Annotated in this window: 104 protein-coding genes, 1 pseudogene and 3 riboswitches (2 of these 108 cut by a window edge); of the genes and pseudogenes, 51 read left to right on the forward strand and 54 right to left on the reverse strand. The window is 72.5% G+C overall.

Annotation, left to right across the window (positions count from 1 at the left end; translation table 11 throughout):
- On the forward strand, window positions 1-1209 hold the 3' portion of the coding sequence (locus ABH937_RS20170) for a DUF58 domain-containing protein (RefSeq protein ID WP_280686993.1). It extends 117 nt beyond the left edge of the window; 1209 of the gene's 1326 nt are visible here — the last part of the coding sequence; its start codon lies off the left edge, out of view; its stop codon occupies window positions 1207-1209.
- Complete coding sequence (locus tag ABH937_RS20175) at window positions 1206-3629, forward strand: DUF3488 and transglutaminase-like domain-containing protein (protein ID WP_280686992.1); 2424 nt, start codon at window positions 1206-1208, stop codon at window positions 3627-3629. The genes ABH937_RS20170 and ABH937_RS20175 overlap by 4 nt, the downstream gene beginning before the upstream one ends.
- Window positions 3630-3757: 128 nt before the next feature.
- Here the strand turns inward: ABH937_RS20175 and ABH937_RS20180 are convergent, their stop codons facing one another.
- The 3 genes from ABH937_RS20180 to ABH937_RS20190 form a co-directional block, all read right to left on the reverse strand.
- Window positions 3758-4150: a DUF3040 domain-containing protein gene (locus tag ABH937_RS20180; RefSeq protein WP_280686991.1), complete on the reverse strand. Its 393-nt coding sequence runs from the start codon at window positions 4148-4150 to the stop codon at window positions 3758-3760.
- Between the two features lie 219 nt (window positions 4151-4369).
- Window positions 4370-5122 carry a methyltransferase domain-containing protein gene (locus ABH937_RS20185; RefSeq protein WP_280686990.1) on the reverse strand — a complete coding sequence of 251 codons (753 nt, stop codon included), beginning with the start codon at window positions 5120-5122 and terminating at the stop codon, window positions 4370-4372.
- An 11-nt stretch (window positions 5123-5133) separates the two neighbouring features.
- Entirely contained in the window at window positions 5134-5664 is a 531-nt protein-coding gene (locus ABH937_RS20190; protein ID WP_280686989.1) for an SAV_6107 family HEPN domain-containing protein, read from the reverse strand.
- A 124-nt stretch (window positions 5665-5788) separates the two neighbouring features.
- Between ABH937_RS20190 and ABH937_RS20195 the strand changes: the two genes are divergently transcribed.
- The gene (locus ABH937_RS20195) at window positions 5789-7189 is read left to right on the forward strand and encodes a phytoene desaturase family protein (protein WP_370219003.1); all 1401 of its coding nucleotides are present in this window, start codon (window positions 5789-5791) and stop codon (window positions 7187-7189) included.
- Window positions 7190-7269: 80 nt separating this feature from the next.
- Here the strand turns inward: ABH937_RS20195 and ABH937_RS20200 are convergent, their stop codons facing one another.
- Together ABH937_RS20200 and metF are read right to left on the reverse strand one after the other, a co-directional pair.
- The gene (locus ABH937_RS20200; RefSeq protein ID WP_370219004.1) at window positions 7270-8061 is read right to left on the reverse strand and encodes a hypothetical protein; all 792 of its coding nucleotides are present in this window, start codon (window positions 8059-8061) and stop codon (window positions 7270-7272) included.
- Window positions 8062-8186: 125 nt separating this feature from the next.
- Window positions 8187-9101 carry a methylenetetrahydrofolate reductase [NAD(P)H] gene (gene metF / locus ABH937_RS20205; RefSeq protein WP_280686986.1) on the reverse strand — a complete coding sequence of 305 codons (915 nt, stop codon included), beginning with the start codon at window positions 9099-9101 and terminating at the stop codon, window positions 8187-8189.
- A 188-nt stretch (window positions 9102-9289) separates the two neighbouring features.
- On the opposite strand from metF, the gene ABH937_RS20210 reads away from it, so the two are divergent.
- Window positions 9290-10396 (forward strand): polyprenyl synthetase family protein, encoded by a 1107-nt coding sequence (locus tag ABH937_RS20210; protein WP_370219005.1) that lies wholly within the window; start codon window positions 9290-9292, stop codon window positions 10394-10396.
- 7 nt (window positions 10397-10403) lie between these two features.
- Here ABH937_RS20210 and thiE read toward each other — a convergent pair whose 3' ends face one another.
- The 3 genes from thiE to ABH937_RS20225 form a co-directional block, all read right to left on the reverse strand.
- Window positions 10404-11060: a thiamine phosphate synthase gene (gene thiE / locus ABH937_RS20215; RefSeq protein WP_280686984.1), complete on the reverse strand. Its 657-nt coding sequence runs from the start codon at window positions 11058-11060 to the stop codon at window positions 10404-10406.
- The gene (locus ABH937_RS20220; RefSeq protein WP_280687310.1) at window positions 11057-11422 is read right to left on the reverse strand and encodes an Rv2175c family DNA-binding protein; all 366 of its coding nucleotides are present in this window, start codon (window positions 11420-11422) and stop codon (window positions 11057-11059) included. The genes thiE and ABH937_RS20220 overlap by 4 nt, the downstream gene beginning before the upstream one ends.
- A 66-nt stretch (window positions 11423-11488) precedes the next feature.
- Window positions 11489-12682 carry an NAD(P)/FAD-dependent oxidoreductase gene (locus tag ABH937_RS20225; protein WP_370219006.1) on the reverse strand — a complete coding sequence of 398 codons (1194 nt, stop codon included), beginning with the start codon at window positions 12680-12682 and terminating at the stop codon, window positions 11489-11491.
- Between the two features lie 79 nt (window positions 12683-12761).
- Window positions 12762-12874: riboswitch (TPP riboswitch) on the forward strand.
- On the opposite strand from ABH937_RS20225, the gene thiO reads away from it, so the two are divergent.
- The 4 genes from thiO to pknB all read left to right on the forward strand — a co-directional run bounded on the left by thiO (window position 12869) and on the right by pknB (window position 17105).
- Window positions 12869-14032 (forward strand): glycine oxidase ThiO, encoded by a 1164-nt coding sequence (gene thiO / locus ABH937_RS20230; protein WP_370219007.1) that lies wholly within the window; start codon window positions 12869-12871, stop codon window positions 14030-14032. It overlaps the preceding riboswitch by 6 nt.
- Window positions 14029-14250 carry a sulfur carrier protein ThiS gene (gene thiS / locus ABH937_RS20235; protein WP_280686981.1) on the forward strand — a complete coding sequence of 74 codons (222 nt, stop codon included), beginning with the start codon at window positions 14029-14031 and terminating at the stop codon, window positions 14248-14250. The genes thiO and thiS overlap by 4 nt, the downstream gene beginning before the upstream one ends.
- Window positions 14251-14257: 7 nt before the next feature.
- Window positions 14258-15088, forward strand: coding sequence for a thiazole synthase (locus ABH937_RS20240; protein ID WP_280686980.1), 831 nt, complete (start codon window positions 14258-14260; stop codon window positions 15086-15088).
- A 79-nt stretch (window positions 15089-15167) separates the two neighbouring features.
- A complete protein-coding gene (gene pknB / locus ABH937_RS20245; RefSeq protein ID WP_370219008.1) occupies window positions 15168-17105 on the forward strand; it encodes a Stk1 family PASTA domain-containing Ser/Thr kinase in 1938 nt (645 codons plus the stop codon).
- 48 nt (window positions 17106-17153) lie between these two features.
- On the opposite strand, the gene ABH937_RS20250 is transcribed toward pknB, so the two are convergent.
- Window positions 17154-17783: a sulfite oxidase-like oxidoreductase gene (locus tag ABH937_RS20250; RefSeq protein ID WP_370219009.1), complete on the reverse strand. Its 630-nt coding sequence runs from the start codon at window positions 17781-17783 to the stop codon at window positions 17154-17156.
- A 199-nt stretch (window positions 17784-17982) separates the two neighbouring features.
- Between ABH937_RS20250 and bfr the strand changes: the two genes are divergently transcribed.
- Window positions 17983-18462, forward strand: a complete 480-nt coding sequence (gene bfr / locus ABH937_RS20255) for a bacterioferritin (protein ID WP_280686977.1) — start codon at window positions 17983-17985, stop codon at window positions 18460-18462.
- Window positions 18463-18484: 22 nt separating this feature from the next.
- On the opposite strand, the gene ABH937_RS20260 is transcribed toward bfr, so the two are convergent.
- Entirely contained in the window at window positions 18485-18748 is a 264-nt protein-coding gene (locus tag ABH937_RS20260) for a bacterioferritin-associated ferredoxin (protein ID WP_370219010.1), read from the reverse strand.
- Window positions 18749-18874: 126 nt separating this feature from the next.
- Window positions 18875-20209, reverse strand: a complete 1335-nt coding sequence (locus ABH937_RS20265) for a class II 3-deoxy-7-phosphoheptulonate synthase (RefSeq protein ID WP_280686975.1) — start codon at window positions 20207-20209, stop codon at window positions 18875-18877.
- 296 nt (window positions 20210-20505) lie between these two features.
- Here ABH937_RS20265 and ABH937_RS20270 point away from each other — a divergent pair, with 296 nt between their 5' ends.
- Together ABH937_RS20270 and ABH937_RS20275 are read left to right on the forward strand one after the other, a co-directional pair.
- Window positions 20506-22452: an anthranilate synthase family protein gene (locus tag ABH937_RS20270; protein WP_280686974.1), complete on the forward strand. Its 1947-nt coding sequence runs from the start codon at window positions 20506-20508 to the stop codon at window positions 22450-22452.
- A 109-nt stretch (window positions 22453-22561) separates the two neighbouring features.
- Window positions 22562-23218 carry an NADPH-dependent F420 reductase gene (locus ABH937_RS20275; RefSeq protein ID WP_280686973.1) on the forward strand — a complete coding sequence of 219 codons (657 nt, stop codon included), beginning with the start codon at window positions 22562-22564 and terminating at the stop codon, window positions 23216-23218.
- A 17-nt stretch (window positions 23219-23235) separates the two neighbouring features.
- Here ABH937_RS20275 and ABH937_RS20280 read toward each other — a convergent pair whose 3' ends face one another.
- The 3 genes from ABH937_RS20280 to ABH937_RS20290 form a co-directional block, all read right to left on the reverse strand.
- On the reverse strand, window positions 23236-23934 hold the full coding sequence (locus ABH937_RS20280) for a response regulator transcription factor (protein WP_280686972.1): 699 nt from the start codon (window positions 23932-23934) through the stop codon (window positions 23236-23238).
- Complete coding sequence (gene macS, locus ABH937_RS20285) at window positions 23934-25043, reverse strand: MacS family sensor histidine kinase (RefSeq protein ID WP_370219052.1); 1110 nt, start codon at window positions 25041-25043, stop codon at window positions 23934-23936. Before macS ends, ABH937_RS20280 begins: the two co-directional genes overlap by 1 nt.
- Before the next feature lie 86 nt (window positions 25044-25129).
- Entirely contained in the window at window positions 25130-25951 is an 822-nt protein-coding gene (locus ABH937_RS20290) for a lysophospholipid acyltransferase family protein (RefSeq protein ID WP_280687308.1), read from the reverse strand.
- A 187-nt stretch (window positions 25952-26138) separates the two neighbouring features.
- Between ABH937_RS20290 and ABH937_RS20295 the strand changes: the two genes are divergently transcribed.
- Both ABH937_RS20295 and ABH937_RS20300 read left to right on the forward strand, forming a co-directional pair.
- Window positions 26139-26921, forward strand: a complete 783-nt coding sequence (locus ABH937_RS20295; protein ID WP_280686971.1) for a carboxylesterase — start codon at window positions 26139-26141, stop codon at window positions 26919-26921.
- Between the two features lie 26 nt (window positions 26922-26947).
- Window positions 26948-27466, forward strand: coding sequence for a hypothetical protein (locus tag ABH937_RS20300; protein ID WP_370219011.1), 519 nt, complete (start codon window positions 26948-26950; stop codon window positions 27464-27466).
- 84 nt (window positions 27467-27550) lie between these two features.
- Here the strand turns inward: ABH937_RS20300 and ABH937_RS20305 are convergent, their stop codons facing one another.
- From ABH937_RS20305 to ABH937_RS20330, 6 genes are all read right to left on the reverse strand, one after another.
- Window positions 27551-30073, reverse strand: a complete 2523-nt coding sequence (locus tag ABH937_RS20305; RefSeq protein WP_370219012.1) for a collagenase — start codon at window positions 30071-30073, stop codon at window positions 27551-27553.
- Between the two features lie 259 nt (window positions 30074-30332).
- Window positions 30333-31079: an endonuclease/exonuclease/phosphatase family protein gene (locus ABH937_RS20310; protein WP_370219013.1), complete on the reverse strand. Its 747-nt coding sequence runs from the start codon at window positions 31077-31079 to the stop codon at window positions 30333-30335.
- 136 nt (window positions 31080-31215) lie between these two features.
- The gene (locus tag ABH937_RS20315; RefSeq protein ID WP_280686967.1) at window positions 31216-32160 is read right to left on the reverse strand and encodes an ROK family glucokinase; all 945 of its coding nucleotides are present in this window, start codon (window positions 32158-32160) and stop codon (window positions 31216-31218) included.
- 201 nt (window positions 32161-32361) lie between these two features.
- The gene (locus tag ABH937_RS20320; RefSeq protein ID WP_280686966.1) at window positions 32362-32607 is read right to left on the reverse strand and encodes a DUF5304 family protein; all 246 of its coding nucleotides are present in this window, start codon (window positions 32605-32607) and stop codon (window positions 32362-32364) included.
- Between the two features lie 100 nt (window positions 32608-32707).
- Window positions 32708-33880: an ArsA family ATPase gene (locus ABH937_RS20325; protein WP_370219014.1), complete on the reverse strand. Its 1173-nt coding sequence runs from the start codon at window positions 33878-33880 to the stop codon at window positions 32708-32710.
- A gap of 12 nt (window positions 33881-33892) precedes the next feature.
- A complete protein-coding gene (locus ABH937_RS20330) occupies window positions 33893-34345 on the reverse strand; it encodes an SRPBCC family protein (protein ID WP_280686965.1) in 453 nt (150 codons plus the stop codon).
- A gap of 328 nt (window positions 34346-34673) precedes the next feature.
- Between ABH937_RS20330 and ABH937_RS20335 the strand changes: the two genes are divergently transcribed.
- Window positions 34674-36464, forward strand: a complete 1791-nt coding sequence (locus tag ABH937_RS20335) for a long-chain fatty acid--CoA ligase (RefSeq protein ID WP_280686964.1) — start codon at window positions 34674-34676, stop codon at window positions 36462-36464.
- A gap of 81 nt (window positions 36465-36545) precedes the next feature.
- On the opposite strand, the gene ABH937_RS20340 is transcribed toward ABH937_RS20335, so the two are convergent.
- A complete protein-coding gene (locus ABH937_RS20340; protein ID WP_280686963.1) occupies window positions 36546-37679 on the reverse strand; it encodes a glycosyltransferase family 4 protein in 1134 nt (377 codons plus the stop codon).
- 178 nt (window positions 37680-37857) lie between these two features.
- Here ABH937_RS20340 and ABH937_RS20345 point away from each other — a divergent pair, with 178 nt between their 5' ends.
- Window positions 37858-39249, forward strand: a complete 1392-nt coding sequence (locus tag ABH937_RS20345) for a glycosyltransferase family 87 protein (RefSeq protein WP_280686962.1) — start codon at window positions 37858-37860, stop codon at window positions 39247-39249.
- A gap of 25 nt (window positions 39250-39274) precedes the next feature.
- Here ABH937_RS20345 and ABH937_RS20350 read toward each other — a convergent pair whose 3' ends face one another.
- The 6 genes from ABH937_RS20350 to ABH937_RS20375 all read right to left on the reverse strand — a co-directional run bounded on the left by ABH937_RS20350 (window position 39275) and on the right by ABH937_RS20375 (window position 46368).
- The gene (locus ABH937_RS20350) at window positions 39275-40393 is read right to left on the reverse strand and encodes a hypothetical protein (RefSeq protein ID WP_280686961.1); all 1119 of its coding nucleotides are present in this window, start codon (window positions 40391-40393) and stop codon (window positions 39275-39277) included.
- Between the two features lie 20 nt (window positions 40394-40413).
- A complete protein-coding gene (locus ABH937_RS20355) occupies window positions 40414-41454 on the reverse strand; it encodes an NlpC/P60 family protein (protein WP_370219015.1) in 1041 nt (346 codons plus the stop codon).
- 211 nt (window positions 41455-41665) lie between these two features.
- The gene (locus ABH937_RS20360) at window positions 41666-42799 is read right to left on the reverse strand and encodes an NlpC/P60 family protein (RefSeq protein WP_280686959.1); all 1134 of its coding nucleotides are present in this window, start codon (window positions 42797-42799) and stop codon (window positions 41666-41668) included.
- Window positions 42800-42805: 6 nt separating this feature from the next.
- A riboswitch (cyclic di-AMP (ydaO/yuaA leader) is annotated at window positions 42806-42954 on the reverse strand.
- A 286-nt stretch (window positions 42955-43240) separates the two neighbouring features.
- Window positions 43241-44278 (reverse strand): C40 family peptidase, encoded by a 1038-nt coding sequence (locus ABH937_RS20365; RefSeq protein ID WP_280686958.1) that lies wholly within the window; start codon window positions 44276-44278, stop codon window positions 43241-43243.
- 165 nt (window positions 44279-44443) lie between these two features.
- A complete protein-coding gene (locus ABH937_RS20370) occupies window positions 44444-45823 on the reverse strand; it encodes an NYN domain-containing protein (protein WP_370219053.1) in 1380 nt (459 codons plus the stop codon).
- A 263-nt stretch (window positions 45824-46086) separates the two neighbouring features.
- Complete coding sequence (locus tag ABH937_RS20375) at window positions 46087-46368, reverse strand: hypothetical protein (RefSeq protein ID WP_280686957.1); 282 nt, start codon at window positions 46366-46368, stop codon at window positions 46087-46089.
- 200 nt (window positions 46369-46568) lie between these two features.
- On the opposite strand from ABH937_RS20375, the gene ABH937_RS20380 reads away from it, so the two are divergent.
- Both ABH937_RS20380 and ABH937_RS20385 read left to right on the forward strand, forming a co-directional pair.
- Entirely contained in the window at window positions 46569-47345 is a 777-nt protein-coding gene (locus ABH937_RS20380) for a rhomboid family intramembrane serine protease (protein ID WP_370219016.1), read from the forward strand.
- On the forward strand, window positions 47342-47623 hold the full coding sequence (locus tag ABH937_RS20385; protein WP_280686955.1) for an Lrp/AsnC ligand binding domain-containing protein: 282 nt from the start codon (window positions 47342-47344) through the stop codon (window positions 47621-47623). Before ABH937_RS20380 ends, ABH937_RS20385 begins: the two co-directional genes overlap by 4 nt.
- A 5-nt stretch (window positions 47624-47628) precedes the next feature.
- On the opposite strand, the gene ABH937_RS20390 is transcribed toward ABH937_RS20385, so the two are convergent.
- From ABH937_RS20390 to ABH937_RS20400, 3 genes are all read right to left on the reverse strand, one after another.
- Window positions 47629-49002 carry an aminotransferase class V-fold PLP-dependent enzyme gene (locus tag ABH937_RS20390; RefSeq protein ID WP_280686954.1) on the reverse strand — a complete coding sequence of 458 codons (1374 nt, stop codon included), beginning with the start codon at window positions 49000-49002 and terminating at the stop codon, window positions 47629-47631.
- Window positions 49003-49054: 52 nt separating this feature from the next.
- Window positions 49055-49174: riboswitch (SAM riboswitch) on the reverse strand.
- 149 nt (window positions 49175-49323) lie between these two features.
- Complete coding sequence (trpD, locus tag ABH937_RS20395) at window positions 49324-50397, reverse strand: anthranilate phosphoribosyltransferase (protein ID WP_280686953.1); 1074 nt, start codon at window positions 50395-50397, stop codon at window positions 49324-49326.
- 143 nt (window positions 50398-50540) lie between these two features.
- Window positions 50541-50966, reverse strand: a complete 426-nt coding sequence (locus ABH937_RS20400) for a hypothetical protein (protein WP_280686952.1) — start codon at window positions 50964-50966, stop codon at window positions 50541-50543.
- A gap of 420 nt (window positions 50967-51386) precedes the next feature.
- On the opposite strand from ABH937_RS20400, the gene ABH937_RS20405 reads away from it, so the two are divergent.
- The 5 genes from ABH937_RS20405 to ABH937_RS20425 all read left to right on the forward strand — a co-directional run bounded on the left by ABH937_RS20405 (window position 51387) and on the right by ABH937_RS20425 (window position 56208).
- Window positions 51387-52007, forward strand: a complete 621-nt coding sequence (locus tag ABH937_RS20405) for a heme-copper oxidase subunit III (protein ID WP_280686951.1) — start codon at window positions 51387-51389, stop codon at window positions 52005-52007.
- 146 nt (window positions 52008-52153) lie between these two features.
- Window positions 52154-52963, forward strand: coding sequence for a c-type cytochrome (locus ABH937_RS20410; RefSeq protein ID WP_280686950.1), 810 nt, complete (start codon window positions 52154-52156; stop codon window positions 52961-52963).
- Window positions 52960-54048 (forward strand): Rieske 2Fe-2S domain-containing protein, encoded by a 1089-nt coding sequence (locus ABH937_RS20415; RefSeq protein ID WP_370146042.1) that lies wholly within the window; start codon window positions 52960-52962, stop codon window positions 54046-54048. Before ABH937_RS20410 ends, ABH937_RS20415 begins: the two co-directional genes overlap by 4 nt.
- Window positions 54045-55700: a cytochrome bc complex cytochrome b subunit gene (locus ABH937_RS20420; RefSeq protein WP_280686948.1), complete on the forward strand. Its 1656-nt coding sequence runs from the start codon at window positions 54045-54047 to the stop codon at window positions 55698-55700. Before ABH937_RS20415 ends, ABH937_RS20420 begins: the two co-directional genes overlap by 4 nt.
- Before the next feature lie 130 nt (window positions 55701-55830).
- Window positions 55831-56208: a GntR family transcriptional regulator gene (locus ABH937_RS20425; protein ID WP_280686947.1), complete on the forward strand. Its 378-nt coding sequence runs from the start codon at window positions 55831-55833 to the stop codon at window positions 56206-56208.
- Window positions 56209-56269: 61 nt separating this feature from the next.
- Here ABH937_RS20425 and ABH937_RS20430 read toward each other — a convergent pair whose 3' ends face one another.
- From ABH937_RS20430 to coxB, 4 genes are all read right to left on the reverse strand, one after another.
- Window positions 56270-57556 carry an Ig-like domain-containing protein gene (locus ABH937_RS20430; protein WP_280686946.1) on the reverse strand — a complete coding sequence of 429 codons (1287 nt, stop codon included), beginning with the start codon at window positions 57554-57556 and terminating at the stop codon, window positions 56270-56272.
- A gap of 154 nt (window positions 57557-57710) precedes the next feature.
- Window positions 57711-58127 (reverse strand): cytochrome c oxidase subunit 4, encoded by a 417-nt coding sequence (locus ABH937_RS20435; RefSeq protein ID WP_280686945.1) that lies wholly within the window; start codon window positions 58125-58127, stop codon window positions 57711-57713.
- On the reverse strand, window positions 58127-59914 hold the full coding sequence (gene ctaD, locus ABH937_RS20440) for a cytochrome c oxidase subunit I (protein WP_280686944.1): 1788 nt from the start codon (window positions 59912-59914) through the stop codon (window positions 58127-58129). Before ctaD ends, ABH937_RS20435 begins: the two co-directional genes overlap by 1 nt.
- Window positions 59911-60762, reverse strand: coding sequence for a cytochrome c oxidase subunit II (coxB, locus tag ABH937_RS20445; protein WP_280686943.1), 852 nt, complete (start codon window positions 60760-60762; stop codon window positions 59911-59913). The genes ctaD and coxB overlap by 4 nt, the downstream gene beginning before the upstream one ends.
- Window positions 60763-61113: 351 nt before the next feature.
- Between coxB and ABH937_RS20450 the strand changes: the two genes are divergently transcribed.
- Window positions 61114-62517, forward strand: coding sequence for a cysteine desulfurase/sulfurtransferase TusA family protein (locus tag ABH937_RS20450; RefSeq protein WP_370219017.1), 1404 nt, complete (start codon window positions 61114-61116; stop codon window positions 62515-62517).
- Between the two features lie 254 nt (window positions 62518-62771).
- On the opposite strand, the gene ABH937_RS20455 is transcribed toward ABH937_RS20450, so the two are convergent.
- Window positions 62772-63746, reverse strand: a complete 975-nt coding sequence (locus ABH937_RS20455) for a carbohydrate kinase family protein (protein ID WP_280686941.1) — start codon at window positions 63744-63746, stop codon at window positions 62772-62774.
- Window positions 63747-63962: 216 nt separating this feature from the next.
- Between ABH937_RS20455 and ABH937_RS20460 the strand changes: the two genes are divergently transcribed.
- The gene (locus ABH937_RS20460) at window positions 63963-64181 is read left to right on the forward strand and encodes a hypothetical protein (RefSeq protein ID WP_280686940.1); all 219 of its coding nucleotides are present in this window, start codon (window positions 63963-63965) and stop codon (window positions 64179-64181) included.
- A 135-nt stretch (window positions 64182-64316) separates the two neighbouring features.
- Window positions 64317-65024, forward strand: coding sequence for a hypothetical protein (locus ABH937_RS20465; RefSeq protein WP_280686939.1), 708 nt, complete (start codon window positions 64317-64319; stop codon window positions 65022-65024).
- A 76-nt stretch (window positions 65025-65100) separates the two neighbouring features.
- Here ABH937_RS20465 and ABH937_RS20470 read toward each other — a convergent pair whose 3' ends face one another.
- Window positions 65101-65454 (reverse strand): iron-sulfur cluster assembly accessory protein, encoded by a 354-nt coding sequence (locus ABH937_RS20470; protein ID WP_280686938.1) that lies wholly within the window; start codon window positions 65452-65454, stop codon window positions 65101-65103.
- Between the two features lie 227 nt (window positions 65455-65681).
- Between ABH937_RS20470 and ABH937_RS20475 the strand changes: the two genes are divergently transcribed.
- Window positions 65682-66551, forward strand: a complete 870-nt coding sequence (locus tag ABH937_RS20475) for a GNAT family N-acetyltransferase (RefSeq protein WP_370219018.1) — start codon at window positions 65682-65684, stop codon at window positions 66549-66551.
- A gap of 37 nt (window positions 66552-66588) precedes the next feature.
- Here ABH937_RS20475 and ABH937_RS20480 read toward each other — a convergent pair whose 3' ends face one another.
- The 3 genes from ABH937_RS20480 to ABH937_RS20490 form a co-directional block, all read right to left on the reverse strand.
- On the reverse strand, window positions 66589-67959 hold the full coding sequence (locus tag ABH937_RS20480) for a pyridoxal-dependent decarboxylase (RefSeq protein WP_280686936.1): 1371 nt from the start codon (window positions 67957-67959) through the stop codon (window positions 66589-66591).
- 138 nt (window positions 67960-68097) lie between these two features.
- Window positions 68098-68562, reverse strand: coding sequence for an Lrp/AsnC family transcriptional regulator (locus ABH937_RS20485; protein ID WP_280686935.1), 465 nt, complete (start codon window positions 68560-68562; stop codon window positions 68098-68100).
- Between the two features lie 75 nt (window positions 68563-68637).
- The gene (locus ABH937_RS20490; protein WP_280686934.1) at window positions 68638-69564 is read right to left on the reverse strand and encodes an NADP-dependent oxidoreductase; all 927 of its coding nucleotides are present in this window, start codon (window positions 69562-69564) and stop codon (window positions 68638-68640) included.
- 207 nt (window positions 69565-69771) lie between these two features.
- Between ABH937_RS20490 and nadA the strand changes: the two genes are divergently transcribed.
- On the forward strand, window positions 69772-70953 hold the full coding sequence (gene nadA / locus ABH937_RS20495) for a quinolinate synthase NadA (RefSeq protein ID WP_370219019.1): 1182 nt from the start codon (window positions 69772-69774) through the stop codon (window positions 70951-70953).
- Between the two features lie 94 nt (window positions 70954-71047).
- Here the strand turns inward: nadA and ABH937_RS20500 are convergent, their stop codons facing one another.
- Both ABH937_RS20500 and ABH937_RS20505 read right to left on the reverse strand, forming a co-directional pair.
- On the reverse strand, window positions 71048-71341 hold the full coding sequence (locus ABH937_RS20500) for a hypothetical protein (RefSeq protein WP_280686932.1): 294 nt from the start codon (window positions 71339-71341) through the stop codon (window positions 71048-71050).
- Window positions 71342-71375: 34 nt separating this feature from the next.
- A complete protein-coding gene (locus tag ABH937_RS20505) occupies window positions 71376-72152 on the reverse strand; it encodes a PspA/IM30 family protein (RefSeq protein ID WP_280686931.1) in 777 nt (258 codons plus the stop codon).
- A gap of 250 nt (window positions 72153-72402) precedes the next feature.
- On the opposite strand from ABH937_RS20505, the gene ABH937_RS20510 reads away from it, so the two are divergent.
- Window positions 72403-73002, forward strand: a complete 600-nt coding sequence (locus ABH937_RS20510; RefSeq protein WP_280686930.1) for a DUF3043 domain-containing protein — start codon at window positions 72403-72405, stop codon at window positions 73000-73002.
- 275 nt (window positions 73003-73277) lie between these two features.
- The gene (locus ABH937_RS20515; RefSeq protein ID WP_280686929.1) at window positions 73278-73994 is read left to right on the forward strand and encodes a bifunctional 2-polyprenyl-6-hydroxyphenol methylase/3-demethylubiquinol 3-O-methyltransferase UbiG; all 717 of its coding nucleotides are present in this window, start codon (window positions 73278-73280) and stop codon (window positions 73992-73994) included.
- Between the two features lie 28 nt (window positions 73995-74022).
- Here ABH937_RS20515 and ABH937_RS20520 read toward each other — a convergent pair whose 3' ends face one another.
- A complete protein-coding gene (locus ABH937_RS20520) occupies window positions 74023-74223 on the reverse strand; it encodes a hypothetical protein (protein ID WP_280686928.1) in 201 nt (66 codons plus the stop codon).
- A gap of 115 nt (window positions 74224-74338) precedes the next feature.
- Between ABH937_RS20520 and cobU the strand changes: the two are divergent.
- From cobU to sucB, 6 genes and pseudogenes are all read left to right on the forward strand, one after another.
- Window positions 74339-74908: pseudogene (gene cobU / locus ABH937_RS20525) on the forward strand (bifunctional adenosylcobinamide kinase/adenosylcobinamide-phosphate guanylyltransferase); the annotation flags it as partial.
- A gap of 25 nt (window positions 74909-74933) precedes the next feature.
- Complete coding sequence (locus ABH937_RS20530) at window positions 74934-76049, forward strand: nicotinate-nucleotide--dimethylbenzimidazole phosphoribosyltransferase (protein ID WP_370219020.1); 1116 nt, start codon at window positions 74934-74936, stop codon at window positions 76047-76049.
- 67 nt (window positions 76050-76116) lie between these two features.
- Entirely contained in the window at window positions 76117-76881 is a 765-nt protein-coding gene (locus ABH937_RS20535) for an adenosylcobinamide-GDP ribazoletransferase (protein ID WP_370219021.1), read from the forward strand.
- Between the two features lie 275 nt (window positions 76882-77156).
- The gene (locus ABH937_RS20540; RefSeq protein WP_370219022.1) at window positions 77157-78650 is read left to right on the forward strand and encodes a leucyl aminopeptidase; all 1494 of its coding nucleotides are present in this window, start codon (window positions 77157-77159) and stop codon (window positions 78648-78650) included.
- Between the two features lie 476 nt (window positions 78651-79126).
- Window positions 79127-80515, forward strand: coding sequence for a dihydrolipoyl dehydrogenase (lpdA, locus tag ABH937_RS20545; protein WP_280686924.1), 1389 nt, complete (start codon window positions 79127-79129; stop codon window positions 80513-80515).
- 74 nt (window positions 80516-80589) lie between these two features.
- Window positions 80590-82368, forward strand: a complete 1779-nt coding sequence (gene sucB, locus ABH937_RS20550) for a 2-oxoglutarate dehydrogenase, E2 component, dihydrolipoamide succinyltransferase (protein WP_280686923.1) — start codon at window positions 80590-80592, stop codon at window positions 82366-82368.
- Between the two features lie 83 nt (window positions 82369-82451).
- On the opposite strand, the gene ABH937_RS20555 is transcribed toward sucB, so the two are convergent.
- Together ABH937_RS20555 and ABH937_RS20560 are read right to left on the reverse strand one after the other, a co-directional pair.
- On the reverse strand, window positions 82452-82877 hold the full coding sequence (locus ABH937_RS20555) for a PIN domain-containing protein (RefSeq protein ID WP_370219023.1): 426 nt from the start codon (window positions 82875-82877) through the stop codon (window positions 82452-82454).
- A complete protein-coding gene (locus ABH937_RS20560) occupies window positions 82853-83155 on the reverse strand; it encodes a hypothetical protein (protein ID WP_370219024.1) in 303 nt (100 codons plus the stop codon). Before ABH937_RS20560 ends, ABH937_RS20555 begins: the two co-directional genes overlap by 25 nt.
- 152 nt (window positions 83156-83307) lie before the next feature.
- Here ABH937_RS20560 and ABH937_RS20565 point away from each other — a divergent pair, with 152 nt between their 5' ends.
- Entirely contained in the window at window positions 83308-83823 is a 516-nt protein-coding gene (locus tag ABH937_RS20565) for a DUF4240 domain-containing protein (RefSeq protein ID WP_280686920.1), read from the forward strand.
- Between the two features lie 4 nt (window positions 83824-83827).
- Here ABH937_RS20565 and ABH937_RS20570 read toward each other — a convergent pair whose 3' ends face one another.
- A complete protein-coding gene (locus tag ABH937_RS20570; RefSeq protein ID WP_370219025.1) occupies window positions 83828-84694 on the reverse strand; it encodes an acyl-CoA thioester hydrolase/BAAT C-terminal domain-containing protein in 867 nt (288 codons plus the stop codon).
- Window positions 84695-84708: 14 nt separating this feature from the next.
- Window positions 84709-86058 (reverse strand): DUF2510 domain-containing protein, encoded by a 1350-nt coding sequence (locus ABH937_RS20575; RefSeq protein ID WP_370219026.1) that lies wholly within the window; start codon window positions 86056-86058, stop codon window positions 84709-84711.
- 172 nt (window positions 86059-86230) lie between these two features.
- On the opposite strand from ABH937_RS20575, the gene ABH937_RS20580 reads away from it, so the two are divergent.
- Together ABH937_RS20580 and ABH937_RS20585 are read left to right on the forward strand one after the other, a co-directional pair.
- Complete coding sequence (locus ABH937_RS20580; RefSeq protein WP_370219027.1) at window positions 86231-87136, forward strand: TIGR01777 family oxidoreductase; 906 nt, start codon at window positions 86231-86233, stop codon at window positions 87134-87136.
- 218 nt (window positions 87137-87354) lie between these two features.
- Window positions 87355-88686, forward strand: a complete 1332-nt coding sequence (locus tag ABH937_RS20585; protein WP_370219028.1) for an NAD(P)/FAD-dependent oxidoreductase — start codon at window positions 87355-87357, stop codon at window positions 88684-88686.
- Window positions 88687-88743: 57 nt separating this feature from the next.
- Here the strand turns inward: ABH937_RS20585 and ABH937_RS20590 are convergent, their stop codons facing one another.
- A complete protein-coding gene (locus tag ABH937_RS20590) occupies window positions 88744-90657 on the reverse strand; it encodes a regulator (protein ID WP_280686915.1) in 1914 nt (637 codons plus the stop codon).
- 327 nt (window positions 90658-90984) lie between these two features.
- Here ABH937_RS20590 and lipB point away from each other — a divergent pair, with 327 nt between their 5' ends.
- From lipB to ABH937_RS20605, 3 genes are all read left to right on the forward strand, one after another.
- Complete coding sequence (lipB, locus tag ABH937_RS20595) at window positions 90985-91755, forward strand: lipoyl(octanoyl) transferase LipB (RefSeq protein WP_280687305.1); 771 nt, start codon at window positions 90985-90987, stop codon at window positions 91753-91755.
- A gap of 189 nt (window positions 91756-91944) precedes the next feature.
- Entirely contained in the window at window positions 91945-92898 is a 954-nt protein-coding gene (locus ABH937_RS20600; protein WP_370219029.1) for a lipoyl synthase, read from the forward strand.
- Between the two features lie 400 nt (window positions 92899-93298).
- A complete protein-coding gene (locus ABH937_RS20605; protein WP_280686913.1) occupies window positions 93299-93988 on the forward strand; it encodes a DUF4191 domain-containing protein in 690 nt (229 codons plus the stop codon).
- Window positions 93989-94083: 95 nt separating this feature from the next.
- Here ABH937_RS20605 and ABH937_RS20610 read toward each other — a convergent pair whose 3' ends face one another.
- Window positions 94084-94551, reverse strand: a complete 468-nt coding sequence (locus tag ABH937_RS20610) for an RDD family protein (RefSeq protein WP_280686912.1) — start codon at window positions 94549-94551, stop codon at window positions 94084-94086.
- A 308-nt stretch (window positions 94552-94859) separates the two neighbouring features.
- On the opposite strand from ABH937_RS20610, the gene glnA reads away from it, so the two are divergent.
- Window positions 94860-96275: a type I glutamate--ammonia ligase gene (gene glnA, locus ABH937_RS20615; RefSeq protein WP_280686911.1), complete on the forward strand. Its 1416-nt coding sequence runs from the start codon at window positions 94860-94862 to the stop codon at window positions 96273-96275.
- Between the two features lie 556 nt (window positions 96276-96831).
- Here the strand turns inward: glnA and ABH937_RS20620 are convergent.
- Window positions 96832-98004 (reverse strand): acyl-CoA dehydrogenase family protein, encoded by a 1173-nt coding sequence (locus ABH937_RS20620; RefSeq protein WP_370219030.1) that lies wholly within the window; start codon window positions 98002-98004, stop codon window positions 96832-96834.
- A 255-nt stretch (window positions 98005-98259) separates the two neighbouring features.
- On the opposite strand from ABH937_RS20620, the gene ABH937_RS20625 reads away from it, so the two are divergent.
- From ABH937_RS20625 to ABH937_RS20640, 4 genes are all read left to right on the forward strand, one after another.
- Window positions 98260-99216, forward strand: a complete 957-nt coding sequence (locus ABH937_RS20625) for an isopenicillin N synthase family dioxygenase (RefSeq protein WP_370219031.1) — start codon at window positions 98260-98262, stop codon at window positions 99214-99216.
- A gap of 22 nt (window positions 99217-99238) precedes the next feature.
- Entirely contained in the window at window positions 99239-100384 is a 1146-nt protein-coding gene (locus ABH937_RS20630; protein ID WP_370219032.1) for a pyridoxal-phosphate dependent enzyme, read from the forward strand.
- A 1-nt stretch (window position 100385) separates the two neighbouring features.
- A complete protein-coding gene (locus tag ABH937_RS20635; RefSeq protein WP_370219033.1) occupies window positions 100386-101966 on the forward strand; it encodes an AMP-binding protein in 1581 nt (526 codons plus the stop codon).
- 247 nt (window positions 101967-102213) lie between these two features.
- A complete protein-coding gene (locus ABH937_RS20640; RefSeq protein ID WP_370219035.1) occupies window positions 102214-103587 on the forward strand; it encodes a cytochrome P450 in 1374 nt (457 codons plus the stop codon).
- Between the two features lie 182 nt (window positions 103588-103769).
- On the opposite strand, the gene ABH937_RS20645 is transcribed toward ABH937_RS20640, so the two are convergent.
- The 4 genes from ABH937_RS20645 to ABH937_RS20660 form a co-directional block, all read right to left on the reverse strand.
- A complete protein-coding gene (locus tag ABH937_RS20645) occupies window positions 103770-105362 on the reverse strand; it encodes a multicopper oxidase family protein (protein ID WP_370219037.1) in 1593 nt (530 codons plus the stop codon).
- 209 nt (window positions 105363-105571) lie between these two features.
- Window positions 105572-106717 carry a hypothetical protein gene (locus ABH937_RS20650; protein ID WP_280686903.1) on the reverse strand — a complete coding sequence of 382 codons (1146 nt, stop codon included), beginning with the start codon at window positions 106715-106717 and terminating at the stop codon, window positions 105572-105574.
- A gap of 441 nt (window positions 106718-107158) precedes the next feature.
- Complete coding sequence (locus ABH937_RS20655) at window positions 107159-107803, reverse strand: response regulator (protein WP_370146072.1); 645 nt, start codon at window positions 107801-107803, stop codon at window positions 107159-107161.
- 32 nt (window positions 107804-107835) lie between these two features.
- A complete protein-coding gene (locus ABH937_RS20660) occupies window positions 107836-108972 on the reverse strand; it encodes a sensor histidine kinase (RefSeq protein WP_370219054.1) in 1137 nt (378 codons plus the stop codon).
- Window positions 108973-109156: 184 nt separating this feature from the next.
- On the opposite strand from ABH937_RS20660, the gene ABH937_RS20665 reads away from it, so the two are divergent.
- From ABH937_RS20665 to ABH937_RS20685, 5 genes are all read left to right on the forward strand, one after another.
- The gene (locus tag ABH937_RS20665; RefSeq protein ID WP_370219038.1) at window positions 109157-109861 is read left to right on the forward strand and encodes a hypothetical protein; all 705 of its coding nucleotides are present in this window, start codon (window positions 109157-109159) and stop codon (window positions 109859-109861) included.
- The gene (locus ABH937_RS20670; protein ID WP_370219039.1) at window positions 109858-110667 is read left to right on the forward strand and encodes a hypothetical protein; all 810 of its coding nucleotides are present in this window, start codon (window positions 109858-109860) and stop codon (window positions 110665-110667) included. The genes ABH937_RS20665 and ABH937_RS20670 overlap by 4 nt, the downstream gene beginning before the upstream one ends.
- On the forward strand, window positions 110664-111584 hold the full coding sequence (locus tag ABH937_RS20675; protein ID WP_370219040.1) for an ABC transporter ATP-binding protein: 921 nt from the start codon (window positions 110664-110666) through the stop codon (window positions 111582-111584). The genes ABH937_RS20670 and ABH937_RS20675 overlap by 4 nt, the downstream gene beginning before the upstream one ends.
- Window positions 111585-111616: 32 nt before the next feature.
- Window positions 111617-111781 carry a hypothetical protein gene (locus tag ABH937_RS20680; protein WP_370219041.1) on the forward strand — a complete coding sequence of 55 codons (165 nt, stop codon included), beginning with the start codon at window positions 111617-111619 and terminating at the stop codon, window positions 111779-111781.
- Between the two features lie 140 nt (window positions 111782-111921).
- Window positions 111922-112125 carry a cold-shock protein gene (locus ABH937_RS20685; protein ID WP_370219042.1) on the forward strand — a complete coding sequence of 68 codons (204 nt, stop codon included), beginning with the start codon at window positions 111922-111924 and terminating at the stop codon, window positions 112123-112125.
- 34 nt (window positions 112126-112159) lie between these two features.
- Here ABH937_RS20685 and ABH937_RS20690 read toward each other — a convergent pair whose 3' ends face one another.
- A protein-coding gene (locus tag ABH937_RS20690) for a PP2C family protein-serine/threonine phosphatase (RefSeq protein WP_370219043.1) crosses the window boundary here: on the reverse strand, window positions 112160-112511 show its end. Its footprint extends 854 nt past the window's final position; 352 of the gene's 1206 nt are visible here — the last part of the coding sequence; its start codon lies beyond the right edge, outside the window; its stop codon occupies window positions 112160-112162.

Below are 112511 nucleotides of genomic sequence, written 5' to 3' on the forward strand. Positions count from 1 at the left end.
CAGAGCGCCCTGCTGCGGGTCGCCGTGCTGCTGATCGCGCTGCCGCTGACGGCCGCGCTGCTGCTGGTGCGCACCCGCTACCGGGTGGCCAGCGGGCGCCGGCTCGCCCCGCACCGCGCCTCGGCCGGCCAGGAGGCCCGGGTCCACCTGCGGGTGGACAACATCTCCCGGGTGCCCACCGGCCTGCTGATGCTGGAGGACAAGGTGCCCTACGTGCTCGGCCCGCGCCCGCGGTTCGTGCTGGACCGGGTCGAGCCGCGCGGCTACCGCGAGGTCTCCTACCGGGTCCGCTCGGACCTGCGCGGCCGCTACCCGCTGGGCCCGCTGCAGCTGCGGCTGACCGACCCGTTCGGGATGTGCGAGCTGACCCGGGCGTTCAGCGCCGCCGACACCCTCACCGTGGTCCCGCAGGTGCAGGCGCTGCCGGCCGTGCGGCTCTCCGGCGAGTGGGCCGGCTACGGCGACAGCATGTCCCGCGCGGTCGCGCTGGCCGGTGACGACGACACCGTGCCGCGCGAGTACCGGCACGGCGACGACCTGCGCCGGGTGCACTGGAAGTCCACCGCCAAGTACGGCGAGCTGATGGTCCGCCGGGAGGAGCAGCCGCTGAAGGCCCGCGCCACCGTGCTGCTGGACAGCCGCGAGATCGGCCACCGGGGCAGCGGCCCGGCCTCCTCCTTCGAGTGGGCGGTCGGGTGCGCCGCCTCGGTCGCCAGCCACCTGCTGGAGCGCGGCTACCAGACCCGGCTGCTGACCGACAGCGGCGTGCAGGTCCCGGAGACCAACGCCCACGGCAGCGGGTCGGTGAGCGAGTCGATCGGCCTGGTGCTGGACGCGCTCGCGGTGGTCGACCACTCCACCGGCAGCGGCCTGGCCCGCGCCGAGGAGGTGCTGCGGACCGGCGGCGAGGGGTTGCTGGTGGCGATCCTCGGTGCCCTGGACGACGAGCAGGTGGCGAGCCTGGGCCGGCTGCGCCGCCGGGCCGGGACGGCGATCGCCTTCGTGCTGGACACCGGCAGCTGGGCCGGGCTTCGCCAGATCTTCCCCGAGTCGGGGTCCGACGAGCTGGAACGGCCGATGCGGCTGCTGCGCGAGGCGGGCTGGACGGTGCTGCCGGCCCGGGCCGGTGACACGGTGCCCGATCTGTGGCGGCTGGCCGACGGGCAGAACGCGGCCGCCGCCCGGACCCGGAAGGGGGCGGGCGCATGACCACCCGCGCGAGACTGACCGTGTACAGCGCTCTTGCCACCGCACTGTCCATGCTGGGCCTGACCCCGCTGCTGACCCCCGCCGGCTGGATCATGCCGGCCGGCGGGCTGATCCTGGTGACCGCGCTGGTCGGCGCCGGGCTGCGCCGGCTGGCGGTGGCCCGGCCGCTGGTCGTGCTGGCGCAGCTGTTCGCCGTCCTCTACCTGATCCTGTTCGGCGCGATCCGCGACAGCTTCGTGCTCGGGGTGCTGCCCGGCTCGGGCAGCCTGCAGGCGTTCAACAACCTGCTGCAGTCGGCCGGCAACGACATCACCCAGTACGCGATCCCGGCACCGGCCACCCCGGGCCTGCGGTTCCTGCTGATCCTGGCGGTGGCCGTGGTGGCGGTCGTGGTGGACGCGCTGGCGGTCACCTACCGCCAGGCGGCACTGGCCGGGCTGCCGCTGCTGGCGCTCTACTCGGTGGGCACCGGGCTGGCCGGCTCCGCCGACGGCGCGACCTGGCTCTGGTTCCTGGCGGCCGCCGCCGGCTACCTGATGGTGCTCTTCGCCGAGGGCCGCGACCGGCTCTCCCGCTGGGGCCGGGTCTTCCGCGGCGCCGGCACCAGCGAGAACCGCGGCGGGCTGCCCACCGGCGGCCACCGGATCGGCGTGGTCGCGCTGGCCTGCGCCCTGCTGCTGCCGGTGCTGGCACCCAACTGGGACCTCAGCCTGGTCAACGGCGGTTTCGGCGACGGCGGTTCGGGCGACGGCGGCGGCAACATCAGCACGCTCAGCCCGGTGGTCTCGCTGACCGACGGGCTGCGCCGCACGGACAACCAGCAGCTGATCCGCTACCACGGCACCGACCCCGCGCTGCGCACCGCCTACCTCCGGATCACCGCGCTGGACGAGTTCAACGGCCAGGAGTGGAAGCCGGGCAGGCAGAAGGACGAGCTGCTGCAGAACCCGCTGCCGCGCCCCGACGGGCTGGCCGGGGATGTGGCCAGCCCGAGCTTCGAGGCCCAGATCACGGTCTCGCAGAACCTGAGCAGCAGCTGGCTGCCCGCCCCGTACCCGATCGACCGGCTGCCGGGGCTGCCGGGCGACTGGCGCTACGAACCGGAGGTCGGCTCGGTGGTCGGCGCCCACGGCCAGCAGGCCACCGGGCTGAGCTACACGCTGACCGCGCTGAACATCGATCCGACCGGCGAGCAGCTGCGGGCGGCCCCGCCCGCGCCCAAGTCGATCACCGACACCTACCTGCAGCTGCCGGCCAACCTGCCCGGCCAGGTGAAGGACACCGCGCTGCAGGTGACCGCGGGCAAGGACACCGCCTACGACAAGGCGGTGGCGCTGCAGGACTGGTTCACCACCAGCGGCGGCTTCACCTACAGCACCTCGGTCGACGCGGGCACCGGACCGACCGCGATCCTCAAGTTCCTGCAGGACAAGAAGGGTTTCTGCGTGCACTTCGCCGCCACCATGGCGGCGATGGCCCGCACGCTGGGGATCCCGGCCCGGGTGGCGGTCGGTTTCGCGCCCGGCCAGGACCTCGGCAACGGCGACTACGTGGTGGGCAGCAACGACTACCACGCCTGGCCCGAGCTCTACTTCTCGGGCGCCGGCTGGCTGCGCTTCGAGCCCACGCCCAGCCGCGGCGTGGCGCCGGACTACAGCGGCGGGCAGGCCGCGCCGACCTCGACCGCGAGCTCCGCGCAGCCCTCGGCCACGGCCGGCGACCCCGGGGCGGCGCCCTCGGCGGACGCCTGCCCGGCGGTGCAGCGCAAGCAGGGCGGCTGCGACCAGCCCACGCAGAACTCGCAGTCGGCGGCCCCCGCGCCACTGGCGGCGACGCCGGCGACGCACGGGCTCCCGGCGCAGCTGCTCGGCCTGATCGCGGCCGGCGTGGCGGTGCTGCTCCTGCTGTTCTGGCCGATGCTCTGGCGGGCCCGGCTGCGCCGGCGCCGGCTGGGCGGCGGTCGCCGACGGCCCGGCGGGCCCGGCGGCGGGCTGACCGGGGCGCAGGTGCTGGCGGCCTGGCAGGAGGTGGTCGACTCCGCCTGGGACCTCGGCATCCCGCCGGACGAGGCCTACAGTCCCCGGCACACCGGGGAGCGGATCGGCGAGGCCGGCGGCCTGGACGAGTCGGCCCGGGCCGCGGTCGGCCGGGTGGCGCTGGCCACCGAGCAGGTGCTGTACGCCCGCGCGCCCGAGCCGGCGGCCCCGCTCGGACCGGACGTGCGGGAGGTGCGGGCCGGCCTGCGGGCCTCGGCCGCCCGCCGGCGGCGGCTGCGCGCGCTGCTGCTGCCGCCCTCGGTGGCGCGGGTCGGCTGGCGGCTGGCGGACCGGGTGCTCGCGCTGCGCCTGCGCGGCCGGGCGGCCGTCACCCGGGCCGGTGCCCCGCTGCGGCGGCTCGGCCGACCGGGACGGCGCGACTAGCGGAAGCGGAAAGACGTGGGCGGGTGATCCTCTTCGGATCACCCGCCCACGTCTTTCGTTTCACTGCTTTTCGTGTCAGTACGTTCGTGCGGTCGACTCAGTGGTCCAGTGCGCTGCCGGCCGGCCCGTTACAGGCCGTCGTGCTCGTCCCGGCGGCGCTGCCAGCGCTGCTCCATCCGATCCATCACGCTCGCCTTGCGCCGGGCCGGCGGAGCCGCCCGCAGGCCCGCCCCGGGCCCTGCCACCGGGTGCTTGCGCCAGCCGGCGACGGCCACCAGCGCGCACCCGAGCATCACCAGGAAACCGATCACGCTCAGCCAGATCAGCTGCGGCGATACGATCATGCCCCCCATCAGGAGGGCCACTCCCACCACGAATCCCGCCGCGGCCAGGAACACCCGTCGACGGGTGTAGGTGCGCAGCCCGGTTCCCTCAAGCGCCGTCGCGAACTTGGGATCTTCGGCGTACAGCGCTCGCTCCATCTGATCGAGCAGTCGCTGCTCGTGCTCCGAGAGCGGCACGGAGTCCTCCTACTCGTCGGTCGCGGGGCGACCGGTCCGCCACCTGGCCTTGTGTGGTCCATATGCCCCATGCGCCTGGCCGTCATGCGTTCTGGCTTTACCCAGATCATACGGTCCATCGACGGGTTCCGGAGCGGGCGACGATCGGTCGTGTCCGCCACATTCGCCGCACCCCACAAGGGTGCAACGCGCGCGGCGGCCGCCGAGTGCCCGGCCGGGTCAGCCCAGGGCGGCGAGCAGGTGCAGCTGGGTGGCGACCGCGTGGAAGGAGGGCTGCTGGGCGGCCGCCTCCTCCAGCCTGAGCAGCGCCTCCATGGCACCGGGCTCGGTGTCCACCAGGACCCCCGGCACCAGGTCGGCGAAGACCCGCACGCCGTGCACCGACTCGACCCGCAGCCCGGCGTCGGCGGCCAGCCCGTGCAGCTCGTCGGCGGTGAAGCGGCGCGGCATCGGGTCGCCGGCGCCCCAGCGGCCGTCGGTGGCGTCCAGCACGGTGCGGGCCTCGTCGAAATGACCGGCCAGCGCGCGGGCCAGCACGGCGCCGTTGCGGTTGGCGGCGAGCAGGCTGACCAGGCCGCCCTTGTGCAGGGTGGCGGTCAGGTGGCCGAGCGCCTCGGCGGGGTCGTCCACCACCTCCAGGACGCCGTGGCAGAGCACCGCGTCCACCGAGGCGGGGGCGATCAGCTCGGGCAGCGTCTGGGTGTCGCCCTGCACCGCGCGGACCAGGTCGGTCACCCCGGCCTCGGCCGCCCGGCGCTCCAGCGCGAAGAGCGCGTCCGGGCTCGGGTCGACCACGGTGACGCGGTGCCCGAGCCGGGCCACCGGCACGGCGAAGTTGCCCGTGCCGCCACCGGTGTCCAGCACGTCCAGCACGGGCTGGTCCAGTTCGGCGGCCCGACGCTCCAGCGCCGTGCGGACCACCTCCCAGACCACGGCGGTGCGCAGGGCGCTGCGGGGGCGCGTCGGGTACAAGGGTCGTCTCCTCAAGAGGCGGGCGGGCCGGACTTCTCCACCCTATTGCCTCCGAACTGCAGTACCCGCTCGACCAGACGAACGAAGAGCGCGGCGTTGCGGATCAGGTCGTCGGCGTCCCGAGCGGTGGCGGAGCCGGGCACGCCGGCCTCGGCCGCCGCGCGTTTGCTCGCACCGGCCGCGAAGTAGACCGCCCACTCCGCGAGTTCGGGGGCCACCTCGGGCAGCACCTCCCAGGCGCTGCGGATCGCCTTGCGCCTGCGCGGGTTCTTCTCCGGGCGGCCGCGCACCGCGAGCACGGCCGCGGTGGTGCGCAGCGCGGCCAGGTGCGCGGTGGCGTACCGCTCCAGCGGGTCCTCGGCGGCGGCGGCCGCGAGCAGCGTGCGGTGGGCGTGGGCCAGCAGGTCCCGGGCGGCCGGCGGGGCGCCGGCCTTGAGCAGCACCGGGTGGACGTCGACGGAGTGCAGCGGGAGCTCTCCGCCGGCCGCCGGCCGGGAAGTGCCCCCATGGAGGTCGGTGTTCGGGAGGTCGGTGACGGTCATGGTCTTACTCCCCCGGTCCAGAGCGGGTGCCCGGACCGGTCGGCCCGTGCACCGTCATGGTCGCGCCCGGCACTGACAATCCGGCCGGGTCCGCGGGAACGCCGGCCGATTAGGATCACCCCCTATGGCACGGATCGTCATCATCGGAGCAGGCATCAGCGGACTGGCGGCGGCCTCGCGGCTGGCCACCATCGGACACCGGGTGACGGTCTGCGAGGCGGCCCCGACCTACGGCGGGATGCTCGGGCGCCACCAGCGCGACGGCTTCGCCTTCGACACCGGACCGACCCTGCTGACGCTGCCCGCCGTCTACCGTGACCTCGCGCTCAAGACCGGCCGGGAGCCGCTGGAGCAGCTGGTGTCACTGGCCCCGGTGGACCCGGAGAGCCGGCACCTGTTCGCGGACGGCACCACCCTGGCGCTGCCGAACGCCTCGCGCGGCGGCGTCGCCCAGGCGCTGGACGCCGCGCTCGGGGCCGGCGCGGGCGAGCGCTGGGGCACCGTGCTGAACCGCGGCCGGGCGGTCTGGGAGGCCACCCGCCGGCCGCTGCTCGAGGAGCCGCTGCCCGCCGACCCCGCCGCGCTGGCCGTCGACCCCTACCCCGCCGCCCGACGCCGGGGCCTGGCCCGACTGCTGCCGGGCGGCGGGACCGCGACGCTGGACCAGGTCGCCACCCGCGAGCTCGGCGGACACCCCGCGCTCACCGCCCTGCTGACCGAGTACGCGTTGCGCTTCGGGTTCGACCCGCGCAGCGTGCCGGCCGGCGCCACGGTGATCCCGTACATGGAGCAGACCTTCGGCGTCTGGTACGTCCAGGGCGGCCTGCGGGCCCTCGCCGACGCCGTCTACCGGCGGTGCGAGCAGCGCGGGGTGGCGTTCCGGTTCGGCGAGCAGGTCGAGGACCAACTGCCGGTCGAGGCCGACCTGGTGCTCCGCACGGCGCCGGGCGAGGCGAGCGCCCCGGGCCGGTTCACCGTGCTGCTCGCGCTGCGCGGGGCCCGCCCGCCCGGCGCCGCGCACCGCACGGTGCTGCACGCCGCCGACCGGGCCGACGAGCTGGCCGCCCTGTTCGGCGCCACCGCCCGACTCTGTGACCGACCGACCGTGCAGGTGCTGCGTCCTGACGACCCGTCACTGCGCCCCGACGCCGACCACGAGGCGGTCACCCTGACCGTCACCGTGCCCTCCCAGGCCCGGCTGGACTGGACCGTCCCCGGCCGCGCCGAGCAGTTCGCGGACCAGTTGCTCGCCCGGCTGGACGAGGCAGGGCTGGGCCTGGCCGAGCGGATGCTGTGGCGGGAGCTGCGCACCCCGGCCGACACCGAGCGGGAGACCTCGGCCCCCGGCGGCGCCGTGCCGCGCCCGTCGCTGGCCGGGGCCGGCGGCGCCTTCCTGCAGCCGGCCAACACCGTCGCCGGGCGACCGGGCCACTACCTGGTCGGCGGGGCCGCGCACCCGGGCGGCGGGCTGGCCAGGGCCGGCATGTCGGCCTGCGTGGTGGCGGGGCTGATCGGGCCCGCGTAGGGCCTGTCCGGCGGATCTTTCCGGATCAGCCCGCAGCGGTGGGCGCCCGAGGGCCTGTCCGGTCGACGCCGGGGGATCCGCTACTGCCAGCCCTCGTGCTGCGGCTGCGGCTGGTAGTACTCGTAGGTCGGCTGCTGCGGCTGCTGCGGGATGCCGTACTCGGGCTGGTACTGGGCCGGGTCGTAGGCCTGCTGCTGCCACTGCTGCGGCTGCTGCTGCTCGTAGCCGACGTACTCCTGCGGCTGCTGGTAGTACCCGTACTCCACCGGGACCTGTTGCTGGTAGCCGTAGTTCGGGTCGAACTGCTGCTGCTGCGGCTGCTGCTCGCCGTACTGGTACGCCATCGCCTGCTGCTGCGGCTGCATCTGCTGCTGCTGGTGGTGCTGCTGCTGGTGCTCGTACACCGAGTCGTAGACCCCGTACTCCCCCGCCGCCATCGCCAGCTCGACGGCCTCCTCGGCGGGCTGCGGCAGCAGCTCCTGCTCGGGCTCCTCGATCGGGCCGACCTCGCCGACCTTCTCCTCGGCGGCCGCGGCCGCCACCGCCGCCGCACCCCCGGTGGCCGCGCTGAGCAGCGGCACCTTGGCGAGCGGTCCCGGCAGCGACCCGTCGGTGGCGCGCAGCGACCAGCCGGTGGAGTAACCGCGCTTGACCGAGAGGGTCACCAGGGCCTGTCCGAGCGCGAAGGCGAGCGCCCCGGCGGCGATCACCGGCACCGAGTGGATCGCCATCCCGGCCGCCACCAGCAGGAATCCGCCGAGCGCGAGCCCGCGCCAGTGCAGCGGGGCCCGGTTCTGCAGCAGCAGCTCGGCCAGCAGCCAGAGCGCGACCACGGCGAGCGCCGCGTACAACGCCAGCATCCCGATGCCCATCTGCGTCCTCCACCACAGCCCGGCGCGCGGCGCGCGTGTCCGGCGACTGTACCTGGTCGGCAGCCGCCGCCCCACATCCCGGACGAGACCGGACGAGAGCGGACGAGACCGGCCGGGGCCGGAGTTCAGCCCCGGTGCAGGCCGAGGTTCTGGTAGATCTGCAGCGTGGCCGTGGACCCGTTCAGCGTGATGAAGTGCAGCCCCGGCACGCCCTCGGCGAGCAACCGCTCGGACATCGAGGTGGCGTGCTCCATGCCCACCTCGCGCAGCGCCTTGGGATCGTCCACCACCGCGCGCAGCCGCGCCTCCAGCCCGGGCGGGAAGGGTGCGCCGCTCAGCTGCGGGAAGCGCTCCAGTTGCTTGGCGTTGGTCACCGGCATGATCTCCGGGATGATCGGCACCGAGCAGCCGGCCGCCTCCACCCGGTCGCGCAGCCGGAGGTAGTCCTCCACCTCGAAGAACATCTGGGTGATCGCGTAGTCGGCGCCGGCCCTGATCTTCTGGACGAAGTGCCGGATGTCCTCGTCCCAGTCGGTCGACCGGGGGTGCATGTTCGGGGAGGCGGCGACGCCCACGCAGAAGTCGCCGATCGACTTGATCAGCTCGACCAGCTCGTAGGCGTAGGTGACGCCCTGCGGGTGGCGCACCCACTCGCCGCTCGGGTCGCCGGGCGGGTCGCCGCGCACCGCGAGCACGTTGCGCACCCCCTGGTCCGCGTACTGGCCGATGATGTTGCGCAGTTCGGCCACCGAGTGGTCGACCGCGGTCAGGTGGGCGACCGGAGTGAGCGTGGTCTCGGCGGCGATCCGGCCGACCAGGTTGACGGTGCGGCCGCGGGTGGAGCCGCCGGCGCCGTAGGTCATGCAGACGAAGTTGGGGTTGAGCGGCTCGAGACGGCGGATCGCGGCCCAGAGCTTGTGCTCGGCCGCCTCGTTGCGCGCGGGCATGAACTCGAAGGAGTACGAACGCTTCCCGGCCGCCAGGAGTTCGCGGACCGTGAGCGCGCGGTCGGTTCTGGTGGACGGTACGCCGAGTGCCATGGTCGCAGGGTATCCGGCGGGGCTGTCGCACGGACAAACCCCGCTCAACCACTGAGACGATCCGTCCACCAGCTGGGGCAAGCACGGCGCGGGCCCGTCCACCGGCGGCCGGGGTGGGTCCGGCTGTCGCACTGCTGTCCGGTCGCCCGGTTAACCTGATCCCGATCCCGATCACTCCGGAGTGCGCCGTGACCTCGCCCAGCCCCACGCCCGTGCAAGCGCTCGACCAGGCGGCCGCCCGCACCCGGGTCGACGCCGCGCTCGCCGCCTTCATGACCGAGCAGCACGCGCTGCTGAGCTCGATCTCCCCGGACCTGGTGGCGGCGGCCGACGCGCTGCGCGACTTCCTGCTCGACGGCGGCAAGCGGCTGCGTCCGGCCTTCTGCTACTGGGGCTGGCGCGGCGCCGGCGGCGCGGACGACAGCGCGGGGATCTTCCGGGCGGCCGCGGCGCTCGAACTGCTGCAGGCCAGCGCGCTGGTGCACGACGACCTGATGGACCGCAGCGACACCCGGCGCGGCCTGCCCTCGATGCACCGGCGCTTCGAGGCGCTGCACCGCGAGCGCGGCTGGCGCGGGGACCGCGAGCAGTACGGGTCGGCCGCCGCGCTGCTGCTCGGCGACCTGCTGCTGATCTGGAGCGACGAGCTGTTCGTGCGCTGCGGCCTGGACCCGGCGACGGTGCTGGGCGCCAAGCCGGCCTTCGACCTGATGCGCACCGAGGTGATGGCCGGGCAGTACCTGGACGTCCTGGAGCCGGTGGCCGGCGACTCGACCGACGAGCGGGCACTGACCCGGGCGACGACGGTGCTGCACTACAAGTCGGCGAAGTACACCATCGAGCGCCCGCTGCAGGTCGGCGCCCGGCTGGCCGGTGCGAGCGAGGAACTGGTCACGGCCTACGGCGAGTTCGGGCTGCCGCTCGGCGAGGCCTTCCAGCTGCGCGACGACCTGCTCGGCGTCTTCGGCGACCCGGCCGTCACCGGCAAGCCGGCCGGCGACGACCTGCGCGAGGGCAAGCGGACCCTGCTGGTCGCCCTCGCGCTGCGGGCGCTGCCCCGGGAGCGGGCCGCCCGGCTGGACGCGCGGCTCGGCGCCACGGACCTGACGGCGCCGGAGATCGCCGAGCTCAGCGCCCTGGTGGCCGAGAGCGGCGCGCCCGCCCAGGTGGAGCAGCGGATCGAGCAGCTGATGGCGCGCTCGCTGGCCGCGCTGGCGGCGGCGCCGCTGAAGGACGAAGCGGCCCGGGAGACGCTGCTCGCGCTCGCCCGGGCCGCCACCGTGCGTCGTTACTGACGGACGCTCAGCTTGCGGCTCGCACTCGCCGTGCGAGTTCGGCTGCCGCCGCGCCCGGGTCCTCGGCGGCCGTGATCGCCCGGACCACCACCACCCGGCGGGCACCCGCCGCCAGCACCTGGTCCAGGTTGCCGAGGTCGATCCCGCCGATCGCGAACCACGGACGGTCCGTCGACTGCTTCGCCGCGTACTCCACCAGGCCCAGGCCCGGCGCGGGCCGGCCCGGCTTGGTCGGGGTCGGCCAGAGCGGCCCGGTGCAGAAGTAGTCCACACCCGGCTCGGCGATCGCGCCCGCCACCTCGGACTCGGCGTGGCAGGAGCGCCCGATCAGCACGTCCGGGCCCAGGATCGCCCGGGCGGCCGGCACCGGCAGGTCGTCCTGCCCCAGGTGCAGCAGCTGCGGGCGCGCGGCGTGCGCAACGTCCGCCCGGTCGTTCACCGCGAAGAGCTTGCCGTGCCGCTCGGCGGCCGCGGCGAAGACCTCCAGGAACTCCAGCTCCTGCTTGGCCTCCAGGCCCTTGTCGCGCAGCTGGACGAGGTCCACGCCGTTCGCCAGCACCGCGTCCAGGAACTGCTCCAGGTCGCCCTGCTCGCGGCGGGCGTCGGTGCACAGGTAGAGCCGGGCGTCGGCGAGCTTCGCCCGCAGGTCGGCGCCGGCCGTCACAGCGACATCGCCTGCGCGCGCCGCTTCACCTCGGTGCCCCGGTTCTCGCGCAGCGCCTGGATCGGGCTGCCCGGCAGCGAGGGGTCCTCGGTGAAGAGCCACTCCAGGATCTCCTCGTCGCTGAACCTCCCGTCCCGCAGCACGGTCAGCGTCCCGGCCAGGTGCTTGACCAGGCCGTCGTCCTCGATGAAGGCCGCCGGGACCTGCAACGAACGATTCGGGCCACGGCGCACCGCGATCAGCTTGCGGTCCTTGACCATCTGGCGGACCTCGGTGACCAGCACGCCCCAGCGCTCCGAGATGTCGGGCAGGTACACCCAGTCCTGGACCAGGTTTTCGATCTTCGATTCGCTCTCACTCACGTCACTCACGGCACCAGCCTGCCACCTCGCACGGCCACCGCGCACCAACGGCCGGTCCGGCGGGCGTCAGCGCAGGGCCGACTTGAGCGGCACGGCGGGGTCGGCGGCCAGCGCGGGATCGAGCGCCTTGCCCTGGTCGATCAGCCGCCGCGCCTGGGCCAGGTCCCGCGGCCGGTCCACGGTCAGCACCGCCACCGGGCGCTCCCCGCGCAGCCAGAGGACGCTCCACTGCGGCTCGGCCGGCGAGCCGCGCCAGAGCAGCCGGTCGCCCGCGCCGTGCCGGCCGGCGTACTGCACCATCCGTCCGAACTGCTCGGACCAGAAGTACGGCACCGGGTCGTACGGGTCCTCGGCCCCCAGCAGCGCAGCGGCCACCGCGCGGCCCGAGTGCAGCGCGTGGTCCCAGTGCTGCACGGTGACCCGCCCGCCGTACCGGGCCGACGGGTAGCCGGCGCAGTCACCGGCCGCCCAGACGCCGGGCAGCGAGGTGCGCAGCCGCTCGTCGACGCGGATCGCCCCGGCCCCGTCCAGCTCGACACCGGTGCCGGCCAGCCAGCCGGTGTCCGGGCGGGCGCCGACCCCGACCACCACCTCGTCGGCCGGCACCGACTCGCCGCCGGCCAGGTGCACCGCGCCCGGCTCGATCCGGTCCACCCGGGCGCCTAGGCGCAGCTCGACCCCGGCCTCGGCGTACCAGGCGCGCATCGGCGCGGTCAGCTCGACGGGCAGCGCGCCCGGCAGCGGCGCGTCGGCCGCCTCCAGGACGGTGACCCGGCAGCCGAGCAGGCGGGCGGCGGTGGCGGTCTCGGCGCCGATCCAGCCGGCCCCCACCAGCACCAGGTGGGCCTGCGGGCGCAGGACCGCACGCAGTGCGAGCGAGTCGTCGATGGTCCGCAGCACCCGGGCCGCGCCGTCCCCGGGCAGCCGGATCGGGGCCGCGCCGGTGGCGATCACCAGCCGGTCGTACGGCAGGTCGCCGGCCTCGGTGTGCAGCGTGCCCGGGGTCAGGCCGGTGGCCCGGCGGCCGGTCAGCAGCCGGACGTCGAGCGCCTCCCAGTCCAGGTCGAAGGCGGTCCGGTCGGCCTTGGCGAGCAGCACGTCCTTGGAGAGCGGCGGCCGGTCGTAGGGGCGGTGCGGCTCCGCGCCGACCAAGCTCAGCGGCCCCCGCCAGCCCCCCTCCCGCAAGGCCACCACGCACTGCGCGCCCGCCAGGCCCGCGCCGACCACGACCACCCGATCCGTGCTCCTCAGCTCTGCCATCCGGCCACCTTAGACCGGCCCCCGGCGTCCCATGGGGCGATCGCCGCATTCAGCCGCCGGTCACCCGGCGTTATGGTGGGGGCGTCCTCACGGGAGCCCGGCGCACCGGGCTGAGAGGCGGGCTGCGGCGGCCCGCGACCGTCCGAACCTGATCCGGGTCATTCCGGCGAAGGGAGAACCGGTCCTTTGTCACGCATCAAGGACGGCACGACGACCGACGTGCTGGTGATCGGCGGCGGCATCATCGGCCTCGCCGTCGCCTGGCGCACCGCGCAGCGCGGGCTGCGGGTGGCGGTGGTGGACCCGGACCCGGGCGGCGGCGCGGCGCGGGTGGCCGCGGGCATGCTGGCCCCGGTCACCGAGCTGCAGTACGGCGAGGAGCCGCTGCTGCGCCTGGGCATGGCGTCCAACGAGCGGTACGGCGCCTTCACCGCCGAACTCTCCCAGGCGACCGGCCTGGACACCGGCTACCGCGGCACCGGCACCCTCGCGGTCGCGCTGGACGCCGACGACAAGGCCGAGCTGAGCGAGCTGCACGCGTTCCACCAGCGCCTGGGCCTGACGTCCGACTGGTTGACCGGCCGCGAGGCCCGCCGGCTGGAGCCGATGCTGGCCCCGGGGGTGCGCGGCGGCCTGCTGGTCGGCGGCGACCACCAGGTGGATCCGCGGCGGCTGTCCGTCGCCCTCGTGCGCGCCTGCGAGCTGGGCGGCGTGTGGCTGCACCGGGCCGAGGCCGTCGAGCTGCTGGTCGAGGGCGATCGCGCGATCGGTGCCCGGCTGAGCACCGGCGAACGGCTGCTCGCCGACCAGGTCGTGCTGGCGGCCGGCGCGCACAGCCACCAGCTGCCCGGGCTGCCGTCCGGGGTGCTACCCGCGATCCGGCCGATCAAGGGCCAGATCCTGCGGCTGCGGATCCCGCCGGCCTACGCGCCGTTCCTCTCCCGCAACGTGCGCGCGGTGGTCCGCGGCGGCCACCTCTACCTGGTGCCGCGCGCGGACGGCGAGCTGGTGATCGGAGCGACCACCGAGGAGCAGGGCTACGACACCGTGGTCACCGCGGGCGGCGTCTACGAGCTGCTGCGCGACGCGCACGAGCTGGTCCCCGGGATCACCGAGCTGCCGCTGGTGGAGACCAGCGCCGGACTGCGCCCCGGCTCCCCCGACAACGCCCCGCTGCTCGGCCCCACCGCACTGCCCGGCCTGGTGGCCGCCACCGGCCACTACCGCAACGGCGTGCTGCTCACGGCGGTCACCGGTGACCTGCTGGCCGAGTACCTGACCACCGGCAGCGTGCCGGAGCTCGCCGCCCCGTTCTCCCCCGACCGCTTCGCCGCCAGGAGCCTGACATGAGCGCGATTCCCCAGACCGTCCCCCTGACCGTCAACGGCGCACCACGCCAGGTGCCGGCGTCGGCCACCCTCGCCGAGCTGGTCGCCGAGCTGTCCAAGGCACCCTCCGGCGTGGCGGCGGCGGTCAACGAGACCGTGGTGCCGCGGGGCGCGTGGACCGGTACCCGGCTCGCGCCCGGTGACCGGGTGGAGATCCTCACCGCCGTGCAGGGAGGCTGACGCTCCGATGGCTGACACTCGCCTGGTCGACGAAAAAGACGGTCTGACGATCGCCGACACCACCTTCACCTCCCGGCTGATCATGGGCACCGGCGGCGCCCCGAGCCTGGAGATCCTGGAACAGGCGCTGCGGATCTCGGGCACCGAGCTGACCACGGTGGCGATGCGCCGGGTCAAGGCGGACACCCAGGGCTCGGTGCTCGACGTGCTGGTCCGCAACGGCATCCGGATCCTGCCCAACACGGCCGGCTGCTTCACGGCGGGCGAGGCCGTGCTGACCGCGCGGCTGGCCCGCGAGGCGCTCGGCACGAGCTGGGTGAAGCTGGAGGTGATCGCCGACGAGCGGACCCTGCTGCCCGACCCGATCGAACTGCTGGACGCCGCCGAGACCCTGGTCGACGACGGCTTCACGGTGCTCCCCTACACCAACGACGACCCGGTGCTGGCCCGCAAGCTGGAGGACGTGGGCTGCGCGGCGATCATGCCGCTGGGCTCGCCGATCGGCTCCGGACTCGGCATCCGCAATCCGCACAACTTCCAGCTGATCGTGGAGAGCGCGGGCGTCCCGGTGATCCTGGACGCCGGCGCGGGCACCGCCTCGGACGTGGCGCTGGCCATGGAGCTGGGCTGCTCGGCGGTGATGCTGGCCTCCGCGGTGACCCGCGCCCAGGACCCGGTGCTGATGGCGGACGCGATGCGCCGGGCCGCCGAGGCCGGCCGCCTGGCCTACCGGGCCGGCCGGATCCCGCGCCGCTTCCACGCCGAGGCCTCCTCGACGATGGCAGGCCGGGCCGACCTGGACCCGCAGCTCGACCACCGGGAGCGGCCCGCCTTCTGACGCCCCGTCGCCCACACTGATGACGAACCATGACAGCCAGGTCACCCAACCGTGTTCTGACCGCCCCTAGACTCCTCTGGTGGACACGACCTTGAACGACCCCCTGCTCGGGACGCTGCTGGACGGGCGCTACCGGGTCGAGGAGCGCATCGCGGTGGGCGGCATGGCCACCGTCTACCGGGGCACCGACACCCGGCTGGACCGGGTGCTGGCGCTCAAGGTCATGCACCCGTCGCTGGCCGGCGACAGCGGATTCACCGACCGCTTCATCCGGGAGGCCAAGGCGGTCGCCCGGCTGTCGCACCCGAACGTGGTCAACGTCTTCGACCAGGGCGCGGACGGCGGCTCGGTCTTCCTGGCGATGGAGTACGTGCCCGGGTGGACGCTGCGCGACCTGCTGCGCGACCGCGGCGCGCTCTCCGTACGGGCCGCGCTCGACGTGCTGGAGCCGGTGCTGGCCGCGCTGGGCGCCGCGCACCGGGCCAGTCTGGTGCACCGGGACGTCAAGCCGGAGAACGTGCTGATCACCGACGGCGGCCTGGTCAAGGTGGCCGACTTCGGTCTGGTCCGGCTGCTCTCCGGCGCGGACACCGCGGTCACCGACACCACCACCCCCGGCGTGATCATGGGCACGGTCTCCTACCTGGCCCCCGAGCAGATCCAGCCGTCCGCCGCCACCGACCAGCGGGTCGACGTCTACGCGGCCGGCATCATGCTCTACGAGCTGCTGACCGGCAGCAAGCCGTACTCCGGGGACAACCCGATGCAGGTGATCTACCGTCACCTGCACGAGGACGTCCCGCCGCCCTCCCTCGTGGTGCCGGGCCTGGCGCCCGAGTTGGACGCGATCGTCGCGGCCGCGACGTCCCGCGACCCGCAGGGCCGGCCGTGGGACGCGGTCGAGTTGCTGGCCGCGCTGCAGCGGGTGCGGCGCGTGCTGACGCCGGCTCAGCTCGACGCCGAGCCGCCCGCCGCCAGCCGGCCCGCCCCGCAGTTCTCGCCGGTCGACGCGACCTCGGTGCTCGCCGCCCCGGTGGTGGAGCGGACCAGCGTCTTCACCGCCCCGCCGCCCTCGATGATCACCAAGCCCCGGCCCTACCACGAGCCGCCCCGGCCGCCGCGCCGCCAGCGCAAGCCGCGCTCCCGGCGCGGGCTGCTCTGGGGCTCGGTGCTGGCGGTGGTCGCGCTGGTGGTCGCCGGGGTCAGCTACCTGCTCTCCGGCGCCGTCTACGCGACGGTGCCCAGCGTGCTCGGCCAGACCCAGGCGCAGGCCGTCAGCACCCTGGACGGCGTGGGCCTGCGCGGAAACTTCGTCCAGGCGTTCAGCGAGTCGGTGCCGCCGGGCCAGGTGATCAGCAGCGATCCCGGAGTGGGCCAGCGGGCGCGCAAGAGCGACGCGGTCAAGGTGACCGTCTCCAAGGGGCCGGAGCGGATCGCCGTACCCGACGTCACCGGCAAGCCGCTCGACCAGGCCCAGCAGCAGCTCACCGCCGCCCGGCTGACGCCCGGCAGCACCACCCAGGACTACAGCCCGAGCGTGCCGCAGGGCTCGGTGATCTCCACCGCCCCGGCCGCCGGGCAGCCGCTGCCGGTGAACGCGCCGGTCGCGCTGGTGGTCAGCAAGGGCCCGGCGCCGGTGGCCGTACCGGACACCACCGGGCTGGCGGTGGCCGACGCGCAGAGCAAGCTGATCGCGGCCGGCTTCAAGGTGGCGCTGGCCACCGACCAGAGCTACTCCGACTCGGTGGCCGCCGGCTCGGTGGCCGCGCAGGACGTCACCGGCACCGCGGCCCCCAGCAGCACGGTGACCCTGACCCTCTCCAAGGGACCGCAGCCGGTGCCGGTGCCGTCGGTGACCGGGATGAACGAGTCGGACGCGACCAAGGCGCTGACCGCGGCCGGGTTCAAGGTGCGCAGCAGCGGGCTGAACTTCTTCGGGCTGAGCAACGTCTCCGGGCAGAGCCCGACGGCGGGCACCATGCTGCCCAAGGGGTCGACGGTGACCATCAACTTCTGAGGCGACCAGCTTCCGAGGCGGCCGACTTCCGGGGCGGCCGTCGGCGGCTCAGCGCAGCGGACCGTCCTGTGGCTCCTCCTGGTAGGAGTAGCGCTGCTCGGTCCACGGGTCGGCCCGGTTGTGGTAGCCGCGCTCCTCCCAGAAGCCGCGCCGGTCGGCCCGCATGTACTCCACCGCGCGCACCCACTTGGGGCCCTTCCAGGCGTAGAGCTGGGGGACGATCAACCGCACCGGGAAGCCGTGCTCGACGGTCAGCGGCTCGCCGTCGTGGTGGGTGGCGAAGACGGTGCGCGGGTCGGCGAAGACGGCCAGCGGGAGGTTGGCGCTGTAGCCGTACTCGGCCCAGACCATCACGTGGCTGACGCCGGGGGCGGGCGGTGCCAGCTCGAGGACGGTGCTGGCGGCCACCCCGCTCCACTCGCTGTCGAGCATCGAGAAGCGGGTCACGCAGTGGAAGTCGGCCCGGATCGTGGTCCTGGGCAGCCGGTGGAAGCCCTCGTGGTCCCAGCTGTGCTTCTCGGCCGAGGCGGTCGCCCCGAACACCTGGAAGTCCCAGGTCAGCGGCTTGAAACGGGGCACCGGACCGTAGTGCAGAACCGGCCAGCCACGCTGCAGGCGCTGTCCGGGTGGGAGCCTGGGGTCAGACGGCGGCGGTGGTTCTTGTTCGGACTGACCCATGGCTCCATGGTGACAGACGGCGGACGGCGGAAGCTTCACGCCCCTCACGGCGGTCGCACGCCCCATCAACTGGGGCAATCCACCGGAAAACGGCTAATCCGACACATTTCCGAGTGAGCGTGAACTTACTGGAAATACCACCCATAGCGATGCCAGGATGCGTCCAGCCGTTTCCCGAGCGAGGCAGGAAGGCACCGCCATGAAGGGCGACCCCGAGGTCATCGAGTTCCTCAACGAGCAGCTCACCGCCGAGCTCACGGCGATCAACCAGTACTTCCTGCACGCCAAGATGCAGGAGAACTTCGGCTGGACGAAGCTCGCCAAATACACCCGGCACGAGTCCTTCGACGAGATGAAGCACGCCGAGATCCTCACCGACCGGATCCTCTTCCTGGACGGCCTGCCCAACTACCAGCGGCTCTTCCACGTCCGGATCGGCCAGACGGTCAAGGAGATGTTCGAGGCCGACCGGCAGGTGGAGGTCGAGGCGATCGACCGGCTGCGCCGGGGCATCGTGGTGATGCGGGCCAAGAACGACGTCACCTCGGCCAACATCTTCGAGGACATCCTGGCCGACGAGGAACACCACATCGACTACCTGGACACCCAGCTCGAACTGCTGGAGAAGCTCGGCGACGCGCTCTACATCGCCCAGTTGATCGAACAGCCGGAGAGCTAGGGCGTTCAGGGACTCCGGACGATCAGGCGCTGCGGCGCAGCTCGATCGGCCGGTTGGCCGGCAGCTCGGCCTCGGGATCGGCCAGCCCCAGCTTCGCGGCCAGCCGGGCTGTCGGGCACGGCCGACCGCCGTGCTCGCCGAGCAGCGTCTGGATCCGCCGCACGCAGGAGCCGCAGTCGGTACCGGCCTTGCAGCCCTGGGCTATCTGACGCGGGGAGTTGGCACCGCTGTCGATGGCCCGCTTCACCTGGTCCTCGGTGACCGCATGGCACATGCACACGTACATCGCGGCCTCTCCCGGGGGTCTCGGCGCCTTTGAGCTAAGCCTTACCTTACCCGGCCTTCCGGGCGCGAAAAAGGCCCTGCCCCCACGAGGGGGACAGGGCCTTCGTCACAGTGCCGGCGGGGCAGGTCAGTGCCCGCGGTACATCTCCGCCACCAGGAAGGCCAGGTCCAGCGACTGGCTGCGGTTGAGCCGCGGGTCGCAGGCCGTCTCGTAGCGCTGGTGCAGGTCGTCGACCAGCACCTCGTCGCCGCCGCCGACGCACTCGGTGACGTCGTCGCCGGTCAGCTCCACGTGGATGCCGCCCGGGTGGGTGCCGAGTGCGCGGTGCACCTCGAAGAAGCCCTTGACCTCGTCGAGCACATCGTCGAACTTGCGGGTCTTGTGCCCGGTCTCGGCCTCGAAGGTGTTGCCGTGCATCGGGTCGCAGATCCAGACCGGCTGCGCACCCGAGGCGGTGACCTTCTCCACCAGGGTGGGCAGGTGCTCGCGGACCTTGCCCGCACCCATCCGGGTGATGAAGGTGAGCCGGCCCGGCTCGCGCTCGGGGTCGAGCCGCTCGATCAGGGTCAGCGCCTCGTCGACCGTGGTGGTCGGGCCGAGCTTGACCCCGATCGGGTTGCGGATCCTGGCGGCGAACTCGATGTGCGCGCCGTCCAGCTGCCGGGTCCGCTCGCCGATCCAGACCATGTGGCCGGAGACGTCGTAGAGGTCGCCGGTGCGGGAGTCGACCCGGGTCAGCGCGGTCTCGTAGTCGAGCACCAGCGCCTCGTGCGAGGAGTAGAACTCGACGGTCTTGAACTCCTCCGGCGCGACCCCGCAGGCCTGCATGAAGCTCAGCGCGTTGTCGATCTCCTTGGCCAGCCGCTCGTAGCGCTGACCGGCCGGCGAGTTGCGCACGAAGTCCTGGTTCCAGGCGTGCACCTGGCGCAGGTCGGCGTAGCCACCGGTGGTGAAGGCGCGGACCAGGTTGAGCGTGGCGGCGGAGGCGTTGTACATCCGCTTCAGGCGCTCGGGGTCGGGGCGGCGGGACTCCGGGGTGAACTCGAAGCCGTTCACCGAGTCGCCGCGGTACACCGGGAGGGTGACCCCGTCGCGGGTCTCGGTCGGCTTGGAGCGCGGCTTGGAGTACTGCCCGGCGATCCGGCCCACCTTGACCACCGGAACCGAGGCGGCGTAGGTGAGCACGGCCGCCATCTGCAGCAGGGTCTTGAGCTTGTTGCGGATCTGCTCCGCCGACACGCCGTCGAAGGCCTCGGCGCAGTCGCCGCCCTGCAGCAGGAACGCCTCACCACGCGCGACGGCAGCGAGCCGGGCGCGCAGCTGGTCGCACTCGCCGGCGAAGACGAGGGGCGGATACGAGGCGAGGTCCGCCAGAGCGGTGCGCAGCGCCTCACGGTCCGGCCAGTCAGGCTGCTGCGCCGCGGGCAAGGATTGCCAGGAATGGTGATTTGTCACGGTCACGGTGTCCAGGCTACGGGGTGTGACAACCGATTTGTGACCGCCTTCCGATGGGTGAGACACCGCGCGGACATTTCCCCACCGCGCGTTCACTCCGGTGGGCGATCGGCTACTGTCGCTTCCATGCACGCGCCGCACACCCTTTCCTGGTGGTGGGCCAACCCTCGGGTCGGCCCACCGCTCGCGCGTCCCTGACGACTCGACGGCCGCCCCACCCGGGCGGCCGTCGTCGTATCCAGCAGACGGCCTTCCCGGCAGAGCGGACCGCCCCCGCCCCTCCTCCCGGAAAGCCGCCGACGATGACCGGTTCCCGTGCCGCCGCCCTGCTCGCCCGCCTGACCGCCCCCGGCGCCCCCGCCTTCGCCGTCCTGCACCGCCGCACCCCGCGGCTGGCGCCGGACACGGTGGAGGTGCTGATCGGCGAGGTCGGCCACTACGACACCCTGGCCGAGCTGCCGCTGCCCACCGGTGCCCCCGCCGACGGCCGCCCACGGCACGACCTGCTCGCTCTGGTCCCGTACCGGCAGATCCGCGAGCGCGGCTTCGTGGCGCACGACGACGGCACCCCGTTGCAGGCGCTGCGGGTGACCGAGCAGTACGCCCTGCCGCTGGCGGAGCTGCTGGCCGCGCTGCCCCAGCTGCCGGTGACGCTCACCGACGGCGCCTTCGACATCGACGACGAGCGGTACGCCGAGATCGTCCGCACGGTGATCCGGGACGAGATCGGGCGTGGCGAGGGCGCCAACTTCGTGATCCGCCGGGACTTCCACGGCACTCTGGCCGACTTCTCCCCCGCGCTCGCGCTCAGCCTCTTCCGCCGCCTGCTGGCGCAGGAGCGCGGCGCGTACTGGACCTTCGTGGTGCACACGGGCGACACGGTGCTGGTCGGCGCCTCGCCCGAGGTGCACGTGCGGCAGAGCGGCGGGACGGTCGTGATGAACCCGATCTCCGGCACCTACCGCTATCCGGCCGGCGGCCCGACCCTGGACTCGCTGCTCGCCTTCCTGCACGACCCCAAGGAGCTGGAGGAGCTCACCATGGTGGTCGACGAGGAACTCAAGATGATGTGCACGGTCGGCGACCTGGGCGGTCAGGTGCTCGGCCCGCGGCTGAAGGAGATGGCCCACCTCGCGCACACCGAGTACGAGCTGCGCGGCCGCACCTCGCTGGACGTGCGCGAGGTGCTCAGGGAGACCATGTTCGCCGCCACCGTCACCGGCAGCCCGGTCCAGAACGCGACCCGGGTGATCCACCGCTACGAGGGCAGCGGGCGCGGCTACTACTCGGGTGCCCTCGCGCTGATCGGCCGCTCGGCCAGCGGCGGGCAGCAGCTGGACTCGCCGATCTGCATCCGCACCGCCGACATCGACCCGGCCACCGGGCGCCTGGTGGTCCGGGTCGGCGCCACCCTGGTCCGGCACTCCGACCCGGCCGGCGAGGTGGCCGAGACGCACGCCAAGGCGGCCGGCGTGCTGACCGCGATCGGCGCCCGCCCGGCGCCGTCCGGGCAGAGCGCGCGCGACGGCGGCCCCCGGCTGGCCGACGACCACCGGGTCCAGGCCGCGCTGGACGGGCGCCGCGCCGATCTGGCCCCGTTCTGGCTGCGGATGCAACAGCATGTGACGCCCGATCAGCCGCTGGAGACGCTGGTGGTGGACGGCGAGGACACCTTCACCGCGATGCTGGCCCACCTGCTGCGGGCGCTCGGCCACCGGGTCTCGGTGCTGCGCTACGACACTCCGGGGCTGCGCCGGCTCATCGCCGCGCACCGCGGTCCGCTGGTGCTGGGCCCGGGCCCGGGGGACCCGGCGGACGCCGCCGACCCGAAGATGGCCCTGCTGCGCCCGATCGTCGCCGAGGCGCTCACCGCCGCCCGCGCCGGCGCCCGCACCGCACCGCTGCTCGCGGTCTGCCTGAGCCACCAACTGCTCAGCGCTCAGCTGGGCCTGGGGCTGCGCCGCAAGGCCGAGGTCTACCAGGGCGCCCAGGAGACCATCGACCTCTTCGGCACCCGGCAGACCGTCGGCTTCTACAACACCTTCACCGCCCACTGCACCGACGCCGACGCCGCCCGGCTGGCCACCGAGGGCGTCGAGGTGGCCCGCGACCCGCTCACCGGCGACGTGCACGGGCTGCGCGGCCCCGGCTTCGCGAGCCTGCAGTTCCATCCCGAGTCGGTGCTGACCCGGGACGGCGTGACGCTGGTGGCCGAACTGCTGCGCGGCGCGGTACCGGTGGCGCGCTGAGCACGGGCGAGGCGGCTGTGCCAGGTCCGCACCTACTACGTGCAGTCCTGCCACAGCCACTCGTTGTGCCGGCGCCGGCGCCGCGGTGGCGCGCAGCACAATGGCCGCCATGCGAATCGGAATCCTCGGCAGCGGCTCAGTGGGTCAGACCCTGGCCGACAAACTGCTGACCCTCGGGCACGAAGTCACCCTCGGCTCCCGCAGCGAGGCCAACCCCACCGGCACCGCCTGGGCCGAAGCGGCCGGACCGCACGGGCACAACGGGACCTTCGCGGACACCGCCGAGTTCGGCGAGCTGGTGATCAACGCCACCCTGGGCGCGGTCGCGCTCGCCGCGCTGGAGGCGGCCGGTGCCAAGGCGCTGGCCGGCAAGGTCCTGGTGGACGTCTGCAACCCGCTGGTGTTCGCCGCCGACGGCACCGTCACCCTCGACCCGGTGAACGACGACAGCATGGGCGAGCGGATCCAGCGCGCCTTCCCCGACACCCGGGTGGTCAAGGCGCTCAACACGCTCTCCGCCCCGGTGATGGTCGACCCCACCCGGGTCCCCGGCCGGCACCAGCTCTTCGTCGCGGGCGAGGACGCGGGTGCCAAGCGGGAGGTCACCGCGCTGCTGGAGTCCTTCGGCTGGCCGGCCGCCGACATCGTGGACCTGGGCGGCATCCAGGCCGCGCGGGGTCTGGAGATGCTGATGCCGTTCTGGCTGAGCATGATGCGGCACCACGGGCACACCGACTTCAACTACGCCTTCCAGGTGGCCGGCTGACCGACCATCGGACCGGGTCAGCTCGGGTCGTCGTCCAGCCCCCGCTCGATGGCGTAGCGCACCAGCTCGACCCGGTTGTGCAGTTGGAGCTTCCCGAGGGTGTTCTGCACGTGGTTCTGCACCGTGCGATGCGAGAGCACCAGCCGCTCGGCGATCTGACGGTACGACAACCCCTTCGCCACCATGCGCAGCACCTCGGTCTCCCGTGCCGTCAGCCGCGGCACCGGCGCCCCCGCCGAGCCCGATCGCGCCTCGTCGACGGGCTCGGCGGCCAGCCGCCGGAACTCGCCGAGCACCAGGCCGGCCAGTCCCGGGGTGAAGACCGCGTCCCCGGCGGCCGTGCGCCGCACCGCGTCCAGCAGTTCCTCGCGCCCGGCCGACTTCACCAGGTACCCGCTCGCCCCGGCCTTCACCGCCGCCAGCACGTCCGCGTGCTCCCCGCTCGCGGAGAGCACCAGGACCCGCAGGCCCGGATCGGCGGCCAGCACCTGGCGGCAGACCTCGGCACCGGGCAGCAGCGGCAGGTGCAGGTCGAGCAGCAGCACCTGCGGCCGGCTCGCGGCCGCCCGGCGGACCGCCTGCGCACCGTCCCCGGCGGTGGCCACCACCTCGAAGCCCGCGTCGGCCAGGTCCCTGGCCACCGCCTCCCGCCACATCGGATGGTCGTCCACCACCATCACCCGCAGCCGCCCACCGAACACCTGCTGGCCCGCCATCAGCCCTCGCCTTCCCTGGGTACCCGCAACTCGATCTCGACGCCTTCGCCCGGCGCCGAACTGAACTCCGCCGTGCCGCCCAGGTCGCTCAGCCGGCCCTCGATCGACTGGGCGACGCCGAGCCGCCCGTCCTGCCGAGCCTCGGCCAGCCGTCCGGCGGGGAACCCCGGGCCGTCGTCGCGGATCGAGACGGTCACCGCCGCGGGCTCGTCCTCCAGCAGGATCCAGGCGCGGGCGTCCGGCCCGGCGTGCCGCCGCACGTTGTCCACGGCCGCGCCCACGGCGGCCGCGAGTTGCTCGGCCACCTGGCCGGGCAGCAGCACCGGGGTGCCGGGGGCCGCGACGGTGATCCGCTCGTCGGCGTAGCCGCTGAGCAGCTCGCGCAGGTCGCGGCCCTCGCCGCGGGTCTGCGCCGGGAGCCGGCCGCTGGTCATCAGCGTCCGCAGCGCCCGTTCCTGCTCCCCGGCGAGCTGCCCGAGCCGCTCGTCGACCGCGCCGGCCCGCCGCTGCACCAGCGCCAGCACCTGGAGCACCCCGTCGTGGATGTCGCGGGAGAGCCGCTCCCGCTCGCGGGTGGCCGCATCCACCCGCAACGCCTCGCCCAGCGTGGCCTCGCTCGCCCTGGCCAGCTCCATCACCTGGCCGACCGGGCAGCCGACCATCAGCAGCAGCACGGTGTTGTGGATGTTGTCCAGGGTCGGCCCGCCGTGCCCGAGGATGTTCGCGGCGCCGATCACCAGCGCCGCCGCCGCGGCCAGCCGCCAGCCGCCCCGGCCGCCGAAGCCGAGCACCGTGGCGGCCGCCCAGATGGTCGGCAGGGTCAGCGCGCCGGCCGCGGTCTGCTGCGGGGTGTCGACATATCCACTGAGCACGATGCCGCTCACCGCGATGGCGAGGTCGAAACCCAGCATCGGCCAGGAGCAGCGGGCCGGGTTGCCGAAGGCGCGCGAGGTGGCCAACGTCCAGAGCACCAGGGCGCCCAGGTAGATCCAGCCGGCCACCGGATGCCGCACGTGCGCGAAGACCAGCGAGAACCGGAACAGCGCGTAGCCCAGCGCGAGCAGCCGGTATCCGCTGATCCCCCGCCAGAGCGGCAGCTCCACCGACATCCCGCCGGCCGCCACCGCCGCGCTCGGGCCACCCCCCGGTACTGCCACCGCGCCCGCTCCCCCGGTTCGCGCCGAACGAACAGACCCTAGGAGTCGCCCGACTCCTGCTTGCCCTGCTCCAGTTCCTGCTTCTCCTGCTCCAGCTTCTCCAGCTCCTGGCGCTCCTTCTCGGCCGCCTTCTCCGCCGCCCGCTCCGCGCGCTGCTCGGCCCGGCGCTCGGCGTCCGCACGCTTCTTCTCGTCCGCGATCTGCCGCTTGGCGGCGGTCGCGTAGATGTCCACGTACTCCTGGCCGGAGAGCCGCATGATCTCGTACATCACCTCGTCGGTGACCGAGCGCAGGATGAAGCGGTCGTTCTCCATGCCCTGGTAGCGGGAGAAGTCCAGCGGGCGGCCGATCCGGATGCCGGGGCGGATGCCGAAGTTGGGGACCACCTGGCCGGGCGGCTGCACCTTCTCGGTGTCGATCATCGCCACCGGGATCACCGGCGCGCCGGTCTGCAGCGCGACCCTGGCCAGGCCGCCGACCTTGCCGCGGTACAGCTTGCCGTCGGGCGAGCGGGTGCCCTCGGGGTAGACGCCGAACAGCTCGCCGCGGTCGATCACCGCGACCGCGCTGCGGATCGCCGCCTCACCGGCCCCGCGCACTCCGGAGCGGTCCACCGGGAGCTGGCCGACGCCCTTGAAGAAGGCGGCCGTCAGCTTGCCCTTGAGGCCGGGCGTGTTGAAGTACTCCGCCTTCGCGATGAAGGTCACCCGACGCTTCATCAACGCGGGCAGGAAGAAGGAGTCCGAGAACGAGAGGTGGTTGCTGGCGATGATCGCCGGGCCCTCGTCCGGGATGTTCTCCGCACCTTCCATCCACGGCCGGAAGAAGATCCGCAGCATCGGCGCGACGATCATCTTCATCAGTCGGTAGAACAACCCGGACCTCCTGTATTGCAGACCGGTCGATCCTAATGCCCCCGCGACCCCCTCGACGCACCAGTGCGGCGCCGCCGCGCGACCGTGAAGGTCTGTACGCCCCGCCGACCCCGTGCAACGATGGCCGCGGCCCCTCACCTTCACCGCAGGATTCCCGAAGGAGCTTCCCCGGATGCCGCTGCTGCCCGGTGCCGAGCCCTACCACTACCGCGGCGGCCCGATCGGCGTGCTTCTCTGCCACGGCTTCACCGGCTCCCCGCAGTCGCTGCGCCCCTGGGCCGAGCACCTGGCCGAGGCGGGCCTGACCGTGGCGCTGCCGCTGCTGCCCGGCCACGGCACCCGCTGGCAGGACCTCCAGGTGACCCGCTGGCAGGACTGGTACGCCGAGGTGGCCCGCGAACTGCTGCTGCTCGCCGAGCAGTGCGAGCAGGTCTTCGTCTTCGGCCTCTCGATGGGCTGCTCGCTGGCGCTGCGGCTGGCGGCCGAGCACCCGGCGCTGGTGGCCGGGCTGGTCCTGGTCAACCCCTCGGTGCGCTCGGACAATCCGGCCACCGCGCTGCTCCCGGTGGTCCGTCACCTGCTGCCCAGCCTGCCGGGCATCGCCGGCGACATCGCCCGGCCCGGCGCCACCGAGCTCGGCTACGACCGCGTTCCGCTGGACGCCGCCTGGTCACTGGCCCAGCTCTGGCGCACCGTGCAGCAGGACCTGCCGCGGGTCGGGCAGCCGGTGCTGCTGCTGCGCAGCCCGCAGGACCACGTGGTCTCCCCGGCGAACTCCGCCTTGGTCCGCGCCCGGATATCCTCGGTCGATGTGACGGAGCGGCTGTGCGAGCGCAGCTACCACGTCGCGACCCTGGACCACGACGCCGAACTGATCTTCGAGGAGTCCCTCGGGTTCGTCCGTCGGCTGTCCGGGGTCACGCAGGGCACCGACGCCACCGACCAGCGGGGCTGAGGGCCACCAGGACCGAAGGGCCGGCAGTGCACGAGCACGAGAACAACACGGCGGGCGACGACGAGGACCGCCCCCAGGAGAGCGAGCAGCGCCCCACGCCCGCGCCCGGCAGCCAGGCCGAGCAGGACGCGATCTTCGCCGCCCTGGTCGCGCAGTTCGACGACCCGGTGGACCTGAACCGTCCGGACTGGCCCGAGATCGAGAACCTGCGCGCGAAGAACCCGCCGCCCCCCGCGCCCTCCATCGTCCAGTCCCCGGGCCCGCGCGACTGGGAGGCCGCCGAGGACCCCGACGAGGGCCACTTCGTGCCGCCCGAGCCCCCGCCGCTGCCGACCGGCGACACCACCAGCAGGTTCGCCTGGATCGCCGTCCTCGGTGGTCCGGCGCTGCTCCTCTTCGACGCCCTGGTCTGGCGCCAGGTCTCCGGCTGGCCCGCCTGGGTCGGCCTGACCGCCTTCCTCGGCGGCTTCACCACGCTCGTCGTCCGGATGAAGGACCGCGATCCCGACGAGCCGCACGACCCGCACGGCGGCGCGGTGGTCTGACGCGCCACCGTGGCGCGCCGCGCCCCCGGACCTCGGGTCCCGGGGGCGCGGCGCGCTCATGGTGTTGACACTGCGTCAGATCGGTCAGTAACTCGTCGTCACCGTCGCACCGGTGAAGCCGCTGATCGCCTGCAGGCTGATGTAGTTCGCACCGGCCGGCGGATTGGCGATGGTCAGGGTGTGCGCGCCGGGGCCGGTGGCCGAGGCGCTGTTGCCGGCGGCGGTGGCCCAGCCGGTGCCGGAGTAGTAGAGGTCGGCGGATCCGCTGCCGGGGGTGGTGGTGATGGTCAGGCTGGGGGTCCCGGCGGGGATGTCGAGGTAGAGGTAGCTGGAGTTGCCGGCGTCGGCCGCCAGGCCCGAGCGGGTGCAGTTCCGGCCCAGCTCGCGGGCGTCGGCGCCGGTGCACTCGGGGGCGGCGGCGCTGACCGTGACGGTGCTGGTGGTGGCGGCGGAGGCACCCTGGCTGTCCAGCACGGTGAGGTGCACGGTGTAGACGCCCGGGGTGGTGTAGGTCTTCGTCGGGTTGGCGTCGGTGGAGCCGGTGCCGTCGCCGAAGTCCCAGGTGCGGGCGGTGATCGTGCCGTCGGGAGCGGTGGAGCTGTCGGCGAAGGTCGCCGCCAGGCCGGACGCCTGGGCGGTGAACGCGGCGGTCGGCGGCTGCGGGACGGTGTTGCAGGCGCCGGCGGCGCAGGCGGCCAGCCAGCTGGACCAGTCGGCGTCGTAGCCGGTGCCGATCGAGGTGAGCAGGTTCAACGCGCCCTGGTAGTCACCGGACCGGTAGAACCCGAGCAGCGCGTCGACGTCGGAGCGGTGCCGCTCGAGCATGTAGCGGACCGACAGGTAGCCCCAGGGGTAGACCCGGTCCTCGCCGCTGCTGTAGGTGTTGGCGAAGACGGTGCTCAGCGGGTAGCTGCCCTTGGCGGCGTCGGCCACCGCGTCGGTGTCCACCAGTCCGCGGTAGGTGTAGGAGTCGTACTCGGCCAGGCCCTCGATCCACCAGATGGTGTCGGCGGTGGAGGTGGCGGCGGTGAAGTCGCCGTAGGTGTCGAAGCGGCCGTCCAGGTAGTGGGTGAACTCGTGGTTCAGGTTCCAGATCTGGAAGGTCGGACGCAGCCAGTCCGCCTCGTAGGCGACGAACCGCGGCTGGTTGCCTGCCTGGTTCGGCTCGCCCTCGATGTACTCGCCGCCGTTGTCGGTGCTGACGCCGAAGATCTCGCCGGCGTAGGTCTGGTAGTCGGCGGTGGAGTGGAAGACGTCCACCTCCAGGGTGGTGTTGCCGTCGTCCGCCACCGGACCCGGGTCCTTGATCAGGTTGTGGAAGAACGCGGTCTCCCCGATCAGGCTGTTGCAGGTGGCGTTCAGCTCGTCGGCGGTCAGGTCCTGCGCGACGATCCGCAAGTTCGCATCACAGGTGTAGTTGATCGTCAGGACGGCGGCCTGCAACTTGGCGCCCAGGTCACAGGTGTTGTAGTCGGCGCAGTTGCTCTGGTCGTACTGGTCCGCCTGAGCGGCCACGCCGACCCAGAGCGGGGCGGTCGGGCCGGTCAACGCCGAGTCGGCCAGCAGGCCCTTGAGCAGCGGGCGCACCGTCGGAGCCAGCGTGGCGTCCTGCAGGAAGCGCGCCAACTCGGTGCCGGCGTTGGAGTCCAGGTAGCTCTGGGCACCGCCGAGCAGCGCCAGGTTGCCGGTCGCGAAGGTGTCCAGGGTGGTCAGGATGCTCGGGTCGGCCTCGGTGGCGGCGACGAAGTCCGCGTTCTGGTGGCCGCGGAAGAGCACCGTGTAGACGTTGTTGACGGCCGCCAGCATGCCGGCGGAGCTGTTGTACGTGCTGTTGTAGCCAGTCAACAGCCGCTGCTCGACCGGCAGATAGCGGGCGTTCTGGCCGGCGCTGTCGATCAGCGTGACCGCCTCGGAGAGCACCGCGCCGTTGGCGTCGGTGACGTCCTGGCTGTGCGACGAGGCGTAGAAGGCGTCCAGTGCGGCCTGGATCGCGCTCTGCAGCCCGCTACCGTACGTGCCGACGTCCGCCGCGTCGTTCCACTGGACGTAGTAGCCGGCCCGCAGGTACAGCACCAGCTCCAGTACGTGGGTGCTGTCGTCGCCCGGGTAGCTCGGCGAGGCGGCGGCCAGCGCGTTGGCGACGGTCGTCAGCTGCGACTCCTGGAAGGCCCGGTGGGCCGCGGAGCCGGTGACGGTGAAGAAGGTGTTGACGCAGTCGGAGCCGGCCGCCTCGACCGCCTGGACCAGCGCGTCACCGGTGTTGGCGCTGATCGCGGAGGTGTCACAGGCGGCGGTCGCCGCGCGGGACATCGGGTGCGCCGGCTTGCCGACGTCGCGGTGCAGCGCGGCGTTGTCGGACGGCAACGGCGGCCGGTCCTTGGCGCTCACCCGCTGCGCGTCGTCAGCGGATCGGACGGCGCCGGCGGCCGGCTGCGGAGCCAGGCCGGGCCGGGCGGCCGGCGTCCTGGCGGCGGCCTTGGCCGGCGCGAGGCCGGCGGGTGCGGCATGCGCCTCGCTGGGGGGCGCGGCGAGCCCGAGCCCGGCCGTCAAGGCCAGGGCGGCTATCAGGAGTCGGGGCAACTGCTTCCCGACCGATGTGGCACTCACGTGGGGGTCTCCCGGTGTGGGGGCCGCGCCCTGCGGCACGGCCTTGCGGGGTGAGGACCGTGGCAGGCAATGGGGCATGACGATGCGTCAGAGCTCATCGATGGCACCGGAGTTGAGCGAGTGGGGCCGGCGACCGGGACGAGCTGGACCGTCTGAGCATGCACACGGTGGGGCGTGTGACATGTACCATTGCATACATCACATGGTTCGTGAAGACGTCCGACGCAGAGATGTATGGACAACTCCAGCCGACGGCCTGTCAGGCCGCGCTGGCGCCCGGTACTCGCAGCACCGCCACCACCGGCAGGTGATCGGTGGCCGCCAGCAACTCGGCCAGCGACAGCGGCGGCACCCCGCAGGCGAGCACCTCGATCCCGGGCGAGGCGAAGACGGCGTCCAGCCGCTGCAACGGGTCCCCCGGACGCGAGGTGTACTCGCCGCCCCACGGCGCGGTGGCCCAGCCGTCCTGGTACCGCCCGGCCAGCGCACCCCAACCCGGGTCCTCCGGGTGCTCGTTGAAGTCCCCGGCGATCACCGAGAGTTCGCGGATCGCCGCCTGCTCGTGCAGCAGCTCGAACTGCTGCGCCCGCTCAGGGCCGATGAAGCTCAGGTGACAGCTGGTCAGCGCGAACGGCGCGGACCGGCCGAGCCGCACCACGGCGCCGGCGAAGCCACGCGCGTGCCAGCCGCGGTGCTTGGGGAGCAGCCGGTCGTGCCGGCTCAGCACCTGGACCTCCGGCCGCCCGAGCAGCAGCGGACCGGCCGCGGTGCGACCACCGCCGGAGACGACCACGGTGCCGGTGTGCCGGGCCAGCCAGGCGGCCTGCCCCTCGGGCCGCCAGTAGCGCGGCGACTCCTGCACGCAGACCAGGTCCGGCTCGCAGGCCCGGATCACCCGGGCCAGCGCCCGGCGATCATCGCGCTGCGAGCGGATGTTGTAGCTCAGCACGCGGACCAGTTCGGCACCGTCGGGCTGCGGACCGGAGGGCGGCAGGTCAAGGCTCACCCCGGACACGCTACCGGCTCCGCCGGGGCGGAGCCGGTGCGAACGCGGGGAACCCGACGGAACGTCAGCTGGGAACTCGACGGAACGTCAGCGAGGGACCCGACGGAACGTCAGCAACCGTTCTCAACCCGGGGATTCAGCGAGTACGCGCCAGATCGCCCGCGCCCACGATCCCCGCCGAGGATCCCATCGAGGCCAGCACCACCTCGGCGCGCGGCCGGTGCGCCCCGCCGGTCAGGTACTTCTCGCAGTCCTTGGCCACCGGGTCGAGCAGCAGCCGCCCGGAGTCCGAGACCCCGCCGCCGAGCACGAAGACCCCGGGGTCGAAGAGCGCGGCCAGGTCGGCCATCCCCCGGCCCAGCCAGTCGGCCAACTCGGCGTAGCACTCCAGCGCCAGCGGGTCGCCCTCCTCCGCGGCCTGGGTGATGTGGATGCCCCGCAGGGTCTCGGCGACCCCTTCGTTGAGCTCCAGCATCCGCTTGCCGCGCACCGGGTCCGCCGCCGTCTTCTCCCGGCCGTAGCGGCGCAGCGCCCGCCCGGAGGCGTACTGCTCCCAGCAGCCCTTGCCGCCGCAGCCGCAGAGCAGGCCGTCCGGCACCATGTTGAGGTGGCCGATCTCGCCGGCCACGCCGAACCGGCCGCGGTGCAGCCGCCCGTCCAGCACGATGCCGCCGCCGATCCCGGTGCCGACGGTGATCAGCACCATGTCGGTGTGCTCGGCCGCCGCGCCGAACCGGAACTCGGCCCAGGCCGCGCAGTTGGCGTCGTTCTCCACCACCGTGTCCAGGCCGGTCAGTTCCTCGATCCGGCCGCGCAACGGCTCGTTCTCCCAGTCGATGTTGGGCGCGAAGATCACCGTGGAGCGGTCGCGGTCCACGAAGCCGGGTGCGCCCACGCCCACCGCAGTGACCTCGGCGAACTGCTCCTTGAGCTCGCGCACGGCCTGGGCGATGGCATCGACCGCCCACTGCGGGTCCGCCGGGGTGGGAACCCGGGTCCGGGCCAGGATCTCGCCGTTCTCGTCGACCACGCCGGCCGCGATCTTGGTCCCGCCGACGTCGACGCCGATGGTCAGAGCCATGTGTCCCTCAGTCATTCGCTCGTGCCCGATGGGCGGAACGGTACCCGCCCGGCCGTGCTCCCGTACACACCTGGCCATACATTATCCGAAGACAAGGCGGCGGAAGCCTCGCCGGAAGGCTTCAAAAGTCGTACGATTCGAGGCAGACGGTAGTACCAGCACACCGCTGGGTGACGGGCTCGGGACAGGGCCGTAGAGGCCCTAGTCGTCCAGGTCGATGGGCTCGGAGTCGGCCGGCTCGGGGGCCGACCAGCGGCGCTCGTGCCCGGCCACCGCGGCCCGGTAGGCGGCCAGCAGCTCGGTGCCGGCGGCGGCCAGGTGTCCGAAGACCTCGGGGTTCTCGGCCTTCACCCGACCGAAGATCCGCTCGGCCTGCCCGCCCACCGCGGAGGCCAGTTTGCGCACCTCGTCGACCAGAGGGTTGTCGACAGGATCTGAATTGGTCATGACGCGCGCCTCCCGGTGCCACGGCGGCGGCCGGCGCCTGTGCGGCGCACCCGCCCGATCACTCAGACGCTACCGGGTCGCGCCGCCGAACCGGCAGCGGTCAGCGCTCGCTGGGCCAGAGGTCCGGGTCAGGAGCGAAGCGCAACGTCAACTCCCCGTCGCGCAGCGCCGCCCCGGCCACCGTGCAGCGCCGCAGCGCGCCGGGCAGCGGCAGGATCCGACGGTACGGGCCCAGGCCCACCACCAGCTCGTCGCCGCGCCGCATCAGCTCCAGGTCCGCCCGCTCGGCACCGGGCGCGGCCAGCCGCCAGAACAGCACGCCCTCCTCGGCCAGCCGGTCCTCGGCGGTCCACGGCCAGCGAGCCGGCGACTCGGGGCCATCGCCGTCGCCGTACAGCTGGTCGGCCAACGCCGCCAGGTCCGTCGCCCTCTGATCCGCCGTCAGCAGCGGTACGCCGAGGCCGATCCCGGCCAGCCGCCCGCGTTCGGCCAGGGCCTGCCCGGCCAGCCAGGCATCGGCGGAGTCCGATGCGGCGGCCGGCAGTGCGCGGTGCGCCACCACGGCGTCCAGCCGGTGGCCGAAGAGCGCGAGGCCGGCGGCGGCCCGGCGCAGCCCGGGCACCGAGCAGGAGCCGGCGTCCACGGCGAGGCGCACCGAGGTGTGCGCCGACTCGATCACCGCGCGGGTGGCGGCCAGTTCGCCGGCCACCCAGGCGCGGGCCGAGTAGAGCCAGTCGGCGGGCATCGGCACCCCGGCGAACGCGGCCAGCAGCGGGCGCAGCGCCCGGGCCGCCTGACGCTGCTCGGGCAGCAACCGGGACAGGTAGCGGTCCAGTTGCTCGGGCAGCGCGAGCGCGGCGGTCAGCTCGGCGGGCGGCGGGGCGGCGGCCACCACCAGGTCGTACCGGTCGGCCGGGACCCGCACCGCGCGCAGCAGGGCGAGCTGCCGGGTGCCGGGCAGCGCGGTCAGCTCGTCGTCCTCCAGCGGCTCGACGCCGAGCAGGTCGAAGCCGGCCCGCAGCTTGCCGTCCAGCCCGGCCACCGCGCTGCGGAACGCCTGCTGCTCGTCGATCCGAACGGCCTCCAGCTGTTGCGACACGGGCTGCGCGACGGGGCCCAGCCGCATCGCCAGCGCCTCGTCCACCAGCCGGTGCGGGTCGTCGGCGGCGAGCAGCAGGGTGCGCAGACCGCGTCCGGCGGCGTGCGCGGCGGTCGCGGCCGCCACCACGGGCACCGCGTTCGCGTCGCCGGTGACCAGCACCGTCCGGATCACTGCCGGGCCTGCCTAGCTCGCCGCGCTGCCGGGCTTGGTCTCCACCCGCTTCTTCAGACCGGCCAGCGCCCGGTCGATGATCACCTTCTCGGCCTTGCGCTTGATCATGCCGAGCATCGGGATCTTGACGTCCACCGCGAGCTGGTAGGTGACCTCGGTGCCGCCGGCCGCCGGGGCCAGCGCGTAGGAGCCGTCCAGCGCGCGCAGCATCTGACTCTTCACCAGGGTCCAGGAGACCTCGCGGTCGGCGTCCCAGGTGTAGGCGAGCACGTGCTCGTCGCGGATGGCGCCGGCGTCCAGCAGCAGCCGGACCTGGGTGGCACGGCCGTCCTCGGCGCGGCCGAGCACCTCGACCTCCTTGACCTCACCCGTCCACAGCGGGTACGCCTCGAAGTCGGCGATCACCGCCATCACCTCGGCCGCCGTCGCCTCGATGACGATGCTCGACCTGGTGTGTTCCGCCATGGGTGGGCCTCCGCGTTGTCCCGTGCCACTCGTCAGGTGCGCTCGACAGGTGCGCGCGACAGCCGCGCTCGAAGTCGTTTGGTGCTCTCGACGTCGTCAAGTGCCCTCGAAGGCTATCGCGGCCGCCGGTGCCCTCGGCCCCACGGGGCGCGGGCCGGAGGGCTACCCGCGGGTCACCCGGCGCCTGTCGTAAGGTGCGTCTCGAAACGATCAGTGGCTCACCCGAGTGGTGTGACACTTCGAACAGAGCGGCTGACCCCCCTACCCGAATCCGACTACCGGGCAGTAACGTCCTGCCGTCCCGCAGCGTCGCAGACGAGGAGCAGCAGTGCTCGACTTCAGCCTTCCGGCCCGCTACCAGGTCCCGAGTGGTGGCAACCTCTCGGACCTGGTCCACCAGAACGCCATCGAGCACCCCCGGGTCGCCGTGGTCAGCCGGAAGCTCGAAGGCCGCTGGCAGGAGGTCACCGCCGCCGCGTTCCTCACCGAGGTGCACCGCGCCGCCAAGGGCCTGATCGCGGTCGGGGTCAACCCGGGCGACCGGGTCGCCGTGATGTCGCGCACCCGCTACGAGTGGACGCTGCTGGACTTCGCGATCTGGTCGGCCGGCGCGATCACCGTGCCGGTGTACGAGAGCTCCTCCGCCGAGCAGGTGCAGTGGATCCTCGGCGACTCGGGCGCCGTCGCGCTGGTCACCGAGACCGACAGCCACGCCGCGGTGGTCGACTCGGTCCGCGACCAGCTGCCCGACCTGAAGCACACCTGGCAGATCGAGCGCGGCGCGCTCGCCGAGCTGGCCGCCGCGGGCAGCACCGTGTCGGACGCGACGGTGACCGAGCGCCGGTCCATCCCGACCGAGGACTCGATCGCCACCATCGTCTACACCTCGGGCACCACCGGCCGTCCGAAGGGCTGCCAGCTGACCCACGGCAACTTCCTGGCCGAGCTGGGCAATGTGACGGCCCGCCTGCCGGAGCTGTTCCGCACCGGCGAGAGCTCGGTGCTGCTCTTCCTGCCGCTGGCCCACGTGCTGGGCCGGATCGCCGAGATCGCCGCCGCGATCGCCCCGATCAAGCTGGGCCACGTCTCGGACATCAAGGACGTCACCGCCGAACTGGCCTCGTTCCGCCCGACCCTGATCCTGGGCGTGCCGCGGGTCTTCGAGAAGGTCTACAACACCGCCCGGGCCAAGGCCCAGGCGGACGGCAAGGGCAAGATCTTCGACCAGGCCGCCGCGACCGCGATCGCCTACAGCAGAGCGCAGGACCAGGGCGGCCCCGGCCTGCTGTTGAAGCTCAAGCACACGGTCTTCGACAAGCTGGTCTACAGCAAGCTGCGCGCCGCGCTCGGCGGCCGGGCCACCCACGCGATCTCCGGCGGCGCGCCGCTGGGCGAGCGGCTGGGCCACTTCTACCGCGGCATCGGCTTCACCGTGCTGGAGGGTTACGGCCTGACCGAGACCTGCGCGGCCACCGCCTTCAACCCGGACGACCGGCCGAAGATCGGCACGGTCGGCCAGCCGCTGCCCGGCTCGTCGGTGCGGATCGCCGAGGACGGCGAGGTGCTGCTGAAGGGCCCGCAGGTCTTCACCGGCTACTGGAACAACCCGACCGCGACCGCCGAGGCGCTGCGGGACGGCTGGTTCGCCACCGGCGACCTCGGCAGCCTGGACGAGGACGGCTACCTGACCATCACGGGCCGCAAGAAGGAGCTCATCGTCACCGCCGGCGGCAAGAACGTCGCCCCCGCGGTGATCGAGGACCGGATCCGCGCGCACCCGCTGATCGGCGAGGTGATGGTGGTCGGCGACCGCAGGCCGTTCATCGCCTGCCTGGTCACCATCGACGAGGAGTTCCTGCCCAGGTGGCTGGAGCTGAACAACCGCCAACCCGCCACCCTGGCCGAGCTGGTGGACGACCCGCAGCTGCTGGCCGCCGTCCAGGAGGCGGTGGACGAGGGCAACAAGGCGGTCTCGCACGCCGAGGCGGTGAAGAAGTTCCGGATCCTGCAGACCGACTTCTCCGAGGCCAACGGCTACCTGACGCCCTCGCTCAAGCTCAAGCGGAACGTGGTGCTGAAGGACTTCGCCGGCGAGATCGAAGCCCTCTACCAGCGCTGAGCTGGTCAGCGCTGATCGGCCCAACGCCGGTCGGCCCAACTCCGGTCGGCACAACGCCGGTCGACACAGTGCCGGCGCTGCTCAGCTCAGCAGGCCGGTCAGGCGCTGGGCCAGCAGGTCCCAGCGCCAGGCGTCCTCCACCCAGCGCCGCCCGGCCGCGCCGAGCTCGCGGCGCAGCGCCTCGTCGCCGAGCAGCCGGGTGATCCGCTCGGCGACCGCGCCGGGCGAGCCGCCGGGCACCACGTAGCCGGTCTCGCCCTCCAGCACCGCGTCCGGCGCGCCCCCGGAGTCGCCCGCCACCACCGGCAGCCCGGTGGCCGAGGCCTCCAGGTAGACGATGCCGAGCCCCTCCACGTCCAGCCCGCCGCGCCTGGTCCGGCAGGGCATCGCGAAGACGTCCCCGGCCCCGTAGTGGGCCGGCAGCTCGGCCCACGGCACCTCGCCGGTGAACCGCACCGAGGCGGCCACGCCCTTGGCGTCGGCGAGCCGGCGCAGGTCCGCCAGGTAGGGCCCACCACCGACGATCAGCAGCACCGTGTCCGGCTGGGCGGCCAGGATCCGCGGCAGCGCGGCGATCAGGGTGTCCTGCCCCTTGCGCGGCACCAGCCGGGAGACGCAGACCACCACCGGACGGTCCGTCAGCCCGAGCCTGGCCCGCACCTCGGCGCCGCCCGACTCCGGATGGAAGGTCTTCTCGTCCACCCCCGGCGGCAGTTGGACCATCCGCGCGGCCGGGCCCGGGCCCACGGCCCCGGCGATCCGCGAGCGGGTGTACTCGCCGAGGTAGGTGAGCGTGTCGGTGCCCTCGCCGATCCGCCGCAGCAACTGGCGGGCGGCCGGCAGCTGGGCCCAGGCGGCCTCGTGGCCGTGCGTCATGCCGAGCAGCCGGCGCGCGCCGGCGCGGCGCAGCGCGGGTGCCATCAGGCCCAGCGGCGCGGCCGCGCCGAACCAGACGGTGTCGCACCCCTCGGCCCGGAGCAGTTCGGCGGCGCGCCTGGTGACCCGGGGCGTGGGCAGCAGCATCGTGCTCCGATCCCGGATCACCGGGAACGGCTGCTCGGCGTCGAACCGGGCGACCTCCCGGCCGTCCCGCCAGGATGAGGCATACACCACAATGTCACCGGCCGGCTGGCGGATCGCCATGTTGTGGACGAAGGCCTGGATTCCGCCTGGGCGCGGGGGAAAGTCATTGGTCACCACAAGGGTCTTCGGCATACTGTCCACGGCTCGCTCGGTCGGGGGGTGCTCGGTTCACCGCTCGCTGATCCGTACCATAGGTCACCATGCCGATTCGGCGGGAACGGATGAAGGGTCCGGAACCGTTTCCCCCGTGGCTCTGTCCTAGTCGACACGGGTTCAGGCGGGTGCGCGCAGCTAACGAGGGAGCACAGTGGTGTTGGCCAACGACGGCCCGGCCGACCAGAACGGCAGCAGCGGCGGGGGGCTCGCCCTGGCGACGCCCCCGAATCCGGGTGCGACCGCGGTGACGCCCGCTGCGCCCTCGCGCGGCGCGGGCTGGCGGGTCGGCGGCACCTGGCTGCTGACCCGGATCCTGCTGGTCCTGATGGTCACCGGTGTCCTCAAGATAGCGCCGCTGGACGTGACCACCGACGTCTCGGTGATCTACCACAGCTGGTTCAGGGTGCTGCAGACCGGCACCTTCCCGATGGACGACGTCACCTGGCAGTACCCGCCGGGCGCCGCGCTGGTGATCCTGGCCCCCGGCCTGCTGCCCTGGTCCTACCTGACCTCCTTCTTCGTGCTCTGCGGGGTCTTCGACACCCTGGCGATCGGCATGCTGCTGCGCTCCGGGCTGCGCCGGGGGCGCAGCCTCGCGGGGGCCTGGATCTGGGTGATCGGGGTCCCGCTGCTCGGTCCGACCGTCTACTGCCGCTACGACATCCTGGTCACCGCGATGGCCGTGACCGGCCTGCTGGTGGTGCTGCGCCGGCCGGTGCTGGGCGGCATCCTGCTGGGCGTCGGCGGCCTGATGAAGCTCTGGCCGCTGCTCGGCCTGGCCGGCACCCCGCGCGGCCGGCGGACCCGGCGGTCCTGGACGGCGGCGGTGGGCGCGGTGGCCACCCTCTCGTTCCTGCTGGCCGCGGGGATGAACGGGGCCTTCCAGTTCCTCACCTTCCAGGCCGACCGCGGCATCGAGGTGGAGTCACTGGGCGCGCTGCCGATGCACTTCGCCAAGCTGTTCGGCGCCTGGCACGGCTCGGTGACGATGAACTACGGCTCGGTGGAGTTCCTCGGCCCCTGGGTGCCGGTGATCTCCAAGCTCGCGATGGGCGCCACCGTGGCCGGCTTCGCCTGGCTGCTCTACTGGCGGCTGCGGGCCCGCCGCTGGCAGCCCTCCACCACGTATGACGCGGCCCTGGCGACACTGCTGATCTTCACCGTGACCAGCCGCGTGATCAGCCCGCAGTACATGGTGTGGCTGGTCGGCCTGGCGGCCGTCTGCCTGACCGTGCGCGGCACCAGCCAGCGCCCGGTGGCCGTGATGATCCTGGTGGCGACGGTGCTGACCACACTGGAGTTCCCGATGAACTTCGGCCAGGTGGTCAACAGCATGCCCTGGGGCGTCACCATCCTGGCCTCCCGCAACCTGACCCTGCTGGCCGCCACCATCCTCTCCTGCCGCCGGCTGTGGCGTTCCACCCAGGGCCCGGCACCGGTCGCCGTCGAGCAGACCGAGGAGCCGGCCGAGCCGGAGCCCACCTACCCGGTGCGCCCGGGGATCGCCTACGAGCAGAGCCTGTTGGACGACATCCAGCACGGCTGATGGACCGTCAGGTAGCTGCGAGCCCTCAAGTCCCGGGCCCGAGCCGGCGGACCACCTCGGCGATCCACCGCCTGGTGAACTCCGCCAGCCCGTAGCCGAGCCGCTCGCCGAGGATCCGGTCCAGCTGCCGCTCCCGGCCCGCGCCGGGGCCGGCCGCGCCGAGCGACCGGTAGACGTCGACCAGGGCCCGCTGCCCGTGCTCGGCCGCGATCAGCGAGCAGGCCAGCCAGGAGAGTTCGTAGGCCTGGGCGATCCCGCCGGAGCCGGCCTGGAAGTCGGCGTCGGCGGGCAGCGCGGTCGGCAGCCTGCCGGCCGCCACGTCCGAGGTCAGCTCGGGGGCGATCTGCCGGGCGCTGCGGCCGGTGTTCAGGTACCCGGTGTAGTCGGCCACGCCCTCGGAGAGCCAGAGCGGGGTCCACGGATGGGTGTCGGCCCGGGTGGCGACGTGGGTGGACTCGTGGGTGATCACCACGTGCTTGCCGAACTCGCTGAGCCGGTGGTACGCGTCGGGGTTGACCAGCACCCGGTCGGCGGGCGTGTGCACCGGCGCGCCCGCGGCGGCGACGGTGACCGCGGCTATGTCCGAGTAGCTGCTCGGGTCGACCCCGAGCAGCTGGGTGAACTGGGCCTCGGTGGTCGGCAACTGGAGCACCAGCCGGCCGGCCCACCCGCTGCCCCAGACCGCGCTGACGGCGGGCACCGCCTGGTCCGCGATGGCGGCCAGCTCGGTCAATTGAGCGGCCGCGGCCGGCCCGAGCACCAGGCAGTGCGTCCCGCGCACCGGCGTCGGGTCGCCCAGGTCCCACGGCGCCGCCGGGCTGCCCGGGGCGGCGCCCTCGCCGCTCACCGCTCCGCCGGCCAGGGTGAGCCGCCGGTTCAGCACCGCCGGGTAGTCGTCGAAGCCGGCCAGCCGGTAGGAGAGTTCGGCGGTCACCGTCCGCGCGTCCCAGGAGGTCGGGCGGTAGTCCAGCTGGGCCGGCCGCAGCGCGGCCAGCTCACCGGTGCGCAGCGCCTGGGCGTGCGCGGCCAGCAGCGCCGTCGGCGGGCCGGACGGCGCCGCGACCGCCCGCCCCGGCAGCGCCCGGGGCAACGAGAGCTGGACGAGCCCGCCGGCCGCCAGCAGCAACGCGGTACGCCGGGGCACGCTCGTCCCGTCGTCGGTACTCAGACCCGCACCACCGTCGCCACCGGCATCGCCGCGACGTTCTCGTAGCGCACCCGGGCTCCGGGGTAGGGGGCGTGGATCACCGTGCCACCGCCGACGTACATGCCGACGTGGTGCATGTCGTGAAAGAAGATCACCAGGTCTCCCGGTCGCGCCTCGGCCAGGCTGATCCGCTGCCCCCCGAACGCCTGTGCCTGCGAGGTGCGAGGCAGGCTCACTCCCGCCTGCTGCCAGCTCCAGTACATCAGACCCGAACAGTCGAAACTGCCGGGCCCGGTGGATCCGTACACGTAAGGGGAGCCGAGCTTGCTCAGCGCCGCGGCCACCGCGAGCGCGGCCCGGTCCGAGGCGGGCGGCTGGTTGCCCAGGTCCACCCGCTCGGCGCCGCGGGCGGCCCGCTCGTTCGCCTCCCGGGCGTCCTGCGCGGCCAGCTGGGTCCGCTCGGCGGCGGAGAGGCTGTCGAGCAGCGCCTGGGCGCTCTTCAGCCGCTGCTGGACCTGCTGCTTGCTCTGCGCCAGCGTGCTGCGCACCGTCTCCAGCTCGGCCAGCTTGGCGCTCGCCTCGCTGCGCCGCTGGTCGAGCCGGCGCTGCTGCTCCAGCACCTCGTGCAGCGAGGCGGCCTGCTGCCGGCCCGCCTCGGCCAGGCTGCGCGCCTTGATCAGGTAGCCCGCGGGGTCGCTGGAGAGCATCAGTTGAACGGCCGGGTCCATCCCGCCCGAGCGGTACTCGGCGGCCGCGACGGTGGCCAGCACCGAGCGCATCCGGTTGAGCGTGTCCTGGCCCTGCGCCACCTGCGCTTGCAGGGCGCTGGTCTCGGCCTGCAGGCGCTTGGCGTCCTCCTCCGCCGCGTTGGACTTCTCCGAGGCCTGCTCGGCCTCGGTGTAGAGCTGGTCGACCTGCGCCTTGACGTCGTTCTTGTCCGGCCCGGCCGGTGCGCCCTGGGCGCTGGCCGTCATCGCCAGCGCGGTGGTCGCGGCAGCGGTGACCGCCAGCACCCGGGCGAACCGGCGCGCGGTACCCGACGGGGGTGTAATCGCCATCGTCTGACGACTCCAATCGCCGTGAGAGCTCGGGGAGAGCCCTCGGAGGAGCTGAGGTCCGAGCGCAGACGTTAGCGAGTCGGGACGGATGAGTCCAAACTCCTGCCAATACGAATATTTGATCCACAATCGGACAGCAGAACGGCGAAGGCCCGGTCTCCGCACGGGAGACCGGGCCTGGGTGACGCTTCGCCAGGGGCGTCGGGGGGTGTCAGGGGCGGATGATCGCCTCGACCCCACCCATGTTGGCGACCGACTCGTACTTGACGTTCTCACCGGTGCGCGGCGCGTGGATCATCGTGCCACCACCGACGTACATGCCGACGTGGTCATAGTTGTTGAAGATGAGCAGGTCGCCCGGCTGCGCGTTGGCGATGTTGGTGCCCTCGTTGGTGCCGATCGCGGCCTGCTGCTGGGAGGTGCGCGGCAGCGAGACACCGGCCTGCGCGTAAGCCCACTGCATCAGACCCGAGCAGTCGAACTCGGAGGGACCCGTCGAACCGAAATGGTACGGGTCGCCGAGCCTGCTCTCGGCGGCGGCGATCGCGGCGGCGGCGGCCGAGTTGCCGGTGGTCGGCGCGGCCGGCGGCGTCGTGGTGCTGCCGAGGTCGGTGCGGGACGAGCCGCGCGAGGCGGCGCTCTGCGACTGCGCCGCAGCGGCGGCCTGTGCCTGCGCCTGCGCCTGCTGGGCGGCGGCCTTCGCCTGCGCGTCGGCCTGCGCCTGCTGGGCGGCCATCTGCTGGCGCTGCTGCTCGGTGAGCGTGTTGAGCAGGTTCTGGGCCTGCTGCAGCTTGGCCTGGACGGTGTCCTTGGCGGACTTCAGCTGCTGGGTGGTGGCATCCAACGCGGTGAGCTTGCTCTGCGTCTCGGCCTTGCTCTGGTCGAGCACCGTCTGCTCGCTCCGCAGCTCCTTCAGCGTCTCCGCCTGGGTGGTGTTCAGCTGGTTGAGCGCGCTGGCCTGGCCGAGGAAGCTGTCCGGGTGGGACGAGAGCATCATCTGCACGGTCGGCGATATGCCGTTGTTGGCGTACTGGTCGGCGGCCACCGAGGCCAGCCCCGCCTGCAGGTTGGTCACCTGGTCCTGCTGCCGCGCCACCTGGTCCTGCAGGTCGCCGACCTGCTTCTGCAGCGTCTGCTGCTGGGCCTGGGCGCCGTCGTACTGCTGGGTGGCCTGCTCCGCCTGGTTGTTCAGGTCGTCGACCTGGGACTTGACCTGGTCGAGCGAGGGCGCCGGGTCGGCGTGCGCCGCGCCCTGCGAGGAGAGCGCCACGGCGGTGGCGGCAGCGGCGGTCAGAATCGACGCGCGGGTACGGCCAACGGGCTTGGGACGACGATGGGACGCCACGAATCCTTCTTCCCTCGGACCGCCTACCGGGTGAGCTGACGGGTTCGGGCTGGAAGACTTGCCCTACGACGCCTCACCGGCCCACGGCCGACCTGGCGCCGATTCACCCCGGAGGAACGTGGTTCCCCGGCTCCGGTCCACAGCTCCCCCGCAGGGGTTCCCCGTCGGACAGTCAACTGCCCGTGCTGCTTTCCAGACTCGGCGGTAACCCGCGCCGCCACCCGGGTCGGGTGATCACCATCGCGTGGGTCTGGTTGCCGACCCTAGTAACAAATCTGTGATCCGTTCAAATCCTTGTCAGAAAAACTCGGCAACTTTGACTCTGGGTGCTATGCAGATCACCAACAGGTGATCAAGTAGCGTGCGAACAAGTGTCCCCCGTCACACCTGGCGGGTGACGGGGGATCAGGAGCGCGGCGTGCGCGGCGGAGCGACGGCGGGTCAGACCCGGCGAATGATGTAGGACTCGCCCATCGTGCTGACGCTGGCGATCCGCACCACGTCACCGGTGTGCGGCGCGTGCACCATGTTGCCGCCGCCGATGTACATGCCCACGTGGTGCCGGTCGCCGCCGAAGATCACCAGGTCGCCCGGCTGGGCGTCGGCCAGGCTGGGCACCCCGGTGCCCACCGTGGCCTGCTCCTGCGAGGTGCGCGGCAGCGAGACGCCGGCCTGCTCGTAAGCCCACTGCATCAGACCCGAGCAGTCGAAGGTGGTCTGGCCGGTGGCACCCCAGACGTAGGAGTCGCCCAGGCGGGTGAGCGCCGCCTGCACGGCCTGGCCCGCGTAGCCGGAGGCCGGCGGCAGGTTGAGCGTGCTGAGCTGGGCCCGGGCGCTGCCGCGCGAGGCGGCCGCCTGCTGGGCGGCCAGCTGGGCGCGCTGCGAGGCGCTCAGCGAGTTGAGCAGCTTCTGCGCGGCGGCCAGCTTGGCCTGCACGTCCGACTTGGCCTGGTTCAGCTGCGCGGTGGCCGAATCCAACTGGGCCAGCGTGTCGGCGGCTTCCTTCTTGATCTGGTCGAGGTTGCGCTCCTCGCCCTGCAGCGACTTCAGCGCGTCCGCCTCGGTGCTGGTCGCCACCTGCATGCTGGAGGCCTGGTCAAGATAGGTGCCCGGGTGGGAGTTCAGCATCAGTTGGACCGACGGGTCGATCCCGCCGTCGCGGTACTGCTGCCCGGCCACGGCGGCGAGGCCGCCCTGCAGCTGGGTCACCTGGTCCTGGGTGCGGGCCACCTCGTCCTGCAGCTGGGAAGCCTGCTGGCGCAGCTGGTCACCGCGCTCCTTCGCGCCGTCGTACTGCTCGGCCGCGGCCTCCTGCTGGTTGTTCAGCGCATCGATCTGCGCCTTGACCTGGTCGACCGTGGGCGCCGGGTCGGCCCAGGCCCCGCTCTGCGAGGAGATCGCGACCGCGGTCGCCGCAGCGGCGGTGAGCACGGTGATCCGCGCGCGGCTCGACTGCTTGGGACGGCGGTGGGACGCCAAGGGACTGCTCCTTCTTCTACCGGGTCACCCGATCGGGTGAGTGACCGGAAAAATAGGTTTGACGCCAGACCCTAGTGAACATCAGATCCCTGCGCCACTCCCCCACCCCCACGAACTCACGGTCCAGGCCAGGTGTTCACCGGGTCTTCACCAGCTGAGCGCTGGTCAGCTGCGGGCCAGCCGGTTCAGCAGCAACACCGAGGCGACCGGGCGCGCGCCCGCCTTGCGCACGCCGTCGGCCACCTCCCGGTCGGCCGAGACCACCACCACCGGCCGGCCCTGCGGCTCGGCCCGCACCAGCTGGCGGATCAGCTCGTCCGCGGTCTGCCCGGTCCTGCTGAACCGCACCCGCACCCCGCGCGGTGGCGCCATGATCACCGGCACGTCCAGGTCCTGCCCGTCGAAGACACAGGTCACCTCGGCCTGGGTGCGCTGCGCGAGCATCGCCAGCCCGCCCAGCAGCCGCAGCCGCTGCTGCTCCAACGGCAGCGTCGGGTAACCGGTCTTGGTCACGTTGTAGCCGTCCACCACCAGGTGGACCTGCGGGATCGCCAGCAGCTGGTCGAGCAGCGCCGGGTCGTCCTCGGCCAGCCCGCGCCGGGCCACGTCGTGCGGCGAGGCGGAGCCCGGGACGACCGCGTCCACCAGGTCGGCCGGGTGCAGCTGGGTGACCGGCAGCGCCAGCTCGCGCTGCAGGCCCTGGGCGGACTGCAGCACGGTGTCGAGCAGCAGCCGCAACCGCATGTCCTCCACGCTGCGTCCCTCGCGGGCCGAGCGGCGCCCGGCCTCCAGGGCGGTCTCCAGCTCGGCCACCCGGTGCTTCAGCCGCCGGTTCTCGCTCTCGGCGGCGCCGCGCTCGACGGCGGCGGCAGCGGCGGCGGAGGTCAGTTCGGCCTGCACCTTGCGGGTCTCGGCCTGGGCCCGGCGGGTGTCGCTCTCCAGCCCGCGGAGCTTCTTGCGCAGCGTCTCCAGCTCCTTGCGGGTGCCCTCGGCCTCCGCGCGCTGGCGGTCCAGGTCGGCGCGGGCGGCGGTGCGGGTGGCGGTCAGCTCCTCCTGGAGCTTCTCCACCAGTCGGGCCGCCTCGGCGGCTGCGTCCTCGGCGCCGGCCCGCTCGACCTGCTCGCCGGCCTCGGCGACCAGCCGGGTCCAGCCACGGCTGCGCAACAGGTAGGCGGCGGCGGCCACATCCAGGGGCTCGGCCGCGCCCGGGACCTGGCCCGCCTCCAGTGCCTTCACCAGGTCGGGCTGGCCCAGCCGCAGCCGGTCAGCTATCCGCAGGCGGAAGACCGGCTCGGCCTCCAGGGCGGCGGCCAGCGCGGTGCCGGCGTACTTGGCCCGCCGGGCGGGGGTGAACTTGGCGTACGGGCGCAGCGAGGGCGGCAGGTCGGCGGGCGGCAGGCCGCCGAGCGCGTCGGCGGCCAGGCCCACCACGCGCCGGCGCACACCCTCGGGCAGCGGGCGGTCCAGCTGCTCGGCGGGCTGCTCGTCCTCGACCGACGCCTGGACCGACGACTGGACCGACGCCTCGGCCGACGGCTCGACCACCTGCTCGCCGGCCGGGCCGACGGCTGCGGCCGGGTCCACAGCGCCGTCGGCGGACGTCGCGGACGCGACCGGCTCGCCGGCAGCGGGCAGCGGCCCCTGCGGCTCGGCGGCCTGGCTGGCTGCGTCCATCGCGTCCTCGGCTCCGATCATGATCTGCGCGGTCGCCCGGCCCAGGGCCGTGGCGCCTCGACTCACCACCCGGTGACTCTCACCGCTCGATGCAATTGTCGCGTGCGCGGCGACTGTTTTTCAGCAGCGCCCGCTCAGCCGGCCTGCCCGGCCCCGTCCCCGGCGGGCGCCGCGTCGGGCTCCTCGGCGTCCGGGCGAGCCACCAGCTCGACCTGGTCGACCGCGTTGCACCAGCGGCAGCGGATCGACTCCAGCGTCTCGCTGAGCACCTCGGTCTCCTCCACCTTGGGCTCACCGGCCAGGTCCAGGTGCAGGTACTCGACCACGCGGGAGGACCGGGTCACATCGAACCGGGTCAGGTTGCCGCAGAGCGTGCAGCGCCAACGGGTCTCGGCGGTGGGCACGGGGACGGGCATGAGCGAGGTCCTCTCGGCTGGTACCTGGTCCGGGCCGACGTGCCGGCCAGGTCTCAAGCCTAGGGCCTCCTGCTGAGACGGCGGGCACCGGATACCGGTTCCCACCAGCACCGCGGCCCGCTCGAACGCCTGCTCGCCCGCTCACCCGCTCGCCGTACACCGCGGTGTCACGAGCGCGCCGGCGCGGAATGGATCCGGCCATGGCAGACCAGCGCCACGACGGGCCGACCCCGCTCGTCAGCTATCTCCTGATCGCGCTCAACTGCCTGGTGTTCCTGGCCGGCCCGAGCGGGATCAACCCCGGCTACGGCTCGACCGCGCCGGCGCGCGCCTGCGCCGCCCAGCACTACCAGCAGCGGTGGGGCGCGATCCCCGCCGAGCTGCTGAGCAACCGTCCGCTGACCTCCGCTCAGCTGGCCGGCCTCCCCGCACCGCTGCCCGGCTGCCCGCTGCTCGCCACCCCGCACAAGGTGCCGGCCCTCTCCGCGCTCAGCTCGCTCTTCGTGCACGGCGGCTGGCTGCACCTGCTGGGCAACATGCTCTTCCTCTATGTCTTCGGCGCGGGCGTCGAGGAGCGGCTGGGCCGGCTGCGCTTCCTCCTCTTCTATCTGGCCGTCGGCGTGCTGGCCGGGTACGGCTACGCGGCCGTCGGCGGGCACGGCCCCGAGTCGCTGCGCCCGCTGGTCGGCGCCTCGGGGGCGATCGCCGGGGTGCTCGGCGGCTATCTGCGGCTCTATCCACGGGCCCGGGTGACCACGCTGGTCCCGGCGCTGCTCTTCCTGCCGCTGCGGCTGCCGGCCTGGCTGGTGCTCGGCCTCTGGTTCGGCGTGCAGTGGTGGTCGCTGCGCCAGGCCGGCAGCGGGGTCGCCTACCTGGCCCATGTGATCGGCTTCAGTGCCGGCTTCCTGGCCTTGTGGGTGGCGGCCCGACGCGCCGGATACGCTGGCCCCACCCTCGACCCAGGAGTCCAGCCGTGATCACCGCCATCGTGCTCGTCAAGACCAGCGTCGACCAGATCCCGGAGATCGCCGAGGCCATCGCCGCGATCGACGGGGTGAGCGAGGTCTACTCGGTGACCGGCGGGTACGACCTGGTCGCCATGGTGCGGGTGCGCCGCCACGACGACCTGGCCGAGGTGATCCCCGGCCGGCTCAACAAGGTGCCGGGGGTCGCCCACACCGAGACCCAGATCGCCTTCCGGACGTACTCGCAGCACGACCTGGAGGCCGCCTTCGCGCTCGGCCTGGACGGCTGACAGCTCTAACGTCGAGTGTCGGCCACGCAACGGCCGCCTTCGTTGCGGTAGTTCCACCGCGCGCCGTCGCTGACCAGCTCGCGCACCGCCGCCAGGAAGCGGTCGAGGTGCTCCTCGGGTGTCCCCGCCCCGAAGCTGACCCGGATCGCGTTCAGGCTGCGCTCCCCCGGCAGCGAGGCGTCGGGCGCGCCGCACGCCGAGGAGGGGGCGGGCGCGTCCGACCCCAGCAGCGTGCGCACCAGCGGGTGCGCGCAGAACAGCCCGTCGCGCACCCCGATGCCGTACTCGGCCGAGAGCGCCGCCGAGAAGTGCGAGCTGTTCCAGCCCCGGACCACGAACGAGAGCACCCCGACCCGGGCCGCCCGGGCACCGAACAGGCTGAGCACCCTGACCTCGGGGATCTCGGCCAGACCCGCCGTCAGCCGGTCGATCAGGTACTGCTCGCGGGCCTCCAGGGCTTCGAAGCCGGCCTCGGTCAGCGCCCGGCAGGCCGCGGCGATGGCGTAGGCGCCGATCACGTTCGGCGAACCGGCCTCGTGCCGGGCCGGACCCTGGTGCCACTCGACCGCCACCGAGCCGTCCGCCTCCCGCGCCACCGTGCGCGAGGCGCCGCCGCCGGCCAGGTAGGGCTCGGCCGCGTCCAGCCAGTCGGCGCGCCCGGCCAGCACGCCCGCGCCGAACGGGGCGTAGAGCTTGTGGCCGGAGAACGCGACCCAGTCCACCGCCAGCTCGCGCACCGAGACCCGGTGGTGCGGGGCCAACTGCGCGGCGTCCAGCACCACTCGGGCACCGTACCGGTGGGCGACCCGGGTCAGTTCGGCCACCGGCCACAGCTCGCCGGTGACGTTGGAGGCGCCGGTGACGCAGAGCAGCCGCGGCCCGGCCCCGTGCCGCGCGACGCAGACCGCGAGCGCCTCGTCCAGTGCGGCCACCGCCTCCTCGGGCGAGCTCGGCGCCCGCAGGTAGCCGACCGGGAATCCGGCCTGGGCCCAGGGCAGCAGCGAGGCGTGGTGCTCGGTCTCGAAGGCGAACACCCGGGTGCCCGCCGGCAGTGCGCCCGCCAGCAGGTTGAGCGAGTCGGTGGTGGCCCGGGTGAAGACCACCTGGTCGTCCTCCCGCAGGTCGAGGAAGTCGGCGACGGTGCGCCGGCTCTGCTCGAACAGGTCGGTGGAGAGCTGCGAGAGGTAGCCGGCGCCGCGGTGCACGCTGCCGTAGTACGGGGCGTACGCGGCCACCTCGTCCCAGACCCGCTGCAGGGCCGGAGCGCTGGCCGCGTAGTCGAGCGCGGCGTAACCGACCCTCGCACCGGAGACCAGCGGGACCTGCACATCGGCACCGAGCACGGCGAGGGGGGCGCAGAGGTCAACGGAAGTGGACATACGGATGCACTCCTTCGAGGGTCAGGACCCCGGGAGTGCGAAAGATGCCGGTGGTCCGCGCTTGCCGTGCGGACCTGTCGCCGCCTGGCCTGGTCTTCACCCAGGGCACCCCGCCACGGACGGAGGGTTGCCGGACAGCAAGCTGGGGCTTGTCGCGCTGTCACTCATGACCTGGCGAAGACTGTAGATCAGCGCCCGAAGCGTGGTCAAACACCGTTCCGCCATGCGGACAGCGTGGCCAGGGGCACCCTTGACCGTGCGGCGAACCGAAGGACCCGCGCACCTCAACGGCGCGCGGGTCCTTCGGTTGGTGACGTGCCGTCAGCGCCCGGTGGCCTCGGCCCAGCGCTTCAGGGTGTGCTGCGCCTCGCCGGAGTCGATCGCGGCGGCGGTGCGCACCATCGCGGCGGCCAGCTGCTCGACCAGCGGCGCCTCGGTCAACTCCAGCGCGACCAGTGCCGCCGCCGAGTTCAACACCACCGCGTCGCGCACCGCCCCGCGCTCCCCGGCCAGCACCCGCCGCGCCACCTCGGCGTTGTACTCGGCGTCGGCACCGCGCAGCGCCTCGATGCCGACCAGCTCGATCCCGAGTTCGCGCGGGTCGAGCACGGTCTCGGCGACCGTGCCCTGGCGCACCACCCAGACCCGCGAGGTGGTGCAGACGGTCAGCTCGTCCAGCCCGTCGTCACCGCGGAAGACCAGCGCGGTGGAGCCGCGCTCGGCCAGCACCCCGGCGATCAGGGCGGCCAGCCGGGTGTCGAAGCAGCCGACCGCATGCGCGGTGACGTGGGCGGGGTTGGTCAGCGGCCCGAGGATGTTGAAGGCGGTGGCCACTCCGAGGTCGCGGCGGGCCGGGGCGGCGTGCCGCATCGCGGGGTGGAACTTGGCCGCGAAACAGAAGGTCAGGCCGACCTCCTCGGCCACCTCGGCCACCCGCCGGGCGCTCAGGTCCAGCCGGATCCCCAGCCGCTCCAGGACGTCGGAGGAGCCGCTGGCCGAGGAGGCGGCCCGGTTGCCGTGCTTGACCACCTTGGCGCCGGCCGCCGCCGCGACGATGGCCGACATGGTGGAGATGTTGACGGTCTTGGCCCGGTCGCCGCCGGTGCCGACGATGTCCACCGCGGGCCCCGGGATGTGCAGCGGCTCGGCGTGCGCGTACATCGCCTCGACCAGCCCGGCGACCTCGGCCACCGTCTCGCCCTTGGCCCGCAGCGCCACCATGAAGCCGGCCACCTGCACCGGGCTGGCCTCGCCGCTCATGATCCGGTCCATCGCCCAGGCGGCGTCCGCCCGGGACAGGTCACCGCCGTCCAGCAGCGTGCTCAGCAGGTCGGGCCAGGTGCGGACCACCTGCGCGGGGTCCTGACCGCCGTTCGCAGGGTTCACATCCACCATGGCCTACTCCAGCTCGCATCCGGTGCTCGTTACAGAGGATGCGGCCAGCCTAGCGACCGGCGAAGGGCCGCCAGGCCATCCACGGCGACCCTTCTCTCCTGCTGAGACGGCCGCGCCGCCCGAGGGCGGCCCGGCGTCCAGGCTCAGCGCGTCAGGCTGCGCGCACCGAGCCGGGCCCGCAGCAGCTTGGCCACCGCCTCGGCGAGCGCGACCGGGTCCACCGGCTGGGAGATCGCGGCGTCCGCCCGGCTCCAGGCGGCCAGCCAGCTGTCCTGCGGCCGGCCGATCAGCACCAGCACCGGCGGGCAGCCGTAGATCTCGTCCTTCACCTGGCGGGCCAGCCCCAGGCCGCCGGCCGGCACCGCCTCGCCGTCCAGGACGCAGAGGTCCACCCCGCCCTTCTCCAACGCCTTGAGCACCGCCGGCACGGTGGCGCACTCCAGGTAGTCGACCTCCGGCAGGTCGGCGGCCGGCCGGCTGCCGAGCGCCGAGGTGACCTGCGCCCGGGTGTTGCGGTCATCGCTGTAAACGAGAACGGTGAGCGTCTCGTCACTCGTGTGCGTCGCCATCGACCTGCTCCCATGTGATCCAGACCACGTCCAGCACGGTGGATGCTACTCCCGATCACCGGCCGTGGAGGGCGACTGGCGGGATCTCTTCCGGATCGGCTCCGGTCCGAAGATCACCCCGGCGACTGCCGGGCCATCACCCGAGCGGGCGAGGACCCGTCACCCTCGGCGGTACAGTCCACCCGGACGGCCCAGAGCGGTACCGCACCCGCGCTCCGCCCACCGTCAGGACGCGCCGCGCGAAGGAGTGGTCAGGCCGGACGCGCCGTCAGAAAAGTCCCATCAGTGCGACGAAAGCCCTCGTCAACGAGCGCCCGCCGGGTACGCACGGCCCGTGGCGCAGCCATCCGGGCATACCGCACGCACCGGACACTCCGAGGGAGACCCCCCGGCGTGAAGACGGAATAAGGGACCGACATAATGTCGGTCGTGGCGACAGCAACAGCAGTAGAAACCGGGCACGCACATGGATCGGTCAACCGACCGAACATGACCAGCGTCGGAACCATCGTCTGGCTGAGTTCCGAGCTGATGTTCTTCGCGGCCCTCTTCGCGATGTACTTCACGGCACGTTCCGTGAAGGGGCCAGGCTTCTGGGCCGAGAAGGCACATGCCCTCAACGTCCCTTTCTCCTCCGTGAACACCACGATCCTGGTGCTCTCCTCGCTCACCTGCCAGCTCGGCGTCTTCGCCGCCGAGCGTGGTGACGTCAAGAAGCTCCGCTCGTGGTTCTCGCTCACCTTCGTGATGGGCGCGATCTTCATCGGCGGTCAGATCTACGAGTACACCAACCTGGTGAAGAAGGACGGCATCTCGCTCTCCTCCGACCCGTACGGTTCGGTGTTCTACCTGACCACCGGCTTCCACGGGCTCCACGTGACGGGCGGTCTGATCGCCTTCCTGCTGGTGCTGGGGCGGACGTACGCAGCCAAGCGGTTCACGCATGAGCAGGCCACCGCGGCGATCGTCGTGTCGTACTACTGGCACTTCGTCGACGTGGTCTGGATCGGCCTCTTCGCGACCATCTACCTGATCAAGTAACCGATCAGGTCGCTGGCCGCCGGCCGGGACCCGTATGCCCTCACCGGCGCCGGGTCCATTGCCCGTGCCCACGCCAGGCCGATGCCCCCACGGCACCGGGCCTCCACCAGCCGACCAGATCCTGATCCTGACACCGGGGTTATTCCGTGAAAAAGCTCTCCGCACGACGGCGCCACCCGCTGGCGGCGCTGGTCGTCCTACTCTTCGCCCTCGCGGCCACCGGGGGGCTGTATGGCATGTTCGCGCCCGCCGAGGCGGCCAAGGCCGACAGCTCCGCGCAGTCGCTCCAGATCGATGAGGGCAAGCGGCTCTTCGCCGTGGGCTGCTCCTCGTGCCACGGCCTGAACGGTCAGGGCAGCTCCACCGGCCCGAGCCTGGTGGGCGTGGGCTCCGCCGCGGTCGACTTCCAGGTCGGCACCGGCCGGATGCCCGCCCAGCAGCCGGGTGCGCAGGTCCTGAAGAAGCCGAACATCTACAGCCAGGACGACATCGACGCGATGGCCGCGTTCGTCGCCTCGTTGGGCCCCGGCCCGGTGACGCCGACCAAGGACCAGTACACGTCGACCGAGACCGACGCCATCTCCAAGGGCGGCGAGCTGTTCCGTACCAACTGCTCGCAGTGCCACAACTTCGCCGGCGCCGGCGGTGCCCTGACGCAGGGTAAGTTCGCGCCGTCGCTGGAGAACGTGGACCCGAAGCACATCTACGAGGCCATGCAGACCGGCCCGCAGAACATGCCCTCCTTCCCTGACAGCACCATGCCGGAGAAGCAGAAGCAGGAGATCGTGGCCTTCGTCCGCTACCAGGCGAACGAGGCGCCCAACCCCGGTGGTCTCTCGCTCGGCAGCCTCGGTCCGGTGACCGAGGGCCTGTTCGGCTGGATCTTCGGTCTCGGTGTCCTGATCGCCATCGCGATCTGGGTCGCCGCTCACACCACCAAGGCCAAGAAGTCATGAGCCACGACATGTCAGACGACAAGCTGCCGGCGAACCACGCCGAAGGGCACGGCGATGTAGCCGCTGCCGACAACCCGTTCGCGGACCCGGGCCTGCCGGCCCACGAGGTGCGCCGGACCGATATCGACGAGCGGGCCGCCAAGCGGGCCGAGCGCCAGGTGTCGCTGCTCTTCATCGTGTCGATGCTGGCCACGGTCGGCTTCATCGCCAGCTACGTGGCCATCGACCCGACGAGGATCGTCTACATCTTCCCGCTGGGCCACATCAGCGCGATGAACTTCGCGCTCGGTATGACCCTGGCCGTGGCGCTCTTCTGCATCGGCGCCGGCGCCGTGCACTGGGCGCGCACGCTGATGTCGGACGTCGAGCACCCGGCCGAGCGTCACCCCATCGAGGCTGACGACGAGGTCCGCGCGGACGTCATCGAGCAGTTCAAGACCGGTGCCGCCGAGTCCGCTTTCGGCCGCCGCAAGATGATCCGCAACACCCTGATCGGCTCGATGGCCCTGGTCCCGCTCTCCGGCGTGATGCTGCTGCGCGACCTCGGCCCGCTGCCCGAGAAGTCGCTGGACAGCACCGCGTGGTCCGAGGCCACGCCGAGCATGCCGATCCAGCTGATCAACATGAACACCAACGAGGCGATGAAGCCCGAGGACATCCAGGTCGGCTCGCTGACGTTCGCCAGGCCGGGTCCCTCGGCCCTGCGCCCCAACGGGCTGCAGGAGTCGGACGAGGACTTCCAGCAGCAGATCGCCAAGGACGCCCTGATGATCGTCCGGATCCAGCCGGAGGACATCAAGGACCCCAACTCGGCCGCGCTGGGCTTCCAGGGCGTGCTCGTCTACTCGAAGATCTGCACCCACGTCGGTTGCCCGATCTCGCTGTACGAGCAGCAGACCCACCACGCGCTCTGCCCCTGCCACCAGTCGACCTTCGACCTGGCGGACGGCGCTCGCGTCATCTTCGGCCCGGCCGGGCACCCGCTGCCCCAGCTGAAGATCTCCACTGACTCCCTGGGCTACCTGGTCGCCACCGGGGACTTCAGTCACCCCGTCGGCCCGAGCTTCTGGGAGCGCAGCCAATGAGTTCCGCGTCCACCGGCGGGAAGCAGGCCGCTCCGGCCAGCACCCGCGCCAAGCCCGCGAACAAGGCGGAAGCCGCCGCGGACTACCTGGACGGCCGGCTGGGGATCTACTCCCTGGCCAAGTCCAACCTGCGCAAGATCTTCCCGGACCACTGGTCCTTCATGCTCGGCGAGATCTGCCTCTACACCTTCATCATCATCATCCTGACCGGTGTCTACCTCACCCTGTTCTTCAAGCCGAGCATGGGCGAGGTCATCTACAACGGCTCGTACGCGCCGCTGAACGGCGTCCGGGTCTCGGAGGCCTACGCCTCGACGCTGAACATCAGCTTCGAGGTCCGCGGTGGTCTGCTGATCCGTCAGATCCACCACTGGGCGGCCATCGTCTTCGTCGCCGCGATGTTCGTGCACATGATGCGCGTCTTCTTCACCGGCGCGTTCCGCAAGCCCCGTGAGATCAACTGGGTCTTCGGCTTCCTGCTGCTCTTCCTGGGCTTCTTCGACGGCTTCCTCGGGTACTCGCTCCCCGACGACCTGCTCTCCGGTACCGGTATCCGGTTCATGGAGGGTGCCATCCTGGCCGTCCCGCTGGTCGGTACCTACCTGTCGTTCTTCCTGTTCGGCGGGCAGTTCCCGGGTACCGACATCGTGCCGCGGTTCTTCACGATCCACGTGCTGCTGATCCCCGGGATCATGCTCGGCCTGCTGGTCGCGCACCTGATCCTGGTCTTCTACCACAAGCACACCCAGTGGGCGGGCCCGGGCAAGACCGAGAAGAACGTGGTCGGCATGCCGCTCATGCCGGTCTACATGGCCAAGGCCGGCGGCTTCTTCTTCCTGGTCTTCGGCATCATCGCGGCGATGTCCGCGATCGCCTCGGTCAACCCGGTCTGGGCGTACGGCCCGTACCGGCCCGACCAGGTCTCCACCGACGCCCAGCCCGACTGGTACATGGGCTTCGCCGAGGGTCTGATCCGCGTCATGCCGGGTTGGGAGATCCGGGCCTGGGGCCACACCCTGAACCTGGGTGTCTTCATCCCGCTGGTGCTCTTCCCGCTGGTGCTCGTCGCGATCGCGGCCTACCCGTTCATCGAGAACTGGATCACCGGCGACAAGCGCGAGCACCACATCCTGGACCGTCCGCGCAACGCCCCGGTGCGCACCGGGCTCGGCGCCGCCTGGATCAGCCTCTACCTGGTGCTGCTCTCCGGCGGTGGCAACGACCTGATCGCCACCCACTTCCACCTGTCGCTGAACGACATCACCTACTTCGTCCGGGCGGGTTCGTTCATCGTCCCGGTGGTGGTCTTCTTCATCACCAAGCGCTGGTGCCTGGGGCTGCAGCGCCGCGACAAGGAGAAGGTGCTGCACGGCCGCGAGACCGGCGTCATCAAGCGCCTGCCGCACGGTGAGATGATCGAGGTGCACGCCCAGCTCCCGCAGGGGGCGCTGCACACGCTCACCTCGCACGAGCAGTACGAGCCGCTGGAGCTGCCCGCCGAGGTCGACGAGAACGGTGTCGCCCGCAAGGTCGGCCTGGTCACCAAGACCCGGGCCAAGCTCTCCGAGAGCATGTTCGGCGAGGGCAACCAGATCCCCAAGCCGACCGCCGAGGAGCACCAGGAGATCACCAGCGGCCACGGCCACCACTGATCCCCGGCTCCTGACATCGCGTCAGCCACCTGAGGGCCCCGTCCGGCACCGCCGGACGGGGCCCTTGGCATATGCGGGCACAATAGGTGACGCCCAGTCAGCCTGTGGAACGACCGAGGAGAACCGCCCCGTGCAGGTGAGCATCGACCACGCCGCCGCCACACCCCCGTACGAGCAGCTGCGCGGGCAGATCGCCGAGCAGGCCAGGACCGGCGAGCTGCCGGCCGGCCTACGGCTGCCGACCGTGCGGGCGCTGGCCGAGCAGCTCGGCCTGGCCGCGAACACGGTGGCCCGCGCCTACCGCGAGCTGGAGGCGGACGGGGTGGTGGAGACGCACGGCCGACGGGGCACCCTGGTGGCCGCCACCGGCGACACCGCGCACCGCTTGGCGGCCGGCGCGGCCGGCGAGTACGCGGCTCGGGCCCGGCGCCTGGGCGTCACACGAGACGAGGCCCTGGCGGCCGTGAGCGGCGCGCTGGACCTCGTCTACGGACCCGACCCCGGGTGATCGATCCCCCTGAGCTGCTGACGGCCGCACGGGCCGTCAGCAGCTCGGGCCCCGCAGGCGTTCAGACCTGCGGGCGCAGGGTGGCCGTGGCGGGAACGGCCACCGCCGGCGCCTGGGTGTTCACCGGCTTGCCCAGGGCACTGCCCTTCAGCCACTCGTCCCAGCTCAGGTTCCAGTCCCCGAAGCCGTTGCCGAACGGCTCCATGTCGTGCCCGTGGCTGTTCACCACCTGCACGATGTCACCCACCCGGGTGTGCTCGTAGAACCACTCGGCATTGTCGGTGCTCATCCCGGTGCAGCCGTGGCTGACGTTCTCCACGCCCTGCGAGGCCACCGACCAGGGCGCGGCGTGCACGTACTCGCCGCTCCAGGTGACCCGGGTGGCCCACTCGACCTTGAGGTCGTAGGCGTCCTTGCTGCCCTTGGCGATGCCGATGGTCTCGCTGCTCATCTGCACCACCCGCTCCTGGCCGAGCACCACCTTGATGCCGTTGCGCGTGTCGAAGCCGGGCTTGCCGGTGGTCACCGGCAAGGTGGTGACCACCTCGCCGTTGCGCTTGTAGGTGAGCTCGTCGCTGGCCGCGTCCACGATCGCCTCGACCTTGTCACCGGTCTTGAAGGCGACCGAGCCGGCCGCCCCGCCGTAGAGGCCGCCCTCGATCTGCTGCCCCTGCGGGTCGTAGACGAGCTTCACCGCGGCGTTGGCCGGCCAGTAGTCCTTCGGCCGGAAGTGCAGGTCCTTGTCGTCCACCCAGTACCAGGCGCCGGTCACCGCGGGCTCGGAGACCACGGTCAGTGCGCTCTCCACCTTCTGCCGGGCGGCCTGGTCCTTGACCTCCGCGGAGAGCTTCACGGTGAGCGGCTCACCGACGCCGTAGGTGTCCCGGCCGAGGTCGGGGCCCAGCTCGGCGGTGAGCAGCTGGTCGGCGGCCTTGGTGGTGAAGTCGTCGGTGTACTCGCCGCGCCCGCCGTGGTTGTCGGCGGCGGCGATCCGGGCGGCGTAGCGGGTGCCGGGCAGCAGCGGGACGGTGCTGTGCCAGCCGTGGCCGTCGGGATCCAGCGCGCCGGGCAGCTGCTTGCCGTCCGGGCCGGTCAGCATCACGTCGGTGATGTTGTCCCCGCTGGCGGCGGTCACCGTGAACGGCTTGCCGGGTTCGGCGACCGGCACCGACGAGGTGCGGACCAGGCGGGCGGCGTCCACCACCCGCGGTGGGCCGTTGCCGCTGCCGTGACCGCCGCCGGAGCAGGCCGCGAGCGGCCCGAGCACCAGCGGGGTCAGGACCAGCCAGGCGGATGCCCGCCGACCGGTCCCGGTCTTCCGTCCCCCTACCGCACATCTGCCGGCCACCGGAGCCTCCTGAGGGTTCGGATGATGCATCAGATGGTAGGAACATCACCGCATCTGGCGGCCCCCGACGCACGCCGCTGCGCCCGGCCGGGTGAACCACGAACGGGCAGGCCCCCTCCGAGGAGGGGGCCTGCCCGGTGCGGACGGGGGGAACCTACTGGTTCTGGTTCTCGCCGCGGTAGAACTCGAAGACCCAGCCGAACAGCCCGATCATGATGACCGGAGCGGCCCAGAACATCAGCCACCAGCCGAAGATGACGCTGCAGAAAGCCAGCGCGCCACCGAGGGCCAGGGAGAGCGGCTGCCAGCTGTGCGGGGCAAAGAAGCCCATCTCACCGGCGTCGTCGGAGACCTCGGCCTCGGGGTTGTCGCCCGCGCCCAGGTCCACCCGGCGGGCGGTGAAGCCCAGGTAGAAGGCGATGAAGGCGCACAGGCCAAAGGCCAGGAAGAGCGCGGTGGTACCGGCGGCCTCCGTGCCGTGCGAACTGTGCGTGGTCCAGACGCCGTAGACCACGGCCATGATCAGGATGAAGACGGCGAAGCCCGCGAAGATCTTGCCCTGCTCCTTCATCAGGCGTCGCCCTCCTTCTTGCCCTTGGTCTTGGTCAGCTCAGGCCGGTCGTACTCGGCCGGCACGACGCCCTCGAGGTGCTTGGCCAGGTGGCCGTGCAGCTCCAGGTAGTCGAGCGCGGCGATGTCCGGGTGGTGCAGGTCGAACGCCGGGGATTCGGAACGGATCCGGGGCAGGGTGAGGAAGTTGTGCCGCGGCGGCGGGCAGGAGGTCGCCCACTCCAGCGAACGGCCGTAGCCCCACGGGTCGTCGACCTCGACCTTCTCCCCGTACTTGGCGGTCTTCCAGACGTTGTAGAGGAACGGCAGGATCGACAGGCCGAGCAGGAAGGAGCCGATGGAGGAGACGGAGTTCAGCGTGGTGAAGCCGTCCGAGGGCAGGTACGAGGCGTAGCGGCGGGGCATGCCCTCGGCGCCGAGCCAGTGCTGCACCAGGAAGGTGGTGTGGAAGCCGATGAAGAGCGTCCAGAAGGTGATCTTGCCGAGGCGCTCGTCCAGCATCTTGCCGGTCATCTTCGGCCACCAGAAGTGGAAGCCGGCGAACATCGCGAAGACGACGGTGCCGAAGACCACGTAGTGGAAGTGCGCGACGACGAAGTACGAGTCCGAGACGTGGAAGTCGATCGGCGGGGAGGCGAGCAGCACACCGGTCAGACCACCGAAGAGGAAGGTGACCAGGAAGCCGATCGTCCAGAGCATCGGGGTCTCGAAGCTCAGCGAGCCCTTCCACATGGTGCCGACCCAGTTGAAGAACTTCACACCGGTCGGGACCGCGATCAGGAAGGTCATGAAGGAGAAGAACGGCAGCAGCACCTGTCCGGTGACGTACATGTGGTGCGCCCACACCGTCACGGAGAGGCCGGCGATGCCGATGGTGGCCGCGATCAGACCCGAGTAGCCGAACATCGGCTTGCGGGAGAAGACCGGGATGATCTCCGAGATGATGCCGAAGAACGGCAGCGCGATGATGTACACCTCGGGGTGGCCGAAGAACCAGAAGAGGTGTTGCCAGAGTAGGGCTCCACCGTTACCCGGGTCGAAGATATGGGCCCCGAATTTCCGGTCCACCTCCAGCGCGAAGAGCGCGGCGGCGAGCACCGGGAAGGCGAGCAGCACCAGCACCGAGGTGAGCAGGACGTTCCAGACGAAGATCGACATCCGGAACATCGTCATGCCCGGGGCGCGCATGCAGATGACGGTGGTGATGAAGTTGACCGCACCGAGGATGGTGCCGAAGCCCGAGAAGGCCAGACCCATGATCCACATGTCGGCGCCGACGCTGGGCGACCGGACCGCGTCCGACAGCGGCGAGTAGGCGAACCAGCCGAAGTCGGCCGCGCCCTGCGGAGTGAGGAAGCCACCGACCGCGATGGTCGAGCCGAACAGGTAGAGCCAGTACGCGAACATGTTCAGTCGCGGGAAGGCGACGTCGGGCGCACCGATCTGCAGCGGCATGATCCAGTTGGTGAAACCGGCGAACAACGGCGTCGCGAACATCAGCAGCATGATCGTGCCGTGCATCGTGAACGCCTGGTTGAACTGTTCGTTCGAGAGGATCTTGCCATCGGGCTGGGCCAGCTGGGCGCGCATGACGAGCGCCAGGATGCCACCGATCAGGAAGAACGCGAACGAGGTACCGAGGTACAGCGTGCCGATCGTCTTGTGGTCGGTGGTGGTCAGCCACTTGATGATGGTCGCGCCCGGCTTGCGGGTGCGCGGGGCCGCGCCGGCCCTCGCGGTGCCCCCAGGCGCCCCGCCGGCCGCGGCGGGCTCGTTGAGGATCGTCACTTCGTTTCACTTCCCATGCTCGTGATACCCGAAGGCACCGCGCCGGCCTGGCCGTTGGCCCGCAGCTGCTGCAGGTGGTTGATGTAGTCGTCGTGCGAGACGACCTTCACCTTGAAGAGCATCCGGGAGTGGTCCACACCGCAGAGTTCCGCACACTTGCCGTCGTACTCGCCGATCACCGTGGGGGTGACCTGGAACTTGTTGACCACGCCCGGCACGACGTCCATCTTCATCATGAAGTTGACGGGCCAGAAGTCGTGGATCACGTCACGGGAGGTGAGCTTGAACTCCACGCTCTCGTTGACGGGCAGCCAGAGCGTCGGGATCTGGTTCGGGGTGCCCACGTCGTACGCGGCGAGCTGGCTGTTGGGGTCCGGGGTCTCGGAGTTCTCGTAGTTGAACGCCCAGCTCCACTGGAAGCCGACCACGTTGACGACGTGCTGCGGCTTGTCGATCTGGGTCAGCTTCGCCTCGTCGCGGGCGACGAAGTAGAAGAGGACCGAGACGATGACGATGGGGACCGCGGTGTAGAGCGCCTCGATGGGCACGTTGTACCGGGTCTGCGGAGGGATCTGGATACCGGTACGGCTGCGCCGGTGGAAGATCACGCTCCAGATGATCAGACCCCACATCAGTACGCCGACCACCAGCGCCGCGATCCAGGACCCCTGCCACATCTGAAGGACGAGATGTCCAGTCGTGGTCACAGGGCTGGGGAGGCCAAGCCTGGGCAGGTCGTTGGCCGAGCAGCCGGTAGCGGTCGCGATGACGAGGCCCAGTGCCAGCGCCTGAGGCAGCTTCCGCCGCATCGTGCGCCGCGGCGAGCGGTCGGAGCCGTTGGGACTCACGTAGCGCCTTCCCGAAGTCTCGCCCGCGATCGCGCCGCCCCCGGGAGTACTGTGAGCCTCCCCGGCGACCCGTCCACGGGCACGGTTTGAATGCTTATGCGGGCCAAACCCTACTCCAGCCTTATGCGCACCTGACGAGCAGGTCCCGGTAACGCGCCGCCCCGCTACCCGATCAGCCCCGGCAGGCGCGGACTCCCAGGTCATGGAGGACTTTCGGGCTCCGTACACCCGATCGAGGGACGGTCTGTCGACGATCGGATGACGGTCCGTCGGACACGGACGAACCGGACAAAACGGCACGCCGCCGGGTGATCGTCTGACGGGCCGTGAGGGCCGGATAGCGTGTCGGTCGTGACGTCGACTGACAGTCTGTATTTCGATGTGGCCTCCACGGCTCCGCTGCACCCCGTCGCCCGGCAGGCGCTGACCGCCGCGTTGGAGGAGGGCTGGGCCGACCCGGCCCGGCTCTACCGCTCCGGACGGCAGGCCCGGATGCTGCTGGACGCCGCCCGCGAGACGGTCGCCGAGCTGATCGGCGCCAGGCCCGACGAGGTCTCCTTCACCACCAGCGGCACCCAGGCGGTGCAGCTGGGCGTGCTCGGCGCGCTGCGCGGGCGGCGGCGGACGGGCCGTCACCTGGTGCACTCGGCGGTGGAGCACTCCAGCGTGCTGCACACCGCCGAGCAGCACGAGGGGGCGGGCGGCGAGGTCACCGTGGTCCCGGTGGACCGCGGCGGCCGGGTGGACGCCGAGCGGTTCGCCGCCGCCGTGCGCCCCGACACCGCGCTGGCGGTGCTCCAGTCGGCCAACCACGAGGTGGGCACGGTGCAGCCGGTGGCGGAGACCGCCGCGCTGCTCGGTGAGGTGCCGCTGCTGGTGGACGCCGCGCAGAGCATCGGCCGGCTGCCCGCGCCCGACGGCTGGTCACTGCTGACGGCCAGTGCGCACAAGTGGGGTGGCCCGGCCGGGGTCGGCGTCCTCGCGGTCCGCAAGGGCGTCCGGTTCAACTCCGCGCTGCCGGCCGACGAGCGCGAGGGCGGCCGGGTGCCCGGGTACGTCAACGTCCCGGCGATCGTGGCGGCGGCGGCCTCGCTGCGTGCCGTCCGGGCCGAGGCCGAGACCGAGAACGCCCGGCTGCACGCGCTGGTGGAGCGGATCAGGACCCGGGTCCCGCACCTGGTGCCGGAGGTCGAGGTGGTCGGCGATCCGGTGCGCCGGCTGCCGCACCTGGTCACCTTCTCCTGCCTCTACGTGGACGGCGAGGTCCTGCTGGGCGAACTGGACCGGGCCGGCATCGCGGTCTCCTCCGGCTCCTCCTGCACCTCCAGCACCCTGACCCCCAGTCACGTGCTGGCCGCGATGGGGGTGCTCACCGAGGGCAACGTGCGGGTGTCGCTGCCGCCGGGGACGACCGGGGCGCAGGTGGACCGCTTCCTCGCGGTACTGCCCGAGGTGGTGGCGCGGGTCCGGGCGCCGCTGGGGCTGGAGTTGACGGTGCCCTCGGATCCACCGACCGGACAGCTGGTGATCGACGCGCTGGGGAAGCGGTGCCCGCTGCCGGTGATCGAGCTGGCCAAGCGGTTCGGCGAAGTGCCGCCCGGCGGGCTGGTGGTGGTGCTGGCCGACGACGAGGCGGCCCGGCTGGACATCCCCGCGTGGTGCGAGATGCGCGGCCAGGCCTACGAAGGCGAAACCCCGGCCAGCGCCTACGGGGCGGACCGGGGGTTCGCGTACTCGGTGAGGAGAGTCAGCTGAGCGACTGAGCTGCGACGCAGCGGAGGGTGGGGGCCGCCGAGATGGGGACACCTCCCGGCCGAAGGCTGGGGGCGAGGCGGCACCCGCCCGCAGCGAAGGAGCAGCTCACCAAGCGGCCCGGGGTCAGCTGAGCGACTGAGCTGCGACGCAGCGGAGGGTGGGGGCCGCCGAGATGGGGACACCTCCCGGCCGAAGGCTGGGGGCGAGGCGGCACCCGCCCGCAGCGAAGGAGCAGCTCACCAAGCGGCCCGGGGTCAGCTGAGCTTGGCGCGCACCTCGGCCGCCGCCTGCTCGCCGTAGGCGGCGGCGAAGCGCTCCAGGAAGTGGCCGGTGCGCAGCTCGTACTCCTGGGTGCCGACGGTCTCGATCACCAGGGTGGCCAGCGCGCAACCGATCTGGGCGGCCCGCTCCAGGCCGAGTTCCCAGTGCAGGCCGGCCAGGAAGCCGGCCCGGAAGCCGTCGCCGACGCCGGTCGGGTCGGCCTTCTTCAGCTCGGGCACGCACGGCACGGTGATGTCCGGCTCGCCCTTGCGCTCGATCCGCACACCCTTGGCGCCCAGCGTGGTGACCCGGATGCCGACCCGCGTCAGCACCTCGGCGGCGTCCCAGCCGGTCTTGGACTCGATCAGCCCGGCCTCGTACTCGTTGGTGAACAGGTAGGCGGCGCCGTCCACGATCTCGCGGATGTCGTCGCCGTCCAGCCGGGCAAGCTGCTGCGAGGGGTCGGCGGCGAAGGCGTAGCCGCGGGTGCGGCACTCCTGGGTGTGCCGCACCATCGCCTGCGGGTCGTCGGCACCGATCAGCACCAGGTCCAGGCCGCCGACCCGGTCGGCGACCGGCTTCAGCTCGATGTTGCGGGCCTCGGCCATCGCGCCGGTGTAGAAGGAGGCGATCTGGTTGTGGTCCTCGTCCGTGGTGCACATGAAGCGGGCGGTGTGCCGGGTCTCCGAGATGTGCACGGACTGGGTGTCCACGTTGTGCCGCTCCAGCCAGGCCCGGTACTCGGCGAAGTCCGCGCCGGCCGCGCCCACCAGCACCGGGCGCAGCCCGAGCAGGCCCATGCCGAAGGTGATGTTCGGCGCGACCCCGCCGCGGCGGATGTCCAGGGTGTCGACCAGGAAGGAGAGCGACACCGCGTGCAGCCGGTCGGCGACCAGCTGGTCGGTGATCCGACCCGGGAAGGTCATCAGATGATCGGTGGCGATCGAACCGGCGACGGCGATGCGCACGACTGGGCTCCTAGTGGCGAAGGCGAGGTGAACCCCCCTACGGTACCGGGCACCGGCCCGGTCAAGGGCGCGAAGGCCCGCGATCCCGTCCGGATGACTACCTGCGGGTAGGGCTGGCCGGGGCCGTGCGGGCGGCCTAGGGTCGCGATCAGCGGGTCCTTCGGGGCCCCTGTGGCGCGCGGCGACACGGCCGCGGCCGGCGATCGGAGCCGCCCCATGCTGCCCAGTCACTCCCCCGTCGAGGTCCCCCGCACGCTGCTGGACGAGGCCGATCCGGACACCCTCGACGCCCTGGTGGACTCCTCCCGTCGACTCGGCGCCTTCTGGCCGCTGCTGGCCGACAGCCCGTGGCGGCCGAGCGAGCCCGGCGGCCCGATCACGGTCCCGGACAGCACCCGCGCCCTGGTCGCCGGCATGGCCGAGTACGGCCTCTGATCAGCCGCTGATCAGCCGCCGACCGGTTCCGGTCGGCTTCTCGTCCGCCCGGGGAACCGGATCCCGTCCTGCCACGTCAGATCCGCGCAGCCACAGCTGCTGTAGGGATCCGCACCTTCTGGAGGACGTCGCACCATGGACGAGAACACCACCGCCGAGCAGCTCCGCCGTCCGTCGGCCCCGCTGAACCGTCGGCGCCGGAGTCTGGCCGCCGCCGCCCTGCTGCTCTCGGTCGCCGCGACGGTGAGCGCCTGCGGCGGCAGCAGCAGCCCGAAGAGCGCGGCCGCGGCCGCCAGCGCGAGTTCCTCGCCGTCCGGCAGCGTCGCCCCGTCGGCCGGTGCCTCGTCCAGTTCGGCTCCCACCGCGTCGCCGTCCTCCCCCGCCGGCGGCGCGGCGGGTACCCCCACCGCCCCGGGTTCCGGTTCGACACCCGCGCCGACCGGCGGTGGCGCCGCGCCCGGCAGCGCGACCCCCGGCTCCCCGGTCAAGCCGGGCGCCCCCGGCACCCCCGCCCCGCAGCCGCCGGTGAACCCGCAGTCGCAGCTCAAGCCGACCGGCTACCTGGCCAAGGACAACCAGCTGACCGTCTTCTTCTTCGGCGTGGTCTGCGACAAGTACGGCCTGCAGGTGGACGAGGGCCGGGCGGGCACCGTCCGGGCGCAGGTGGTGATCACCCAGCACCTGCCGGTCGGCCAGATGTGCCCGGCGCTGGTCAAGCAGCAGTCCGTGGTGGCCAACCTGGCCCAGCCGCTGCAGGGCCGCGAGGTGGTGGACGCGCTCACCGGGGCGAACATCCCGCTGGAGTCGGCGCCGAACGGCGGCCCGGTCAGCGCCGGCAACTGAGCCGATCCCCGATCCCCGTCCGCACGGACGACAGCGGCGGCCCCGGAACGCTCCGGGGCCGCCGCTGTCGGGACGACTAGCTGAACGAGTCGCCGCAGGCGCAGGAGCCGGTGGCGTTCGGGTTGTCGATGGTGAAGCCCTGCTTCTCGATGGTGTCCACGAAGTCCACGGTGGCACCGCCGAGGTAGGGGGCGCTCATCCGGTCGGTGACGACCTTGACCCCGCCGAAGTCCTTGACGACATCGCCGTCCAGCGAGCGCTCGTCGAAGAAGAGCTGGTACCGCAGGCCCGAGCAACCACCGGGCTGGACGGCGACACGCAGCGCGAGGTCGTCGCGGCCTTCCTGCTCGAGCAGGCCCTTCACCTTGGCCGCAGCGGCATCGGTAAGGAGCAGACCACTCTCGACGGTGGTCTCGTCCTGGACGGTCATCTGCTTACTCCCGGTCTATGACGACAAACTGCCGCCAGTGCCAACCAGCGGCCGCCCGGATTGATTCCGGGCAGTGGATCCGAGTTCGCGGACGATGCTCCGCTCCCTGGTCTGTCCATGCTCGCACACCGCGCGTCAAGCGGGCACCGGCCGCCGGCTGCCCGCCGCGTCGGCCGGATCGGCGCAATCGCGCGCTTGCCGGCCGGCCGAGCGGGGAGGATGGACGGATGATCCTGCGTCAGGTCCGCGACAGCCGCGTGGACGCCGAGACCGTCCGGCTGATCGCGGCCGAGTGCTTCGGCGCGCCGGGCACCGGGCCCGCGCGGTCGCCGAGCGAGGCCGAGATCGCCTGGCAGCAGGCCAGGACCAGGCACCTGGCGACCACCGACCCCGAGGGCTGCTGGCTGGCCGAGGAGGGCGGTCGGGCGATCGGGTTCGCGCTCTCGATGCGCCGCGAGGGCGTGTGGATCCTCGCGCTCTTCTGCGTGCTGCCCGAGTTCCAGGGCAAGGGGGTCGGCCGGGTGCTGCTGGAGCGAGCCGCCGCGCACGGCCGGGCCTGCCTGCGCGGCATGAGCACCGTCTCCGGCGACCCGGCCGCCGCCCGCCGCTACCGCCGGGCCGGCTACACCCTGCACCCGACCATGCGGCTGACCGGCCGGGTCGATCGGGCCGGTCTGCTGGACGCCGGGGACATCCCGGTGCACCCGGGCAACGCGGGCCACCGGGACCTGCTGGACTCGATCGACCGCCGGCTGCGCGGCGCGGCGCACGGCCCGGACCACGAGCTGATGCTGGCCCACCACGACGAGCTGCTGGTCGCCGACACGCTGGCCGGCAGCGGCTACTGCTACCGCCGGGGCGGCGCCGTCAAGCTGCTGGCGGCCACCTCCAAGCGGCTCGCGGTGCGGCTGCTGCGCGAGGCCCTGGCCCGGGTGCCGGAGGGCACCGAGGCCAGGGTGGAGTACCTCACCGCCGAGCAGGAATGGGCGCTGGACGTCGGCCTGGAGCTGGGCCTGAGCCTGCACAACCGCGGTTTCCTCGCGCTGCGCGGGATGCGGCCGCCGGCCCCGTACCTGCCCAGCAGCGGCTTCCTGTGACCGGCGTCGCACGCCCGGCAAGATCCGTGGGAGAGCCCTACGCCATGGTGTCCAGGATCTCCTGGACCATCGCCATCGTGGTGCCCGGGTGCAGGAACGCGAAGCGGGCCACCGTCTCGCCGTCCCAGCCGGTCGGCGTGACGAAGCCGATCTGGTCCGCCAGCAGCCGGTGCGACCAGGTGTAGTAGTCCTGCTCGGTCCAGCCGATGCGACGGAAGCAGACGGCGGAGAGCTGCGGGTCGTGCAGCAGCTCCAGGTGCTCGGTGCGCCGGATCAGCTCGGCGCTCTCCCGGGCCAGCGTGAGGCCGGCCTCGATCGCGTCGGTGTAGGCCTGGGTGCCGTGCACGGCGAGCGAGAACCAGAGCGGCAGGCCGCGGGCCCGGCGGGTCAGGTGGTAGGCGTAGTCGGTGGGGTTCCACTCGTCGCCCTCGTGGTGCAGGACGTCCAGGTAGCCGGCGTCCTGGGTGTGCACGGCCTTGGCCAGCCACGGCTCGCGGTAGAGCAGCGCGGCGCAGTCGAAGGGCGCGAAGAGCCACTTGTGCGGGTCGACGACGAAGGAGTCGGCGTGCTCGATGCCGTTGTAGCGCTCGCGCACCGAGGGGGCGAACAGGCCCGCGCCGCCGTAGGCGCCGTCCACGTGGAACCACAGGCCGCGCTCGCGGGTGACCTCGGACAGGCCCTGCAGGTCGTCGATGATGCCCTCGTTGGTGGTGCCGGCCGTGCCGACCACCGCGATGACGGTCTCGGGGTTGGGGTCGGCGGCCAGCGCCGCGCGCAGCGCCGCGCCGGTGAAGCGGCGGTCGACGGTGGGGACCTTGAAGGCCTCGACGCCGATGATGTTGAAGGTGTTCTTGACCGAGGAGTGCACCTGGTCGGCCACCGCGATCCGCAGCCGGGTCTCCGGGCCGACGCCGAGCCTGCGCCGCGCGGTGTCGCGGGCCACCACCAGCGCGGACAGGTTGCCCGCCGAGCCGCCGGAGACGAAGGTGCCGCCGGCCGTCTCGGGCAGTCCCGCCCGGTCGGCTATCAGGCGCAGCACCTGGTTCTCGGCCGCGATCGCACCGGCCGCCTCCAGCCAGGAGATGCCCTGCAGCGAGGCGCAGGAGACCACCATGTCGAACAGCAGCGCCGCCTTGGTCGGGGCGCACGGGATGAAGGAGAGGTAGCGCGGGCTGTCGGCGGAGATCACCGCGCGGGACAGCTCGTGGTCGTAGAGCTTGAGCACGTCGGCGGGGGCGTTGCCGTGCTCGTTCAGCAGCCCGGCCAGGTGGGCGCGCAGTTGCTCGCCGTCGCCGGGGTGGTCCAGGGGCACCGGGTCGTACTGCAGGCGCTCGCGCATGTAGCCGAAGACCAGGTCGACGAGCTCGTTGTCGGGCTGGTGCATGCGGTGCGGGACGGCGGCGGTCACGAGGTGCTCCTTAGGCTCAGAACTCAAGATCAGCCTAGGCAGCGGGGGTCCGAGCCCGCGCGTCCGAATGCGCCTGTTCGAGCAGCATTCGAGCGTGTTCGCGCCCGGCGGCGCAGGAATCCTGCGCTGGTATGAAAGTCAGCCGATCAGCCGGGAGAGCACCACCGAGCTGCGGCTGCGCTGGACGCCCGGCTCGCGCCGGATCCGCTCGATCACCGCCTCCAGGTGCCGGGTGTCGGCGGCCCGCAGGTGGATCAGGGCGTCCGGGTCGCCGGTGACCGTCCAGGCGGCGACGACCTCGGGGAACTGCCGCAGGCTGGCCAGGATCTCCTCGGGCGCGGTCCGCTCACGGCAGTAGATCTCCACGAAGGCCTCGGTCTGCCAGCCGAGCAGCTCCGGGTCGAGCACCACGGTGAAGCCGCGCACCACGCCGCGCGAGCGCAGCCGGTCGATCCGGCGGCGCACGGCGGTCGCGGAGAGGTTGGCGAGCAGGCCGATCTCGGCGTACGAGGCCCGCCCGTCGCGGCCCAGGTGGGCCAGCAGCAGACGGTCGGTCTCGTCCAGGGAGACACCGCCCACCTCGGGCGGTCGACTCGTGCTCATGGGTGCGCGCTCTCCACGGCTCGGGGGCAGGGCGGAACGTTCCGCTCACCGCCCCATTCTCCCGGACCCGGTTGGTCAGTCCACCAGCAGCACGATCTTGCCCCTGGTGCGGCCCTCCGCGCTGAGCTGCTGGGCGGAGGCCGCCTGCGCCAGCGGGAAGGTGGAGGCAACGGTGACGGTGAGCTTTCCGGCGTCCACCAGCGCGCCGAGCGCCGCCAGGTCGGCGGCATCGGGGCGGGCGAAGTGGTAGTGCCCGCCGAACTCGAGCACCGCTCCGTCCACCGCCGAGGCGATCCGGCCGCGCTGCTTGACCAGGTGCTGGGAGGCGACCAGGGACGGGCCGCCGACCAGGTCGAAGGCCGCGTCCACGCCTTGCGGCGCCAGCGCCCGGACCCGCTCCACCAGGTCGTCGCCGTAGCGCACCGGCTCGGCGCCCAGCGAGCGCAGGTAGGCGTGGTTGTGCTCGCCCGCCGTGCCGATCACCCGGGCGCCGAGCGCCACCGCGATCTGGGTGGCGAAGCCGCCGACCCCGCCGGCCGCGGCGTGGATCAGCACCGTCTCGCCGGCCTCCACCGCGAGCGCCTTGACCAGCCCCTGATAGGCCGTCAGTCCGGCCAGTGGCAGTCCGCCGGCCTGCGCCCAGCTGAGCCCGGCGGGCTTGCGGGCCAGCGTGCGCACCGGGGCGGCGACCAGCTCGGCGTAGGTGCCGTGCTCGATGGCGTCCTTGCGCACGTAGCCGACGACCTCGTCACCGACGGTGAACTCGGTGACGGAGGGGCCCACCCGCTCGACCACGCCGGCCAGGTCCCAGCCCATGATCAGCGGGAAGTGGGCGTCCGTCACCCCGTCCATCCGGCCCTCCCGGACCTTCCAGTCGACGGGGTTCACGCCGGCCGCCCTGACCCGGACCAACACGGAGTCCGGGCCCACCTTCGGGTCGGGCAGGTCAAGGTATTCGACGACCTCGGGGCCGCCGTAGCGATTGATCGCGATGGCCTTCATAGCCCTAGAGAACACGCTCGGCGCTCCGGGCGCAGCCGCCGCGCGGGGACTGCGTCGGGTCCGTCCGCCAAGCCGACGAGGTGGCGCGCCGATCACGTCACATCGACACGATGGCCATCGTCAGAGTGACGCGAACCGGTTATCATAGATAACGTCAGAAAGACGAGAAGGCTGGGAGCGTCCGGCCGCACAGGAGGGCACCCGCCCGTGACCACCACCGTTGACACCGCGTTCGCCGAGCCGACCGCCACACCGCTCGCCCTGCTGCTGCTCGGCCGCCAGGCCGATCCGAACAGCGAGCGCGGCGTGGAGTGCCCCGGCGACCTGCCGCCCGCCTCCGACCCCGACCTGGTCGAGCGCGCCCGCGCCGCCAAGGCGAAGCTCGGCGACCGCGTCTTCATCCTGGGCCACCACTACCAGCGCGACGAGGTCATCGAGTTCGCCGACGTCACCGGTGACTCCTTCAAGCTGGCCCGGGACGCCGCGGCCCGCCCGCAGGCCGAGTACATCGTCTTCTGCGGCGTGCACTTCATGGCCGAGTCGGCCGACATCCTGACCTCCGCGGCCCAGCAGGTCGTGCTGCCCGACCTGGCGGCCGGCTGCTCGATGGCCGACATGGCCACCGCCGAGCAGGTCGCCGAGTGCTGGGACGTGCTGCGCGAGGCCGGCATAGCCGACGTCACCGTCCCGGTCTCGTACATGAACTCCTCCGCCGACATCAAGGCCTTCACCGGCAAGCACGGCGGCACCATCTGCACCTCCTCGAATGCCAAGCGGGCCCTGGAGTGGGCCTACGAGCAGGGACAGAAGGTGCTCTTCCTGCCCGACCAGCACCTGGGCCGCAACACCGCGGTGCGCGACCTGGGCTTCTCGCTGGACGACTGCGTGCTCTACAACCCGCACAAGCCGAACGGCGGGCTGACCGTGGAGCAGCTGCGGGACGCCAAGATGATCCTCTGGCGCGGACACTGCTCGGTGCACGGCCGGTTCACCGTGGAGTCGGTCGCCGAGGTCCGCGAGCGGATCCCGGGCGTCAACGTGCTGGTGCACCCCGAGTGCAAGCACGAGGTGGTCGCCGCCGCCGACGAGGTCGGCTCGACCGAGTACATCATCAAGGCCCTGGAGGCCGCCGAGCCCGGCTCCAAGTGGGCCATCGGCACCGAGCTCAACCTGGTCCGCCGCCTGGCCAAGGCGCACCCGGACAAGGAGATCGTCTTCCTGGACCGCTCGGTCTGCTTCTGCTCCACGATGAACCGGATCGACCTGCCGCACCTGGTCTGGGCGCTGGAGTCGCTGGTCGAGGGCCGGGTGCCGAACGTGATCACGGTCGACCCGGAGACCGAGAAGTACGCCAAGGCCGCGCTGGACCGGATGCTGGCCCTGCCGTAGCGGGCCGCAGGACGTGACGCGAGGACGTGGGAGGGGCGGCACCCGGTGGGTGCCGCCCCTCCCACGTCGACCGGAAGTCGCCCTCCGGGAGTGACTACTCCGGGATGCCCGGGATCAGTCCGTCGCCCTCGGCCCGCAGCACCTGCCGGACCTCGTCGATGGTCCCGCCCTCGTTCGGCAGGATCGCGTCGGACGGCCCGAGGTAGTCGTCCGCCACCGGCTCGCCCACCTCGCGGACCGCGGCGAGCAGATTGCCCAGCGTGGTCCGGAACACCGTCTCGTCCCCCGAATCCAGGGCGGCGAGCAGCTCGTCGTCGAGCTGGTTCAGCCGGTTCAGGTGCTCATCGGCCACCCGGAACTGGCCCTCACCCATGATCCTCATGATCATGCTGGCGTTTCTCCCTGCTGTCGAAGCGGGCGCTTTACTTGTGGTAGTTCACGGACGGCGGCGGGGTGTCCTGCTGACCGCCCTCGCCCTGCTCGATCGCGGCCGGGCCGGTGGAGCCGCCGCCGAGCTCGGCCTTCATCCGGGCCAGCTCCAGCTCGACGTCGCTGCCGCCGGCCACCCGCTCCAGCTCGGCCTCGATGTCGTCCTTGCGGCCGAGACCGGAGGAGTCGTCGAGCGCACCGGAGGCGAGCAGCTCGTCGATGGCACCGGCGCGCGCCTGCATCTGGGCCGTCTTGTCCTCGGCCCGCTGGATCGCCAGGCCGACGTCGCCCATCTCCTCCGAGATCCCCGAGAACGACTCGGCGATCCGGGTCTGCGCCTGGGCGGCGGTGTAGGTGGCCTTGATGGTCTCCTTCTTGGTACGGAAGGCGTCCACCTTGGCCTGCAGCCGCTGGGAGGCGAGGGTGAGCTTCTCCTCCTCGGCCTGCAGCTGCTGGTACTGCACCTGCAGATCGCTGATCTGGGACTGCATCGCGGACTTGCGGGTCAGCGCCTCGCGGGCCAGATCCTCGCGGCCGAGCGAGAGCGCCTTGCGGCCCTGGTCCTCGTACTTCGAGGACTGCTGCTGGAGCTGCGTCAGCTGCAGTTCCAGGCGCTTGCGCGAGGTGGCGACGTCCGCCACGCCCCTGCGCACCTTCTGCAGCAGTTCGAGCTGCTTCTGGTACGAGTAGTCGAGCGTCTCGCGCGGGTCCTCCGCCCGGTCCAGGGCCTTGTTCGCCTTGGAGCGGAAGATCAGCCCCATACGCTTCATGATTCCGTCGCTCATGGGCCTCGGGTGCCCCCTTCTCCGGGCTGCGGGTTCTATCTCGTACCAAAATCTACTGCGAGTGTATGTGCAGCGGGGCCTGGACCGCAGTCACCTACCTGCAACAAGACTGCTACGTCCGCACCGGTCGTGGCCTCATCCCACAGGGGGATCTCGGGGCACCCTCCCTGACAGGGACACCTACCTGTGATCAGGGGATGGGGGGGATTCTGGGGCCAGCACGTACGCTTGTCATGTGTTCCGACGCCGTTCAGATGATTCCCCCTCCTCCGCCACCGTGCTGGCCGAGCAGGACGACATGTCCCAGAGCCGCGATCCGCAGGCGAAGAAGGGCCGTCCCACGCCCAAGCGCAGCGACGCCGAGGCCAACCGGCGGACCCGGGTGACCGTGCCCAAGGACCGCAAGGAGGCCGCCAAGCAGTCGCGCGAGCGGCTGCGGTCCGAGCGGGAGAAGCAGCGCCTGGCGCTGCTCAACGGCGACGAGCGTGCGCTGCCGCCCCGTGACAAGGGCCCGGTGCGGCGCTTCACCCGCGACTACATGGACTCGCGCTGGTCGCTGGCCGAGTTCTTCCTGCCGGTCGCCGTGGTGATCCTGGTGCTCAGCGTGCTGCGGGTGCCGTCGCTGCAGCTGCTCTCCACGCTGCTCTTCCTGCTCTTCCTGGTGCTGGTCGTCGTCGACTTCCTGCGCCTGGGCCTGGGCCTGCGCAAGGCGATCGCGAACCGGTTCCCGAACGAGAACGCTCGCGGCGCGGTCGGCTACGGCCTGATGCGCAACCTGCAGATGCGCCGACTGCGGCTGCCCAAGCCGCAGGTGAAGCGGGGCGAGCACCCCTGACCGCCGAGCCGCAGGCGTACGACTGGGCCCCCGCCACGCCGGGGCCCGGTCCGTACCCGCTGCCCGGACAGCACGACGGCGGTCACGACCGCGAACCGTCGTACCCGGGCTACGGCTATCAGGGCACCACGTACCAAAGCTCCACGTACCAGGGCGTCGCCCCCTACGGCTACGGCCAGCACCACGGGCTGCCCGCCCGCAGCGGCTCCTTCGCCGGCGGCGCCGGGGCCTGGCTGGAGCGGCAGGGCGGCCTGCACAACCTGGTCCGCCAGGAGATGGTGGCCCGCCAGCTCGCCGAACAGCTGGCCGCGCACTTCGGCGCGCGCGCCCAGCAGACGTCGCTGCGGGTGCTGGACGTCGGCTGCGGCCAGGGCACCCAGGCGCTGCGGCTGGCCCGGGCCGGACACCTGGTCACCGGCCTCGACTCCGACCCGGTCACCCTCGGGGCCGCCCAGGCGATGCTCGCCGCCGAGCCGCCCGAGGTGCGCGAGCGGGTCCGGCTGCTGAGCGGCGACGGGCACCACTGCGGACGCTGGTTCGGGCCCGGCAGCTTCGACGTGGTGCTCTGCCACGGCGTGCTGATGTACCTGCCCGACCCCGACCCGCTGATCGCCTCGCTCGCCCGGATGGTGGCTCCCGGCGGGCTGCTCTCGCTGCTGGCCCGCAACCGGGACGCGCTGGCCATGCGGTTCGGACTGACCGGCGACTGGCGGGCCGCGCTGCAGGCCTTCGACTCCGACCACTACGCCAACCGCCTGGGCCTGACCGCCCGGGCCGACCGGCTGGCCGACCTGGCCACCACGCTGCGCGAGGTCGCCGTGCCGCTGCGGCACTGGTACGGCGTGCGGGTCTTCACCGACGGCATGCCGGACCACGCCGCGCCGGTGGACGGCCGCCAGCTCGGTCAGCTGCTGGAGGCCGAGGACCGGGCCGGACGGGTGGACCCGTACCGTCAGGTCGCCGCGCTGATCCACCTGGTCGGCGCCAAGTAGCCCACGCGGCAGGCGATCTGACGCCGGCTCAGGCCGCGCGCAGGCTCATCGGGTAGATCTCCGCGTCGTCCTCCAGCAGGACCACCCGTTCGACGCCGTCCTCCAGCAGGCGCTTCCACTCCTCGCCGATCCACGACTCGGCGTCGCCCTGGCTGGTGAACTCCTCGGCCCCGTCCTGCGGGGTGAGGACCGAACCGTCCGCCGCCTCGTACCGCCACGTCCAGACCATGCCCGGCTCCCTTCCTGCTGCTCCTGGGTTCTGCTGCGCGCAGGCTACCGCGCAGGGATCAGGCTGCCCGCCGCACCACCGCTCAACCCCGTGCGCCAGGATGACCCGCATGACTCGTACCTTGATCCTCGGCGGCGCCCGGTCGGGCAAGTCCACCCGGGCCGAGTGGCTGTTGCGCGAGCACACCGACGTGCTCTACGCGGCCACCGGCGGCTGGCGGGCCGACGACCCGGACTGGGCGCAGCGCGTCGCCCTGCACCAGGGGCGGCGGCCGGCGAGCTGGCGGACCGCCGAGACCGTGGACCTGGAGCCGATCCTGGCCGCCACCGACGATCCGGCCCCGGTGCTGGTCGACTGCCTGGGCATGTGGCTGACCACCGTGATGGACCAGGCGGACGCCTGGGACGACGCGGCCTGGGAGCGACGGGCGGCCGGCTCGGTGGAGCGGCGGTGCGCCGAACTGGCCGAGGCGGTACGGGTGACGCGGCGCCAGGTGGTGGCGGTCAGCAACGAGGTGGGGCTGGGCGTGGTCCCCGCCACCGCGGCCGGGCGGCGGTTCCGGGATACTCTGGGCCGGCTGAACATGGCGGTCGCCGAGGCCTGTGACGAGGTACTGCTGGTGGTGGCGGGGCAGCCGCTGACCATCAAGGGCCCGACCGCCGGCGGCACACCCCGGACAGCCTGAGGCTCGGTTGGTAAGGTTCCGCACGATGGACACCACCGTGGATCTCGATTCCTTCGCCTCGCTCGTCGAGCGCCCCGACGACGCCGCCCGCCGCGCGGCCGAGGAGCGCCGGCTGGAGCTGAACACGCCGCGCGGCGGGCTCGGGCAGCTGGAGGAGCTGGGCAACTGGCTCGCCTCGGTCCAGGGCGGCACCGAGGTACGGGCGTTGAGCGCCCCCAAGGTGCTGCTCTTCGCCGGCGACCACGGCATCGCCTCGCTGGGCATCTCGGCACTGGCCGCCGGCGGCGGCACCGCCCGGCGGGTGCACGCGGTGCTGGACGGCAGTGCGCCGGTGGCCCGGCTGGCCGGCCGGTTCGGCGCCGGGCTGCGGGTGGTGGACCTCGCGGTGGACGCGCCGCTCGAGGAGTTCGACCCCGAGGTGAGCGAGTACCGGATCCGGCGCGGCTCCGGGCGGATCGACCTGGAGGACGCGGTGACCGCCGAGGAGGCCACCAGGGCCTTCGCCGTCGGCATGGCGATCGCCGACCAGGAAGCCGAACTCGGCACCGACCTGGTGCTGCTCGGCGACCTGGGCGTCGGCTCGACCACGGTGGCCGCGGTGCTGATCGGCGCGCTCTGCGGCACCGACGCGGCCGCGGTCTGCGGGCGCGGCTCGGGGATCGACGACAAGGTCTGGATGGTCAAGTGCGCGGCGATCCGGGACTCGCTGCGGCGGGCCCGGCCGGTGCTGGGCGACCAGTTGGCGCTGCTCGCGGCCACCGGCGGCGCCGACTTCGCGGCGATCACCGGGTTCCTGCTGCAGGCCGCGGTGCGCAAGCTGCCGGTGGTGCTGGACGGTGTGGTCTCGGCGGCCTGCGCGTTGATGGCGCAGCGGATCTCGTTCCGGGCCCCGGAGTGGTGGCGGGCCGCGCTGCTGACCGGCGAGCCCGCGTTGGCCAAGGCCTACGACCGGCTCACCCTGACCCCCCTGCACGACGAGCGGATCACCATGGGCGAGGGCGTCGGCGCGCTGATGGCGCTGCCGCTGCTGCAGGCGGCCTCCGACCTGCTGGCCGAGCAGCCCTTCACGCCGGCCGCTCCCGCCGCACCGCGCCCGCCGGCCAGGTTGCCCTCGGCCGCCGAACTGCTGGGCCGGCTCTGATGGACCGGCGCTGAGCAGCACCGCTGAGCCGAGCGGCACCGGGCCAGAGCTGACGGATCGTCAACCGATGGACCGTCAACTACGGCTGCCGGGGCTGCGGTTCGCCTTCGGCACGCTCTCGGTGCTGCGGGTGCGGGTGACCCGCTGGGACCGGGTGGCGGGCGGCCGGGCGATGGCGGTCGCGCCGCTGGTCGGGCTGGTGCTGGGCGCATTGGCGGCCGGGCTCGGCGCGTTGGCCTGCTGGCGCGGCGGCCCACTGCTCGGCGCGGTGGCCGCGGTAGCCGCGTCGGCCGCGCTGACCCGCGGACTCCACCTGGACGGACTGGCAGACGTCGCCGACGGACTGGGCAGCGGCAAGCCCGCCGAGGACGCGCTGCGGATCATGAAGCAGTCCGACATCGGCCCCTTCGGCGTGCTGACCCTGCTGCTCGTGCTGCTCGCCCAGATCGCCTGCCTCACCGGCCAGTTCGCACACTCCGAGTGGCGCGGCGCGCTCGCGGTGCTGACCGCCGCGATGGCCGGACGGTGCGCGCTCGCCTGGGGCTGCCTGCGCCCGGTGCCCGCCGCGCGGCCCGGCGGCCTCGGGGCGATGGTCGCCGCGAGCGTGGCGGTACCGACCGCACTGGCCGGCACCCTGCTGAGCGCCCTCGCGCTCGCCCTGCTCGGCCTGCACCCGCGCTACGCAGTAGCCCTGACGCTGAGTCAACTCGCCGCCGCCGCACTGCTGCTGCGCTGCCTGCGCCGGTTCGGCGGGGTCACCGGGGACGTGCTCGGCGCGCTGGTCGAGACGGCGGCACTGGCCGCGCTGCTGGTGCTCGCCCTGGGACCCTGACCAACCTGACGCCAGCTGTGACGCCAGTCGCGACACCGACCGCGACCTCAAGCGCGGCATAACGCCCCGTAACGGCCTTGCCGCGAACCGCGCATGGCCGGCGCGGCACCGGGCCGATGCCGCAACCGGAGGGCCGCCCGGGAGCGGCGGCATCCCACTATGCGGACTACCATGCGGTGAGCACCGTAGCCCTGCGCCGTCACGGCGGAGCATGCTGGGGCTGATGCCATACGGCAGATCCGGCCGTGGACCGCGAAAGAACAGGACGCAAATACGTGACTGCATTGTCTGTGAGCACCTCCTCCGCCGCCGCGCTGCGCGCGGATGCCTTGGTGATCGGTGTCGCGAAGGGGCCCAAGGGCCTGGTGGTGGCCTCCGGCGCGGAGGCGCTGGTCGAGGCGTTCGAGGGCAAGCTGGCCGACGTCCTCACCACTCTGGGCGCCACCGGCGGTGAGGGCGAGGCCGTCAAGCTGCCGGCCCCCGCCGGGCTCAAGGCCGGCTTCGTGCTGGCCGTCGGCCTCGGTGAGGTCGCCGAGGGCGGCTACTCGACCGAGGCGCTGCGCCGCGCGGCGGGCGTCGCCGCCCGCACCCTGGCCGGGACGAAGAAGGCCGGCCTGGCGCTGCCCGCCGAGTCGGCCGAGGAGATCGAGGCGGTCGCGCTGGGCGGCCTGCTCGGCTCCTACGACTTCACCGTCTACCGCACCACCGAGGGCGGCAAGGAGCCGGTCGGCGAGCTGATCGTGCTGACCGGGCGCAAGGGCAGCAAGGACGCGAAGGCCGCCGTCGAGCGCGCCACCGTGCTCGGCGAGGAGATGAACCGGTCCCGCGACCTGATCAACACCCCGCCGAACGACCTGAACCCCAAGTCCTTCGCGACCATCGCGCAGGGCGTGGGCAAGGACCTGGGCCTCAAGGTCGAGGTGTGGGACGAGAAGGCGCTGGCCAAGGGCGGCTTCGGCGGCATCCTGGGCGTCGGCAACGGCTCGGACAACAAGCCGCGGCTGGTCAAGATCGCCTACACCCACCCCAAGGCCAAGGCCACCCTCGCCTTCATCGGCAAGGGCATCACCTACGACTCGGGCGGCATCTCGCTCAAGCCGGCCGGCCACAACGAGACCATGAAGTGCGACATGTCCGGCGCCGCCGCCGTCTTCGCCGCCGTGGTCGCCGCCAAGCGCCTGGGCCTGGCCGTCAACGTCACCGGCTGGCTGGCGCTGGCCGAGAACATGCCCTCCGGCTCCGCCACCCGCCCCGGCGACGTGCTGCGGATGTACGGCGGCAAGACGGTCGAGGTGCTCAACACCGACGCCGAGGGCCGCCTGGTGCTGGCCGACGCGATCGTCCGGGCCGGCGAGGAGAAGCCGGACGCGATCGTCGACGTGGCCACCCTGACCGGCGCGATGATCATGGCGCTGGGCAACCGCACCTTCGGCGTGATGTCCAACTCGGACGCCTTCCGGGACCGGCTGCACGGCGTCGCCGGCCGCGCGGGCGAGCAGTCCTGGCCGATGCCGCTGCCGGCCGAGCTGCGCAAGGGCATGGACTCCCCGGTGGCCGACCTGGCCAACATGGGCGAGCGGATGGGTGGCGGCCTGACGGCCGGCATCTTCCTCAAGGAGTTCGTGGCCGACGGCATCGACTGGGCGCACCTGGACATCGCCGGCCCGGCCTACCACGAGAGCGCGCCGTACGGCTACATCCCCAAGGGCGGCACCGGCAGCGCGGTGCGCACCCTGGTGAAGCTCGCGGAGGAGACCGCGCAGGGCTGATGCCCTGAGCAGTTCCCGAAGCGGTCCGTCGAGCGGCGGGGCCCGGTGTCCGAGACACCGGGCCCCGCCGTTTTTTCGCTCGGCCGCGAGATTCTCCGCTCATTTCCCGGGAGCTACTCATTGGTAGCTCCCGAGCCCGCATTCACCTGCGTGTTCGCCCGCACGTCCGTCCACTTGTTCGCCTCCGGCGAAACTTTGTTCCACCAAGCGGAATCCCTCCCGCCGACGAGCGCCACCCGGGCCGCGGCCGGCGCTGTCAAGACCGGGTTGACCTGCGCAGACAGGCCTACCGACGGGTGTCGACCACCCTGCGGAGGCGGCCTGGGACCCCCTGCGGGGTGGGCCCGGACACCAGCCGCCGTGAACAAGTGCGAAGATGTATTTCCGGCACGACTGGGCGCCCCACAAGGGCTTCCCGCATACCGGACCAGCACCGGCCCGGACGGATCCACACCCCATGGCATGGAGGACGTGACGTGGCGAACGACGCCAGCACCGTTTTCGACGTAGTCATTCTCGGAGGCGGAAGCGGCGGCTACGCCGCGGCGCTCCGCGCCGCTCAGCTGGGCCTGAGCGTGGCCCTGATCGAGAAGGGCGAGCTGGGCGGTACCTGCCTGCACCGGGGCTGCATCCCCACCAAGGCGCTGCTGCACGCCGCCGAGATCGCCGACGAGACCAAGGAAGCCGCCGAGTTCGGCGTGCTGGCGACCTTCCAGGGCATCGACATCAACGGCGTCCACAAGTACAAGGACGACGTGGTCGCCGGCCTGTACAAGGGTCTGCAGGGCCTGGTCGCCTCCCGCAAGGTGCACTTCATCCAGGGTGAGGGCCGGCTCTCCTCGCCGACCTCGGTGGACGTCAACGGCCAGCGGGTCGAGGGTCGCCACATCGTGCTCGCCACCGGCTCCGTGCCGAAGTCGCTGCCGGGCCTGACCATCGACGGCAACCGGGTCATCTCCTCCGACCACGCCCTCAAGCTCGACCGCATCCCGCAGTCCGCCGTCATCCTCGGCGGCGGCGTGATCGGCGTCGAGTTCGCCTCGGTCTGGAAGTCCTTCGGCGTCGACGTCACCATCGTCGAGGCCCTGCCGCACCTGGTTCCGCTGGAGGACGAGAACTCCTCCAAGCTGCTGGAGCGGGCCTTCCGCAAGCGTGGCATCAAGTTCGAGCTCAAGGCCCGCTTCTCGGGCGTCGAGTACACGGAGACCGGTGTCCGGGTCTCCACCGAGAACGGCAAGCAGATCGACGCCGACCTGCTGCTGGTCGCGATCGGCCGCGGCCCGGTCTCGCAGGGCCTGGGCTACGAGGAGGCCGGGGTCGCGATGGACCGCGGCTACGTGCTGGTCGACGAGTACATGCGCACCAACGTGCCCACCATCTCCGCCGTCGGCGACCTCGCCCCGACCCTGCAGCTGGCCCACGTCGGCTTCGCCGAGGGCATCCTGGTGGCAGAGCGGCTGGCCGGCCTGCGGGCCGTGCCGATCGACTACGACGGCGTGCCGCGCGTCACCTACTCCAACCCCGAGGTCGCCTCGGTCGGCATCTCCGAGGCCAAGGCCGTGGAGCTGTACGGCAAGGAGAAGGTCGTCACGGTCAAGTACAACCTGGCCGGCAACGGCAAGAGCAAGATCCTCAAGACCGCCGGCGAGATCAAGCTCGTCCAGGTCAAGGACGGCGCCGTGGTGGGTGTCCACATGGTCGGCGCCCGGATGGGTGAGCAGGTCGGCGAGGCTCAGCTCATCTACAACTGGGAGGCGCTGCCCGCCGAGGTCGCGCAGCTCATCCACGCCCACCCGACCCAGTCCGAGGCGCTCGGCGAGGCGCACCTGGCGCTCGCCGGCAAGCCGCTGCACGCGCACGACTGATCGCTCCCGCCCCGCTTTGTTCTTCCTTTCCCTGAACTTCCTGAACGCAAGACTTGATAGGAGTCGCTGAAACCATGGCGGTCTCAGTAACGCTGCCCGCGCTGGGCGAGAGCGTGTCCGAAGGTACTGTCACCCGTTGGCTCAAGGCCGAGGGCGAGCGAGTGGAGGTCGACGAGCCGCTGCTCGAGGTCTCGACCGACAAGGTCGACACCGAGATCCCCGCGCCGGCCTCCGGCATCCTCGCGTCGATCAAGGTCGCCGAGGACGAGACGGTCGAGGTGGGCGCCGAGCTGGCGATCATCGACGACGGCTCGGGCGCCCCGGTCGCGGCCGCCGCTCCGGCTGCCGCCGCGCCGGCCCCGGTCGCCGCGCCGGCCGCCCCGGCCCCGGTCGTCGAGGCTCCGGCCCCGGTCGCCGCTGCCCCCGCCGCGCCGGCTCCCGTGGCCGCCCCGGCTGCTCCGGCCGCCGACGCGACCCCGGTGCTGCTGCCCGCGCTGGGCGAGTCGGTCACCGAGGGCACCGTCACTCGCTGGCTCAAGGCCGAGGGTGAGACCGTCGAGGTCGACGAGCCGCTGCTCGAGGTCTCGACCGACAAGGTCGACACCGAGATCCCGTCGCCGGTCGCCGGTGTCGTGGTGAAGATCCTGGTCGGCGAGGACGAGACCGCCGAGGTCGGCGCCCAGCTCGCGCTGATCGGCGCGGCGGGTGCGGCTGTGGCCGCGCCGGCTCCCGTCGCCGCGCCGGCTCCGGTGGCTGTTCCGGTAGCCGCGCCCGCGCCGGCTGCTCCGGTGGCTGCCCCGGTTGCCCCGGCCCCGGTGGCCGCTGCTCCGGCTCCGGTCGCTGTCGCCCCCGCTGCCCCGGCTCCCGTGGCCGCGCCGGCTCCGGTCGCGGCTGCCCCGGTCGCCGCCGCGCCGGTGGCCGACGCCGGTGACGCCTACGTCACCCCGCTGGTGCGCAAGCTCGCCGCCGAGCACGGTGTCGCGCTCTCCGCCGTCACCGGCTCCGGTGTCGGCGGTCGGATCCGCAAGCAGGACGTCATCGCCGCCGCCGAGGCCGCTGCTGCCGCCGCCGCTGCTCCGGTCGCCGCCACCCCGGCCGCCGCGCCGAAGGCCGCTGCCGCCGCGCCGTCCCCGCTGCGCGGCCAGACGGTCAAGATGACCCGGATGCGCAAGGTCATCGGCGACAACATGCTGAAGGCCCTGCACGAGCAGGCTCAGCTGACCAGCGTGGTCGAGGTGGATGTCACCAAGGTCATGAAGCTGCGTGGCAAGGCCAAGGACGCCTTCCTCGCCCGCGAGGGCGTGAAGCTGTCCCCGATGCCGTTCTTCGTCAAGGCCGCCGCCCAGGCGCTGAAGAGCCACCCGTCGATCAACGCCCGGATCAACGAGGCCGAGGGCACCATCACCTACTTCGACACCGAGAACATCGGTATCGCGGTGGACTCCGAGAAGGGTCTGATGACCCCGGTCATCAAGGGAGCGGGCGACCTCAACCTCGCCGGCATCTCCAAGAAGACCGCGGAGCTGGCCAGCAAGGTGCGCGGCAACAAGATCACCCCGGACGAGCTGTCCGGCGCCACCTTCACCATCAGCAACACCGGCTCGCGCGGTGCGCTGTTCGACACCGTCATCGTGCCGCCGAACCAGGTCGCCATCCTGGGCATCGGCGCGACGGTCAAGCGCCCCGTGGTCATCGAGACCGAGGAGGGCACCGTCATCGGCGTCCGCGACATGACCTACCTGTCGCTCTCCTACGACCACCGCCTGGTGGACGGCGCCGACGCCGCCCGCTACCTGGTCGCCGTCAAGGAGATCCTGGAGTCCGGCGAGTTCGAGGTCGAGCTCGGCCTGTAAGGCCGCTGGTCGGATTGACTGTTGAGCCCCGGTCCGCTTCTGCGGGCCGGGGCTCGATCGCGTCCGGGATCGGCGACGGTGGCTCAGGCCTGGACGACCGTGACCCGGGGCTCGTCGGCGCAGAAGCGGCGCAGGTCGTCGACATCGCTGGTGAGAACGGCGACGGGGCCGGGTCGATGCAGCGCTGTGGCGGCAACAACGGCGTCGGTGGCGTACTTGTGGCCGTGCAATCCATGCTCCCGAAGCAGATCGGTGGCCCTCAGAGCGATCGCCTCGGTCACCGGCTGGATGGCGAGCCGGGACAGGACGTACGACAACCACTGCCTGGACACTCTGTCGTGGTAAGCCTCCGGAACAGTCATCGCGCTGACCACGACGGCGGTGTTCTTTCTGACCGCCATCGCCAGGTCCGCGAGAGCCGAGGGCTGCCTGCTCAGCAGGCGGGACAGCCCCTCACTGTCCAGCACCCAGGTTCCGGGCATGTCTACCGTCCGAACGCTTCGTGCCACCGGTCCTCGGCCTGTCGCATCAGGTCGTCCGGGATCGGTCCGTTCTCGGCCTCATACGCATCCGCGATCTCGCCGAGCTTCATCATCGCGATCCGGTGCGCTGCGGCCTCCGCCACGAAGCGGCTGAACTCACGCTTACCGACCCTGGCTCGGATGTCGCTGACCAGATCGTCAGGCATGGAGACGCTGACCTTGATGGCATGCCCCACGGGCTCTGTGACTCTCGGCGCGAACTCCTCCGCCTCAACCGATTCGGGCGCTGCGCTGGACTTCACCATGCGTTGTGCTCCCATGCTCCGGACCGTACTACCCCGAGTATCAATCCCCTCCCCCACTTCCACCAGCTTCACCCCTTCCAGCGAGCGCGCGCCCCTCTCCTACGGCGCGTAGGCATGCATCCGGGCCCTCGAACAGGGATGCTGGAGCGGTGATGTACGAGACGGACTTCTGGCAGATCATCGACGAGACCCGCGACGCCGCCGACGGGGACCCGGACGATCAGGCCGACCTGCTGGTGGAACGGCTCGTGCAACTGACGCCGGATGAGGTGATCGACTTCGCGAGGCTGTTCGAGGCGCGGTTCCAGCGGGCGTACACCCGGGAGCTGTGGGGGGCGGCGCGGCTGCTGCTGGGTGAGGTGTCGGAGGACTCCTTCGACTACTTCCGGTGCTGGCTGATCGCGCAGGGGCGGGAGGTGTTCGAGGGGGCGGTGCACCACCCGGACGACCTGGCGGACCTGGTGCCGGACTTCGACGAGGACGAGGACGGCGATGCCGAGGAGTTCGGGTACGCCGCCGACGAGGCGCACGAGCAGCTGACCGGGCTGCCGCTGCCGGACCTGGGCAACAACCAGCCGCGACAGCCGGAGGGCGCGCCGTTCGACGACCGCGACCCGGCCGTGCTGGCGAAACGGTTCCCCAAGTTGTGGGAGATCTACGGGGATTAGGGCCTCAGCCACGCAGCAGGCGGAGGATCTCGGGCCAGGCGCGGGCGCCGAGTTCGGCGTCGGCCTCGGGTGTGCCGCCGTGGCGGTGCAGGGGTGACGGGGGCAGCGGGGTCTCGCCGGGGAGCCGGACGCGGTGGCCGGCCCCGTCGTGGCTGATCAGCGTGGCCTTGCGGGCCCGGGCGGCGAGGGCGCGGGCGTGGTCGAGCGCCGGCCACATCTCGTCGTCGCCCCCGGCCACCAGCAGCACCTCGGCGTCGGTCCGCTCGATCGGGATCGTGGCGAGCCCGGCCGCCTCGGCGAAGGTGCGGCGGCTGCGCTGGTAGTGCGAGCGGAAGGCGACCGGGGCGCCCTCGGGCTCGGCCCGTTGCCAGGTGTCGTCGTACGGGACGAACGGGAGCGGGACGCCCTGCCAGGACCAGCTCGAACGGTAGGGCGCGGTCACGCCGTCCGCGCCCGGACCGACGTTGGCCCAGACCAGGTCCGTGGGCGCGAGCGCGACCACGGCGTCCACCCGGGGATCGCGCAGCGCCAGCAGCAGCGCGGCCTCGGCGCCCTTGGAGGTGCCGAGCACGCCGATCCGCTCGGCGCCGTCGGCGCGCAGCCGGTCGATCGCGCGGGCGAAGGTCTCCAACGGGATCTCGCAGATGCCGGCCGGCTGCCCCGGGCCGCCGAACCAGCGGATCGACAGCGCCATCAGGCCGGCGCGGGCCAGCAGGCGGCAGCGGTCCGTCTCGATCCGGCCGCTGGAGCCGGCCAGCACCAGGACGCCGGCCCTGCTGCCCGCTGCGGGAGCGCAGCGCACGCCCTCGACCGGGTCGGCCAGCTGCTGTTCGACGATCTCGACGGACTCGACGGACTCGACGGGCTGCATACGGGTCCTCCGGATCAGGTCGCGTTGCGCGGCAGGGCGGCGGACGAGGTCGTGGGGGCGGCCGACGGGGTGGCGGGGCCGCCGGGCGGCAGGTCGGCGGCGCGGATGCCGGCGGCGATCTGGTCCAGCACGGCGGGCGCCGGGGCCTGCGGGTCGTCGTCCACCGAGCCGACCAGGGTGGTGAACCCGCCGCCGGGCGCCGGCAGCGCGATCAGCAGCAGGAAGCCGGGGCCTGCCTGTTGCGGCACCACGTGCCAGCGGACGGCGAACCCGGTGAGGCCCGCCACGCTGATCGGGCCGCTGGTCAGCTCCTGGTGCGTGCCGAGCGGACCGAAGAGCTGGGGGGCGTAGCCGGCCATGGTCTGGCGGGCCACCGTCTCGGCGTCGGGGCCGGGCGCCGGGTTGCTGTCGATCGTGAAGTTGCCGCGTACGCAGCCGCCGGGGGTGGCGCACTGGTAGGGACCGGTGACCAGCAGGGCGGCGGTCGAGGCGTCGTGGTCGGCGGAATCCCAGCCGGCGAGGAGCGGGACGCTCCAGTTGTGCACGGCGTCCTGGACACTGCCGCCGTCCGGCGAGAGCGGGGACTTGCTCTGCGGCGCCGAACCCGGGGAGGAGCCGGAGCCGGCGGACGAGCCCGGGGCCGGGGCCGGGGAGGAGCCCGGGGCCGGGGCGGCGGAGCCGGTCGGGGCGCCCGCACCGGGCCGCGGCTGCGGCTGGGGCAGGCCGGGAGCGGCGACCCCGGGCCGGCCGGCGGTCTGCGTCGATCCCCTGACCAGCGAGATGGACACCCCGGCCACGACCACGATCAGCGCGAGCGCACCCGTCAACAGGCCGAGGACCAGCCCGGTGCGCTTGACCGGCGCGGACGCGGCGGGCGGCACGGGTGGTGCCGACGGGTACGGGAGCGGACCGGCCGTGGGGTAGGCGGGCAGCGGGTAGGCGTGGGGCGAGAGCGGGGGCGCCTGCGGCACCGGCCCCGCGGCGGGCACAGGCACGGGCACGGGCGGCGGCGGGGTCATCGGTGGCGGCGCGAGCGCGGCCGCCGGGATGCCGTAGCCGACCGGGGACTCGGGCTCGGGGATGGCCGGGTGACCGTACGCCGGTGAGGCGTCGGAGAGCGACATGGCGGGCTCCGACGGCCCGGCTGCGACCAGCCGTCCGAACGGCGGCGGGACGCTGGGCGGCGCGGACGGCTGCGGCGCGGGCGCCTGCCCGACGGCACCGAGCGTGGCGGCAACAGCCGCTGCCAGCGGGCGGCTCCTGGCGGTCCAGCCGGAGCCGTCCCAGAAGCGCTCGTGCGCGCCTTCGGTGCCCGGGGCGGGCTCCGGGTCGGGGTACCAGCCGGGAGGAGTGGAGTTGCTCACCGCCGTACCGTATCGGGCCCGATGAGGGTACGTCAGCGGTGCCCTGACCAGCCCGGCATCCCGGCCGGGCAGCTCGAGCACGTCCGAGCCCGGCGCCGCACCCGGCCTCCCCCGCCTGGCGTCCTGGCGGGTTGGGCACCACCGTGGCTGCCCCGCCTGCCAGGATGACCGCATGCGTATCGCTGTCACCGGTTCCTCGGGCCTGATCGGCTCCGCCCTCGTCCGCTCCCTGCTGGCCGACGGCCACCAGGTGGTCCGGCTGGTCCGGCACCGTAGCGCGCTCGGTCCACGCCCGGACGGCTCGGTGGCGATCGGCTGGAACCCCGAGCGCGGCGAGGTCGACCGGGCCGGTCTGGACGGGGTGCACGCGGTGGTGCACCTGGCGGGTGCCGGGGTCGCCGACCACCGGTGGACACCGGCGTACAAGCAGGCGATCCACGACAGCCGGGTGCTCGGCACCCGGACCCTGGCCGCGGTGCTGCCGACGCTGGACGCACCGCCCGGCGTGCTGGTCAGCGCCTCGGCGGTGGGCTACTACGGGCAGACCGGGGCCCGGGTGATCGACGAGACGGCGCCGGCCGGCGACGACTTCCTGGCCGAGGTCTGCGTGGCGTGGGAGGGCGCGGCCCGCCCGGCCGCCGAGGCCGGGATCCGGGTGGTGCACCCGCGCACCGGGCTGGTGCTGACCGCGGCAGGCGGGGCGGGCGCCCGGCTGTTCCCGCTGTTCAAGCTGGGACTGGGCGGGCGGCTCGGCTCGGGTGAGCAGTACTGGAGCTTCATCTCGCTGACGGACCAGATCGCCGCGCTGCGCTTCCTGGTCGAGAACCCCGAGCTGAACGGCCCGGTCAACCTCAGCGCGCCCGAGCCGGTCACCAACGCCGAGCTGACGGCGGCGCTCGGGCGGGTGCTGCGCCGGCCCACGCGGTTCCCGGTGCCGCGGTTCGCGCTGAAGCTGGCGCTGGGCGAGATGGCGGTGGAGGTGGTGGGCAGCCACCGGGTGGTGCCGGCGAAGCTGCTGGCGGCCGGGTTCGACTTCACCCACCCGGGGGTGGACGCGGCGGTGCGCGCCGCGCTCTGAGCCACCCGGGGAGCAAGCGCCCAGGGGCGCACGCGACGGCGCACGGCGCGCATGCGTGCCCCCTGGGCGTGCCACCGGCGCGGTGCGGCGCCCACCGATTCGAGCGAATGCCCTTGCCTGATCAAGCTACTGACGGGGCATCACCCGTTCGAACCGTCCCGGCACGCTCCGCAGCCGGCCGCCGGCCGGAGCTCCGGGACCAGGGAGGGAGCTCGCCCGTGACCCCACACGACATCACCCGCCGCAGCCGCGCCGACGACCCCGACGTGGTCGTGGTCGGCGCGGGGCTGGCCGGCCTGGCCGCCGCCCGGTCGCTGGCCTCCGCCGGACTGCAGGTCCAGGTACTGGAGGCGACCGAGCGGATCGGCGGCCGGATGGCCGGTCAGCAGCTGGACGGCTACCGGCTGGACCACGGCGGTCAACTGCTCAACACCGGTTTCCCCGAGCTGGTCCGCCGGCTCGACCTGGACGGCCTGGCGCTGTGTCGGCTGGCCCCCGGGGTACTGGTGCACAGCGGCGGCCGCCGCTACCGGGTCGGCGATCCGCAGCTGCCGACCGCCCGGCAGGCCGCCACCCGGTCGCCGCTCGGCAGCCCGCTGGAGAAGGCCCGCCTCGGCGCCAGCCTGAGCCGGCTGGCGGCCACCCCGGTGCCCAGACTGCTGGCCCGTCCCGAGACCAGCACCGCCCGCGCGCTGGCCGAGCGCGCACTGCCCGCCAAGGTGGTGGACGGCTTCCTGCGTCCGTTGCTCACCGCCCTGCTGAGCGATCCGGCACTCGGCACCAGCAGCCGGATCGCCGATCTGGTGCTGCGCGGCTACGCGCGCGGCCGGCTCGCACTGCCCGCCGCCGGCACCGCCGCGGTGCCCGGCCAGTTGGCCGACTCGCTACCGCCCGGCACGGTGCGGCTCGGCGTGCGGGTGACCGCGATCGGCGCGGACGCGGTGTGGACCGCGGAGCACGGCCGCCTCGGCGCCCGCGCGGTGGTGCTGGCCACCGACGCCCGGTCGGCGGTCGAGCTGCTGCCGGGCCTGCGGCTACCCGACTTCCACCCGGTGACGACGTACTTCCACACCACCGCCGGCACGCCGCTGAACGAGGCGGTGCTGCTGCTCGACGCCGACCGGGACCAGGGTCCGGCGCCGGTCTCGCACTCGCTGATCCTCAGTCAGGTGCACGAGTCCTACGCCCCGGCGGACCGCTCGCTGGTGGCCACCACGGTGCTCGGTCGGCGCGCCTTCGGCTCCGGCGGGCCCGCCGCCCTGGAGCCCGCGGTGCGCGAGCGGCTGGGGCGGCTGTACGGGGTGGCAGCGCGCGAATGGGAGTTCCTGAGCGTGCGTCACCTGCCGGACGCGGTACCGGCGATGCCGCCGCCGCACAACTTCCGCCGCCCGGTGCGGGTGCTGGCCGGACTCTACGTCTGCGGGGACCACCGGGACACCAGCAGCGCGCAGGGGGCGCTGGTCTCGGGACGCCGGGCGGCCGAGGCGGTACTGCGCGACCTGGGCGTGCCCCGCACGGCGGAGCTCGACCAGCCGCGCGCTGCGGCCTGACGGACGGCCGGGGGCGGGGTGCCGATTCCCGCCCCCGGCCACGCTGCGGGCAACCGCTCAGAGCACCCCCGCCTGCCGCGCCGCCTCCTCGAAGGCGCGGGCCGCCGCGCTGCTCCGGTACGGGGCGAGCCGGCGGTGGAAGTCGCGCAGGTACTCCACCGTGCGGGCCGAGCGCATCTCGCCCGCCGCGCGCAGCGCCTCGGTGGCCAGCGCGCAGGACTCGTCCACGTCGCCCATGCCGAGCCGGGCGGCGGCCAGCACGATCCGGCAGAAGACCCGGCTGCGCGCGTAGGCGGCGCCGCGCAGCCGCAGCGACTTCTCGGCGTGCTGGGCGGCCGGGCGCCACTGCTGCAGGTCGCGGTAGCAGTGGGCGAACTCGTCGGCCAGCTGCGCCTCGTCGAAGAACCGGGCCCAGGAGGGCAGTTCGTCACCGCTGCGGGCCAGCGCGAGCGCGCGTTCGGAGCGGACCAGCGCCGTGGTGCAGGAGCGGACGTCGCCGAGCACCCCGTGCCCGCGCGCCTCGGCGGCGTGCATCAGCGACTGGACGGTGGCGGGCGCCGCCGTGCCGACGCCCTGCTGGGCCACCCTGGCCAGCTGGACCGCCTCCCGGCCGTGGCCGAGGTGGACCGCCTGCTGGCTCATGGTGATCAGCACGTAGCCGCCGAGCACCCGGTCGCCCGCCGCCTGGGAGAGCCGCAGCGCCTGGACGAAGTAGCGCTGCGCCAGGCCGTGCGCGGCGATGTCGAAGGAGGTCCAGCCGGCCAGCCTGGTGAGGTCGGCGACCGCCGCGAAGAGCGCCCGGCCGATCTGCTCGCCGTAGCGGCCGCGCAGCATCGGCTCGGCCTCGCTCTCCAGGTAGCGCACCAGGGCCTGCCGGGCGTGGCCGCCGCCGTAGGCGTTGTCCAGCGCCCGGAACAGGTCGCCGACCGCCCGGACGGCGGCGATGTCGCCGCGCCCGACCCGCAGGCCGGCCCGGCTCCCCCGGGCGCTCGGGTCGGCGGTGGGGCCGCTCTGCGCGGGCAGCGTCGCGGTTCTGGTCCCGGAGACCAGCGGCCGGCGGGCCTGCGAGGGCACCCGCCCGGCCGCCGTGCCGCGGCCACCGGGGCCGGCGCCGGCCCGGGGCGGCTGGTCGCCGTGCTCCGCCGTCGGGTCGAGCCGGGCGAGCGGTCCGTCCGGCCCCGAGACGTAGATCCCGGCCGAGCCGTCCCGGGCCACCTGCTCGTCGCTGCGCCCGATCAGCCAGTCGCGGCTGGGCACCACCAGGCCGGCCGGGGTGAAGGCGATCCGGCGCAGCTCGGACTGCGGGCCGGTGTCCTTGCGCCACATGCTGGCGACGATGTCCACGGCCTCCTGCGGGGTCTCGGCGAACTCCAGGCCCGCGTAGACCGGGGCGCAGGCGTCCAGCCCGATGTCCTGGGCGGAGAGCCGGCGGCCGAGCCGGCGGGTGAAGACCTCGGCGATCAGCGCCGGGGTGGCGCCGCGCGGCTGCTGACCACGTAGCCAGCGGGTCACCGAGGTCTTGTCGTAGCGCAGGTCGAGCCCGTGCTCCAGGCCGAGCTGGTCGACCCGGCGGGCCAGGCCGGCGTGCGAGAAGCCGGCCTCCTCGATCAGCGCGGCGAGCAGCGGATTCTGCGCGCGGCTCGCCTCGGTGCGGGCGGCGCCGTCCTCGTCCGTGCCGAGGTCCGCGCCGAGCGGCAGGCCGCCCGGGGCGCGGTCGTGCTCCTCGGCGGCGGTCTCGCCGTCGCCCGGGCCGTGGTGGAGCCGGTCGGTGCCGGGGTGGAGCTCGTCGACACCGTGGTGGAGGTCGTCGGGGGCGTGCACCCGGCGTTCCAGCAGCGGTGTGTCGTCGTGGCGTTGCCCGGGCAGGGCGGCCGTACCTGGACGGTCCGGCTCGCCATGGCGTTCGTGCGGGTCCAGTGGGTCGAGCGGACCGTAGGCCGGACTGTCGTCGGTTGCAGGCCGTTGGGGCATGTCAGTCAACACCTCTCGAACGCCGCGGTCCGGCCCCCCGGTGCCTTGCGCGACGCCCCTGTCGGGAATCGGCGTGAATGTAGCGAGCATTCGGGCGCTATGGGCGGATCTGCGCGGGCAGTCCTCCGAACGGGTGACGGACGGGCGCCCGTTCTGAGGAAGGTGCGGCGCTCGGGGTTTGAAGCGCGCGTACCCTTTGCGCCCCCGTCCGCCAGGGGCCGACGCGGGCGGCTTCGGACGGGTGAGCGAGCGGGCGTACAGTGGCGAGGTTGGTCGCGAACACCTGGGCAAGGAGCAGCGGTGAGCGAGAACGTGCGATTCGTCCGGATGCGGATAGGCGAAGGCGCGGTGCCGTACCAGGAGGCCTGGGAGGAGCAGCAGCGGCTGCACGCGCTGCGGCTCGCCGACGAGATCCCCGACACCGTGCTGCTGCTGGAGCACCCGCCGGTCTTCACCGCCGGCAAGCGGACCAAGCCCGAGGACCTGCCGCTGGACGACACCCCGGTGGTGCAGGTCAACCGGGGCGGCGAGGGCACCTGGCACGGTCCGGGCCAGCTGGTCGGCTACCCGATCGTCAAGCTGCCCGAGCCGATGGACGTGGTCGCCTACGTCCGCCGCCTGGAGGAGGCGCTGATCCGGGCCTGCGCCGACCTCGGCGTGGCGACCAGCCGGGTCGAGGGCCGCAGCGGGGTCTGGGTGCTGGGCCAGGAGCTGCCGGACGCCGTGCCCGACCCGGCCAAGGTGATCGACATCGGCAGGCTGACCCTGCGGCTCGGCCTGCCGCTCGGCATCGACCCGCGGCTGGCCGGCCCCGAGTACGCGCCGTCCAACGCCGGACAGCGCGGCGACGACCGCAAGCTCGCCGCGATCGGGGTGCGGGTGGCGCGCGGCGTGACCATGCACGGGTTCGCGCTCAACTGCAACCCGGACATGACCTGGTTCGACCGGATCATCCCCTGCGGGATCCGGGACGCCGGGGTCGGCTCGCTCTCCAGCGAGCTGGGCCGGGACGTCCCGGTCGCCGAACTGGCGCCGGTGGTGGAACGGCGGCTGGCGGAGGTCCTCGCCGAGCTGCCCGAGCCCGCGCTGGCCCACTGAGCACGCCCTGACCACGCCGCCGGCCCGCTGAACCGCTGACCGCGAGCTGGTGGTCACCCGGGGATCAGCCCCCGGGAATCAGGCGGCGCCGGCCACTGTTGCCCTGCGAATGCGGGGCGTGAGCCCGGCGCAGACCGTACAAGCACAGGCGTACCCTGGGGGTACCCCGTCTACATCTAGGAGCTGCACGTGTCCGCTGTCGCGCCCGACGGCAGGAAGCTTCTCCGCCTGGAGGTCCGCAACAGCGAGACCCCCATCGAGCGGAAGCCCGAGTGGATCAAGACCCGGGCGAAGATGGGCCCGGAGTACAACGCCCTCCAGTCGCTGGTGAAGAAGGAGGGGCTGCACACGGTCTGCCAGGAGGCCGGCTGCCCCAACATCTTCGAGTGCTGGGAGGACCGCGAGGCCACCTTCCTGATCGGTGGGGACCAGTGCACCCGGCGCTGCGACTTCTGCCAGATCGACACCGGCAAGCCCGCCGAGTTCGACCGTGACGAGCCGCGCCGGGTCGCCGAGTCCATCGTCACCATGGACCTCAACTACGCGACCATCACCGGCGTGGCCCGCGACGACCTCGAGGACGGCGGCTCCTGGCTGTACGCCGAGACGGTCCGCCAGGTGCACGCACTGACCGCGGACCGCGCGACCGGGCGCACCGGCGTCGAGCTGCTGATCCCGGACTTCAACGCGGTTCCCGAGCAGCTGGCCGAGGTCTTCTCCTCGCGTCCCGAGGTGCTCGCGCACAACGTCGAGACGGTGCCGCGGATCTTCAAGCGGATCCGCCCGGCGTTCCGCTACGAGCGTTCGCTGGACGTCATCACCCAGGCCCGGGCGGCCGGCCTGGTCACCAAGTCCAACCTGATCCTGGGCATGGGCGAGACCCGCGAGGAGGTCAGCCAGGCGCTGGCCGACCTGGTCGGCGCGGGCTGCGAGCTGATCACCATCACCCAGTACCTGCGGCCCTCGCTGCGCCACCACCCGGTCGAGCGCTGGGTCAAGCCGCACGAGTTCGTGGAGCTGCAGCAGGAGGCCGAGGAGCTCGGCTTCGCCGGCGTGATGTCCGGGCCGCTGGTCCGCTCCTCCTACCGCGCCGGCCGGCTCTACCGGCAGGCGCTGGAGCACCGCGAGCGGACCGCGGTCTGACGGTCGTGCGTGCGGTGGGGCCCGGAGGAACCTCCGGGCCCCACCGGCGTTTCACCGGGGTTTGACCCGCGGGTCACGGGGGCTTAACAACGGCGGCCGAGACTGGACGCAGGCTCGGCGAGGGGAGTGGCCGCGATGCGTACCACGATCGGCACGGCGATCAGGCTGGCGGAGAGCGTGCTGCTGGCGGGCGGTCGACGCCAGGCGCAGTTGAACGCCTGGTCGGCGGTCTGCGAGAACCGCCGCCATGCGGCCGACCGCGCGGCGGCCCGGGCCGGCCTGCCCGCGCACCGTCCGACGCGCCCCCTTCGCTCACCTGGGGTAACGATTTCCCGCACGGTTGCGCCGAATCGGGACCGTGCTTCGTGTTCCGATGTCCCCGCCACGTAGCATGGCCTTCATGGCGAGGGAAACATCCGAAACTCCCGGGCGGCTCAAGCAGATCCGCCAGGCGTACATCATGACCCAGAAGGTCGACACCAAGATCGGCCTGATCATCGGGGGCGTCGGCCTCCTCACCTTCGGCGTGTTCCTCGCCATCGGTTTCCTGATCGGTCACCCCATCATCGTGGGGATCCTTGGCTTCATCCTGGGCTTCCTGGCCGCGGCGATCGTCTTCGGCCGCCGGGCCGAGCGGGCCGCGTTCGGCCAGATGGAGGGCCAGCCGGGCGCCGCCGCGGCCGTGCTGAACAACATCAAGCGCGGCTGGAGCGCCAACCCGACCCCGGTCGCGGTCACCCGCAACCAGGACGCGGTCTACCGCGCGGTCGGCCGCCCCGGCATCGCGCTGATCGGTGAGGGCAACCCGAACCGGGTGCGCCCGCTGCTCGCCGCCGAGAAGAAGAAGATGGCGCGCGTGGTCGCCGACGTGCCGGTGCACGACATCATGGTCGGCGACGGGCCGGGCGAGGTGCCGCTGAAGAAGCTGCAGATCCACCTGATGCGGCTGCCGCGCGCGATCACGCCCGCCCAGGTCACCGAGACCAACGACCGCCTGCGCGCGCTGGGCGACCTGCTCTCCAAGGCACCGATCCCCAAGGGCCCGATGCCCAAGGGCGCCCGGATGCCCAAGGGCGGCCAGGCTCGCTGAGCCGCCGCGCCACCGGCACCCATACGCAAAGAGGCCCCGCCGACCGGCGGGGCCTCTCCACATTTCAAGAACCTCACATGTCAAGAACCTCGGGGTCAGATCCGCACCTCGACCGTCGCGACCGCCTTGTCGTGCAGGCCGCGGGTGTCCCGGTCCCAGACCGCGGCGGGCACCACCAGGCAGAGCAGCACGGTGCGCAGCAGCACCTGCGGGATGGTCGCCCGCCCGCCGTCCAGCCGCACCACCCGCAGGCCGAAGAGCCGCTTGCCGATCGTGGTGCCGGTGGTGGCGAGCAGCAGCGCGCTCATCGCGAAGAAGACCGGCAGGCTGAGCAGGTTGGCCTTGGCGGGGTCACCGTGGGCGAGCAGGCCGAAGGCGATCAGGCTGGCGATCCAGCCGTCCGCGAAGAGCGCGCCGATCCGCCGGCCGGGGCCGGCCACCGCGCCGGAACCCTGCTGCGGGCGACCGAGCCGCTCACCGCGGTAGCCGAAGTCGGCACCCATCCGCTCGGCGGCGGCCTTCGGGCCTTCCAGCCACGATCCCATTGCTTCTCTGCTGTCCACGAACCCACAGTAGCCGGGCATACCGGAGCGGCCGGCGTCGACTCCCCCTGCGGGTGAATCCGCGTGGCGCGGCCCCTTCCAGTGGTTCAGACCAATTGCGGAGAACGGTGCTGCCCCCGGCACGTTTTGCCCCCACCCGGGTGACTTTGCCGCCCATTCGGGCTCGCCGGTTAACATGGGCGAAACGATCGGGTCATAGCCAGGAAACGGCCTGTTCCTAAGGTGGCCCGCACCGTGGCCGGTTGGGACGACTGGTCCGTGCAGGTCTGATCCCGGCCCTCGTCGCGGTCGGGCAGAGGAGGACATCGATGTTCAAGAATGCGGATGAGGTCAAGGCCTACATCGCGGAGAACGACATCAAGTTCGTGGATGTGCGGTTCTGCGACCTGCCGGGCGTCATGCAGCACTTCGCGGTTCCGGCGGCCACCTTCGACCCCGCCGAGACCCTGATGTTCGACGGTTCGTCGATCCGCGGGTTCCAGGCGATCCACGAGTCGGACATGGCACTGGTCCCGGACCTGGCGACCGCGCGGCTCGATCCGTTCCGCAAGGAGAAGCACCTCAACATCAACTTCTTCATCCAGGACCCGATCACGGGCGAGGCCTACAGCCGCGACCCGCGCAACGTGGCCAAGAAGGCCGAGGCCTACCTGGCCTCCTCCGGCATCGCCGACAGCGCCTTCTTCGGTCCCGAGGCCGAGTTCTACGTGTTCGACGAGGCCCGGTTCGAGACCACCGCGAACGCCTCCTACTACCACATCGACTCCGAGGCCGGCGCCTGGAACAGCGGCCGGATCGAGGAGGGCGGCAACCGCGGCTACAAGGTCAAGTACAAGGGCGGCTACTTCCCGACCCCGCCGGTCGACCACTTCGCCGACCTGCGCGCCGAGATGTCGCTGGAGCTGGCCGCCTCCGGCCTTCAGGTCGAGCGCCAGCACCACGAGGTCGGCACCGCCGGCCAGGCCGAGATCAACTACCGCTTCAACACCCTGCTGCACGCGGCCGACGACCTGATGCTGTTCAAGTACATCATCAAGAACGTCGCCTGGCGGAACGGCAAGACGGCCACCTTCATGCCGAAGCCGATCTTCGGTGACAACGGCTCGGGCATGCACGTGCACCAGTCGCTCTGGGCCGACGGCGCCCCGCTCTTCTACGACGAGCAGGGCTACGCCGGGCTCTCCGACACCGCCCGCTACTACATCGGCGGCCTGCTCAAGCACGCCCCCTCGCTGCTGGCCTTCACCAACCCCACGGTGAACTCCTACCACCGCCTGGTCCCCGGCTTCGAGGCCCCGGTCAACCTGGTCTACTCGCAGCGCAACCGCTCGGCCGCGATCCGGATCCCGATCACCGGCTCCAACGCCAAGGCCAAGCGCATCGAGTTCCGGGCGCCCGACCCGTCCTCCAACCCCTACCTCGCCTTCTCCGCGATGCTGATGGCGGGCCTGGACGGCGTCAAGAACAAGGTCGAGCCGATCCAGCCGGTCGACAAGGACCTCTACGAGCTCGCCCCCGACGAGCACGCGGGCGTACCCCAGGTCCCGGCCTCCCTCCCCGCCGTGCTGCAGGCCCTCGAGGAGGACCACGAGTACCTGCTCGCCGGCGGCGTCTTCACCCCGGACCTGATCGAGACCTGGATCGACTACAAGCGGACCAACGAGATCGCCCCGATCGCGCTGCGGCCGCACCCGCACGAGTTCGAGCTGTACTACGACCTGTAGTAGGTGCTCTGACCTGCGGAAACGCAGTTCGATCTCTTGTCGTTTCCGCAGGTCAGCACGTCTCTGACCTGCGGAAACGCAGTGCGGCTGACGCGCGTCGAAGGCTCTGGGACGCGCGATGTGAAATGAGAGTGAACTGAGTTCGCTCTCAGCACGCCGGCTTCCTACGCTGTCGTGAACGACACCGGGAACAACGCCGAGACCTTCACCGAAGGGGGAGTCCAGGCGGCGAACCACTTCGACCACGTGACCTGCGCCCACGGGCTCCGACCTTCATCAGCAGACCTTCGCCCTCCCGCACGGCAAGTACAGCAGCACCCAAGCGGACAACTACACGGAAGGTCCTGCAGCGAAATGACCCGGAGCGCAGCACCGTCCCTCCGCTGAGCTCGGCTCACACCGGTAAGTGGTGTGGCGTCACGGAGGCGACGCCGCACCACTTTCCGACCCGAACCAGATCCCCCCGGTCGCAACCTGACCGCCCGCCACCCGGGCGGCGTGGCCATCCCCCTGGCCCGGCCGGCGAGGTGGATCCGCTGATTCGGATCTTGTCGGGTCAGCGGTCCGGGTACGGATCCGGCACCGGTCCTGACGACCGGTCCGCACCCAGCTCGTGTTCGCCGATCCGGGACAGCAGGACGTCGTTGGGCGCTCCGATGATCGGCAGTGCCAGCGCGTCGCGGTAGTGGCGTCCCAGGGCGTGGTCGGCTGCGGCGTAGCCGGCCCCGCCGCACAGCGCGGCTGCCTCCCGCAGCACGTCCAGCAGGGTTGTGGTGCAGAACACCTTGGCCACCGCGGAGGTCATCGGCGGGTTCGGCGCTCCAGGAGACGTTCCGTCCTCGGGCGGCCGCGGATCGAGCAGGGCGCGCCAGACCGTCCGCATCACCGCGACCTTGGCCGCCAACTCGCCCGTCCGCAGGCGGATGGCGCCCTGGACGTCGGCCGGCCGGTGGGCCAGGCCGTCGCGCACGAAGCGCACGGCGTGTTCGAGGACGGCGTCGGCCGAGCCCACGGCCCGGGCGGTGTAGCTGGTCACGTCGTGGGCGAGCAGCGAGGCGGTCAGGTCGTGGCCCCAGCCGCCGAGCACGTCCTCCTCGGGATCGAACTCGTAGTCGTCGAAGGTGATTTCGGCGAGCGAGACGCCGAGCAGGCCGGGCCTGGGCAGCTCGGGTCCGACGGTCACCCCGGGCCGGGCGGGGTCCACGAGGACGCCCATGGTGGCGTTGTCGCCGCGGGCGATCGCCAGTACCCGGTCGGCGTTGCGCGCGTTGGTCACCCAGCTCTTGCGTCCGTTGAGCACGGCGGCCCGGCCGCGCCGGGTGGCGCGGGTGCCCAGCTGGGAGGGGTGGCCGATGCCCTGCTCGTGGTAGGCGCGGGCGAAGACGCTCTCGCCGCGGGCCATCGCGTCGAGCCAGCGCTCGCGCTGCCGCGGGGTGCCGTGCTGCGTCACCTGCCGGCACAGCTTGAGGTGGGTGCCGACCAGAGCGGCCAACGGCTGCCAGCCGCGGCCCAGTTCGTATCCGATGAGGGCGAGGTCGCGCCGGCTCCAGTCGCCTCCGCCGTACTGGGTTGGCACGGCCGCCCCGAAGGCGCCCAGTTGGGCCAGTTGTCGCACCAGGGGCAGGGGGTAGCGGTCCTCCGGGTGGGCGGCCAGGTAGGGGCCGATCTCCTGCCGGGCGAACTGCGCGATCCGGTCCAGGCCCGTGTCGTCCATGCGTCGCGTGCTCACTTCCGCTCCGGGGCCGCGCGGCGCGGTGCCGGCACGGTCAGGGGTCCGCCCGGACAGCGACCCCGAGTTCGGCCCCCATGGTGGCGGCGGAGCCGGCCGAGGAGGTGTCCGCCGGGCTAACGATCACTCGTGCAGGTGAGTTTCGGCTGTCGGACGCCGGGGCGAGGTGGGAGCGCCGGTTAGATGGACCGCGACGAGCCGGGTGCGACCCGGGAACGTCAGCGGCGCCGGACCACTGCGAGCACGAGGACGACCATGACCCCCACCACCCGAACCGCCGCCGAAGGTACCGACCTGCTGATCGACCTGGAGCGCTGGCGCACCGGCGAGCCGCACGATCGCGACCAGGTGGCTCGTCGGCTGGACGCCGTCTTCGGTTCGTACGGCTTCTGCCTGGTCACCGGGCACCAGGTCCCGGCCGAGCTGCTCAGGGAACTCCGGGCGCTCGCCAGGGAGTTCTTCGCACTTCCCGAGCCGGTCAAGGCCGGCTACCGCGCCGAGAGGGGCGGCAGCGGTTGGAGCACCGACTACCCGAACGCCCAAGGGGGCCCGGCCGACCTGAGGGAGACGTTCAGCTTCCGGGACGGCGGTGCCACCGGCTCGGCGGTCCTCGACGAGCGCCGCGTGCAGCGCTGGCCCTCGCAGGTGCCCCGGCTCGCGGAGCTGGCCGAGGAGTACCTGCGGTCGATGCGCCGGCTCAGCGACGAACTGCTGACGGTGTGCGCCCACGCGCTCGGCGCGCCCGCCGATCACTTCACCGCGCTGCGGCGTGACCCCACCCATGTCGGCGGGCTCAAGTGGTACCCGTCGCTGCGCCGTCTGGGAACGACTACGCCGGGCGGGTACCGGCACGCCCCGCACACCGACCTCGGCGCGCTGACCGTCCTGGACCGCGAGCACGGGCTGGGCGGCCTGCAGCTCCACAGCGCCGAGGGCGGCTGGGTCGACGCTCCGTTCGTCCCCGGGACCCTGGCCGTCAACGTCGGCCAACTTCTCGCCCGGTGGACCGGGGACCGCTGGCCGGCGTGCCTGCACCGGGTCGCCCCGCCGCCCGCCGCTGCCCCCGAGGAGGACCTGCTCTCGCTGCTCTACGCCAGCGGGGCCGACCAGGACGCCCTGATCGAGGCGTTCGCGCCGCCCGTCGGCCGCACCGACTACCCGCCGGTCCGCTGGAGCGAGTACCTGCGCAGCCATTTCGCCGCCGCCCGTTAGCGGTTGCGGGGAGGGCCCGGCCATGGAGATCTACGCGCAGGACGACGTCGTGCGGCGGTATGCCGCGCACCTGTCGGCCGACCCCGAGCGGATCCGCCGGGCGAGCCTCCAGGAGAGCGCACGCATCGTCCAGTTACCGCCCCAGGGCGGCGTTCTCGCCGACGTGCTGGACCTGTCGACGGGCAACACCACCTGCACCTTCAAGTCCTGGCTGGTCTGCCTGGCCGTCTCCCGCTACCTGGGGCAGGAGCACCCGCTCGTCCTCGCCCAGAGTTCGGGGAACACCGCCAACGCCCTGGCCGCCTACGCCGCCCACGTCGGCCTGCGCGCGGTGATCCTGCACCCGCCGGCCTCCCGCCGCCGCATCGTGCCCCGGCTCGCCGAGTCCGACACCGTGCAGTTCGTCGAGGTCGACGCACCCGAGGACCGGATCAAGGCCGTCCTGGCGGCCTGCGCCCAGACCCTGGGCGTCCCGGTCATCCCTGCCCCGGCCGACCAGGACGAGGCGAACAAGCTGCGCGCCCACGTCCTGCGCGACGCCGGACACGAGCTGGGCCGGCAGTGGGACTGGCACGTCCAGGCGCTGTCCAGCGGGTACGGGCCGCTCGGGTTCTACGCCGGGCTGCGCGAGCTCCAGCGCACACAGTCCGTCCAGGTGCCCCGCTTCCTCGGTGTCCAGCAGCAGGCCGTCGCCCCGTTCGTCAAGGCCCTCGGCGGGCGGCCGGGCGAGGCCGGCGAGGTCCCGGTGCTCGAACCCACACTGTTCCGCCAGAGGCTCACCGAGGACCTCGTGCGGCGCATGCGGGCTCTGTGCGCCTACAGCCGCGGCATCGTCCGCGCCCTCACCAACAGCCGCTACCTCCAGCTGGAACCGCGTGCCATCGCCCTGCTCCGGGAGGCCGGCGTCGCCGTCGCCCTCGACCCCGACGGCACACCCCGCGAGCGGGCCGGCCTCTACTCGCTGGCCGGCACGCTCGACGCCATCGAGCAGGGCCTGATCCGCCCCGGCGAACGCGCCCTGGTCGTCTACACCGGTGGCGCCGCTCCCACGCCCGCCGGTACCTACCAGCCCCACTGGCACGCCCACCAGGACGAGGCGGGCGAGGTCGTCGCCCGCGCGGTCGCCAAGCTTTCGTCACCGCTGTCACTTTCGGGGAACCATGGGTGAGTTGAGCAGGTCGTTGCCGGCGCTGCCGGCCGAGTCCGCCTCCTACTACGCACAGGGGTGGTGGCGCCACGGCACCTTCCTGGACGACCTCCACGCGCTGGCCCGCACCGCGGCCGACCGACCCGCGTACCTCAACGCGCGCACCCTCCTGGGCGAGTCGGTGACCGTCACCTTCGGCGAACTCGCCCGATGTGTCGAACAGTTCGCCGCGGTGCTGTGGGAGCGGGGGGTACGTCCCGGCCGGGTGGTGGCCTGGCAGCTGCCGAACTGGTGGGAGTCGGGAGCCTTGTGGCTGGCCTGCGGCCGGGTGGGCGCGGCGGCGCTCTCACTGCCGCCGGGCACCGGCGCGCGCGAGCGGGAGGTGATGACGGCCAGCACCGGGGCCGGCCTCCTCGTCACCGCGGACGCCGGCGACTCCGGTGGGCACGGGACCGCGCAGGTCATCACCCTCGGCGACCTGATGCGCGACGCGGCGTCCGCCGAACCGCTGCCCCTCGCCGAACGCCCGACCGTGCAAGCCGACGACGTGTGCCAGGTGCTGTGCACCTCGGGGACGACCGGCCGGGCCAAGGCCGTGCTGCACACCCACAACACCAGGTACGCCGCCCTCCGGGCCGCACGGACGCACCTGCCGGAGAACGGCGTGACGGCCGCCGTCTCCACCCTGACCCATGCCATCGGGCTGCTGTTCGGGCTGCTGTCTCCGCTCGCCACCGGACAGCCCTCGATGTTCACCGACACCCACGACCCCGGGACGTGGCTGGACCTGCTGGCACAGCACGACGTGAACTGCCTGATCGCGGCCCCGCGCAGCCTCGGTGAACTCGCCTGCGAGCAGCAGCGTCACCCCCGCGAGCTGAGCGGGCTGCGCCAGGTCATCAGCCTCGCCGCGCCACTGCCCGCCCCCGTCGCCGCACAGGTGCGCACGCACCTGTGCCCGCGACTGGTCAGGTTCTACGGCATGACGGAGGCAGGCCCGGTGATGGCGACCCGGCCGGACGACCCGGCGGGCACGCAGGAGCGGACCCTCGGCGAACCGTTGCCGGGCATGCGGATCCGGCTGACCGGGAGCGACGCCACCGGGGCCGACCGGCTGCACGTGCGCGGCCCCGGCCTGTGCCGCGGGATGTTCGACCTGCGCACCAGGCGCGTCCTGTGGAGTCCCGCGCACGACGACGGCTGGTACGACACCGACGACCTCGTCCAGGCCGACGGACAGGGGAACCTGCGCTTCCTCTCCCGCGCGGCCGATCGCATCGGGTGGGGCTACGTGATCCCGGTGGCCGAGGTGGAGGGCGAACTCCTGGGCCACCCCCGGGTGGCCGAAGCCACCGTCGTCGGCGTGCCGGACGACGACGGCCACGAAGTCGCCTGCGCGGTCGTCGTCCCCCACGGTGCGCCGCCCTCGCTCGAAGACCTCCGCGCCTTCCTGCGGGGCAGGAAGATGACCGAGTGGTACCTGCCGGCCCGGCTGGCCCTCGTGGCCGCGCTGCCGCGAACGGCGCTCGGCAAGGTCCGCAAGGACGAGGTCCGCCGCGAGATCAGCGCAGGTGCCCGCGCAGTGTGCGGCGAATCCGCGTGATCGGGGAGTCGTACAGCAGCGCGGCAGGTGTCCGGCGGAGCGAGCGTCGGGACCACCAGCGAGCAGACCAGGACGGCACCGCAGCCGCCCCGGACCGCCGCAGGCGAATCCGCCGACCCGGTGAAACAGGGCCCGACCGGATCCCGCCCGTGGACGCGTCCCGCGCACGAGCGGCTTCACAACACCGAAGTCGGGTAAGGGTGGTAAGGGAAGCACAGGCGATTCGAGCCTCGTCGACGGAGCCCGCATGAGCGCCCTCCTGATCCTGCTGATCGCGATCCCGGCAGCCGCTGCCACCGCGGCGGTGCTCGCCTTCGCCGCCCACCCGCGCCTTGCCGCCGCCTACCGGTTCCGCCTGCTCACCAAGGACGACGGCCCGGCCGGCACCCCGATGATCCGCCTGCCGAACCAGGACATCCACGGGCCGGTCCTGGAGGAGCTCTTCGCCCACGAGTCCGCGAGCCACCGCGGCGACACCCACGCGCGGCGGGCCATCCGCCACTTCCACCGGCCGGCCGACGAGCACCAGGAGAACATCGACCCCGACCACCCCCGTTACGCGGAGCTGGCCAGGGCGACCTTCCGCGCCCTCGCCGTCCCGCGCGAGGAGATCGCCGCGATGGCCCGCAGGTGTACCCGCCAGGTCCTGGACGACGCCTGGCCCCTCGGCACCACGAGCCGCGTGCTGCGGCTCATGGACCTCGCCGTCCCGATCTCCGCCCGCCTCATGTTCGAACTGGCCTTCAGAACCGCGCCGACGCAGGAGCAGATCGCGCTGATCGGCCGCTCCGCCAGGGACTCCATGCGCACCTCCAAGGGACTTCGGCCCGCCGGCGACGCCGACGCCGCACTGGCACTCCTCGACCTCGTGCGGACCAAGGTGACCGAGCACGGTGGCTGCCCCGAGATCTTCGGCCCCGACAGCACACTCGACACGACCTCCAGGTCGAAGCACCTGCAAGGCGTGTTCTTCAACACCGGTGTCATCCAGCTCTCCGAAGGCGTCTGCCACACCGTGCTCGAGGCATCCCGCCATCCGCACGTCGTCGAACGGATCGTCGAGAACGATCCCCGCTACCTTGACCACCTCCTCTCGGAAGCACTGCGGCTCTACCCCCTGCACGCAACCATCCAGCGACTCGTGACGGACGACATCCCGCTCAGCCCGGCCGTGACGATCCCGCGCGGAACCCAGCTCCTGTTCGACATCGGCCGGCACCAGCGGACGGGCCACACCGAGCCGGATGCCTTCAACCCGCACAGATGGGAGCAACGCGGCCGAGCGGACAGCGGATTCGTGGGCTTCGGCCTGGGGCGACGCAAGTGCCCCGCCGAACGGTGCTCCCGGACAGCGGCAGCGGTGATCGTGCGCGAACTCCTGAGCTCCTTCGCCGTCCACGCTCCCACCCGCCACACCAGGGGGCTGGAAGGAGGCGGCCTGTGCTGCCTGACGGCCTACGGATCACCGCCACCAGCCGGGTTCGTGCTCGGGTCCAAGAAGGCACTCGTGCGAACCCGCGACCAGGCGGAGCGAGTTGCCGTCGGTGCGGCCCAGCTGGTCTGCCTGCCGCTGACCGCGCGAGCGGTGCGACGCCTGCCACGCGACAGTGGCAGCACGTGAGGAGCTTGCACCCCTTGAAGACGGACGGCTGGCTCAAGGGGAACGGGGCCCACTGCCCACCTGCACGCTCCGGCTAACGGCACTCAGCAATCACGACGGTAGCGCCTGGCTCGGTTCACGGGAGCCGGCCTGCACCCACGCGAGCGCCAGGCGGCTGCTCACCTTCTCGGAGGCCGTCCGGATCACGCCTCGACGTACTCCACGGTCTGCATCATGCCCAGGTCCTCGTGGTGCAGTTGGTGGCAGTGGGCGATCGCGCGGCCGGTGAAGTCCTCGTAGCGGACCAGGAAAGTCACCGACTCGCCCGGGGTACCGCCCGCCAGGCCGACGGTGTCGTGCCAGACCGGCGGGTCGATCCGGACGCCGTCGCGGTGGGTCACCAGGAACGGGTTGGTGTGCAGGTGGAAGGGGTGGTTGAAGCCGGGGGAGGTCTCGCCGGTGCGAACCGTCCAGCGCTCCGTACGGCCCAGCGGCAGCACGTGGTTGACGTACCCCGGGTCGTACAGGCCGTACGCCGGGTCGAGGCGGAGGTCGCCGTGTGGGTGCGCGGGCGGGGTCGGGTGGGTTCCCAGCACGCGGAAGGCGTCGGGGAACGGCAGGGGGAAGACGCCCGGGTCGACGTGGAAGAGCACCTCCCGGTCCGGACCGGTGACCTCCCGCTCGTCGAGGAACGGCCGGCCGGGCGGCAGCGCGCGCGGCAGGGCCATTGGCGGGTCCAGCGGCGGGCCCGCCACCTCGACGGTCAGCAGCGGCTGCGGCACCCGGTCGGCCCGCAGCTCGTAGCGGCCTGGCGCCGCACCCCGGACCAGCACGTCCACCCGGTTGCCCATCACCAGCTCCACCGTCTGCGCGAACACCGGCGCGGGCAGCGTGATGCCGTCCTGGGCGATCCGGTGCATCGTCAACTGGCCCGCTGAGCCGGTGAGTCGCAGCGTGAGCGCGGTGAACGCGGTAGCCCCCACCAGGCGCCAGCGCTGCACCTCGCCCGGCCGCAGTGCCAGCAGCGGGTTGACCGCGCCGTTCACGGTGAACACGGACGGCACCCCCGTCAGCCAGGCTCCCGCGTCGAACGGCGGCACCCGGCCGTCGCGCAGCTTGAGCTCGTTGACGCAGACCACCACGTCCGCGGCGGCCCGCACCTCCGGCACCTCGTCGATGTTCCCCTCCACCACGATCACCCCCGCCATGCCCCCGGCCAGTTGTTCGGCGGTCGAGCCGTGCAGGTGCGGGTGGTACCAGTACGTCCCGGCGGGGTGGTCGGCTGGGATGTGCAGCACCGTGCGGTAGTGCGGCTCCGGGTTGCCGGGCGCGGAGCGCGGCGCGAACTCCCGCAGCACGTTGTCGGCGAGCCCCGACGGGGAGACGTGCATGCCGTGGGCGTGCAGGTTGAAGCTGTGGGGCCGGTGCGGCATCCGGTGACCGTACTCGGCGCGGCCGTCGTGGACGGGGTTCGGCGGCAGTCCGTTGATGTGCGTGAGCAGCAGGGTGTCCCCGGCCCGGACCCGCAGCGTCGGCCCCGGGAAGCCCCCGTTGTAGGCCCGCGTGGTGATCGGCCCGTGGCCCGGCACCTCGACCTGCGCGTATCGGACGTCCAGCACCTGCTCCAGCACCGACGGCACCAGCCCCGGCGCCGGCCGCCGCCGCACCGTCACGGGCTGCGGGAACGCCACCGGGCCCACGGCCGCTGCCGCTCCCGTGCCCGTCACCGACACGAGACCGGCGGCGGCGACCGTCCTGAGCACCGACCGGCGGCTGATCCCGCGACTCTCTCCCATAACCGGGCAATCTAGAGCAAAGCACCCGGACGGTCGGGACCGCCGCACCGCGCTGCCGCGCCGACCCCCGCGGCTCGGCCCCGCAGCGGCACGCGGCCCCGGCCGCGCGGGCCCGGGGCACTCGGGCGATGGGGAGCCACCGATCGCCGCGATCACCTGCCAGTCAACGACACGACCGGCCAACGATCCGATGATCGGAAGGAAACGCCCTAGTTGGCCAAGCTGAAATCGCCGCCGACCGGCGCGGCGATCTTGTCGACACCGGTGAGCGCGGTCAGGCTGGTGACCGGGGTGGTGCTGTCGGTGGTGGTGCCGTTGCCGAGCTGGCCGGAGCCGTTGGCGCCCCAGGAGCGCACGGTGTTGTCACCGAGCAGGGCGATGGTGTGCTCGCGGCCGCCCGACACCAGCTCGACGCCCTTGATGCCCGGGACAGTGACGGGGGTGATGCGGTAGTCCGTCGTCCCGTCACCGATCTGGCCGGAGGTGTTCTGTCCCCAGGCCTTGAGCTTGTTGTCGCTGTCGGTGACGGCCAGGCTGTGGTTGCACCCGGCGGCGATCTGGGAGACCCCGCCGAGCCACGGGCCCTGGGTGTCGACCGGGGTGTAGCGGTTGATGGTGCTGTTGTCACCGAGCTGGCCGGTGGCGTTGTAGCCCCAGGCCTTCACCGTGTTGCCGCTGGTGGGCCCGGTGCTGCTGCGCGGCGGGCCGACGAGGGCAAGGTTGTGGTTGCAGCCGGCCGCGATCCGGCTGACGCCGGTCAGGTTGCTCACCGGGGAGGGTACGCTCCGGCTGGCCGAAGTGCCGTCGCCCAGCTGGCCGTTGATGTTGTAGCCCCAGGCCCAGACCGTGCCGTCCTCGCGCAGCGCGAGGCTGTGGTTGAGCCCGGCGGCGATGGCGATCACCTTGTTGAGGCCCTCGACCCGGACCGGCACGCTGCTGTCCAAGGTGGTGCCGTTGCCGAGCTGGCCGTAGTTGTTCTTTCCCCAGGAGACGACCGTCTGGTCGGCCAGCAGGGCCAGGCTGTGCGCACCGCCCGCCGCGATGTCGGTGGCGTTGGAGAGGTTGACGACCTGTCCGGGCGCGTTGTGGCTGAACACGCTGCCGTCACCGAGCTGGCCGGACCCGTTCGCACCCCAGGACTGCACCGTACGGTCCGTCAGCAGCGCCAGCCCGTGGCCGGTGGTCGGCCCGGCCCCGCCGGCGGCGATCTTCACCACCTCAGCGCTCGTCAATCCGAGCACGGTGGTGGCTGTGGTGCGGAAGTCGGTCCAGGTGCCGTCCCCGAGCTGGCCGGAGCGGTTGTTGCCCCAGGACTTGAGGCGCTTCTCCTGGGCGTGCGCGGTGTCAGCCGACACCAGGGTGTGAACAGCGACAGGGGCGAGGACGGCCATGAGGGAACAGAGCGCGGCGGCAAGCCTGCGACCTGTGCGATATGCGCGCACGAGTTGGTCCTTTCGAAGATCACAAAACGAACATGATCTTCGTACCGGCCCCAGCTGGTCCCGAGGCGCGCCCTGCCGCCTCTTTCACTCTCCGGGCTGAACAAGTCACATGATCGACTTCCTCGACCGACCTCAGTGCGGTGACGTTTGCCTGAGGGAAGGGACACGGCACCCACGAGACACGTCTCTGCCCGAACACGGACCTGTAAAGGGCCCCGCTGAGCTGCGGAAACGTCGTGCGACTGACGCGTCTCGAAGGCCCTGGGGCTCGCGATGTGACATGGGAGTGCACTGAGTTCGATCTCAGCCCGAGGTCTGTGGCGCACCTCCACCCGCCTGGCCGATTCGCACGGGCTATCGGCTGCTGTTCGGTTGGTCCGCGCTGCCCGGCATCAGGCGGGATTCCCAGGCCCAGGCGGTGATCTCGCTGCGGTTGCGGGCTCCGAGTTTGTTCTGGATCGCGGCGAGGTGGCCCTTCACGGTACTGACGGAGATGAACAGGGCGGCCGCGATCTCCTGGTTGGTGCGGCCCCGGGCAACGGCGCGGACGACGTCGGTCTCCCGGTCGGTGAGCGCGGAGTCGGGCTGGTGGGCCGGGGAGGGTTTGACGGAGGCGAGGTCGCGGAGCAGGCGCCGGGTGATCGACGGGGAGATCATGGCGTCCCCGATGCTGGCGGCCCGCACGGCGGCGGTGAAGAGGGTGGGGTCGCCGTCTTTGAGGACGAAGCCGAGGGCTCCGGCCTGGAGGGCGCCGTAGACGTACTCGTCGAGTCCGAAGGTGGTGACGATGACCACCCGGAGCGGGTCGGCGACGCCCGGGCCGGCGAGTGCGCGGGTGACGTCGATGCCGTCGAGGCGGGGCATCCGGATGTCGATGAGGCAGACGTCGGGCCGCAGTTGGCGGGCGAGGGCGACGGCCTCAGCGCCGTCGCGCGCTTCCGCGACGACGGTGATGTCGGGCTCGTCCTCCAGGATGAGGCGCAGGCTGGTGCGGATCATGGCCTGGTCGTCGGCGACCAGCACGCTGATGCTCACGGGCGGTCTCCGGCTTGCAGGGGCAGGGTGGCCCGTACCGACCAGCCGGTGCCGGGCTGCGGACCGGCGCTGAGCGTACCGCCCAGTGCCTCGACGCGTTCGCGCATGCCGACCAGGCCATAGCCGCCGCGCGTGGAGGCGCGGATCGCGGGGTGCGGCGGAGCATCGTTGCCGATCTCAACGGTGATGTCCGTGCTGTCCTGGGAGATGGTGACGGTGGCCGCGCGGGTGCCGCGGGCATGGCGGGCTATGTTGGTCAGGGATTCCTGGACGACCCGGTACACGGCGGTGGTGACGATGGGTGGCCAGGTCGGCGCCGCGGTGGGCAGCCGGAGGTCGACGGCCGGTCCGTGCTCCTCGAAGCGGCGGACCAGGTCGACGAGTTGCTCCTGTCCCGCGGTGACGGCAGCGCCGTCCTCCTCGTCGCGGAGCAGGGCGACCACCCGTCGCATCGCGTCCATGGCGTCGGTGCCCGAGCGTTCGATGTCCGCCAGGGCGTCGCCGAGTTGGTCGGGCTGCTTGCGGAGCATGATCCGGGCGGCGTGGGCGTGCATCACGATGCCGGCCACGTGGTGGGCGACGACATCATGCAACTCCCGTGCCAGCGCCAGTCGTTCGTCACGCCGCACGGCTTCGACGGCGGCCCGGCGGCGATGCTCCGACAGCCGCAGGACGATCCCCGCGCCGAGGCCGGCCAACCAGCCCTGGACGCCCAGGTGGAAGTGGGCGGCGGCCTGCGAAGTGGTCACCAGCCAGCCGAGTCCGGTGACCGCGAGCCCGGCTGCGGCGACGGCAGCCGCTCGCCGGGGCGGCAGTGCCCGGACGGCGGAGCCGGCCAGCACGGTCAACGCCAGCGACGCGGCGAGACCGGGCTGGCCCGTCAGGTACCCCGTGGCGGCGACGAGGACGGCGGCAGCCGCGACGGACAGGCCGACCGCCACGGCGACCAGCCGGTCGCGCTCCCGGAGCAGCGCCGCGACGCACACCACCACACCGATACCGCAGTCGAGCGCCCAGCCCCGGCCACCCGGGTGGCCGGCGTGCCAGTAGGCCGTCGCCGCCAGCACCGCCGCGAAGGCCAGCCCGAGCAGCACGTTGATTCGCCTGGCGGCCAGTGCGGCCAGCCGTTCCATCACCCTCACGGTGCTCAGGCTACGGAACCGGCCGCGACCGCGGCACCGGCCAAAAGGACCGGTCCACGCCGCCCGATCAGTACTTCTGGCCGTTACCGACTCCGGTCCGTGTGAACAGGCTTGACGGCATGAAACGAGACCTCGAGACACCCCGCGTCGACCCGGGGCCCGCACGAGCCGGCAGGTGGCCGTGAACCGGTCCACCTGGGCCCGCCTCCGATTGGAGCTGCGGGTCATCGGCATCGCCCCGCCGGTGACGGCACTGGCGGCAACGCTGGGCGGCGCGGTCCTGGTGATCGTCATGCGTGCCACCGGGGCCGGCGCGGAGCACCTCGACATCGCCGCCGGCGCGGTCCTGGCGGGCTTCGCCCCGCTCGGCACCGCCGTCGCGGCCTCCTCGATCGTGGGGCGTGATGCCGGCGCCGAGCTGGTCATGACCACCACGGTCTACCGCCGGGTGCTGTTCCTGCGTGCCGGCCTGGTGGTGGTCCCAGCGGCCCTGGTCACGCTGCTGGACGCCGTCGTGTTCCGCGCCTTGAACGCCTGGCCCGAGGGGCAGGGCACGGACGGTTACGTCCTGGTGTGGGCCCCGCCGATGCTCTGGCTGGTCGCACTGGCGATGCTCATCGCGATCGGCCTGCGCAGCCCGGCCGCCGCAAGCGGCCTGATCGGGGGCCTGTGGCTGGCCCAGTACCTGATGGCGCGCGCCATCCTGGACAACACGGTGCTGCGGGCGCAGTACATGTTCATGGGCGTCGCCGCCAAGGTCCCGGCGCACGAATGGACCGTCAACCGGATCGCCCTGCCCGCCGTCGGCGTCGTCGCCGTGATCGCGGCCGGCCTGCTGCTGGGGCGTCCCGAACGATTTGTGGGGAGCGATGCCGCATGACCGCCGTCCTTCAGCGAACCGCTCCGCCGACGGCAGCTCAGGGCTGGTGGGCGAAGACCGTCGTGGCCGCCCGCTACGAGTACCTGATGCAGGTGCGCCGCCCGGCGGTCTGGGTGGTCGTGCTCGCGCTGATCGCGCTGCGCTGCGCATCGCCCTTCCCGCCGGGTTTCACCAGCACCACGGACAACACCTTTCTGGTCGCGGACTGGGCGGGCAACTTCATGCTGTGCCCGATCGGCGTCGGCGCCGTCCTCGCCGACCGCGTCCGGCGGGACTCCCGGCTGGGGCTGAGCGACCTGCTGACCTCGACGCCCACCGGCATCGGCCCGCGCCTGTGGGGCAAGGCCATCGGCGCCGGCGCGGCGAGCACCACACCGGTCGTCATCGCCTGGGTAGGCCTGCTCGGCTACCTGACCGCCCAGCGCGGGGCCGGGGTGATCCCGGTCGGCCTCGGGGCGTTCGCCGCCATCATCTTGCCCGCGCTGGTCTTCGTCGCGGCCTGCTCGGTCACCGTCCCCTACCTGACCGGGCCCGTGCTGTACCGGCTGGGTCTGTTCGGCTACTGGATCTGGGGAAACATGGTCGGCCCGCGCTTCGGGATCCCCACCCCCGCCGGCACGCCCTTCGAAGCCATCGGCGAGTACCCGGCCGGTGCCTGGTTCCACGGCACCCTGTTCGACGCCAGGCAGCGGGGAATCACCCCGACCGGCGGCGAGGCCGTCCTCAGCATCGCCTTCCTGCTGCTCGTGGGGCTCGCCGTCCTCGTGATGACCCAGCTCGTGCTCACCAGGAGGAGCCCGTCATGACCGCGCCCAACGTGACCATCACCGATCTGACCGTCACCTTCCGGCGCGGCGAGGTCCGCGCCCTCGACGGCATCAGCCTGCGCCTGCCCACGGGCATGGTGGGTCTGCTCGGCCCCAACGGAGCCGGCAAGACCACCTTCATGCGGGTCCTGACCGGGGTGCTGCTGCCGACCTCGGGCACCGTCGCGGTGGACGGCACCGATCTCACGTCGCGCAGCCAGCGCCGGGAGGTCAAGGCCACCACCGGCTACCTCCCCCAGGAGCTCGGCCTGTACCCGGACTTGACGGGCCGCCAGTTCCTCGACTACATGGCGCTGCTCAAGGGCATCACCGATCGGCGCGCCCGCCGCGCCCGCGTCAAGGAGGTCCTCGAACTGGTCTCGCTCAGCGATGTCGCCGACCGGAAGGTGAAGGGCTACTCGGGCGGCATGAAGCGCCGCGTGGGCATCGCCCAGGCCATCCTGAACGACCCCCGGCTGCTGATCGTCGACGAACCCACCGTGGGACTGGACCCCGAGGAGCGGCTGCGGTTCCGCAGCCTGCTCGCCAGGCTGGCCGGCGACCGGACGGTGCTGCTCTCCACCCACATCGTCGACGACATCGTGCAGACCTGCCCGAACGTCGTGGTGATCGAGCGCGGGCACGTCGCCTTCCAGGGCGCCATCGGTGCCCTCGCCGCCCGCGCCGAGGGCATGGTGTGGCACATCCCCCAGCCGGCCACCGCCCCACCACCCGACCTGCCCACCATCACCGTCACGCCCGGCATAACCGGCACCACGTACCGGGTCATCAGTTCCACCGCCCCCGCCCCCGACGCGCAGCCCGTCAGCGCCACCGTCGAGGACGGCTACATCGCCCTGATGCACGGCACCACCCCGGAGCGGGCCCAGCACGGCCCCGACCTCCGCGTCATCTGACCCCAGCCCCGTCAACACCCGAGGACCAGAAGATGTCTCAGCAGCCACTCACCACCGTCCTGGCCGCCACCAACACCACCACCGGCTTCCACCCCGGCCTCGTCTACTTCGCGTTCTGGGCCCTCGTGATCGCAGCCGTCATCGGCGCTCCCATCTACGTCGTCCGCCTGGTGCGCGACCGCCGCAAGAGTCGTTGAACGCTGCCTGAACACACGGAGGTCGCCACCAGCCCGATCGCGTCGACACGCCCACGACCGGGTGACGGTCCGCCGAGCCGCGGCCGGGAGGCGATACCTGTACCGGGACTCAGCTCCAAGTCCCGTAGAAGGAGAGCAGCATGGCCACCGGAACCGTGAAGTGGTTCAACGCCGAGAAGGGCTTCGGCTTCATCGCCCAGGACGGCGGCGGGCCGGACGTCTTCGTCCACTACTCCGCGATCAGCGCCGCCGGCTTCCGTTCCTTGGAGGAGAACCAGCTGGTGACCTTCGACGTCGTCCAGGGGCCCAAGGGTCCGCAGGCCGAGAACGTCACCCCCGCCTGAGCCCGGTCACCTGAGCCCGGTCACCCGAGCCCGGTCAGCCGAGCGGGCTCAGCGCCAGCAGCGCGAGGTCGTCGGTGGCCGGTCCGCCGTGGGCCTGGACGTCGTCGCCGACGAAGGCCACCAGCTGTTCGGGAGCGACCGTGCTGCGACCCTGGAAGCGGGCGGCGAGGCGCTCGGTCAGCGGGTAGAACCGGCCGGCGCGGTCCCGGGCCTCGGTGACGCCGTCGGTGTGCAGCAGCAGGGTCTGGCCGGCGATGAGCGGGACGACGGCGACCGGGGACGGCGCGTCCTGGGCCCGCAGGTGGCCGAGACCGAGCGGCAGGTCCTGCGGGCAGTGCAGGGTCTGCACGGTGCCGCCGGCCAGCAGCACCGGGTCCAGGTGCCCG

The sequence above is a fragment of the Kitasatospora sp. GAS1066B genome (genome assembly GCF_041262605.1).
Classification (GTDB): domain Bacteria; phylum Actinomycetota; class Actinomycetes; order Streptomycetales; family Streptomycetaceae; genus Kitasatospora.

Excerpts from the sequence above, each read along its gene's own strand:
- ABH937_RS20460 (WP_280686940.1), top strand. The coding sequence starts at position 63,963 with ATGCTGCCCAGTCACTCCCCCGTCGAGGTCCCCCGCACGCTGCTGGAC.
- ABH937_RS20175 (WP_280686992.1), top strand. The coding sequence starts at position 1,206 with ATGACCACCCGCGCGAGACTGACCGTGTACAGCGCTCTTGCCACCGCA.
- ABH937_RS20275 (WP_280686973.1), top strand. The coding sequence starts at position 22,562 with ATGCGAATCGGAATCCTCGGCAGCGGCTCAGTGGGTCAGACCCTGGCC.
- sucB (WP_280686923.1), top strand. The coding sequence starts at position 80,590 with ATGGCGGTCTCAGTAACGCTGCCCGCGCTGGGCGAGAGCGTGTCCGAA.
- ABH937_RS20240 (WP_280686980.1), top strand. The coding sequence starts at position 14,258 with ATGGCTGACACTCGCCTGGTCGACGAAAAAGACGGTCTGACGATCGCC.
- ABH937_RS20375 (WP_280686957.1), bottom strand. The coding sequence starts at position 46,368 with ATGCCCGTCCCCGTGCCCACCGCCGAGACCCGTTGGCGCTGCACGCTC.
- ABH937_RS20195 (WP_370219003.1), top strand. The coding sequence starts at position 5,789 with ATGGCACGGATCGTCATCATCGGAGCAGGCATCAGCGGACTGGCGGCG.
- bfr (WP_280686977.1), top strand. The coding sequence starts at position 17,983 with ATGAAGGGCGACCCCGAGGTCATCGAGTTCCTCAACGAGCAGCTCACC.
- ABH937_RS20500 (WP_280686932.1), bottom strand. The coding sequence starts at position 71,341 with ATGATCATGAGGATCATGGGTGAGGGCCAGTTCCGGGTGGCCGATGAG.
- ABH937_RS20280 (WP_280686972.1), bottom strand. The coding sequence starts at position 23,934 with ATGGCGGGCCAGCAGGTGTTCGGTGGGCGGCTGCGGGTGATGGTGGTG.
- ABH937_RS20405 (WP_280686951.1), top strand. The coding sequence starts at position 51,387 with ATGTCGGTCGTGGCGACAGCAACAGCAGTAGAAACCGGGCACGCACAT.
- thiS (WP_280686981.1), top strand. The coding sequence starts at position 14,029 with ATGAGCGCGATTCCCCAGACCGTCCCCCTGACCGTCAACGGCGCACCA.
- ABH937_RS20190 (WP_280686989.1), bottom strand. The coding sequence starts at position 5,664 with ATGACCGTCACCGACCTCCCGAACACCGACCTCCATGGGGGCACTTCC.
- trpD (WP_280686953.1), bottom strand. The coding sequence starts at position 50,397 with ATGGTGGATGTGAACCCTGCGAACGGCGGTCAGGACCCCGCGCAGGTG.
- ABH937_RS20315 (WP_280686967.1), bottom strand. The coding sequence starts at position 32,160 with ATGGCTCTGACCATCGGCGTCGACGTCGGCGGGACCAAGATCGCGGCC.
- ABH937_RS20630 (WP_370219032.1), top strand. The coding sequence starts at position 99,239 with ATGGAGATCTACGCGCAGGACGACGTCGTGCGGCGGTATGCCGCGCAC.
- ABH937_RS20685 (WP_370219042.1), top strand. The coding sequence starts at position 111,922 with ATGGCCACCGGAACCGTGAAGTGGTTCAACGCCGAGAAGGGCTTCGGC.
- ABH937_RS20390 (WP_280686954.1), bottom strand. The coding sequence starts at position 49,002 with ATGTCCACTTCCGTTGACCTCTGCGCCCCCCTCGCCGTGCTCGGTGCC.
- macS (WP_370219052.1), bottom strand. The coding sequence starts at position 25,043 with ATGTCGGTGGAGCTGCCGCTCTGGCGGGGGATCAGCGGATACCGGCTG.
- ABH937_RS20290 (WP_280687308.1), bottom strand. The coding sequence starts at position 25,951 with ATGAAGATGATCGTCGCGCCGATGCTGCGGATCTTCTTCCGGCCGTGG.
- ABH937_RS20605 (WP_280686913.1), top strand. The coding sequence starts at position 93,299 with ATGGCGAGGGAAACATCCGAAACTCCCGGGCGGCTCAAGCAGATCCGC.
- ABH937_RS20420 (WP_280686948.1), top strand. The coding sequence starts at position 54,045 with ATGAGTTCCGCGTCCACCGGCGGGAAGCAGGCCGCTCCGGCCAGCACC.
- ABH937_RS20680 (WP_370219041.1), top strand. The coding sequence starts at position 111,617 with ATGTCTCAGCAGCCACTCACCACCGTCCTGGCCGCCACCAACACCACC.
- ABH937_RS20400 (WP_280686952.1), bottom strand. The coding sequence starts at position 50,966 with ATGGCGACGCACACGAGTGACGAGACGCTCACCGTTCTCGTTTACAGC.
- ABH937_RS20670 (WP_370219039.1), top strand. The coding sequence starts at position 109,858 with ATGACCGCCGTCCTTCAGCGAACCGCTCCGCCGACGGCAGCTCAGGGC.
- ABH937_RS20505 (WP_280686931.1), bottom strand. The coding sequence starts at position 72,152 with ATGAAGCGTATGGGGCTGATCTTCCGCTCCAAGGCGAACAAGGCCCTG.
- ABH937_RS20515 (WP_280686929.1), top strand. The coding sequence starts at position 73,278 with ATGGTGGCCCGCCAGCTCGCCGAACAGCTGGCCGCGCACTTCGGCGCG.
- ABH937_RS20295 (WP_280686971.1), top strand. The coding sequence starts at position 26,139 with ATGCCGCTGCTGCCCGGTGCCGAGCCCTACCACTACCGCGGCGGCCCG.
- ABH937_RS20415 (WP_370146042.1), top strand. The coding sequence starts at position 52,960 with ATGAGCCACGACATGTCAGACGACAAGCTGCCGGCGAACCACGCCGAA.
- ABH937_RS20565 (WP_280686920.1), top strand. The coding sequence starts at position 83,308 with ATGTACGAGACGGACTTCTGGCAGATCATCGACGAGACCCGCGACGCC.
- ABH937_RS20570 (WP_370219025.1), bottom strand. The coding sequence starts at position 84,694 with ATGCAGCCCGTCGAGTCCGTCGAGTCCGTCGAGATCGTCGAACAGCAG.
- ABH937_RS20535 (WP_370219021.1), top strand. The coding sequence starts at position 76,117 with ATGGACCGTCAACTACGGCTGCCGGGGCTGCGGTTCGCCTTCGGCACG.
- ABH937_RS20655 (WP_370146072.1), bottom strand. The coding sequence starts at position 107,803 with ATGATCCGCACCAGCCTGCGCCTCATCCTGGAGGACGAGCCCGACATC.
- ABH937_RS20475 (WP_370219018.1), top strand. The coding sequence starts at position 65,682 with ATGATCCTGCGTCAGGTCCGCGACAGCCGCGTGGACGCCGAGACCGTC.
- lipB (WP_280687305.1), top strand. The coding sequence starts at position 90,985 with ATGCGGATAGGCGAAGGCGCGGTGCCGTACCAGGAGGCCTGGGAGGAG.
- ABH937_RS20675 (WP_370219040.1), top strand. The coding sequence starts at position 110,664 with ATGACCGCGCCCAACGTGACCATCACCGATCTGACCGTCACCTTCCGG.
- ABH937_RS20560 (WP_370219024.1), bottom strand. The coding sequence starts at position 83,155 with ATGGTGAAGTCCAGCGCAGCGCCCGAATCGGTTGAGGCGGAGGAGTTC.
- ABH937_RS20330 (WP_280686965.1), bottom strand. The coding sequence starts at position 34,345 with ATGGCGGAACACACCAGGTCGAGCATCGTCATCGAGGCGACGGCGGCC.
- ABH937_RS20640 (WP_370219035.1), top strand. The coding sequence starts at position 102,214 with ATGAGCGCCCTCCTGATCCTGCTGATCGCGATCCCGGCAGCCGCTGCC.
- ABH937_RS20465 (WP_280686939.1), top strand. The coding sequence starts at position 64,317 with ATGGACGAGAACACCACCGCCGAGCAGCTCCGCCGTCCGTCGGCCCCG.
- ABH937_RS20590 (WP_280686915.1), bottom strand. The coding sequence starts at position 90,657 with ATGCCCCAACGGCCTGCAACCGACGACAGTCCGGCCTACGGTCCGCTC.
- ABH937_RS20355 (WP_370219015.1), bottom strand. The coding sequence starts at position 41,454 with ATGGCGATTACACCCCCGTCGGGTACCGCGCGCCGGTTCGCCCGGGTG.
- ABH937_RS20380 (WP_370219016.1), top strand. The coding sequence starts at position 46,569 with ATGGCAGACCAGCGCCACGACGGGCCGACCCCGCTCGTCAGCTATCTC.
- ABH937_RS20200 (WP_370219004.1), bottom strand. The coding sequence starts at position 8,061 with ATGGGCATCGGGATGCTGGCGTTGTACGCGGCGCTCGCCGTGGTCGCG.
- ABH937_RS20520 (WP_280686928.1), bottom strand. The coding sequence starts at position 74,223 with ATGGTCTGGACGTGGCGGTACGAGGCGGCGGACGGTTCGGTCCTCACC.
- ABH937_RS20660 (WP_370219054.1), bottom strand. The coding sequence starts at position 108,972 with ATGGAACGGCTGGCCGCACTGGCCGCCAGGCGAATCAACGTGCTGCTC.
- ABH937_RS20470 (WP_280686938.1), bottom strand. The coding sequence starts at position 65,454 with ATGACCGTCCAGGACGAGACCACCGTCGAGAGTGGTCTGCTCCTTACC.
- ABH937_RS20530 (WP_370219020.1), top strand. The coding sequence starts at position 74,934 with ATGGACACCACCGTGGATCTCGATTCCTTCGCCTCGCTCGTCGAGCGC.
- ABH937_RS20225 (WP_370219006.1), bottom strand. The coding sequence starts at position 12,682 with ATGGCAGAGCTGAGGAGCACGGATCGGGTGGTCGTGGTCGGCGCGGGC.
- ABH937_RS20250 (WP_370219009.1), bottom strand. The coding sequence starts at position 17,783 with ATGGGTCAGTCCGAACAAGAACCACCGCCGCCGTCTGACCCCAGGCTC.
- metF (WP_280686986.1), bottom strand. The coding sequence starts at position 9,101 with ATGGCACTCGGCGTACCGTCCACCAGAACCGACCGCGCGCTCACGGTC.
- ABH937_RS20485 (WP_280686935.1), bottom strand. The coding sequence starts at position 68,562 with ATGAGCACGAGTCGACCGCCCGAGGTGGGCGGTGTCTCCCTGGACGAG.
- ABH937_RS20490 (WP_280686934.1), bottom strand. The coding sequence starts at position 69,564 with ATGAAGGCCATCGCGATCAATCGCTACGGCGGCCCCGAGGTCGTCGAA.
- ABH937_RS20625 (WP_370219031.1), top strand. The coding sequence starts at position 98,260 with ATGACCCCCACCACCCGAACCGCCGCCGAAGGTACCGACCTGCTGATC.
- glnA (WP_280686911.1), top strand. The coding sequence starts at position 94,860 with ATGTTCAAGAATGCGGATGAGGTCAAGGCCTACATCGCGGAGAACGAC.
- ABH937_RS20340 (WP_280686963.1), bottom strand. The coding sequence starts at position 37,679 with ATGCCGAAGACCCTTGTGGTGACCAATGACTTTCCCCCGCGCCCAGGC.
- ABH937_RS20580 (WP_370219027.1), top strand. The coding sequence starts at position 86,231 with ATGCGTATCGCTGTCACCGGTTCCTCGGGCCTGATCGGCTCCGCCCTC.
- ABH937_RS20320 (WP_280686966.1), bottom strand. The coding sequence starts at position 32,607 with ATGACCAATTCAGATCCTGTCGACAACCCTCTGGTCGACGAGGTGCGC.
- ABH937_RS20645 (WP_370219037.1), bottom strand. The coding sequence starts at position 105,362 with ATGGGAGAGAGTCGCGGGATCAGCCGCCGGTCGGTGCTCAGGACGGTC.
- ABH937_RS20270 (WP_280686974.1), top strand. The coding sequence starts at position 20,506 with ATGACCGGTTCCCGTGCCGCCGCCCTGCTCGCCCGCCTGACCGCCCCC.
- ABH937_RS20435 (WP_280686945.1), bottom strand. The coding sequence starts at position 58,127 with ATGAAGGAGCAGGGCAAGATCTTCGCGGGCTTCGCCGTCTTCATCCTG.
- ABH937_RS20260 (WP_370219010.1), bottom strand. The coding sequence starts at position 18,748 with ATGTACGTGTGCATGTGCCATGCGGTCACCGAGGACCAGGTGAAGCGG.